The organism is Flagellimonas sp. B-3 (assembly GCF_056857835.1).
On sequence record NZ_JBSXNW010000010.1, the window covers coordinates 1 to 96370 of the forward strand.

Genomic DNA, 96370 nt, shown 5'->3' on the forward strand with positions numbered 1-96370 from the left:
ACAACCGTGATTGTAGCGGTATCAGTCAAACCTTCAGCATCCATAACTGTAAGCTCAACAATATAAGTGCCTGGGTCATCATATATATGAATAGGATTTGGCTCCGTAGAGGTGTTTCCGTCTCCAAAATTCCATGAATAAGTCAAAGGACCTTCATCATTTGAGTTATTACCTATGAACGTTACTTCCAGTGGTGCATTTCCACTGTCTGGCGTTGCTGAAGCAACTGCCTCCGGGGCTTGGTTTCCACCTTCTTCTGTAACAACTATGTTTACAGTTGCCGTGTCCGTCAATCCTTCACCATCGGTCACGGTCAATATTGCTGTATATGTGCCAGGTGTGTTGTACGTATGTATCGGATTGGTCTCTGTTGATGAATTCCCATCGCCAAAATCCCATGCATAGCTTTCAACTCCAACATCGTCTAGAGAGTTGCCTCCCATAAAGCTCACTTCTAACGGTGCGTTTCCGCTTTCTGGCGTAGCGGAAATCACAGCCTCAGGTGCTTGGTTTTCCGCTGCTTCTGTTACAACAATCTGTATGGTTGCGGAATCCGATAATCCAGCTTCATCGGTCACGGTCAAGGTGGCATCGTAGGTCCCTGCATTTTCAAATGTCAGCGTTGGATTCATTTGATCTGACGTACTGCCGTCACTGAATTCCCAGAAATAGGTATCAATGCCAACATCGTCGCTTGATCCTCCTGCGTTAAATGTAACAGGGAGTGGCGCTTCACCCTGGGTTGGATTTGCACTTGCTACCGCCTCTGGGGCTTCATTGCCTCCAACTTGGGTTACTTGTATAAGTACAGATGCCGTAGCCGTAGCTCCTTCATTATCTGTTACCGTAAGCTCAGCAGTATAGTTGCCCGGATCTGTATATGTATGTATCGGATCCGCCTCTGTTGAGTTTGAGCCATCTCCAAAGTCCCATGAATAGGTATCAACTGCAATATTATCGGTAGACCCACTTCCTGTGAAGGATACTTCCAATGGTGCTTCACCAGCGTCGGGAGTAGCTGCCACAACGGCCACAGGATTTTGATTTGTTACCGTAATGGTAAGGGTATCGGTTCCCGTTAAACCGCCCCCATCGGTTACGGTCAACACCACATCATATACCCCAGTTGTGTTAAATGTATACGTTGGATTTTGTTCTGGTGATACACCTCCATCGTCAAAGTCCCAAGCATAGGTAATTATACCCACATCATCTGAAGAACCGCTTCCTGTAAAATCAACTTGCAAGGGTGCCGTTCCAGATTCTTGAGAGGCCAAAGCTTCTGCTATAGGAGCATCATTGGGCTGGTTTACCGTAATGTCAACCTCAGCTGTATCAGTAAGTCCTTCAATATCGGTCACCGTAAGTACGGCTGTGTACATACCTGCCGTAGTGTACGTATGCGTTGGATTTTGTTCGGTAGAAGAGTTACTATCCCCAAAATCCCATGCATAATTTTCTATCACTCCTAAATCGTCGGTTGATGCGCTTCCCGTAAAAATTACTTCCAAAGCTGCTTCACCTTCTACAACATTAGCAGATGCGACTGCAGTGGGCGGTATTCCTGTGCCCGTAACCTCAATATTGATACTTTTGGTATCCGTGCCGCCATCTGCATCTTCAACGGTCAGGTCCACTACGTAAGTACCAATTTCCATGAATTCATGGGTAGGGTTAGGCTCTATAGATGTGGCCCCAGTACCATCATTAAAACTCCATGAATAGGTGGTCACGCCCACATCATCCAAGGAATTACTTCCGGTAAAGTTTACTGTTAAAGGAACAACACCCGTTGTAATATCGGCCTGCGGAACGGCTATTAAATCTCCGGATGCACCAATGTACCAAAGGAAATCGATGGTTTCATTACCTGCTGGGTCGCCATTATCGGTAACTGTTACCGATACATTGTAGGGGCTATCTACTGATGCACCATCACCATAGATGTCATCTCCTTGTTGGGATTCGGGCCCGTCTAAAGTAGCAATGGGCTCCCCTGTACCAACCAAATCAATATGTGCCAGTGCAAATTTATCCAACTTATGCCCCTCAGAACGTTCTGAGGCCTGAATTGTGTATGTCCCTGCACTTGGAAAATATGCATACACAGGGTAACCTTTTTCATCAATTGTTTGTCCATCCCACTTGTTTGCTTCCGGCCCTGTTCTCCACAGCTTGAAAAAACCGTTAACCCCTGGGTTTAAACTTCCATAATCTGGTCGTCCTTCCAAGTTTCCACCTGGGTAATATATGATTTTACTTGAAGTGCCTCCGCCAAGGATATTTTCAAACTCTGATGTACTGGTCAAATCACCACCTTGCACCGTGAAAAAATGCACATCGGGCGTGTTATCCACTTTAAACCAAATATCATTTTTATCTGTGGAGCTTCCTCCGCTAAACTCCGATTTCATATGAAAGCGATAAACACCAGGATTATCAATTTGGAATTCATACGAAACTGTTTGTCCGTTGGTATTGCCAAAATGATCGGTGGTTGCTATCAAATAAGTGGTTTCAGATTCAGTCAAAATATCAAAACCTCCCGAGGTATCATCAAAATCGGTTTCTGCCTCAATAATCAAAAGCCCATTATCTTCTTGAAAGACATTACTTCCCCCACTTATAAACCCATCATCAATGGTACCGGAAATAACCCCGGTATTTTCATTTATGGTCAAATTTGGCGGTAATCCAGTAGCGCTATAGGTAGTTACATTTGGACTGGTAGCCTCGACCTGAAGTGAAACATCATCCCCCTCATAATTATACTGGTCTCCTGGGTTGGTTACGCTAAAGGTAGCATCGGGATTGTTTGTCAACGCTATACTTGCCGTGTCCGAATTACCATAGTTAATGGTCAAAATTGCGGTCCTATCAGCGCCTGTTCCCGATAAAGTTACGCTTAGGGTGCGCGTTTCATTTGGATTCATTAGCATGTTCTCCAGTTCCCCGGTATCTATGCTAAAATCAGCTGCATTGGCCCCGGAAATTTCCATCGACTTCACAAATAAACCTACGTTACCGTCAATTAAAGAAAGGTCGATATCCACTGTTTCGCCATCCGCAATAACCACAGTACTTGGAACTGATAGGGTACTGGCCACACTCGGTGTTCCAACAGGATTGTCCTCTCCCAAATATTCCATGTTTTTTTGGTTCCCTCCGCCCCTGTTTGGAGCTCCGGCCAAAATATGTACCCCTGTACCGGAAACTATGGCCTGTGTCCCGTGTCTCTCATAATTCATATCGGGCAATCGTTTCCATGATGAAGAAACGGGGTCATATTCCTCTGTTATCTTTAATGCATCATCGGTTTCAACACCATATACTACTTCATCTTGAACCTCTCCACCAATAACAACCAATTTGTTGTTGAAATTTACGGCTGATGCGCCACCCCTAGGTGTAGGAATGTCCTGTCCGCTAGGCAATGTGCTCCAGGTTCCAGTTGTAAAATCATAAACATCCACTTGTGGTATGGTAGGTCTCCATGTAGTTTCCCCCCCAGATTGTCTACCGGCAGCCACATACAATTTGTTTCCTATCACAACCGCCGCAAAGTGATCTCTGGCTATGGGAGCATCTGCTAAAGGCGTCCAAGTACCCGTGGCCGGGTCATATTCATCAAACCATGCTACATAACCTCCTGCATGACCGTCCGTGTTACCTCCAACAATATAAAACTTGTCATTATGCACTACCAATCCCGTAGACCCACGTCTTCTGTTTTCTGGAATTTCCGGTCCCTGTATCCATTCTTGGCTTACAGGATCAAACATCCATATATAATCGGCTGGGACTTCGTTTGGAAAGTTATTGGTTTTGAAGGCCCCAATTACCCAAATTAAGCCATTGTACTCCGTTGCTTGAAAGTGATTGAGCTCAAAGGGAGCCGAATCCACTAACGAAGTCCATGTATCCGTGGTGTAATCATAAATATCAATGGTTTGTGCACTTTCACGCCCTCCCATGAGATAAAATTTATCACCGGCCTGCACAAAGGAATTTTCGTGTCGTGCTGTATAATTTAGATTTTCGTCTTTGTCGTTCCACAGGTATTGTGAATCTATCGTCCAGGTAAACACTTGGCTTGATGGTGCAGATAAAGGTTTCATGGCCGTTACCACTACGGTATGAATACCATCGTTATTGGGCCCTCCATTAGCTGCGGCCACTGTTATGGTTCCTGTGATCTCACCAGTTGCAGGATCAATGGAAACCCCATCTGGGTGACCGGACATATAATAGGTAACATCCGTTTCAGGGTCTCCTCCAGTTGCCGATGCCATTATGTTTACACTATTGGTGATTTCGTTGGTTTTATCCGAAATATTGGCCAATGTCAGTGTTGGATTGTTAGCATCTACCTTAAAAATTTCTATGGCATTTACTAGAGGATTTTCTGCTACATCATGATTAAACAATATATTCAACTCTCCATCAGCTACCTCAACTGGGTAAGATAACATGCCCGCTACTTCATGACCAAAACTATCAATTACATCAAAATTATCTTCCACTAGGTCTCCCTCAATAAGGATATCGAATATACGGTCTCCTACTTCACTAGCACCGTCGTAAGCATTGGCTATATATAAATTCACTACATAGTCCCCATTATCCAGTGCAAGGGTATATTCCATTTCAGGGGCACTTGATGGGTCAAAACGGTCTTCCTCAAAAATTTCGGCAAAGGTTCCATTGTCCATATAAGCTGGTATAGAACTGTCCCTATTGGCATAGGTCGTACCCTCAAAATCGGTTATGCTTCCTGTGTTTACCGTATAATTTCCCCCAATTTGTGCTCCATTGGTCGCATTATCCTCCCATTTTGGGCCAATGTCCGTAGGACTTACTTGGTTCCCTCCTGCGTTGATCCGAACAGCAAATGTTTCTGTTACAGTCCAAGAAAAGTCGACGGAAACGGCATCACTTGTCAAACCGTCACTATCATCAACCGTTATGGTAACATTATACGGGCTTCCCGCAGCAGCGGTTTCGTCTATTGTTCCGCTAATTACCCCATCGACTTGTCCAATAACAAGTCCTGGAGGCAATCCAGTAGCGGAGTATTGCATATTTCCGTCACCTCCATACGCTGATACACCAAGACTACCATTTAACTGTTCCCCAACATTACCAATTTGGTCGGCAATAGGATGTACATAAATAGGGGTGTCATTATCGGAAGCATCCAAAATTTCGATGGCATTGATCAAAGGGTTTTCTGCCGCGCCATGTGAAAAACTGATGTTCAATGTGCCATCGGACACTTTTAAGGTGTGTGTAATAACGGTACCTATTTGATGACCATAGGTTCCGGAAAGGTCAATATCGTTCAATAAAGGTAGGATAGTGCCTTCGATTGCAACATCAAACACACGTTCCCCAGGCTCCGAAGATAATGGGTAGCTATTGCCCATATAAAGTCTTACCTCATAATTTCCAGATTCTGGTACTGGAAAGGCATAGGTTAAATTGGGGAGTCCGGCAATATCATCAAATCGTTCCGTAGCATATATTTCCAATGGGGTGGTTGATTGATTTACCGAACCATCTACTGGCATGACAGAGGATTCATAAACTTTATCGTTGGCTGGATCCAAAAGATAGGGTGAACTATTGCCCAATTCATCCGCACCCCAAACCATACCTCCATCAATGGCTGCCAGTTCGGGACCCCCTGCATTTACACGATATAAAACTACCGGAGCATCACTAACGGTTACGTTAAAGGTGTCCTCTATAAAAAATCCATCGCTATCGGTTGCCCTAATGGTAATATCTGAAATAGCAGTAACGGAAGGAAATGAAAGTGTCAACTCGTTTCCATTCAATGCCGTTACAATATTAGTATCCGTATTATTTTCTACAGAATAAGTAAGATTAGCATCTCCGTAGTCATCCGCAAAAAAGTTATCAAGGTTAATGTTTTCATCAGCAGAGTCAACAATCTTGGTGATATCTGGTATCTCTTGAGATAGCGTAGGTTCTTGCCCCACCACGTTTAGAAAATCCCAGGTACCTTCCAATTCCACTCCTTCGGTATTGGAAGTTCCAATTAAACCTACGGCCAAATCTTGATTGGATTGTTGGATGGCATCAAGGATACTTCCTTGAGCCGTTATGGTTCCAGCGGTTATTCTTCCCCCTCCATCAAATTCGTACTGCAAGGTCACCTCCCCATTGGAAGGATCGACCATAAAATAGAATACAATTTCACTGCCTGGGCGATCTAACTCATCTATTGTAATGTCAATTGGAGTCTGTGGTACATCGTCGATTTCTTGTAAGGCAGTAATACCATTTGTTGTAACCACCATTTTAATGAAGTTACTTTGGGTGCCATCGCCAATAAAATACCCCAATTCACCTCCGACAGCAGCGGTATTTCCATAAATACGCAATGGTCCTACCAACCCTATTAAATTTCCAATTACGGTGAACACACCAGTGGATTGATCCACCTGCACCCCATATTGATAGCCTTTTTCCTGTGTGTTGGTGCTTCCGTTAGCGGTACCCGAAGTCATATGGGATGTCATAAGACCGGGAGCTCCCCCCAACACATCATTAGGATTGGGATCGTTGGGGTCATCCTTTCTGTCCAACCAATTTAAATAGTTTGGGTTAGGGTCTCCATTGTTCATAAGTCCTGTAAGTCCCAACCCAAAGATTCCCCCTAACCCTTGTTGGTCATTGAAAAAATCATTGTTAATGGGTACTGTAAACGCATCACTTCCCCCAACTTCTGGATCACCTAATTGAAAAGGATCATTTTGATCCAAAATACTATCATTATCGTCATCTTCATCATTAAGGTCAGATACGTATGGTGTTCCTGCCGACTTGTCAAAATCAGCAGGTTGCGAACCTCCGTTACAGGGATCGGTTCCATTGTCCAGTTCGTCTTGGTTGGTATAGCCATCATTGTCAAAATCTGCCAATGGATCTCCAGCAGGATTATCACATTCAACAAAATCTTGGGGTTCAAAAGACACAATTTTACCACCAAGCGTACCGGCCCAAATAGTTCCAGGAAAGATATCGGTATCGCTATTACAGGTAATCCCCAAAGCATTGCCTCCATTTACTGAAAGAAAAACAGCGGTAAAATTTTCCAATGTGCCATCGCCATTTAATTCTACCCTTCGTAAATCTCCCGAATTAACACCAGCAATTAAATCACCTTGCATGGCACCACCAAAATTACTGGCGGTGTATTCATCGATACCGTTTGTATTGGTCCCCCAAATTACAACAGGGGCATCTTCAGGGCCATCTGGGTTATCTATCCCAGGACCTCTCCAATCTCCCTCAACAGGATTTGCCATCTCCAAAGGCAAAGGTGGCCAATTAGCCGGCAGGGCTATGTCGGGATTATTGGTCGTGGACCCGAATATCTCTGTACGAAATACCGCTCCATCCGTACCATTTTGGTTGGGTACAGTAAATAATCCTGCCCCTGCGGGGTTTGCCCTTGTCGGGTTTGGGTGTCCACCGTAAAAACTACCGAAGGTATATGTTTGTAGGTCCGTGGTAATCAACTCTAGGTGGTCTTTGTTATTGATAAACTCTCCACCAGAAGGTGATTGACTGCCCGGTTCCAAGGGATCATAATCATTGGTTACATTAGCTGTACCTTCATTGACCGGGAATCCTCCCCAGCCTCCATTGGCCCCATTATCGGTGGCGTATAAGGCCCCGCTTTCGGTAACTACAATATCGTAAGCATTCCTAAAACCCGGAGCAAGTATTTGGACAGGACCATCTGGGACTATCATTGCCTGATTCAATCCGTCATTCCCCCCCCATGGGTCATTAACGTCTATGCCATCATATCCAGGGGCATTCGGGTCGTCTATCCCATTCATGTTAGTTCGAGTTGGATCATCCAAAGTTGGAAGATCATATATATAATCACGACCATTAACATCAGTTTGCACAGGAAGTGCATTGATGGCATCCAAATCTACTGCCAAAATTGCCCCTGATAGTGCATACTCACAGGTATACACAAAATTTTCCGAAGGACTTCCTCCATTGGTTATACCCCCGGATGCCACGATTAAATATTCAGTACCATTTATGGTTGTCACCTCTAAACCATTGGTGGCGTGATTTTCTTCGGAACGGGGCAACCCCCTTACCAAATCCACTACATCCCAAGAACTGCCTTTCCAACTCAATCTTGTAATTACGCCAGAGTTGGTATCCAAACCTAAATCTCCATTTCCTCCACTAGGTCCGGCACCAATCCTAAAATCACTGGAAGAGACATAAATTATTGGGTTAGATGCGGTACCTCCGACCGTAAGTCCTGTAGTTTCCCTACTGGAGCAGGCATTACCAGACCCACTGCATGGGGTTCCATCATCATCGTGGTTTACAATATTCTTGACCCCGGATAGGGACTCCACTCCCGTTACCACGTAATTGGTGGAGCTAATTCTTTCGATTGAATAAATCAAAATGGTACCCGGATATTCTGCAACATACAACCTTCCATCTGGGCCATACATTAAAGAAGTTACTCCAGAGGGTGCTGCATATCCATTAAAATCCAACTCACTCTGATCAAAATTAATCTGTGCGTGCACATCAGCATAAAAAATACTGGATAAAAAAAGAAAAGCTCCTATGGAAACTTTGAACAAATAAGAAAAGTAATTTTTTTTCATGGTATTGATATAGTTCGTAGCAATTTGGCCAGAATTCTTTCTAACACTCAAAAATAATAGAATAGCCCACCGCCTATTAATTCGAGCGTTTTTATTCGATTAAACCAAATGCTTTATCGTTAAATGACCATGTATCCGAAATGGATGGGACTTTGCTTTTTTGTGGAGAAAAAATAAACAGAAGAAATGTGCAGTTTGTCCAACTTAAAAAAGTGAAAACCGCTAAATAAGCTTTTAAAAACAAGCCTGTTTAGGCTTATTTTTGGGGCAAAGTAAATGAGCCCCGGACGCAAATATCCCAAGCTTATTTAAGTGCGTTATCATGAAAACTTCATGCTGTTCTTACAAGGACAGACAATGAATCTATTTTTAAACTTCCAGAAACAAGGCTTTATTGAATCTTTTCCAGTATTTTATCAATTACCTCCGGGTCTTTGTTCATTGAAAATTTTCGGCTGAACAATGCCTTTGAAGCCATAAGCTCATCAAACTCATCAATGGTCCATGTGTAGGGTTTCCCCCGGTCCCAATCAATCAATCGGGCATAACTCATGGATTTGGAGTGGCTATCTTTAAATTCTGAGTTCATCAAAAGAGTTTGCATAAAAACCTCATCGTTAAAAAAACCATTGTCAAAGTTCTCTGCAATAAATTGTTCTTTGCCCACGACGTATTTTGCAAAATCGTTTGTAATGCTAAACCAAGCCTGTCCCCAATAAAAATCCTTTAAGCTACTGTTCCTAAACCTGTTGATGAACAAACAGGTTTGCAGCAATGCAAATGGATAACGGAGTGATCTGGACCACTTTCTGGGCAACCTTTTGTTTATATTGATAAAGTGATAGTATTTATAGCGGCTGGCTATTTTCCAGTTTTTTACCTTGGTAACTGACAAAAATTGTTGTCCCTTGTGTTTTTCAAAGAAATCATGAATGTAATCCTGGCTCTTGATGGGCAGGTCCACTCCGGAAATCAAGTGATAATAGGCGTAATTTTTTTGGACGGCCGCCTTCAACAATCTCAATTCACAATCGATTTGGCTATAACCAGACCAATAAATCGGTTTTCTTTCGATAAAAAAAACATTGGAATATTTACATTGATCTTTTAGGTCGTCCTCGGATATGGCATCAAATTTTTGGTCCAAATGAAGATAAATGTCATTACGCTCATCATCCAAACAACCTAACAGTTTGCATAGCAATTCGGGTTCGTTATGGGCCATGACAAGGTAAGCATGCTTCCTATTTTCCATTGTAAACGAAGGTGATTTTAATTTTGGTTGCCCAATTGGCAGGCTTGTTTTTTTTATAATTTTTATTGTTTTGATGGGAACGGCTAAAATTTCCACCATTTTTTACTTTGGGCGCCATAGCCGTATCCATATTTTCCACCATAGCCTAGTTCCGATGCTTTTACGCCATTCACCACAAAGGCCAGGTTATTTAATTTCCCTTCTTTTCGGAGCTTAAGCGGGAACTCTATATCACCTATGCTCGATTGGCCCGCTCTCGTTACATAAACCAAAAGGTCGGCATGTTCGCTTATAAGAAGTGTATCCGTAACCGGCATCATTGGTGCGGTATCGACTATGACATAATCATAAACTTGGGAAACTGTGTCCATAAGGTGTCCAAATCTATTATTCATAAGTAATTCGGAAGGGTTTGGAAATGTTTTGCCCGAATGGATAACATCTATTTTGTTCTCGTTTACTTCGGTGCTATTGGTTATATCCTTCAAACCGAGGGAGTCATCAAACAAATAATCCGTCAACCCCGCACTCCTCGTAAAGCCTGACCTCTTGTTTTTAACATTTTCCTTTCCATCGTTAAAAAACATATAAAACTTCGGGTTTCGAATATCTGCCCCGACCAATAAGACTTTTTTGCCCGTACTGGATAAGATCAAGGCAAGGTTGGTGGAGAAAAAGGTCTTTCCTTCTGTTGGAAGACTGGAACTGACATAAATTATATTTTTTCTGGCATTGCCGCCCTTCAGTTCCGTTTTAAGCAAATAATCCATGTTGGTCCTGATAATTCGCAAGGCCTCCGATAGTACGGAGCGGTCGTCCTTTGCTACAGTTTTTATGGATTTATTCTTTAATCGGGGCAATTCTCCGATAACGGGTACCCCGGCCCCTACAACCAATTTTTCCAATGCGTGGGCACTGTGGATCTTGTCATCTATTACATCCAAGCCGTAAACAATTCCGGCCGGAATTAAAATTCCCAATAAAAATGACGCCAGGTATATAATACTTTTTTTAGGCGATACCGGAAACTTACTTGCAGGGAAGGCCGTATCCACGACCTTTGAATTGGGCGATGCCGAAGCGTACGCGATTTGGGCCTCTTCCCTTTTTTGCAATAAATACAGGTACAGGCCCTCCACCGTTTGCTGCTTTCGGGTAATCTCCCGCAATGCCCTTTCGTTCCTTGGGGCGGAATATATTTTTGAGTTGATGGTGGCCAACTGTGAACTAAGGTTGTTTACCCTTAGGTTCAAATTATTGGTCATACTGTTCAAACTGGATTGCATGCTCTTTTTCAGGTTCTCCAACTGTTCGTCTATGTTGACGATAACGGGGTTCTTTTCATTGGAACTCTTCAATAGGCGTTCACGTTCCAAAACCAGTTGATTGTACCTTGCAGTTGTGCTGGTTATCGAAGCATCGGCCAATCCAATGTTAGAGGGAAGAATGCCGTACCCCTCTTGGCTCTCAAGTTCATCACTCACGCTGTTGGCTATCTGCAATTGAATCTGTGCATTCTGCAATTCTTGCTGATTTGCCGCACTTACATTTAAATTGATATTGGATTGTGATTGGATATCCGTGAGCCCCCTATCCGATTTAAAATCTTGTGCACTTTGGTCTGCTTCCGATAAGTCGCTGTAAATATCCGCAATTCTATCATCTATAAATTCAGCGGTTCGGTCGGCAATTGCCTTTTTGTCATTCTTCCCATTGAGGTTATAGATGTGTATCAACTCGTTCAAAAAATCCATGGCCTTTTCCTGTACGGCATCTTGGATGGTCAAATTTATTATTGAGGAGTATTCGTCGGCGATAGCTGCCCCAAGTGCTTTTTGATAGCTTAAGGTAACATCGCTTACGGGGGAAAGCACTATTTTCAATGTTTCCCCAATATAGGGTTTCAACTTTTTGTTTTCTTGTGGAAGGATTGTTATTTTACCTCGATTTGTAGTGATTTCCTCACCAAAAGTTCTGTTTTGCTGTTCTTCGTTCTCTTCTGTCCAGTACAAAAAGTTGGTTTGGGACTGTGGAATGATATAACAACTGAATTGCACGTCCCTTTTAATGGAATCTATCGAAATTTTCACAGGTACATTGCCATAAACTTCGGAATTTTTCACCCTGCCCACATGCATCACTTTTTTATCGAGCCCCAGATTTATGACCACCTGTCTTACATTGGTTCGGGAACGCATCACCTCAATTTCATCCTCGACCTTTTTTGACCCTCCGGGCAACAAGTTCAAATCACTGAAAAGGCTGAGTTCCGAAGGGGCGCTTTTTTCCTCAACAATCTGGATGGTGGCATTGGCTTGGTATTTTGGTGTGGCATATCTTACATAAAGGTATGCAATGGAAACTGCAACTATTGCCGACAGCACAAACCAATACTTGTGCTTCAGATATTTCTCCAGCTCTCCCTTCAAATTGTTTCTTTGCATCTTAGCGTTCAAATTGGGATTTTCCATATATATGAGTGGAAATTTTTTAGTGTAGGTTAATTTCTTGAAATTAAAATAACTGCGGAGGTGATCAAAGCCGTTACAATGGATACCGTGATGCTGGCCCTGTTATCCAATGTGGAAGAGGTTATGGCCGATTTGTTCGGTTCAACATAAACAACATCGTTTTGTGTTAAATAGTATACAGGGGATTCCGCAGCACTATTGCTGGTCAGGTCAATTCGGTAATACACTTTTGTCCCATCGAACTCTCTAACCACCAAAACATTCTTTCGCATGCCTTTAATGGTCATATCTCCGGCCAATCCAAGGGCTTCAAAAATTGTGATTTGCTCCCCATTGACCAAATAAGTCCCAGGCCGTTTCACTTCGCCCAAAACAGTAACAGTAAAGTTTTTTAATCGAATATTGATTATCGGATCTTTGAGGTAATCCGATAAATTTTCTGTCAATCTAACCCGCAACTCTTCTGGGGTCAGCCCAACAACCTCTATTTTACCTACCACCGGAAAATCAATTTCGCCCTCTTTGTCCACTAAATAATCTACCTGCTCTGGCCTAATGCCTCCTTCCTGTGTCCCCCTAAAAAGGTTGAACGGGGCACTGGCTTCCGGGTCAAGGGTGGAAACATAAATGCTGATCAGATCATCCACTTTGAACCGAGTAGTGGATTTACTTTCCTTTACCTGCGTTTCCAGACCGGATAAGGCAGCATTTTGAAAATAAACCACATCCTCTTTGGATGCACAGGAACCAAGAAAAATAATTGAAATAAAAAACAGTACTATGTTACGAGGTTGAAATTTCATTGTTGAATATTTTGGTTAGATGAACTTAAATCGTTTTAAAGCGAAATATAGAATAACTTTGGCTGCCAAAGAAACCTAATTAACACAAATTAGCAACGGCGGATAACTCACGCGTATTAGGCTGTACTTAGCAAAACCATTATTTGATAAATATTTACTTTTATTTGAACAAAACATCTATTTATGTATTGACATAATATTAAAGGATAGTTTGAGTTTTAATAAAACATAAAATCGCGACTAAAAGTATATCAGTCATCCACAAACCTCTTTTTATTTCGTTTAAGCTTATGAAAAATCGTTCAACCGAACTAATTTACCTTTTTATCTTTGTGATTCCATTTTATCGTCTGACAGAATTTTCCCTTGCACAATAAATAATCACACCAAAAATAAATGACCGATTAAATGCAATCTCTATTATTCCCTTTCATCCAAAAAAAAGTGACTTGGTCTAAAATCAAGTGCAAGTCTCATATTTTTTTTACCATCTTTGAATTCAACAAAAATTAAGCATGAAAAAAATCAAGAATATTTGCTGTATTGGAGCCGGTTATGTTGGCGGCCCCACTATGTCTGTAATTGCCTCTAAATGTCCTGAAATAACGGTAAATGTAGTCGATATAAACCAAAAAAGAATAGATCTTTGGAACCATGAAGATTTGGATAAACTTCCCATTTACGAACCTGGCTTAAAAGAAGTTGTGGGAAAGGCCAGAGGGAAAAATCTGTTCTTCTCGACCGAGGTGGACCGCGCCATAGATGAGGCCGATATGATCTTCATTTCCGTGAACACACCAACAAAAACATACGGTAAGGGCAAAGGCCAAGCGGCTGACCTAAAATATATTGAACTATGTGCCCGAAACATAGCAAAAGTGGCCGTTAACGATAAAATTGTGGTTGAAAAATCCACACTTCCTGTTCGGACAGCCGAAGCGCTGAAAAGTATTTTGGAGAATACGGGCAACAATGTGAATTTTGAAATCCTGTCCAACCCCGAATTCCTCGCAGAGGGTACCGCTATTGATGACTTGCTCGATGCGGACCGTATATTGATAGGTGGGGCGGATACCCCATCGGGGCAAGAAGCAAAGGATGCCTTAAGCTGGGTGTACGAGCACTGGCTGCCCAAAGAACGTATTTTACAGACCAATGTTTGGTCTTCCGAGCTCTCCAAACTTGTGGCCAATGCTTTTTTGGCACAACGGGTCTCTTCCATCAATTCAATTTCGGCGCTTTGTGAAAGAACAGATGCCAATGTTGCCGAAGTATCCAAGGCAATTGGATACGATTCCAGAATTGGATCTCGGTTTTTGAATTCCTCCGTTGGTTTTGGGGGATCTTGTTTTCAAAAAGATATCCTGAACTTGGTTTACATTGCCAAAAGTTTTGGATTGCAAGAAGTTGCCGATTACTGGGAACAGGTAATCATAATGAACGATTACCAAAAAAGACGTTTTGCGGACAATATTATTGCTACCCTCTACAATACGGTCTCTGGCAAAAAAATAGCTTTCTACGGTTGGGCCTTTAAAAAGGACACCAACGATACCCGAGAATCCGCAGCCATTTATGTGGCCGATGCACTTTTGGAAGAAAACGCAAACATTGTGGTGTACGATCCAAAGGTATCCAAAGAAACCATTTATGCCGATCTGGAATACCTCGGAAACAAATCTAGGGAGGAAATCGAAAAATTGGTAACCGTTGTAAACAACCCTATCGAAGCTGCAAAAGATGCCCACGCCATTGCCGTGTTAACCGAATGGGACGAATTTAAGGAGTACGATTGGCAAGCCATACACGATCTCATGCTCAAGCCAGCCTTTGTTTTTGATGGGCGAAGAATTTTAGACCACAAAAAAATGGAGGCTCTGGGCTTTAAATTCTACAAAATTGGACAAAACGGAAGCTAACCATAGGGTTTAGCATCCAGTTATGTGCTACACGTACTATATGGCCACACGCTTTTTATTCAGAAAAACACACCTTTTGGGCAAATGAAGATAATTCAGGTTATAACACTTAGCGAACCAATTGGTGGAGCTCAAATGGTGCTTTTCAATAATACGGAAGCCATGGTCAAAAGCGGTCATGAGGTTCAGGTAATGGTCGGACAAGAGGGTACTTTGACCAAACGGCTTGAAGCACTCAACGTAAAGGTTACCTGCATACCAAGTCTTAAAAGGGAAATTTCGCCCATAAACGACTTTAAATGCTACAAGACCATCTGCGAATTATTGAAACAGGAAGCACCGGATATTGTAATCTCACATTCATCCAAAGCGGGAATTTTATGCCGACTTGCTTGTCATAAAATAGGAATGCCCAACATTTTTACAGTCCATGGTTGGTCGTTTACGCCCGGGGTAAAGGGGCTTAAGCGATATATGTACATGGCCATTGAAAAAGTGATGGGCAGGTTTACCGACCATTTGATCACTGTTTCGGCATTTGATTTCAATTTGGCCTCAAAGCACGGCATAGTCCCCGAATCCAGAATGCGGGTGATTTATAACGGAAGTCCAGACTTTTTAAAAGAAGAACGGAAAGAAGCAAAGGAAGACCCGATTACCCTATTAATGACGGCCCGTTTTTCATATCAAAAGGATCACATGACCTTGTTTAAGGCGTTACAAACCTTAAAAGATGTACCAATTCAAGTAGATTTGGTGGGCCATGGGGATTTGCACCAAGAATTTGTGAGCCTGTCCAAGAAAATGAAGATCGACCATTTGATCACCTTTCATGGTGAAAGCAACGATATCCCCTCATTTTTGAACAAGTCGGATATATTTGTGCTTACCTCTAGGTTTGAGGGGCTCCCCCTTTCTATATGTGAGGCCATGTCCGTAGGAGTTCCCATAGTAGCTTCGGATGTGGGCGGGGTTCATGAAATGGTGAGGGACGGCTACAATGGTTATTTAATTCCAAAGGAAAATCCCGAGCATTTGGCAGAAAAACTCTCTCATTTGATACGGGATAGAAAACTGATAGCGGAGTTGGGCAAGAATTCAAGAAAAACCTTTTTGGAAACCTTCTCAACACACCAAATGGCAGCCTCGACCGAAAAATATATCGAGGATATTTTAAAGAAAAACTCAGCGAAATAATATATAGCAATACGAATTTATAAAAAATAACCAATGAACATCTTAGTAACCGGGGCAGCAGGATTTATAGGATACCACCTTTGTGAGCTTCTGATCAAAAACGGACATACCGTAATTGGTATGGACAATATCAACGATTATTATGATGTTGGGTTAAAATATGCCCGTATACAGCAACTGGGCATTCCAAGGGCCAAAGCAGAAGTGGACGGACAAATATCCTCAAGCACATTGCATGGTGAGCAAATGAAGTTCATAAAACTCGACCTGGCCGACCGCCAAGGTTTGGATCGGCTGTTTCAAGAAAACACCTTCGATGTAGTCTGTAATCTGGGAGCCCAGGCCGGAGTACGTTATAGTTTGGAAAATCCCGATGCATACATCCAGAGCAATGTGGTGGGTTTTGCCAATTTATTGGAATGCTGCCGACATGGCAAGGTGAAGCACTTGGTGTATGCCAGTAGCTCCAGCGTTTACGGATTGAACGAAAAAATTCCATTCTCCACGGAAGACACCGTGGATAGACCCATTAGTATTTATGCCGCCACCAAAAAGAGCAACGAGCTTATGGCACATACCTACAGCCACTTGTACCAACTGCCCACTACCGGGCTTCGGTTCTTTACCGTTTATGGCCCTTGGGGCAGACCGGACATGGCCCTGTTCCTCTTTGTGGATGCCATAAAAAAGGGCGAGCCCATCAATGTGTTCAACTATGGCAATATGGCCAGGGACTTTACCTATGTGGATGATATTGTCGGGGGAATGGGCAAAATTATAGAAACCCCCGTAGCGGAAAGCAAACGAAAGGACGAACTTTATAAGATTTATAATATAGGCAACAACAAACAGGTAAAGCTTACGGATTTTATTGATGCCATTGAGTCCTCCTTGGATACACCTGCCAAACGAAATTTAATGCCCATCCAACCCGGTGATGTGGAGAGTACTTGGGCAGACGTGAACGACCTGATAAGAGACTACGACTACAAACCCGATACACCCATTGAAAAGGGAGTAAAAGAATTTGTGGATTGGTACAATTCATATTTTTAATTAACTGTTAACATATCAAATAATCTGTTTTGAAGCATTCTGAAAAAGACAACTTAGCTGTAAATAGGAATAAAAGCGTTTCAAGTATTGAGCATTTGGATTTGCTAAGGGTATTTGCAATAAGTATAGTAGTCTTGAGGCACTGTTTTTCTCCATATACTGGCGCTTGGTCAATTAGTGAATACTACCATTATTCACACTATCTTGATATTTTGGGACGTTATATTTCTTCGATTTCAATGCCTCTCTTTGTCTTTATTTCCGGTCTTTTGTTCAGTTATTTAAGAAACAACCTAAAGAAATACCCGACATATAAAATCTTATTCAAAAAAAAGTTCAACCGCTTAATAAAACCTTATTTCATCTTCGCACCGCTATATATTGTTTTCATTATGGGCATAACAAGCCTTAAAGGTTTTGTTTCAGAATTTTTTGGTGGTGCTACGGGGCATCTTTGGTTTCTCACAATGATTTTTACTGTATTCCTCATTTTTTATCCTTTCGAAGATTATTTTAAGAAGAAGCCTTTTACAGGTGTTCTCATCGTGTCGTTTTTATACATACTTTTCCCTATATTCTCTAAGCTGGGTCTAATTCCCATTTCCAAGGCTTTTCAATACGGAGTTTTCTTTTATGTGGGCTATTTTTTCCATACCAACAATACAATAATATCGAAAAAGCTAGAAGGAAAATTTATATGGTTCTTTTTAAGTCATTTATTGCTTTTCTTTCTTTCCCCATTGTTGATAGAAAATATTGATTCACTATTAATTGCAAACCTTATTGCTGGATATATAAAATTACCATTGGGAATATTATCTATAATATTTACATATTTGGCTTTTTCAAAATTGGGAAAGGCAGGTTTTTTCAAACGCAATCCCTTGATTTCCAAAATCAACAACAGTAGCTATTACATATATTTAATTCATCAACCCGTATTGATGATACTATTCAGGTGGGAAACCCTAATCAATCTAAATGGTATATATGTTGTATTGTTTGCCTTTATTTTTTCTTTTACAATTTCATTTGCTTTAGGACATTTTTTAATGGTCTCACGCTTCGGTCGACAATTGGTCGGAGCCAGATAGATCAAAAAGGTTTTTTTCTTCCTGTGTCTTTTACAACCCTTTTTTACACCATTGTACATTAAAGGCAAATTATTCAAATTTTCTAGCCAGTGTGAACATATTCATAAAAAGTGCTGTCGAATGTTAAAAAAGAGTGTATTTCATCGATAATCAATGCTTTGCACATCCAAAAAAGCATTGCCGACGTAACACAAACGTTTATAATGTATTTCACCTGATTAAAACCGATTTTCATCGAAAAAATAAATAAGTACAGAGAATCAATGGATTAGAAAGTGCATTTCATCGAAAAAAAATAGTTTTACGTCGATAAAACATACAATTAAATTAGATTTGTTTCCCAAGTCGGAAATATAGTTTTTAACCACTTAACCTCTTTATTCTAAATGGCATCCCACAAAACCATTTCGTACGTGAGTCTTTTATTGCTTTTTATTTCCCTGACGCTTTCTTCGTGTAGTAAGGACAGTGATTTGTTCGATGAAACGATTCAAAACCAAATTGAAGAAGAAACAACTGAGGATGGCGAGCTCATAAACTCAGTATCTTTTAGTGTAAACAATGATGAATTCACCATTTCCGGAGCTGTGGAATCAGCTATCTTGGATGTGTTGAAAAATGACAGTATTCCTTCCCAAGATTTGGAAAGCTTTCAAATTGTGGCGGTTTCCGATGCCCTGGAAGGCGACATAAGCCTCAACGAGGATAATACCATAACCTATTCACCAAAACCGGAATCTGCCAACAAGGTCGGTAACAATGGTATGGTAAGCGACGAATTTACCTATACCGTGGAGGTACGAGGAAAAGGTAGTCAAAACAAATATGAAAAAAAGGCCACCGTGGTCGTAAACACCCAATATGGAACTGCGGACATGGGAGCGTTAAAAGCATTCCCATCAGCCTACGGATATGGTGAAAATACAATAGGAGGGAGAGGTGGAGAAATTATTCATGTTACCAATTTAAATGAAGATGGTCCAGGCAGTTTGGTCTCTGCCATGAAAGCATCAGGTCCACGAATCGTTGTTTTTGATGTTGGAGGTGAAATAGAATGGACAAGGGAACACTATATATCTGACCCTTATATTACTATAGCAGGAGAAACTGCTCCTAGCCCCGGAATTACTATAAAGGGACATACGTTCGGAATAAGGGCTTCAGAAGTAATCGTTAGGTTTTTAAGAATTCGAGTAGCTGATGACACAGATGGAAATGTTGATGGTATTAGGATAATCAATACAACGTCCAACACCATAATGAAAAATATTATTGTAGATCACTGTGATGTTTCCTTAGGCACTGACGAAAACATGGCAATTGGCGGCAATTCGCAAGGTGCAACAAATGCAAAGGTACAAAATGTGACTATCCAAAACTGCTTGAATTCTGATGGTATTGGGGAGTATAATTATGCTATGCTTATTGGAAAAGAGTTAACCAACATTTCTGTTATAAGAAATGGCTTCTTTAATTCAGGCAACAGAGTACCAAATCACACCTATGGAGATGGAAGTACTGGTTTGGAATTTGTAAACAATATTTTATACAACTATAATAGGGCAGTAACAGTAAGTTTTGGTGATTCAGAATTTGATTCCGTTGGTAATGTGTTTAAAGGTGACCAAGACTTTCCCCCGAGTCAATCAGACCATGTTTTCTTAAATAATAAATATGAAAATCCTGATGGTCTTATTACTGATGGTTTGATACACCAATCTGACAATATCCAGATTGGATATTCAGATTATGACACAATGAATGATAATTGGAAATCAGCGAACCAAGCCCATAGAGTAGCTGCGAGCAGTTATGAGCCCCTACCTAGTTCTGATGTTGTAAATACACTTCTATACGATTTGGGAGCAAGTGTACTTTTTCCTGATGAAATAGCAGCAACTTTACTGGATGATTTCATTAATTCATCAGGAACAAGAGAACACACCTCCACGGCTGATGCTGGGGGAGTCCCCGATATCAACAATGTGTCACGTCCTCAAAGTTATGACACAGATGGAGATGGTATGTCGGATGAATGGGAAATTCGCACATATGGAGATTTATCCGCAAAACCATCTGGTGATGAAAATGGTAATGGGTATACTAATATCGAAGAATTTCTTTATTCTTTAATTGTAAACTAAGTGGTTGTTAAAAAAAAATTTAAGAATTCCTTTTTTAAATAGTTCGGATATCGATTAATCTGTTTCTTTGAACAGCTTTTTTTGATACTAATACTAAAAAATCAATCTTTGCCTTTCAAAACTGGGAAATGAAAAGTTTTTTAAGGAGGTTTTACCAAAAAAGTGAGATAGGTTTTTTAGTATTAACCCCCATTGCTGGTATTTATTACTTTTTCTTGCATAAGAAATACCTTTCCCCAGAAAAATTTACCCAACAACGGTTTAAAAAGAATTTGGGTTACGAACTTGATTTAGAAAACCCAACAACCTTAAATGAAAAAATCAATTGGTTAAAACTCAATTACAACAACCCTATTGGAAGTAAGTTAGCAGACAAGTATGAGGTTAGAAAGTATATAGAAGAGAAAATCGGAAACGAATACCTAATACCACTCGCTTTTGTCACATCCAACCCTAAGGATATTGTTCCCAAAAATCTTCCTGATTATCCGGTAATTATAAAAACAAACCACGATAGTTCCGGAGGAATTGTGGTGAAGGATAAAAATGAATCAATAAATTGGAAAGAGATTCAACTTCGGTTGCGCAAAAATATGTCCCAGAACTACTATTGGGATAATAGAGAGCTTGTTTACAAAGATATAAAACCACTCATTATTGTTGAAAAGCTACTGGATGATGGCACTGGAAGTTTTCCGGCTGACTACAAACTACATTGCTTCAATGGTAATGTAGAAATGATAAGCGTGGATATGGCAAGAGGTTCCAAAGAACATTTTCGCAATTGGTACAACAAAGAATGGCAAAAACAGCCATATCAGTGGTCCAAAATGCTTAAAAATTCTTCGAATAAAAATTCTAGGGACATTGAAAAGCCTAAATGTTTGGACGAGATGATTAAGCTATCTGAGGATTTATCCAAAGAATTCAAGTATTTACGGGTCGACTGGTATTTAATCAGCAATAAACTCTATTTTGGTGAGTTAACCTTATACCACATCGGTGGAACAGGTCCTTTCAAGCCCGATTCTTGGGACGCCAAACTTGGTGAAAAATTAAACATTAAAGACCAATGAGAATAGACTTCAGCATTGATAGGTTGAGCGGTGGTGGAGCCGAACGAGTTATGGTGACCATAGCAGATGCACTCGCAGAAAATCACGAAGTAAGGTTAATTACATTCAACGATGGTGATCAATATACCGTATCAAATAAAGTACGAAGGATAAAACTACATCAAGGTTCCATTAAAAACCATAAACTAAGATCTATTTATAATTTGTGTAGTTTTTATAAAAAGCAAGAACCAAAACCTGATGTTTTGATTTCCTTCATGCCTCCCAATGGTTTTATTGCCATAGTGGTTGGACTCTTGCTTAAAATCAATGTAATCGTTTCGGAACATATCAATCATACGTTCAATAGAAAAAGTAAAAAAGACTTATTTGTACAAAAATACTTTTACAGATTTGCTGACTTTGTTACCGTTTTAACAAATTATGACGTTGATTACTTTTCAAAGATGGGTGCAAAAGTAAAAGTAATGCCAAATCCTATAACGATACCCAGTCAAATAAAGCCTTTCAATAAAAGGGAAAAATCGATTCTATTGGTAGGTTCTTTAAATCGATACCATCAAAAGGGGTTTGATTCTTTCTTGCCAGTTGTGGCTCCGATTTTAAAAGAACACAGTGATTGGACACTTCGGATTTTAGGGGGAGGAGAAAAAGGGTTGCCACATCTCAAAAATATTGCATATGGCTTAGGAATTGAGCAACATATTGAATTTGCTGGATTTTGTCCTAATGTTTTTGAAATTATGCAGAATTCCCAAATATTTGTGCTACCATCAAGACATGAAGGACTACCAATGGGCTTAATGGAAGCCTTAAGCAATGGTATGGCCTGTATTGCTTACGATTGTGTATCTGGACCAAGTGAATTGATTGAAAATCAAGTAAATGGAATACTTGTGAAAAACCAAAATGCCGAATCGATGCAAGATAATCTGAGGCTTTTGTTGGAAGATGACAAGCTACGGATGGCTTTAGCGACTAAAGCTCCCCAAAGTATGCAAAAGTTCACTTTATCAGAGATTATTAGAAAGTGGGAAGCTTTATTTAAAGAACTAAGTACAGATTAATGGAGTCAAAGCCTGAGATTTTTCCCATACTACGTTATGCTATTTTAGCGCTGATTCTATGGAACTTACCAGGATTTACCCTAGTATACATTAATGGCACACTATCCTCTTTGTTAAGCTATGCTTCCTATGGTTTATTACTTGCCTATGTTATACTCAATAAAAAAACAGGAAACTGTTATGAGCTGTTATTATTTGGAACTCTTTATTTTTTAATCAGCATCTTAGTCAGCCAAGAATATATAGTTGATTTGTACTCTTTCTATGTCACAGTAATAAAGTACTTCATTATTATATGGGGAGGTTACGAAGTAGTGAAAAGAACTAGTCAAAAAGAACTTTGGTTTTTTTTATTGGTTGGTGCTTTTTCTATTTTAGGTAACATTTTTTTATTTCCCAGTCCAATAGAGAATTATGGGCGCTTCAGTGGATTTTATATGGATCCCAATAATGGAGGTTTGGTCTGTTTAATGGGGTTTGCTTTAAGTTTTACTATAATAAAATCATTCAGGCTCTTTAGCAAGCTATCCTTTACAGGCTTAGGATTGATTACTTTTTCCAGAACCTTTATGATTACTTGGTTGCTACTAAATCTGATGTCCATTCGTTTGAGCATAAAAAACGCCAAAATGCTTCTCATTGGGTTTGGAGTGCTGACTTTGCTTGTAACCTTTAACGAGTTTCTGCCGGTTAAAAACGAACGCTTGGAACAGCTTGGAGCTTTAATTAACGGAACCGAACAAAATGATATTAAAGAGTTGAACAAAGATTCACGTACTGAAACATGGGCTCGTTATTACGATGTTTTATTTGAGAATCCTTTTTTTGGTAACGGGTACAGATCATTTCTGGGGCATGGAGTAGTTCCTACAAAATGGGGGGTTCATAATTCATATCTTTTAATTTGGGGGGAAGGTGGAATTCTTCCTTTTTCCGTATTTCTTTTTTTTCTAGGCAAGCTATTTTTAAGGGGGTATCAGCAGTTCAAAGAGAAACCTTATGCTTTGTTAATGATGACTGGTATTGCGCTTTTTTTTATGACCAATCATAATTTTATGACTAATGAGTATGCCATTTTTATCCTCATGTGGATTTCAATTCAATTGAAAAGATACACTTATACCGATCAATTCCGGCGTTTCTCACTAGATAACCAAGAAATAGCTCTAATTAAGGCTGATCAACACTAAGAAATAATGCCAAAAGAGAGAAAAAAAAGCTCCTTTCTTCACCTGTTAAAAAAGTTCCAAGGTCAACTATTTTCTAATATACTTACGGTGGCTTTGGTTTCGCTATTGGTTAAGGGAATAGGTTTTTTTAAAGAAATTATAATAGCTGATACTTATGGGGTCTCTGAACTTTTGGACACCTATTTGATAGCAGTGCTAGTTCCTACTTTTGTGCAGAACGTTTTTTTAAGTTCGTATAATAGTGTTTTTATTCCCAACTATGTCTTGGAAAAGAAACAAGGTCAAGATGTGGGTGCATTCCAAAGTTCCAGTTTTTTCATTACCATTATATTAGCGCTTTTAATGATGGGGATTACCTATTTGGGTATTGATGTTTATCTGGAAGTGCTTTTTCCGGGGCATGAAGCACAATATTACGGACTTATAAAAGCACAATTGTGGCTCGTATTGCCCTGTATGTTGTTTTGGGGCATAACCTCTCTTGTAGCTGGTCTGCTTATGGTCGATGACGAATTCTTGCACTCTAGCATCAATGCTATTTTTGTACCATTAATTACCATTGTTTTTCTAATATTCTTTCAACAGGAACTACAAGAAAAAACTTTGGCAATGGGAATGTTGGTCGGAAGCATATTGAGTTTTTTATATGTCGTTGTTGCGGGTTTCAAGAAAAAAGTCATCCATATAAGTCGGCCCAATTTAAAAAGCAAGAATATTCAAATTCTGCTTAAACAGTTTCCCGCCAAAATATCCTCAGGATTAATTATGGGGCTAACACCAATGGTTGACCAGTTCTTTTCGGCCCAACTGGCAATAGGTGCAATTGCCGCTCTTAATTACGGTAATAAAATACCTCTAGTGGTATTGAGTCTTATAAGTGTATCTATTGGCAACACCCTTTTACCCTATTTTTCCAAAAAAGCCACAGAAGGTCAGAAAAAACTTTACGAATATCTACATAGAGTATTGGGCTCGGTATTGGCAATTCTCAGCATATTGGCAATACTTCTTATTCTTCTGTCAAGATTTATCATTGAAACTCTGTTTGAAAGAGGGTCCTTTACCGCAACGGATACGGAACAGGTATATGTTATTCAACAAATGTTTCTAATTCAACTTCCTTTTTATATATCGGCCATTGTTATGAACAAGTATTTGACTGCTATCAATAGGAACAATTTCTTGGTTGTTTCTTCTTTAGCTAGTTTAGTTTTAAATATTATATTTAATTATATTTTGATTCAGATAATGGGAATCAAAGGAATAGCATTAGCAACGTCATTTATATATTTAGGCAATGCTCTTTTAATTTACATTTATATTAGACGAATCAATAGAATCGAGGTGAGCACTAAGGAATAAACAAATATGAAACTGATTAGGTAATTAATTTATACTAGAAGTGCGGTAAAAATGTTTAGTAAATATATGATTTCAACTAAAGAAGAATACCATTACTATTTGAAACAAGACGCCCTAGCTAGAGGTGATGTAGCCAGCTCTTTTGTGGGGAAAATTAAACAAGCACTTCTACCAAATCCCACTTGGAAGTTTCAAAAAAAATTGAGGAAATTAGAATATTACACAAACTGTAAAAAAGGTTTTTTATCAAAAATCTATTTAAATTTTTTGCGCTTTAAATTCAACAAACTTTCGCTAAAACTTGGCTATTCAATACCTCCCAATGTATTCGGTCCCGGCTTATGTATTATTCATTATGGCACCATTGTAGTTAACAGTAGGGCACGAATAGGAAAAAACTGTAGAATGGAAGTCTGTGTTAACATAGGTGCATCTGGGGGTAACCCTCAAGCACCGCAAATCGGTGACAATGTCTATATTGCCCCCGGCGTTAAAATATATGGAGATATATCGATTGGAAATAATGTAGCCATAGCGGCTAATTCGTCGGTTAATAAGTCTTTTGACGAAGATGGAATATTATTGGCTGGTTCCCCAGCCAAAAAAATAAAAGAAATTGATATCAAAAGAATAATTAAACATATATAAAGATATCAGCAAAAAATTGAAGGTTGACACAAAAAAAAAGATTCTGTTCTTTATCCCCAGTCTTTCCGCTGGTGGTGCAGAGAGAGTAATGTTATTTATAGCTAAAAACCTAGATAAGCATAAATTTGATGTTAAATTAGTTGTAATTGGGTTTAAAAAAGATACACTCTTTGACACCTCAGGCGTAGAAGTAATATACTTAAAACAAAAAAAAGTTAGGCTCGCCCTTTTCAAAATCTTAAAACTATATTGGGTTAATAGACCAGATATAGTTATGGGCTCTCTAACCCATGTGAATTACAATATTGCCCTTGTCTCATACCTTTTTCCGAAAACTATCTGCATAGCAAGAGAGACTTTTGTGTTGAGTGTCGGTAAAAAATTCAATAATTGGGATCAAAAAGCTTTCCACAGAATTAATGCTATAGTATCTAAAATTGCCCACAGGAGAATCGATTATTTCATATGCCAATCCCAAGATATGAAGAACGATATGAGTAGTATTAAAAAATATGAAAATAGAAATATTGTTACGATCAATAATCCGGTGGCAGAGGATATCGAGGTCAAAGATTCAATTCCCTGTGGAGATATAATGCAATTTATAACCGTTGGTAGATTAGTGAAGCAAAAAGGACATCAACGAATAATAAAAGCATTGTCAAAATTAAAAATTCCTTATTGCTATACTATTATCGGAGATGGTGGGGAAAAAGACAATATTTTCGATTTTGCAAAAGAGAAAAATGTCTCGGCTAACATAAATTACATCCCGAAAACGGATAAGGTGTATCAGTTTCTTGAAAAAAGCCATTTGTACCTACAAGGATCATATTTGGAAGGTTTTCCGAACGCACTTATTGAAAGTTTAGCCGTTGGGACACCTGCCCTGGTATACCAAGCTCCTGGGGGTATGAACGAAATTATAGTGCAAGGGGAAAATGGTTTCATAGTAAAGAATGATAATGATTTTGTAGAAAAACTATCATATTTGATAGACCATCAAAAATTATTTCAACCAAATCAGGTGGCCAAACATGTGAGGTCCAAATACTCCGCTCAAAGCATAATCAATAAGTATGAGAATTTATTTGAAAAAGCATCGAGATAGCCAAAAATATTGACAAACAAACCTGTTTTGAAAAAAAACCAGCATATCTCAATCTTCATCAACTCCTTGGCCGGGGGCGGTGCCGAAAGGGTCACCTCCTACCTCCTCCCTTATTTGGTAAAAAAAGGGCAGTCCGTGGTTTTGGTACTGACCGAGGAAGAACTGGCCTACCCTGTTCCCGAAGAGGTTCCCATTCATTATTTGGCCAAATCAAAAAAAAACGAATCCGGTATTCTAAAATTGGCAAAGCTCCCATGGTTGGCATATAAGTATGCGCATTTTTTAAAAAGGAAAAACATTACACATTCCTTCAGCCTTTTAACGCGCCCCTGCTACGTGAATATAATGGCGCGCTGGTTTACCAATCATCCCTACAAACTCATGATCAGCGAACGCAACTTTCCGAGCATGCAGTATGGGGGCAATGAACTTCAATCCCGGATCAATAATTTTTTGGTGAAACGCCTATACCCAAAAGCGGATTTGGTGGTAAGCAATGCCAAGGCCAGTGCCCAGGATTTGGTCGATAATTTTGGCGTTCCCAAAGAACGGACCCAAACCATATACAACCCCATCGATATTGACAAAATCGACAAAATTGAAAAATTGGAAGGCTTTTTTGATGCCAATTATGTGAACGCCGTCAGTATTGGCCGGCTTGTTCCAGAAAAAAACCACAGCTTTTTGTTGGAGGCCGTGGTCCCTTATAAAAACCTACGCCTCTACATTTTTGGGGAAGGTGAACTTAGGTCGCAACTGGAAGCCAAGATCAAACACCTTGGATTGGAAGAACAAGTGTTTTTGATGGGTTTTGAAAGCAATCCGTTCCAATATTTAAAAGCTGCCGATTTCTTTTTGTTCGGTTCCTTAAACGAAGGATTCCCCAACGTGCTCATGGAGGCCATGTGTTGTGGCCTGCCCATTGTAAGCACCAATTGCAAATCGGGCCCCGACGAAATGATGGAACTGAAAGAGGCCAAAACCGATGATATCATGTTTACCGACTATGGTATTCTAACTCCGGTAAACAATGTAGCCTGCATGCAAAAGGCCTTGGATTATGTGTTGCAACATCCCGAATTTTTGAAGGCATGCAAGCCCAAACTTTTACAACGAATCCAAGATTTTAGGCGCGAACCTATATTGGAGGCCTATCACCAGTTGATTACTTCTTAATTGCTATGCAATTACAAACAAAAAAGCCATGGTCAACAACCATGGCTTTACTTTATGCTTAGCTTTTTTTACTAGAACCCGACTATCTCAAAATCGGACCTCCTGTTTTTCGAATGTTGCTCTTCGGTACAACGTACCCCATCGGCACATTCGTTTACCAATTGCGTTTCCCCAAAGGCCTCATGACTGACCCTATCCTCAGATATTCCCTTTGTAATCACATAATCCACGGTACGCTCTGCCCTTCGCTCCGAAAGCCATTGGTTGTACTTTTCCGTTCCCCTGGAATCGGTATGGGCAGTAACCCTGATTTTCAATCCAGGTTCGTCGTTCATGATGACGACCAACTGATCCAACAATTCTTTATCTTTTGAAGTCAAGTAAGAGGAATTGAGCTTAAAGTACACATTCCCCAAATCGTTTATCTTGGTCTGCAATGCATCTCTTCTAGCTTCTTCTGCTTCCCTTTTTGCCTTTTCCGCTGCAGCTAGTTCAGCGGCCTCTTTTTCTTTTTGAAGTCGTTCGGCCAGCAATCTTGCTTCTTCTTCGGCTTTGGCAATGGAATCCTGAACCCTTTGCTGCTCTTTTTCCATTTCCTGCAATAAGGCCAATTTCTCCTCCCCTTTTCTGGAAAGTCCTTTTTCTACATCAAACCTATAAGCTACACCTATTGCATGCTGAATGTGATTGGTTGCATTTTCCGTGTCCATGGCCCATTTTCCTGTGGAGTTGAAATCCAATCCCCAATGGTCAGAGAGCCATGTCCTAAACCCTAAAACAGCGTTATATGTACCTCTACCTTGATTGTTGGCATCGGTATACCCCGCACCAATTCCTACGTAGGGATCAAAAAAACCCATGTGTCCCAAAATCATGTCTAAATCGTAGCTTACCCTAAAATCAAGCCCCCAATAATCCACATCTCCTGGATTCACATTGTTGTCCACAATTTTTCCTTCCTTGTATTTGTTGTAAGAGCCTATGGCCTCCAAGCCAAGACCGTTTTTAAAATAACGGCCAAAACTAAGCCTGGACGGATAGGGCACTGCGTTCCATGCATCGCCTATGTCAAAAAGCCTTCCAAATTCATCTCCGGAGTCATCCACCACATTGGTTCCCAACGATACAAGCCAGTAGCTTTGTACAATACTATCCTTCTTGGTCAGTTCTACGTCTTGGGCATAGGCCATGGCAAAAGAAAAAAAAGCCACGACCAATAGGGTCAAAGGTTTTGAAATATTCATTTTTACTCGATTTGAGGTTTATCGCCTTCAAAGCTATGGCAAGCCCTTAAAAAAAGAAACTTTGCACTTCAAAGTGCGCTTATTTTCGATGAGAGGCAAAATATATTTTGAAAGTCCTAATGGTCAATCCTTTGGAAAGTGATGGTTTTATCGACCAATGGCATTTTGTAGAGGTAAAAGGGAAAATTAGTGGCCTGAACCGTGGTTGCTTCCTCCTTTTTCTGCTCAACAAGCTCCAAGGCCATCGAAATTTCCGCGTCGGTCTCCTTCAATTTGGACAATACGGGCATTATATCCCCTTTCTGTTCCCCCAAACAGACCAAAATTACCAGCTCTTTGGAAAAATCCACAACGGGAACGGGTAGGCCAGGTTTACGGGTTTTGTTTATTTCAGCATAAAATTTTCGCAACGCTTTTGCATCCCGGATCACCCGTGCCCCGAATACATCTATGTTGATAAAATCATCATGGTCTATCAATACCATGCCCTCCATTGCTTCGCCCGCAGGGGAATGCCCCTCTTTTTGGGCCCTACAGGAGAGCAAACAGATCAATGCTATGAAGACGACTATATATCTGATGGTTAAAAAGTGTTTTTAAAGCGTGATTTAAAAGCCTTTTCATAAAGGTCTTCGTACAAGGGCAGCACATGTACTATATCAAATTTTGATGCCACATTGAATGCATTTTCCTTAAACTTTTCCAAAGTTTCATCATCCTTTAAGATCTCTATCGCCCGAGCCGCCATGGTCTCCACATCACCTACATTGGCCAAATAACCGGATACCCCGTCGATGTTTACTTCGGGAATCCCCCCTGTGTTGCTGGAAATTACGGCCACCTTGTTGATCATCGCCTCCAGCGCCGCCAAACCAAAGCTTTCCGTTTCCGAAGGCAACAGGAACAAATCGGAAAAACAAAGGATTCGATCAATTTCATTGCTATTGCCCAAGAACAACACTTTGTCCTTCAGGCCCAAAGAATCGCACAGATCTTCCGCCTTTTCCTTTTCGGGTCCTTCGCCTACCATAATGAGTTTTGCAGGCATTGTTTTTTGGATCTGATGGAATATTTTAATGACGTCGGGGATGCGCTTAACCTTTCTAAAATTACTGATATGGGTAATGATCCGTTCATCTTCCCTTGCCATCATGGTGCGTTGGCAATCCGTATAATTGTTCTTGTACTTGGTGGTCTCGATAAAGTTGGGAATCACCTCAATATCCTTTTCAATATCAAAAAGTTTTAAGGTCTCCATTTTCAAGGCCTCGGAAACCGAAGTCACCACATCCGATTTATTGATACTGAAGGTAACCGCCGGTTTATAAAAGGGGTGTTTGCCCACCAAGGTAATATCGGTTCCGTGCAAGGTGGTGATCATCGGGATAAAGATCCCGTATTCCTGGAGCATTTTTTTGGCCATATAACCTGCATAGGCATGTGGTATGGCATAATGCACGTGCAACAGTTCAATATCGTACAGTTTGATGGTATCCACCAACTTACTGGAAAGCGCCAGCTCGTATGGTTGGTAGTGGAACAAAGGATATTCCGGTACGTGTACCTCATGAAAATGAATGTTGTTCCCCAAAAGTTCCAAACGCACAGGTTGACGGTAGGTAATAAAGTGTACTTCATGGCCCCGCTCTGCAAGGGCAATACCCAATTCCGTGGCAACAACACCACTACCGCCAAAGGTTGGGTAACACACAATCGCTATTTTCATAAGACAAATCTAAGGCAATTATTTATTACCTAATTAATAATGGAATCATAAATGGCCTGCTGAATACGTGTCCGCAATCCAGATTTGATCAATAATGTATTCGTTGCAGACGGGTAGGTTCTGTTCGACAGAAAAACATAGACAATTTCCTCTTCGGGGTCGGCCCAGGTATAGGTTCCCGTAAATCCGCTATGGCCAAAGCTCTGCCTGGACACACAACCACAGGTAGGGCCTTTTTCTTCCAGTTGGGGCTTATCAAAACCAACGCCACGCCTCACATTTTTGTTACAGAAATAGCAGGTATTGAACCGCTTCACCGTACGGGGGTTAAAAAACCGTTCCCCTCCGTAGTAACCGCCCTGTAAGTACATTTGCATGATCTTTGCCACCTCATTGGCCGTGCTAAAGAGTCCTGCATGGCCTCCTACACCGCCCTGCATGGCCGCACCCATATCGTGCACATAGCCCTGCACCGTCTGATACCTGTAATAGTCGTCCTCTTCGGAAGGAACTATCTCCTCTTTGGAAAATTTTTTTAAGGGATTAAAGGTGGTTCGTTGCAGCCCCATGGGTTTGTACAGGAACTCATCGATCAATTCGTTGATAGGCCTTTTATAGGTATCCTCAATATACTCCTTGAACACATAATAGCCCACATCGCTATACCGGTACCTGTTCGATTTAAGGCTTTGTCTGCCAATCCTGCTATAGATGGAATCTTTATATGACCTGGTCAGATATAAATGCTCGGCAACTTTATACGGAAATGCCTCCGATGGGTTTTGCCTGTAAAATTCCGATGATGGCTTTCGGTCCTTGTTCAAGGTATCCAAGTAAAAGGCAATCCAGGAAGGCAATCGCCCATAGTGGGATAGGGCTTTGAGGACGGATACCTCTTTCAACTCGGTATCGGCATATTCGGGAATCAGCTCCCCGAATGTATCGTTCAGGGCAATCTCCCCCTCTTCCTCCATTTTCATGATCAAGGGCAAGGTGGAGAGAATCTTCGTTAGCGAAGCCAGGTCGTAAATAGATTGTTCTGTGATATGCTCCTTGGATCGATAGGTGGGTTTACCAAAATTCTTGTCGTAGACAACCTTTCCCTTTCTGGCAATCAATACCTGTGCCCCTGGAAACATCAAGGAATCCAGTCCATGTTGTACCAAGGTATCGACCTCGGCCAAAAGTTCGGAGCTCATCCCCACCCGTTCTGGAATACTGTACCCCAAACGTTGAATGGGCTCAACATCAACACCTGTGCCCACTGGAAACTCGCCATGGGCCGATACGGGCAGTTTGCCCGATGCCCCAATGGCACCAAAAATAAGCTCGGCCACCTTTTCTTGTGCAATGGTACTGTTCTGATAACCGACCACTACCCCGTCCATAGTATCAAAATTGAGGACATCCAACAAAGCGTACGGCCTAGCGAACAGGGCCAAAATGGTGTTACTGGTCCGCAAACGGGATATTTCCTCCAGCCAAAAAAGCTCGTTCTTTGAAAATTTGTAGCCTTTCCAAGGACTTGAATTGTCCTTATGGAAACCGATGATGACCAAATTATACTTCGCCAGCTCCTTTTTATACTGGGCAATATCCTTGGCCTTGATATGGGTTACTTTGTAATATTTGTTCAATGCTTCGTGGAAAGTGGCCCCGGGATCATCACCAAAATGAACGTATGCAATTTTTTTATTGTCCAGTTTTTTGATGGGCATCAACGAAAAATTGTTCTTGGCCACCGTAATGGCGGCTTCAATGGCCTCTTCGTAAACCACATCGTTTTCAATGCCGTTCAAATCTTCAAGGAGGTTTTCCAAACGTACGGGCCGATAATTGTACAGACCTGCCTTATACTTGGCCATCAATATTTTTTTGACGGACTTGGCCAATCTTTCCTCCGTGACCACACCATTGTTATATGCCTTTATGAAAGTTTCTTTGGCCTTGAGCACGTTTTCCGGCATCAACAATAAATCATTCCCTGCCAAAAAGGCCTGCAATTCCACCTCGCCTTCGGGGGCAAAGTCCGAAACTGCCTTCATGTTCAAAGCATCGGTGATGACCAAGCCTTTAAATCCCAATTGGTTTTGCAACACTTCCGTAACTATGTTTTTGGAAAGTGTTGATGGGTGTCCCTCCCTTGGTTCCAAACTAGGCACATCCAAATGGGCCACCATGGTAGAGCTCAATCCAGTGCTCATTACTTCTTTGAAAGGATACAGTTCAATCGAATCCAATCGCTCCAAAGATGAGTTGATGATGGGCAAGGATTTGTGTGAGTCGGTAGCGGTGTCGCCATGTCCGGGAAAATGTTTACCACTGGTGAGTACGCCTGCTTTTTCCATGCCCCGAACAAAGGCCCTTCCCTTTTCTGCCACATTTTTGGGGTCTTCGCCAAAAGAACGGTTACCTATGATGGGGTTTTGCGGATTATTGTTCACGTCTAAATCCGGGGCAAAATTAATGTGTACCCCAAGACGTTTGGCGTGTTTTCCGATCTGATGCCCCACCTTTTCCACAACGGTACTATCCTGGATTGCCCCCAGGGTCATGTTCCACGGAAAAGCGTAGGTGGAATCCAAACGCATGGCCATGCCCCATTCGGCATCGGAACCAATGAGCAATGGCACTTTGGATGCAGCTTGATATGCGTTGGTCAATTGTGCTTGTTGGACAGGTCCCCCCACTAAAAAGATGACCCCTCCAATACCTTCGGATGCGACAAGGTCTCTTACCCTATCCGTTGCGGATTTACTTTGGTTCGATGCAACGCTCACCATAAACAACTGTCCTATCCGTTCTTCAAGCGTCATGTTTGCATAGTGGTTCTCCACCCATGCCATTTGGGCCACGGAGTCTTTAACGACCAACGGGTTAAATTGCCCGATAGCTTGTAAACAAAACAGTAGAAAAAGGGGGAGATGGAGATTTATCCGCATAAAAATCTTGTCTAAGACCTGAACTTATTGGCAATAAAAATATTGTATTTCATCGAGGAAAGCATAAGATTTAAGATAATTTAAGAGTGTAGCGCTTTAGTTGTTGTAATTCTCTGTTCTACTAAAATCCCAAAAAGCAATATATCCCGTTCGTAGGCAAAGACAGGTGCCGAGAAGTGTCTGTGGTCAATGAAAAAATCTCGGTGTTGGTTTATGCCTTGAAATCAATCGAATTTAAAGGTTTGACGTCCAGTATTTAAAACCTATACAAACCTGGAGTGCCAACTTTCGCTGGCAGGGACTTCCCAATGGTCCAAATATTCCTGTTTTGTGGCCACCAAGTTGTTAAAAACAATGGTGTTCGGGGAAACCGATTTGGCCTTGGCCATTTTCTTGAAATCTTTTAGGGGCTTGTAGGCAATGTATTCACCTTGTTTGAAGGATACGTTCATCCTGTCCAGCAATTCTACATTGTATTGCTGCTCCAGACTTTGGATAAAGTGTACCGAAGCGTCAATGGAGCAACCCGATGCACTTACATTGGTCTGGTCCAATCCGATAACGATAAATCGCTTGTACTTTATCTCGAATCCGGCATGTAAATTACTGCCATGTGCGGTCCATTCCTTTAGGAAAGCTGTCAGGCCCTCTTCCAGTTCCTTCAGTTCTTCTTCGGTAAAACTCCTATTGGATTGATAGATCCAAACTCTGGAGTGGTCTGGCAATTCATTGAAATCTGCTAGCATTTTTTTGTTTATTTCGGTCTCGACCGCCTACCCATATTCGGGAGACATGCGCTCGACCTGACATGTTTATATTCAATTTATAACCCTTGGGAACTTGCCAATAGTTCGGCTACGTCCAAAACGGTGACACTATCTTCTTTTTCATGTGCTTTTATCCCATCCGTCATCATGGTATTGCAATATGGGCAAGCTGTTGCAATAATATTGGGGTTGGTTTCCAAGGCATCCTTGGTACGCAATACGTTAATGTCCATATCCCCTTTTTCGGGCTCCTTGAACATTTGGGCACCTCCCGCCCCACAACATAGGGCAGTTTTCCTGTGTCGTTTCATTTCTACCAATTCAGCACTGGTCTTGCCGAGCACTTCCCTTGGTGCATCGAAAACGGAATTGGCCCTGCCCAAATAACAGGGGTCGTGGAAAGTAATGCGTTTTCCCTTGTATCCGTCCCCCGAAATGGACAAACGCCCGTCATCAATAAGTTCTTTGAGATATTGTGTGTGGTGGACCACATCATAATTGCCGCCTAAACTTGGGTATTCGTTTTTTAAGGTATTAAAAGAATGTGGATCGCAGGTGACTATCCGTTTTATTTCGTAGCCATTCAACAATTCTATGTTCATCATGGCCTGCATTTGGAACAAAAATTCGTTGCCTGCCCTTTTGGCTACATCACCCGTGGAACTTTCCTCGGTGCCCAAAACGGCAAAATCCACATTGGCCTTGTTCAACAATTTCACAAAAGCCCTTGTAATCTTTTTGGCACGATCATCGTAACTGCCCGCAGAGCCTACCCAAAACAAAATTTCCGGCTGTTTGCCCTCTGCCATAAACTCTTGCATGGTCTTTACCTTCAATTGTTCGCTCATAGTACTAGATTTATTCGTTCACCCAATTTAAACGGTCCATTTGATTGTAGGGCCAAGGGGCTCCGTTGTTCTCTATGTTGGACATCATATTGTTCAGTTCGGTAGGGGCGGCCGATTGCTCCATGACCAAATACCTGCGCATTTCCACGATAATGGACAAGGGATCTATGCTAACGGGGCAGGCTTCAACACAGGCATTGCAAGTGGTACAAGCCCAAAGTTCCTCCGTTGTGATGTAATCGCCCAATAATTCCTTGCCATCGGAAACAAACTTTCCTTTATTGGCATCTATATTTTTCCCCACTTCCTCCAGACGGTCGCGGGTATCCATCATAATTTTTCGTGGCGATAATTTTTTTCCGGTCTGATTGGCCGGACATTCCGAAGTACATCGTCCACATTCGGTACAGGTATAGGCATTGAGCAGTTGTACCCAATTCAAATCCATGACATCCGAGGCCCCGAATTTCTCGGGCTCCGCCGTATCATCCTCCGCGGGTGCGGCAAATGGGTCTGCATCGGGGTCCATCATCAGTTTCACCTCTTTGGTGACGGATTCCAGGTTATTGAACTGTCCCTGTGGCTTTACTTTTCCATAATAGGTGTTCGGAAAGGCCAAAAGGATATGCAAATGTTTTGAGTAATAGAGATAGTTTAAAAAAGCCAATATGCCCAAAATATGCAACCACCATGCTGTTCGTTCCACAAAGATCAATGAAGATTCCGATAGCCCGTCAAACAATGGAACAATAAACTGGCTCACGGGAAAGGACCCTGCTTGCACGTAGTGTTCTGCCCCTATCCGCTGTAACTGAAAATCCGTAGCATTCATGGTCAGGAACAAGAGCATCAGCACAAACTCGATATAGAGGATCATGTTTCCATCGGTTTTGGGCCAACCTTTCATTTCGGGTTTTATAAAACGCTGTATTCTGATGATATTCCTTCTGATCCAGAAAACCACTACGGCGACAATGACCAAAAGTGCCAATATTTCAAAAGACCCGATCAAAAAATTGTACACGGGGCCCAAGGGAGAAAACAACCTGTGTGTTCCCAAAAGGCCATCGAGGATAATCTCGAGCACCTCTATATTTATAATGATAAAGCCCACATAAACAATAATATGCATAAGACCGGCTATGGGCCGCACTACCATTTTGGTCTGTCCCAAAGCTATCTTTGCCATGTTTTTCCACCGTTGGGATTTGTTGTCGCTCACATCAATACCCTTTCCGAGTCTGATGTTCCGGGACAACTTTTTAACATTGCGGGCAAAGAACCCAATACCCAGAATCAGGGCTATGGCGAATACTATATTGGGCAGATATTCCATTTACTGATTTTCTTTTAGTCCCGTAGAATCCTGCTGCTCTGCGGGATCGTTCTCGGGGAGCGTGTACTCTTTTTGTTTTTTACCAAATACGGAAACATTGACATAGCGCTTGGGGTTTAGCCTAAAATCCTGCAACAATAGATCCAACTCCCTTGATGCATCGGCCAAATTGTTATAGAGCGCATCGTCTTGGTGCAATTTGCCCAAAGAGCCCTCGCCCCTTTCTATTTTGGCCAATATGTCGTTGAGCTTTTCCACGGTAGTCTTAAACTCGGTAAGGGTTCCACCAAGGTCGGAGTTTACCAGGGAATCGGAGAGTTTTGAGAAGTTGGAAGTGATTTGGTTTACATTTTTCAGGGAACTGTCCAACTGCATTTTATTGTTGTCCAGCAAAGTGTTCAGATGATCTGCGCTTCCCTTAAAGGATTTTACCAACTGATTTAATGAAACTATGGTTTCTTGCAGCTGTTTTTTGGTAGGGTCGTCCAATATCTGGTTCACATTCATCAATAATGTATCGGCGTTGGACACCGCTCCTTCGACCTTCATCTGCAAGGGCGTCAATTTTTGTTGTACCAACTCAGTGATTCCCGGCTTTATTTTGGATTGTAGCGTGTCGCCCGATTTTGCCCTTGGTGCTTTATCAAACACTGGAACAATTTGAACGCCTTTTCCGCCGATGATACCGGTATCGAAAAGTTCAGCAATACTGTTTTTGGAAAATTCAAATTCATTATTGATCGATAAGGTCACCAACAATTTACCGGAACTGTCCTTAAAATTGATACTGGTAACATTGCCCACATTGTATCCGTTAATGGAAACCTGGGTCCCGGGCTGTAATCCGCCTACATTGTCGTAAACAGCGTAAAAAGTCTTGTTGTTCTCAAAAAGTGGAGAGGATTTTAAGTAGCTAAGCCCAAAAATGAAGGCTACGATTCCAGCGACTACGATAATCCCAGTTTTGATTTCCCTGGATAGTTTCAAAAGATTCGGTTTATGGTTTAAACAAATTTAGGAATAATTATAACAAGAGTACTTTTGAGAGCATTCTACTTCAATACATCCGTAATGGGAACCCTTAGCCCGTTCTTGTATGCCACAATGTACGATGTTGTATAGCCTTTGGCATCCGCATTTTTCTTTAACCTCTTGGCCTCTTCATAAGTATTTGCATTACCGTACATATACCGGTACAGGTTTTTATACGGTTCTTTGGACAGTTCATTCAATCCATTGAAATTACTTCCATTGAGTGCAATATTTTTTCCACTGGCCATCAATTGCACTTTAAACACTACCCCTGTCTCTTCTTTGGCTTTCTTTTCTTCATGCTGGACCTCAGAAGACTTCTTTTCAGGCTGTTTCTCTTTTACTTCTTCTTGCTTTTCCGGACTATCCGTTGGTACGGCAGCAGCTATTTTATCCTCCTTGACTGGAGGGGTATCGTCCACTGGTGTGGATGTAAAGCCCATATCCTCTTTATAGGCCAACACGGCATCGGCAATGGCCTTTCCCATTTCCTCCTGTCCTTTTTTGGAGTTAAGATAGCTTCCCTCGTTTTTATTGGTCAAAAAACCGGCTTCCACCAAAACACTGGGCATAAAGGTTTGGTGCAGTACGATGAACCCTGCTTGTTTTACCTTTCTATCCTTGCGCTTGAGTCCTTTGGTAAAATTATCCTGTAGCTTTTTTCCCAATTGTATGCTCTGGTCAAGAAACTCTTCCTGCATAATGGTCAGCCCTATCACAGATTCTGGGGAATTAATATCGTACTCCGCATATCGCTGCTCGTAATCATCTTCCAAATAAATTACGGAGTTCTCCTTTTTGGCCACCTCAAAGTTTTGACGATTGGCATGCAGCCCCAACACATAGGTTTCCGTTCCGTAAGCACTGGAATTATGTGCATTGCAATGTACCGACACAAAAAGATCGGCATTGGCCTCGTTGGCGATCTCGCCCCTTACGAACAAATCGACAAAGGTGTCATCGTTCCTGGTATAGACTACTTTTATATCGGGGTGCTTTTCCAGCTCCTTCCCAACTTTTAGGACAATGGCCAGGGCTATTTCCTTTTCCAGGTACCCATTTCCAATATTCCCCGGGTCGTGCCCACCATGCCCTGCATCCAAGACCACAACAAATTTATCTTTGGGCAATACCTCGGTATCATTTTTGTTAAAAGAGGTCAAAGGAAGGACCAGAAGTAGAAAAACTAAAAATGCTAACCGACTTTTATTCATAAGAACTGAGTAATTATAGCGTTCATTAATGGTTAAAAATATCGTAATCACCAATAAGTAGAACAAAAAATATATGTAAGTTTGAGGCCAAAAACTGGGCCAAACTAGCACAAAAATAGGATTTATCACGTTGCAACCAAATAAACATCTTTTACTTTTCCTATTTGTTCTTCTTTGTGGCACAGTTACCTTAAGTGCTCAAGAAGACCTTATCAGACCTTTGCCCATCAAGGCTTCCAAGGACACCATCACTGCTCCTTTGTTGCCCCCGAACATCTTGAACGATTCGATAAAGACGGATTCCGTTGCAACGGATACCGTTCCCAAAAAACAGCCTTTGCTTTTGGACAAAATCAAATATAAGGCCAAAGACTATGTAAAACTTAGCCAAAAGGACAATAAAATTTACCTGTACGACGAAGCGGAAATCTATTATCAGGATACCGAGCTTAAAGCGGGAGTCATTGTTATGGACTATGTGAAAAACGAGGTCTATGCCGGGCGCATGAAGGATTCGTTGGGCAATTACTCGCAACTGCCTTTTTTTAAACAAGGGGACCAAGAGGTAAGGCCCGATTCCATCCGTTTTAATTTTGATACCCAAAAAGCCCTGATCTGGAATTCCAGAACCGAGCAACAAGCGGGTTTGGGACAATTGGGAAGCGACGCCATGAAAGTGTATGCCGAAAAGACCAAAAAAGAGAACGATTCGGTTTACTTTTTAAACGAGGGAAAACTGACCACCTCCAACGACACGGTAAACCCCGATTATTATATTAGGGTACGAAAAGCCAAATTTGTCCCCAAAAAGAAAATTATAGCGGGGTACAGCAATATGTACATTATGGATGTACCCACACCTGTTGCCCTGCCCTTTGCTTATTTCCCCTTGACCACGGGAAGAGTGGCGGGAATATTGTTCCCCACCTTTGGAAACGATCCCCGTAGAGGCTATTTTATCCAAAATGGTGGATATTACCTCCCTATAAGTGATTATGTGGACTTAAGTATTACGGGGGATTATTACACCAACGGCAGCTATGGTTTGCAGGGAAGTTCCATTTACACCAAACGCTATAAGTTCAAGGGCAATATAAACATCAGTTACGAAAACTTGGTCACCAGTCAAAAAGGTTTTGACGATTACAGCCGAACCAGCAACTACAACATTAGGATATCGCACTCCCAAGACTCCAAGGCCAGCCCCAATTCGCGTTTTTCCGCATCCGTCAACTTAGGGTCCAGTCAATATTACACCAACTCCCTTAACCAGGTAAACCGGAACAATTCGCAAACAAACACTTTTGCATCCTCCATAAGCTACTCCAAAACATTTCCGGCCTATCCATCGGTAAATACAAGTCTAACGCTGAGCCATACCCAAAACACCCGGTCGGAGGAACGTACCATCAATATGTCCCTGCCGAACTTTCAGGCAAGCATGGAACGTATCTACCCTTTTGTGAAACGGGATGAAATCAAAAAAGGGGTTTTTGAAAACATCAATTTTCAGTACGATGTCAATGCGCAGAACAGCATTACCACAACAGAGGAAAACTTCTTCAAAAGCGGTATGTTCGATGATGCCAAAATCGGGGCAAGGCACAGAATACCCATTGCGACCAATTTTAAACTGGCCAAATACCTTAGTGTAAGTTTAAGTGGTAATTACGAGGATGTATGGACCATGAAAACCATTAGGCGGCAGTATGATGCCGAAATGGAAGAAGTGGTCACCGACACCATTTCGGGTTTTGATCGTTTTAACCGATATAGTTTTGGAACCAGTATAGGTACAACAATGTACGGTACATGGAACCGTGGTGAGGATAAAAAGATACAGGCGTTACGGCACGTAATGCGCCCATCGATCAGTTATAGCTACACCCCTTCCTTTGAGCAGTTCTACGAATCCTATACCGATGGGGATGGCGAAGAGGTTCAGTACACTCCCTACGAAACCAGCATCTATGGAAGACCTTCCCTGAACAAAGGTAGTTCCTTGAGCTTTTCCCTTCAGAACTCCCTTGAGGCAAAGGTCAGGGACAAAGATTCCACGGCCACCGAACCCAAGAAAGTAAAAATCTTGAGCAATCTTTCGTTTTCCGCCAGTTATAACCTAGAGGCGGATTCCTTAAAGCTCAGCCCGGTAAGTATGAGCGGGGCCACCGAAATCATAAAAAATGTTCCCATTAATTTTGCCGCCACTTTTGACCCCTATGCCATTGATAACAATGGTCGCCGCATCAACACCCTCAATATAAAAAATGGCGGGGGCATTGCAAGATTGACCTCAGCAAGGATAAATACCAGTTTTTCGCTAAACAGTGAAATGTTCCAAAAAGGAGGCGCAGAGGAAAAAAGCGACGAGGAAAAGCAATCGGATTTTAGTGACAACCCATTTGCTATGGATGATGTTCGTGGAGATCGTGCGTTTGGCAGAGGACAGACCGGGGGGCAACAAAACAAAGGCAACACACAGGACAATCCTATTTACAACAATAAACTGCCTTGGGATGCCCGCTTTACCTATGTGGCCTCATACAACAACAGTAACCGACAGAGTGAAATCACCAATCATTCCTTAATGTTCTCGGGGAACATTCAGCTTTCACCCAAATGGGAGGTAGGCTTTAACTCTGGGTATGATTTAAAGAACAAAGGTTTTGCCGATACACGGTTCGCCTTTAAACGCGACCTTGGCAGTTTTAGACTAAGTTTTGACTGGACACCCTTTGGCAGGTACGAACGTTGGTACTTCTTTATTGGGATAAAGAGTTCCCTATTGAGCGATATCAAATGGGAAAACAGAAGTCAGCGATAATTTTAGCTCGATATTTTTTACCTTGAACCAAAACATTCTCATGAAAAAAATAATAAATACTTCAAAAGCACCGGCACCTATTGGGCCGTACAACCAAGCAGTACTCATAAAAGATACGCTTTATATATCCGGACAAATTCCCATTGATCCCACAACGGGAGAATTGGTTAAAGACGATATAAAGGCTGAGACCAGACAATCCATGGAAAATCTAAGGGCCATTCTGGAAGAAGCGGGAATGACTTTTGAGCACGTCATCAAGTCCTCCATTTTTATAAAGGACATGAACCAGTTTGCCCAGATCAATGAAGTGTACGGCACTTATTTTGATGCAGATACCGCACCGGCAAGGGAAACTGTGGAAGTCGCAAACCTTCCCAAGTTTGTCAATGTTGAAATATCGATGATCGCTGTTAGATAGTACCCTGGTGAAACTCCACAAGACCCTCGATGGGCCTACGTCGGATGACACCCAAGATCAAATCGTTGCGTTCCATACAGGCCTTCAGCTCATCCCTTAAAAAGTGGGCTATGCTCCCTACAAAGCTAACGGGCACCTTGGTGGCCAGTTCGTATTGCATGATGTAATTGTTCACGAACTGCTGAAGTCCCTTTTCAATGACCCCTTTGCAATAAGGGTGCTCCTTGTTTTCAATGATAAAACGTGCAAATGTGGCCAAATACGTGTTTGGGTTGGGTTGCTTGTACAGATGATCTTTAATGACATCGGCATCCAGATCGAATTCCTTGGCAAATTTTATACCAAGGTCTTGTGGCATTTTATGGAAATAGTAATCCCGGATCAGTTTTCTTCCAAAGAAGTTCCCACTGCCATCGTCCATTAAAATGTAACCAAGTGATGTTACCTTCTGGATCAGCTGGTGACCATCGTAATAACTACAATTGGAACCGGTACCCAAAATACAGACAATACCCTGTTTGCCAATTTTAGTGGTGGCATAAATAGCGGCATAGGTATCTTCCCTCACCTCGGCTTTGGCATTGGGAAAGAAATCCTTGAAGATGGATTTCAAAAAAATTTTCATTCTATCGGTACCACAACCGGCACCATAAAAAAACAATTGACGTACTTTTTCCTTGTTTTTGGAAAGTTCAAAATTATTGGCCAACCTGTCCTCTATTACTTCTTTGGTAAGTACTTCCGGGCTAAGGCCCAAGGTTTGGGTAACAAACAGTTGTTTCCCATTATCATCCAAGGCAATCCAATCGGATTTAGTGGCACCACTATCCACAATCAAAACCATACGTCGAGATTTATATTGAAATCCTGAAGAGAGGAATCCCCCCTTCAGGATAAAAAATTATTGAGATAAAAAATTATAGGCTTGCTGCGTGCAGGGCCAAATCAACCAATTTGTTGGAATAACCGGTTTCGTTGTCGTACCAAGAAACCACTTTGAAAAATTTGGAATTTAGCTCAATTCCAGCACCTGCATCGAAAATGGAAGTTCTAACATCTCCAACAAAATCTTGGGAGACTACAGCTTCTTCGGTATATCCCAAAATTCCCGACAATTCCCCTTCGGAAGCAGCCTTCATAGCAGCTTTGATACCTTCGTAGGAAGTCTCTTTTTCCAATTTTACGGTCAAATCCACTACGGAAACATCTGCAGTAGGGACCCTGAACGCCATACCTGTTAGTTTACCTTCCAACGAAGGAATAACCTTGGTTACCGCTTTTGCAGCACCAGTAGACGCTGGAATGATGTTCAAAAGGGCACTTCTACCACCTCTGTAATCTTTTTTAGAAGGACCATCAACGGTCAATTGGGTAGCCGTTGTAGCGTGTACCGTTGTCATCAAAGCTTCAGCAATACCAAACTCATCGTTAAGAACTTTGGCGATCGGTGCCAAACAGTTGGTGGTACAAGAAGCATTGGATATAATAGTGTCCGTTGCCTTAACATCTTTATGGTTAACACCCATAACAAACATTGGAGCATCCTTGGATGGAGCGGAGATCACGACTTTTTTGGCACCACCATCAATATGTGATTGGGCCATGTCCAAAGTGGTGAAAATACCGGTACATTCTGCAACGACCTCAGCGCCGACCGCATCCCATTTTAAATTCTTTGGGTCGCGTTCTGCCGTAATCCTGATTGTATTACCGTTTACTACCAGATTTCCATCTTTCACGTCCACGGTACCTTCAAAATTTCCGTGAACAGAGTCGTACTTCAACAAGTAGGCCAAGTGCTCAACATCCAACAAATCGTTGATTGCCACAACATCTACATCACCTCTTTTTACGGTTGCTCTAAATACCAACCTTCCTATTCTACCGAATCCGTTGATTCCTATTTTCAAATTTGACATGTTCTTCTTTTTTGTGTTTAAATTAAGTTGTCATTATATCCGAAACTCTTATGAGCTCTTCGTCGATTTCCGTATGCGCTTTTATGGCCTCTGCCAAAGGTGTAAGCACCAATTTGGTATCCTTTATACCTACCATTAGGTTTGATTTGCCCTCCAGAATGCTCTCAACGGCCTTAACGCCCATTCTACTGGCGAGAACGCGGTCAAAGCAAGTTGGGTTGCCCCCTCGCTGCATGTGCCCTAGTACGGACACCCTAACGTCATAGATGGGCAAATGCTCTTCCACGTATTCCTTTAGTTCAAAAACGTTCTTACCTATTTTATCCCCTTCGGCAACAATTACGATACTGGATGATTTCCCTGAGGCTTTACTTCGCTTTAGGGAATCCAACAAACGTTCCAGTCCCAGATTCTGCTCAGGAATTAAAATTTCCTCGGCACCTGCGCCCACACCTGCGTTAAGGGCAATGTGCCCTACGTCCCTGCCCATTACCTCAACAAAGAAGAGCCGGTTGTGGGAACTTGCGGTATCACGAATCTTGTCAATGGCATCCACCACGGTGTTGATTGCGGTATCAAAACCTATGGTATAGGAAGATCCCAAAATATCGTTATCAATGGTCCCCGGGATTCCAATTACTGGAAAATCGTATTCTTCGGTGAACAAAAGCGCACCTGTAAAGCTTCCGTTTCCTCCAATGACCACAAAAGCGTCGATACCTTCCTTGGTCAGTTGGTCGTAAGCTTTCTTTCTTCCTTTCTCGGTCCTAAATTCCTCGCAACGGGCAGATTTTAAAATAGTTCCTCCCTTATTGATAATGTTATTTACACTACGTGCATCCAAGGTCTTAAAATCGCCTTCCATCATTCCTTGATATCCTCTGTAGATGCCCACACACTCAATTCCCAAATATGCACAAGTACGGACAACGGAACGAATTGCGGCATTCATTCCAGGAGAGTCTCCGCCTGAGGTAAAAACGCCAATTTTTTTAATTTCTGAAGCCATTCAAATTTTTAAGAGGTCAAAGCTAGGAAACTTTATTCAAATTTTGAATACCTTAATAATTTATTTGTTTTAATGGGTTTTCTCAAACGTTTTCGTAATAAATTAATACAAAAACTTTAAAAAATATAAATTTTATTGTGTTGATTAGGGTTGATTAACAGGCTTTTCCGAAAAACGAATCAAACTGTCCTTTCCCATGACCTGTTCAGGCTGTTTCCGGGGGGTGTTTTTTTGTTCCGTTGCCGACTTTTCCTGCTTGTTGAACACTTTCCGCATCAACTCCCTGAAACTGTCAAAATCCACTTGGTAAGATAGCCCCACTCCTTGGGTATACCCTTGTCTTTCAGCCAAAAACTGCTGCACCTGGTTTTCCCTGTTAAATATCTTGGCACTGAGCGTTCCCTCATCGTTCAACAGTACCTGTACCTCAACATCGCCGGCTACCACTGTTTCCGAAACGCCACCGACCGGCACCCCTACTCTTCCGTTCACCAAAATACGGTCGGACAATTGTGTGGAGACCGTTACCCCTATCCTATCCTCCGTAGCAATATCGGCGTTGGGATCGTTATAACCCTGCTCGTAGGACACCCCGAAGTTAAGTTTGTCGTTGTTTCCCGATAGTATTTGGTTGAAAAGCCCTGAGGCGGTCTGAATCAGATTTCCGGTAACGGCCTGTTGGTTGATCCCTCCCGATTGCGGGTTCACAAAGGTTCCCTGTGCCAACAAAAAGAAGGCGTTTCTTTCCTTTATGGTCGGATCTTGCAAGCGATACTCCAGTTCGGACTGCACTACAGAGGTTGTTCCTGGAAAATCTATCCCAAAATTGATGTTGGGGCTTTCCAGTTCCCCATCCAACCTTATAACAACTTCGGTAGGTATTCGCCCTGTATATCCCGCATTGTCCAAAAGTGGCGCGGGATTGGCATTAAGGGAATATACCGCTTCCAAATTCAATTGTGCCGCCAAGGGATCCTGCTCCCACAGAATGGTGCCTCCAGGACGCACCTTGAACTTTTTATCTATGACGCCGCCATATTTAAAATTATATTCCCCGGACACCACAACAAAGTCCCCGTACATATTGAATTTTCCATTGGTATTGATCTCGATCAACAAAATACCTTCCCCTGTTCCCTTTAGGGAACTTCCCGTGGACTGGTCCACCACGATCTCCACTTCTGCCTCGGGGGTAACAGCAAGGTCAAAGGCCATTTCCAACCCTTGGTATTCATCCAACACCCGTTCTTCCTCAAAGGACTTGGATTGCCCTTTTTCCAAAAAATTGATAAATGAATAATCCCCTACGCTGGTCACATCGCTCAATGGTATCTTAAGGGAAGTGCCCCTAGCCGTTATGGCATCCACAGCAATGGTCAACGCATCGGTTGGACCATAAATACTTCCCGTTCCATTGATGAAACCTGTTCCGTAATAGAGGGTTTCCTCATCGTATTCGGTGTTCAAAATCATGAAGCGGTCGTTATTGGTATCCACATCCAGCCCAAGGTACCAATCATCAAAACCGGTGTGGCTTATGGTACCGTCCAAAGTGGCCGTGGTGCCCTCCTCCACGTCGGAAAGCTCCACATTTTCAAAATAAAAGGTCTGGTCGAACAAGCGCACCTGGGAATAGGGTGCAAAATCATAGTCCACGTTGAGATAGGGAATTCCAATGCCCGCATCATTTAAGCTGAGCACCCCATTAATAGCAGGGTTTTTCACATTACCGGTGATGGTTGCATTGCCACTGACCTTTCCCCTAATATTGGAAATAATGTCCTCCCCCAACGGGTTGAAGGGCTCTAGGGTAAAATCAGCAAAGTCGGCGACCAGATCCAGTTCTTGCTCATTGTTTATGTTGGTGACCTTTCCATTTATGCTCATGAGTTCTTTTCCCTTATCATTGAGCCAGGTGCTCACGCCAAACTCGGTAAGGTCGTTGTTTCCATAAATGCCAACTTCCAAATCGCCCATGTGCATCTTGTTGATACTGAAGTTTTGGATATTTAAGCTTGAAGTGGGCAGATACTTTCCATCTTTCTGTAAAATATTGAGAAAGCCATCCACTTTCCCATCCAGTTTTAGGCTGTCGATCGCAGGGGTAATCTTGTTTAGGGATACCAATTTAAACTGTAGGTCCAAATCTTTATAGGTGGAATCGGCAAACTCTCCCCTTAATCGAATCTGTTCTTGGTTATTGTTGTCCATGACCACATCCTCTATCCTGATGCTGTCCAAGGAGCTGTTAAAGATCACCTTGTTCTTATTGTTCCCGTTCTTGTTGAGCACCCATGTGTTCCCTTTAAAGCTAATGTCCGATTTTTTCAGTCCAATGACCGATCGGTTGTTTTCGTTAAAGGTGTGATAAAAGTTCAGGTTATAGCTGTCGTTGTACTCGCTTCCTCCCTTAAACTCCGTTCTAAAGAAAAGGGTGTCCTTTAAGGTGGTGTTGATCAGATTAAAATCTTTGATATCGTAATACACCGTGGACATGTCCTCCACGGACACAAAGGTGTTGAACAATGGGTTTTTGTTGTCTATCTTCAACTCAATATTATAGAACTTGTTCCCAAAGGCCTCGATACTGGGCGATTTAAAGGTGAGCTTAAAATCACTTTGGTCCGCCTTTATGGCCCCTCGGATATAGGTGTTGGCATCAAAAGCCATTTCCGGGACAAACACATCAACAATCTTGTTGTAAATCTTAAAGTTGAAGTCGAGATGTTGTCCGCCCGAAATCTCAAAAGGTTGGTAATTGGTATAAATACTTCCGATGGAATTCTGGATCAATCTTCCCAGTTCGTTTACCTTGAAATTCCCTCGCATATATCCGGTGATGATATCCGGTGAGTTGATCTCCACGGTTCGTATGGTGTCCCGATCAAAGGAAGAGGTTACATTGAAATCCTCGAAATAGTAGGTGTCGTTCGCATTTTGATAGGTGGTGTTGGAAAAACGCAACTGCCCTGCCATGTCATCAAGGTTGTTGCCTTCAATATCCATATCCACATGCCCTTTGAATATGGAAATGCTGTCGTTGATAAAGTTCAGTTCCTTAAGGTCGGCGTAGTCCACTGCGGCCACAAAGTTGAATTTGTTCTCCCGGGACCCAAAATTGGCCAATCCTTGAAAATCGAACCTAAAGTTATCGTCGTTGCACAAAAGCACGCCATCAAAAAGTTCGTTCCTCAAAATACCGGAAACCTTTATTTTGTTATACTCGTAATCGTTGAATTCAAATTTGTAGATGTCCCCGGAAACTTCAGTATTCAAGCTCTCCGCTACAAATCCCTTTCCTTCCACGTTCATATCCATTGAAGCAAGTCCAAGGTCTTCATTATCTATAAATTCCCCGATATCAAAATCGATCAAAGAAATAAAACCAATGTAAGAAGCATCTTCTATGGTCTGCACATTGGTCATTTGAAGATCCACGTAGCTATCGCCCACAGCAGTGTTCAAATTAACGGTTACGTCGATGGAGGTCTCTGTGATCTCCGTATCCCCACGCACTGTAAACTGACCCAATTTTTGAACGGATTCCGGAATGTTCCTGCCCAATATTTGGGGCAAAATACTCCGTAATTGATAATAACTGGAGGTAAGGTTGTCTATATCCCCACGTAGTACAAAGGGAGCCTGCCGACTAAAAATGTTATCGAACCTAAAGTCTCCCCGAATACCTGTATTATCGGTAAAAAGGAACAAATTATCAACCTGGAGTTGGTTGAGCACCCCACTAAAACCCCCGGTAAAAGTCACCGTTTTGTCCTGACCAAATTCATCGTAAAACGCATTTATCTCGTTTAGGGCCACGGAAGATTCCGTAAAATTGGCATCTATCTTCACCAAATCAACAAAATTGGCCAGATCTTCCCGCTCATAATTGAACACCAAATTACCTTTTAGCTCGGATTGCTCTGTATCGATGAGCAGGGAATCAAAGCGCATCTGTTGCTTGGTGTATTTAAAATCGGTCGCCAATTTCTCAAGGCGTATTCCCCGTTTTGCCAAGGTGGAAAGGTCATCTATTCCTAAGGAAACATCTGGCCCAAGAATCTGAAAATCGTGTGCCAAAACTTCAATTTCCGAGAAATTCAACACTTCTGGTTTTTCCAAGTTCTCATCAACCAACCTAAATTTCCCACCATGTATCTCAATCTCATCAGAAGACATAAAAAATGGTGGGGTTCCGGGGTCTCTGGGTTTACCGTCGTCCAATTTGGCCACAAACACATCCAGATTGGTGTCCGTCTCCCCTTCGTAGGTCTTTAAGTTAAAGGTAAGACCGTCCAATTCCATATCGCCAAACTCCATCTTATTATTGGCCATATTGCGCAAGTTTAAAATGGATGTGGTCAGTTTGTGAATGTAAATTAGCGTGTCCTTCCTATAATCTTCCACATAAATGCCCTTTATCCCTGCATTCATGTTGAACAGGGACATGCTTATACGTTCAATTTGAATATTAGTGCCAAACTCGTCGTTTAAAGCATCGGTAGCGTATTTTCCCAACTTGGTCTGTACCGCAGGCAAGGACAATACCAAAGAGCCCAATACCAGAATAAGGATAATGGCCAAAAGGAAACGCAACAGTATTTTACGAAGTTTTTTGATAGGGTTTTTATGTTTTACCTTTGACAACCAATTTTTGTTCCAAAACGCGTGGAAAATCCAAAAAAATATATTCTTGCAATCGAATCATCCTGCGATGATACCTCTGCTGCCGTACTTTGCCATACAAAAGTACTGAGCAATGTGGTAGCTACACAAGAAATTCACAAGCAATATGGGGGTGTTGTCCCAGAATTGGCCTCAAGGGCACATCAACAAAATATAGTTCCCGTGGTACACCAAGCCTTGGCCAAGGCAAATATCGACAAAAAACAGCTATCTGCCATAGCATTTACACGAGGCCCCGGACTTATGGGATCCTTGTTGGTGGGCACCTCTTTCGCCAAGTCTTTGGCACTGGGTCTGGACATACCCTTGATCGAGGTAAACCACATGGAAGCCCACATTCTCGCCCATTTTATCGAGGATGGGGACCAGACTTCCCCAAGATTTCCGTTTTTAGCGATGACCATTAGTGGGGGACACACCCAAATTGTGAAGGTCACGGATTACTTTACCATGGAAGTCTTGGGCGAAACCTTGGACGATGCCGTGGGCGAAGCCTTTGACAAAAGTGCCAAATTGATGGGACTGCCCTACCCCGGTGGTCCATTGATCGATAAATATGCAAAACTGGGCAATCCAGATGCTTTTACCTTCCCAAAACCAAAAGTTGATGGACTCAACTTCAGTTTTAGTGGATTAAAGACCAGTATTCTCTATTTTTTACAACGAGAGACCCAAAAGAACCCAGATTTTGTTTCCGAAAACATGAACGACATTTGTACTTCGGTGCAATTCACCATTCTGGAGATATTAATGGAAAAGCTGCAATTGGCTGTTGACCAGACCGGTATAAAGCAAATTGCCATTGGCGGGGGTGTTGCTGCAAATTCGGGAATTCGGGGAAGACTTAAGGATGCCGAGGAAAAGTTGGGCTGGCAAACCTTTATTCCTAAATTTGAGTATTGCACGGACAACGCCGCCATGATCGGTATTGTTGGTTACCTTAAGTTTGAAAGGGGAGTGTTCACAGACCAAAGTATTGCTGCCAAGGCACGTTACGCCATCGGTAGCTAATTAGCCTATAGGTTTCGCCTAAAGAGTCCTCCCCCAGCCCCTCCAAAGGAGGAGAGAACGGTTCTTCCCTATGGTGAGATTGGGTGGGGACAGAACGTGAAATAAAAATAAACCAAAGTCTTCGCCCAAAGGCGAGGGATTTCCCAAAAAGGGGACATTAATGTAAACTTTAACTATGCAGCTTTTCTACAATCCATCGTTGGACAATAGTGCCAAGCAGTTCATTTTTCCACCCGATGAAAGCAAACACATTGTCCGGGTCTTGCGAAAATCCGAAGGAGACATTGTACACATCACCAATGGCAAAGGCTATTTGTTCGAAGCTGAAATCTTGGAGCCGGACCAAAAAAGATGCAGGGCACGTATTACTTCGCAGCGTAAATCAATTCCAAAAAGATATAAACTGCACCTAGTGGTTGCCCCTACAAAAATGAATGACCGATATGAATGGTTCTTGGAAAAGGCTACCGAGATAGGCGTGGATGAGATTACCCCGATCATTTGCGACCACTCCGAGCGAAAAACCATTAAACTGGAACGAATGGAGCGTGTACTGCAAGCTGCCATGAAACAATCTTTGCAAACAGTTTTACCGCAAATCAACCCACCAATATCCTGCAAGGACTTTTTGGAATCCGATACTACCGTTGGCCTAAAATTTATTGCCCATTGCCAAAATGGAGAGAAAATGGAGTTAAAACGAAGAGTGATCGCCGACAACGATGTTACGATACTTATCGGACCCGAAGGTGATTTCTCCAAAGAAGAAATCGACCTGGCCAAAGAAAAGGGATATGTCCCCATTGCCCTGGGAAGAAATCGACTCCGCACCGAGACAGCGGCCATTGTGGCCTGCACAACAGTGGCCACGATCAACAACTAATGGGGACGTACTTTATTTTTTTACAAAGGAATACCCTATTTTTGAAAGGTTGGTCAACTGCTTCTATATGAAACAACATATCCATTTAATATGTACCCTACTGTTTTTTGCGGTAACTGCAACACATGCCCAACAGATTGCCGTACTCAAATATGGCGGCGGTGGCGATTGGTACTCCAACCCCACGGCACTTCCCAACTTAATTCAATTTTGCAATACCAATATTGATACAAAGATCGATCCAGAACCGGAAACGGTGGAAGCAGGCAGCGTCTCTATTTTTAAATATCCATTTTTGCACATGACAGGGCATGGCAACGTCTTTTTCACAGATGAAGAAGTCCAGAATTTGCGAACCTATCTATTGTCCGGAGGGTTTTTACATATTGACGACAACTACGGCATGGAACCTTATCTGAAAAGGGAATTGGAAAAGGTTTTCCCGGACAAACCCTTGGAGGAACTGGGTGCCGACCATCCCATATTTTCGCAAAAATTCGAGTTTGTGGATGGACTTCCCAAAATCCACGAGCATGATGGGAAAAGACCGCAGGCCTTTGGGGTTTTTGATCGTGGAAGATTAGTTTTGCTCTACACTTACGAGTGCGACCTTGGGGATGGCTGGGAAGATCCAAGCGTGCACAACGACCCGGAAGAAGTTCGGTTGAAAGCCTTACAAATGGGAGCCAATATTGTGGAATATGCCTTTAAAAGTTAAAACATGAATGCCAAAACAATCGCCAACGGAATATTACGGGCAGTGGCCATTATGGTCGGTGTGGTTCTTTTAGGTTGGTTTTTTTACAAAATCCAGTCCGTGTTGGCGTATTTGGCCATTGCAGCGGTTTTGGCCTTGCTGGGCAGACCCATCGTATTATTCCTGCGAAGAAAGCTCAAGTTTCCCAATACCCTGGCTGTGGTAGTCACCATGATCTTTATGCTGGCCATTTTTTTAGGGATACTCGCCCTATTTATCCCCCTGATTGCCGAACAAAGTAAAAATCTGTCCTTACTGGATATTGAGGCACTTAAAGCCGACCTTAACACGCTTTACATTCAAACCTTGGACTATTTTGGTGCCTCAACAGGGAGTTTCAACACCTTGTTGAACGAATCCCGAATCGAGGAAAATGTGCTGCAAGGTTTGGATTTAGGTTTTATCCCAAATTTTCTTAACTCATTTGTCAACGCACTGAGCAATTTTAGCGTTGGCCTTTTTTCCGTTCTCTTTATTTCCTTTTTCTTTTTAAAGGATAGCAAATTGATGCAAAACGGTATTTTGACCTTTGTGCCCGATGACAAGGAAAGCAACTTGGTCAAGTCCGTTGATAAAATCAATAATCTGCTCTCCAGATACTTTGCCGGGATTTTACTTCAACTATTTATACTCTTTGTAATTTACACCATAGCACTATTGATCGTGGGCGTTGAAAATGCCATTGTTATCGCATTCTTGTGCGCCCTTTTCAATATCATTCCCTACATAGGTCCGATCATTGGGGGAGTAATTATGATTACCCTGACCATGACCAGCTCGCTCGGGGCGGATTTCAGCACTGTTCTTTTGCCAAAGGCCATGTATGTTTTTATTGGTTTGACGGTAGGTCAACTCATTGATAATTTCTTTTCACAACCCTTTATTTTTTCCACAAGCGTAAAGTCACACCCTCTGGAGATTTTTCTCATCATCATTATTGCAGGGCTTTTATTCGGTGTGGTCGGAATGGTGGTCGCAGTACCCGGATATACGGCCATAAAGGTTGTTTTAAAGGAGTTTTTAACGGAATATTCCTTTGTGAAGAAATTGACCAAAAACTTATAGCACCGGTTTGAACGATATTATTTTAAATATCGATGTCCAGGATTTTATATCAAAAAACATCTCCGCGGACACCATGTCAATTTTACTTAAAAAACCTGTTTTTGAGGGCGTTTCCCAAAAGGAGCTGGTCGATCAGATAGAAGCTAAAAAAAAGAGTCGGGATAAGCTGCCCACTTGGTTTGCCTCATCCCATATCTACTACCCAAACAAACTTAATATTGAACAAACTAGTTCCGAATCGACAGCTGAATATAAGGCCCAAATTGTACGTGGAAAAACGCTGGTAGACCTTACGGGGGGATTCGGTGTCGACAGTTACTTTTTTTCAAAAAAAATGGCTTCCGTTTTTCATTGTGAAATCAATTTGGAACTGAGTGAAATTGCAGCCCATAATTTTAAAGTTTTAGGGCAGAACAATATAAAATGCCTGCCCGAAGATGGCATTACATTTTTAAAGGAATCAACACAAAATTTTGATTGGATCTATGTTGATCCTTCCAGAAGAAGTGATAAAAAAGGAAAGGTTTTTCTCTTAGAGGATTGCCTGCCCAATTTACCCGAACACCTCCCTTTGATTTTTGAAAGAACACAACATATTCTCGTAAAAACATCCCCGCTTTTAGATATAAAAAAAGGGGTTGAGGAACTGGAATTCGTAAAAGAGGTTCATGTTGTGGCCATTAATAACGAAGTAAAGGAACTCCTCTTTATTTTAGAAAAAGGGTACAACGGAAGCATTGGAATAAAAACCATCAATTTACTGCCAAACCGAACCGATACATTTAATTTTAAACTGGAAGAAGAACAAAATACCGCCATTGATTTTGGGGAGCCTTCCGGTCATTTGTACGAACCCAATGCCGCTATTTTAAAGTCCGGTGGGTTTAAATCCGTAGCTAAAACCTACAAGCTTAAAAAACTCCACCCCCACTCCCATTTATACACTGCTGACACTCTTGTAGATTTTCCCGGGAGAAGGTTTACCATTGAAAAGACCCTTCCTTATTCCAAAAAGCCCATAAGATCAATGGCCATCCCAAAAGCGAACATCACAACAAGGAACTTCCCCATATCGGTTGCCGAGCTTCGCAAAAGGCATACTATCAAAGATGGGGGCGAGACCTACCTGTTTTTTACCACCGACATCAACGACAACTTGATTTTTTTGCTGTGCAAAAAGATTTAATCGTCGCATTCCCATTTAAAATTGGCGACCCTATCATTGGTGGCAGCTGAAAGGTTATAATGCCACCATTCGGTTCTGATGGACCAAAAACCGTGTGCTTCCATGGTCTCCTTAAGTAGTTTCCGGTTATCCAAAATCTCTTGTGGCAAATCCATATTATCGTGATAGGCCCTTTTCCCGAAGTAATCAAAATCGGTTCCCATATCAAGTTCGTTGCCCTCCAGGTCAACCAAGGTAATATCCACGGCACCGCCCTTGTTGTGAATAGATCCTTTATCTGGATTGGCTACATATTGGGGGTTGGGGACAATCTCCCACATTTTGTATTGTACGGAATTGGGTCGATAACAATCAAAAAACTTGATTTTTACCCCCTTTTCCATAAAATCTTTATTGGCCTTGATCAATGCCTTTGCTGTTTTTACCCTTGTATAGCATTCGGCACAATCATACACCTTGGCCTTTAAAAAATTATTCTCGGTGGCATAGCGCATGTCATACGCAAAATCTTCACTAAAATCGGCCAGTCGCACAAAAGTGGTATCGGACAATCCTTCGAATGTTTTTAAAACAGGTTTTTCTTCCTTGATACTGGTGTCACTGGAAACGGAGTCCAAACGAATTGCTGTTCCGGTTTGGACAGATTCATTTTGGCTTTTGGCTTTTTGTTTACAGCTAACCGTCAAAAGAAGACCTAGGAAAATAATCGGGTATTTCATCAAATTTAGTTTTTGCGTTTTTGCGCTGCCAACCAAGTATAGAGTGAGTCGGTCGTGTAAGCCCGGCTCCATGCGTTGTGGCCTACGCCCTTATATCTTGTGTAGCGGACGTCGCGGCCCATCGCCCTCAACTTTTCCACCATCTTGTCAGATTCCTCTACATGGATTACCTCATCCTCATCGCCATGAAAAACCCAGATGGGCATGTTTTTATCTATCCAATGGGCATAGGGCAAGGGCGTCATACCGCAAACTACGGCCATGGCCGCAAACTTATCCGGGTATTGCGTAGCCAGTTCCCAAGATGCGCTTCCACCCCGGCTCAATCCGGTCAAGTAAATTCTATTTTTATCCACCCTATTGGTATTGACAACGGAGTCCAATAATTGGACGACTGCGTCCGTATTCCACCATTTTTGTGCGTGGGGATTTTGCGGGGCCAAGATCAAAAAGGGAAATTGTTTGCCCTCGGCAAGCATTTTTGGCGGGCCGTTGTATTTGACCTCTTTGATGTCCCCTCCAGATTCACCCCCGCCATGAAGAAACAGCAACAGGCCAAAATCCCTGTCTTCCGATGCGAAGTAGTCTTCAGGATAATAGAGGTAGAACTTTAAATTTTCTTTGGTGATGGTCTCCATTTCGTCCTGTACCAAATGGGATTGTGCAGCACACGCCTGAAACATAAATGTACCGGCCAATAACAATAACTTGGATAATTTTTTCTGCATTGCGGTTACAAGTTACAAAAGTTTGTCGGCGATATCCTTCCAAGTATCCGCACGTTCAAAGGCTGTGACCTTTGTATTATGTGGTGATGTAAACATAATGGACCTGCCTTCAAAAGGCTTGAGGTTCTTGCTACGGTCGTCTATGAGCACATCACCCTTTAAAACATGTTTGTTTCCGCAGAGGATTCGGTTTTGCCATGGAATAAAGGGAAAATGTTTGTCCAACCAGTCTGACTTTTCCCTTAAGGACTGTGGAAACTCCATAGCTGCCGAAGCAATATATACTTCATACTTTTTGCTTAACGCCTCAAGCACTTCTTGGCTATCGGCAATTACTTTTAAATCACCAAAAAAACCATCTCGCCTAGTGTGGTCTTTTATCGATTGTTGATGTTCCTTTGGAACACATTGCCAGAATTCCTTGCCATGGCATTCTTCCAGTGTTAATTGAGCATTAAATTCTTGATTGTAAATATTTAAATGGGCATTGTAGGCATCTGCAATTACCTCGTCCATATCAACAAAAATCGTCATGGTTTATCTTTTTTAGTGAAGTACGACAAATCTTTATAATTATTAAAACCAACCATCTAAATCTATTGTTAACGACATTGAATTTCTTTAAAAATACTTATTGTTTTTCTAAAATTTATTTACCACGCTACAAACTTTATTGCTGGGTTTTACTTTTGGGAAATATCCACTACCTTCACACAACGAGATTAATGGATGCCTAAAAAGCAACACAACCTAACGGATAACAAGATTTTTAGACAGCCTCCTACTTAAAACCAACCTTAATGTTGCCCAAAGGAAACTTTCCTGAAAAAGTCTATCTGAATGGAAAAATAGTAACGGCCGACAATGCCAAAATATCGGTTTTTGACCGCGGATTTTTATTCGGGGATGGTATTTACGAAGTAATGGTGCAATTGGAAAATGGCATGTTCTACAAAAAGGCACATTTGGACCGATTGCAGGACAATCTGGACAAAATTGGCATCCCATACAACGTCAAGGAAATTGATGATAATCTGGACGGACTTCTTCATGCGGCTGGTTTAGAAGGGGAATCGTGCTTAATTTACATGCAAGTTACCCGCGGAGTCGCCCCCAGAAAACACGCGTACCCCAAAAACGTTCCCCCTAGCGTTATGATGTATGCACTGCCATACAATCTCCCTCCCATCAACCTTAAAAACATGAAGGCCGTTCTAGAACCCGACTTTAGATGGCACAGATGCGATATCAAATCCATTTCACTATTGGGCAACATTATGACCAACGAAACGGCAATGAACGCAAATACAGATGAAGCTGTTTTGGTCCGAAACGGTGTAATCTCTGAAGGCTCCCACACCAATATTTTTTTCGTGAAGGACGGAAATGTAATCACACATCCGGCCAACGAACATATTTTGAATGGCATAAGCAGGCAGATTGTTATAAAACTCTGTAGAAAGTTGGAAATACCTGTTATTGAAAAGCCTGTGGCAGAAAATGAGATTAAAAATATGGACGAGGCCTTTTTTACCGGCACCACTACCCAAGTGGCATCCATTGCACAATTGGGCAATCATGTTTTTTATGAAAATGATGCCATTGGAGAAGTAACAGCCAAACTCCAAAAAGCATTTGCCGAGCTTAGAAAATTGGATACATCCCAAATAACACTATAAGAAACCATTGCGATAACTTTACATAAACACAAAATCAGAAACAGCTTTTTAGAAAACCAATACTATACTTGATTATGAAACAACTCACATTCGGCCTTTTTATGGCCTTTGGCCTGCTATCCGGTTCGATAATGGCCCAGGAAGAAATTGAAAAAAAATACACCAAGGAAGTGGAACGCTTGGCCAAGAAAAAACAGGTCAAGAGAGCTTTTGAACTGATAAAGGCCCAAAAAAATCAAACTACGGAAGACCTGATTACTTTAACAGAGGTTTTGGCCCCTCCTTTTATGGAAGATGAACGGGGAAAGGTTTTTGCCAAAATGTTGAAAGAAGCAGGTGTTGATAGCATTTGGACGGACAAGGTAGGGAATGTCATCGGGTTGCGAAAAGGTACATCCGGCCAATCGGGCTATGTTGGGGTAGATGCCCACTTGGATGTAGTTTTCCCAGAGGGAACCGATGTTACTGTTAAAAAAGTGGGGGACACCTTAAAAGCCCCGGGAATTGGCGATGACACACGTGGCCTGGCCATGCTCATCAGCATGCTCAAAGCCATGAACAAGGCAGATATAAAAACTGAAAAAGATGTATTGATCGTAGGGTCCGTTGGTGAGGAAGGCCTTGGAGACCTACGGGGCATGAAATATATGTTCAATGAATCGGGATTGGACATTGATTCTTGGATTGCTATTGATGGTGGTGGTTTGGGAAGAATAAGCAACGCTGGATTGGGCTCCAAACGCTATAAATTGCTCATAAAAGGGCAAGGCGGACATTCTTGGGGGGCCTTTGGTCTTGCCAACCCCCATCATGCTTTGGGAAAAGCTATAGCTGTATTTTCCAAGGATGCATGGGCATATACTTCCGGGGATATCCCTAAAACAAGTTTTAATGTTGGTAGAATTGGGGGGGGTACTTCTGTAAATTCCATTCCATTTGAGTCTTGGATGGAAGTTGATATGCGTGCCATCGACCCCAAAAACCTTGATGAAATCGAGTCCATCTTTAAAGCCTCCGTGGAAAAAGCCATTACGGAATACAATGCCAGCGGTGTACGCGGCGAAGTTAGCTACGAGCTCATAAAAATTGGTGATAGGCCATCTGGGGAACTGCCTGCCTCACTGCCCTTGATCCAAAGAACCATGGCTGCCACCAAGTATTTTGGGGAGACCCCGCGTTTGGGGCGCGGCTCAACCAACATCAATATACCGGTTTCCAAAGGAATTCCGTCCGTTTGTATTGGTCGTGGAGGACAAGGAGGCGGGGCCCATTCCTTGCACGAGTGGTACTTGAACGATGAAGAGGGCGATGAATCCATTCAATTGGCATTGTTGATCACATTATCTCAGGCGGGACTTAGCAAATAGCATATAAATAAACATGGTTTGCTCTTTTGAGTGAGCAAACCATGTTTATCTAATTTCGACTAAAAAGTTATTTTGTTTTGGTAAAAACCAATGCTTTGCCCCTATTCTGTGTTACAATAATAAAGGGATTTCCTCCCCCGGCCCGTTCTACTTGAACCATATCCTTGGCATCTCCGGTAACCTTAAAACCACTTTCTTCCGCATTTTTAAAATTAAAGCCCCCATTGTTGTCTCCAAGCAGCACTCCACCGTTAAACGCATCGTACCTACCAATAAAGGCCTCATTGCCAAAATCGTTCCCTATCATCAACACATCGGTAGAGGCGTTGCCCCCTGCCTGTGTAGTAATCATACATTTTATGGGGGACGATTGTGTTTGCCACGGAAGTTTGCCCATCTTAAACTGTCCGTTGCCATTATTCTCAAAATAAGTGGTTTGATCGTGATTTGCCATTAATTCATCGGCTCCCTCAAGTTCTTCGGGCGTAAACAGCCCACTCTTGGTGGTCGTGGCAAACTCCCGGAAATAATTGAACTTTTTCCTGAACATAGGACTTTGACTCATAAGATCACCCCAAAAATTAACAGGATAGGGCTGGTATGTCGAGTCCTCAAAATCGCTTTTAAAATACGCGAACATTACAGGGTCAATAGCTCCATTGTTGTCAAAATCTTTGGCCAGCATGGTTACGGGTCTTTCTTCGGAAGGATTATATAGATTGTTCTCCCCTAAGTTTCCTGCCAGTAAATCCACATCGCCATCGCCATCAAAATCTTCTGCCAAGACACATTCCCACCAACCTGATAGTTGCTGCATGCCTGTTTGGTCCATTTGCTGAAAGGAATCCTTTTTGTTCATAAAAACGGTTACGGGCATAAATTCGCCGACCAAAATAAGATCCTTTAAACTGTCGTTATCCAAATCGGCCCATTTGGCATCGGTGATCATTCCCGGGGTCCTGAGTGCTTTACTATATGTTTCCGTCACATCGACCAGTTTTCCCTTTTCATTTTTCAACAGGTAGCAATTGTCCGGTTTGGGGTATTGTGAAAATGGGGTGCGCCCACCAACAAAAAGGTCCACATAGCCGTCTCCATCAAAGTCTTCGGCCTCTACTACCGACCCACTAGAATTTATCTCTGGCATTTTATCTTTTGCCATGGTAAACTTGCCGTTGCCCCGATTGACCATTAAGTAGTCTTGATAGTATGGTGAGTCCAAATCAAATTCATTACTGCCCGCAACCATATAAATATCAAGGTCCCCATCATTGTCCAAATCAAAAAGGGAAATACTTGTCTCTTCGTATTTTTTATATTCTTCATCTTCAAACAAAGCTGTGCCGTTAAATGTTCCTTTGGAATCCTGCATAAAGATCATTGGGGAGTGGCCGGATGAGCTTCCAATGATAAAATCTTCAAAGCCGTCCCCGTTGATGTCCCCCTTTGCAAGGCGAGGGCCATTTTGGGTTAGCTTGTGGGGCAATGTGGGCTGCACATAAAAATCAGCCTTGTCCGTTTCCTTATGGAGATAATTGACACCAACTTCCTCCGATATTTCCTGATATATGGGAGTGGTCTGTTTGGGTGCCAAGGGAAATGCCAATTGCTTGCCTTCTAAGGAAGAGGCTTCCTTATAATCGATTGCCAAGGTTTGATTGCTCGGTACATTGGTCAACTCTTGGTATTTTCCATCGGGCCATACTATTTCGAGGGATGCGATTGTTTTTTGAGGCCCCAGACCAAAATGGGGCATACTTTGTACTGTTGATAAATAGCCCCTGTTCAACTGATGCTCGTAATATTGAAAGGTGCCGTCCTCAAAACGCAGTGCCACCTTGGTCCCCAGACCTGCCTGATTGTTTTTTGGGCCTTTCAAATCCAACTGAAGGAAATTTTTATCCTCTTTTTGCTTTGTTTCAAGGTTATTCTTGAAAAGAAAGGCTTCATCATTGATGTTGTTCACCACATAATCCATGTCGCCATCGCCATCCAAATCGGCAAATGCCGCTCCGTTTGAAAAGGAAGGGATACTCAACCCCCATGCTTCACCTACATCCTTAAACTGTCCATCACCTTCATTGCGGTAAGCATAATTGGGTATTTTGACCACCGGAATGGAGTCCAAAATTTGTGAAGGGCTAAGGTACTTCTGAACATTAAAATTGAATTCCCCAAAATCCAGGTCGGTAATGTCCCGTGGAAAACCATTGGTAATCAATATATCTTTGCGTCCATCGTTATCGGCATCAACAAAGAGTGGTGACCAGCTCCAATCGGTTTTGGCGATGCCCGCCATTAGGCCAATTTCACTATAAGGTATATCAGGACCTTGCCCCATTTGAAGCATGTTACGCATATATTGATAATCGTATCCATACCTGTCATTCATGTGATAATCGTTGTACTTGGTTGCCTTAATGGTTGTTTTTAACCTATAATTTGTTTCCCCGAGCATATCCAAAGTAAGGATATCGAGGTAGCCATCGTTGTTAAAATCGGCCACATCGGAACCCATGGAAAATTTACTTTGATGTTTTATGGACTCACTTATTTTATCGGTAAAGGTCCCATCGCCATTGTTAATGTACATAATATCATTGCTCAGATAGTCATTGCTTACATAAATATCCGGCCAACCGTCGTAATCCAAATCGGAAATGGCCACGCCAAGACCGTAGCCCTCAATGGTAATGCCCGCCTCCATGGTTACATCGGCAAAGGTCCCATCTCCATTGTTGCGGTATAAACGGTCGTTGCTCAAAGAGGAGCCATCGGTGATCTTTTCCCTGTAGTTGGCTGGCAGTACATGTATATCCACATTGTTAAGCACGTATAAATCCAATAAGCCATCTTTGTTATAGTCTATAAATGCTGCATTCATGCTATTTCCGGTATCCGCAACGCCATATTCTTTGGCCATTTCTTTAAAAATGGGAATGCCATCATCATCCACTCCTTGGTTGATGTATAGCATATTGGCCTTTTCCTCTGGGCTTTCATACATAGCGGCACAGACATAAATATCTAGAAGTGAATCGTTGTTTATGTCGATCACCGCAACACCTGTTTTCCACTTATCGGCCGCTTCCACACCAGATGCCTTGGTTACGTCCTTAAACTCAAAATCACCTTGGTTGAGGTATAGCTTGTTGGTTACTTGGTTACCTGTAAAAAAAAGGTCAGGTTTGCCATCATTGTTAAAATCACCTACGGCAACCCCTCCTCCATTGAAGATGTATTCGCTTGTGAGAATGTTAAAACTATCGGTCTCAACTATTTTATTGTTGAATGTAATCCCGGAATGGTCGGATGAAACTGGAGTAAACAAAGTGTCCCCTTGTTTCTTGGAACAAGAAATGACCAGTAATGAAGCCAATGCAATTAAAATATAACTTTTGCTCACTGTGTTGAAGTTTTTACGGGTTAACCAAAATTTTGATGTTACACCAATTTTTGAATACTGAAAAAACCAGTGTGCATCAAAAAGAAATCAATTGGATTAATTTTTTTAGCTGATGGATTCACCTCATACTAAAAATATGCTCCTTGTGCCTTTTGATTGAAATTCATCAATTTGAGCAATCTTTTGAAATCAAATTGAAGAAAGATTGTCTACCTGCGGTAGACAGATGTTTTTCAAAGGAAAAACACTCGAACTGACTTTCGTTGTTATTAAAATGCACAACGGGTAAAAATACAAATTCGGGTACTGTATTTGAATCATCCATGGTTAATGTTCAATTAATAATGATTAATTTTTAATTAACAGGACTTGTCTATAATTAAAATAGGTTGCCAATATATATTGGCAACCTATTTACTCGAATTAAATTAAACTAACTCAGACTACTTTTATTATTTCCACAGCGGACTCTGTTCCAACACACCACCACTTTGGTCAATGGCGTTAATAGGAATAGGGAATAAATCATGTTTTGGTTGATATGTTCCAAATTTAGTACCGTAACCCGCTTGATCGAAATCTTCTCCTTCGTTTTGGATATACGTATTTATCGTTTCCATCGCATTGCCCCATCTTCTCAAGTCGAACAATCTGTGTCCTTCCATACCAAATTCCAAACGACGCTCAAAACGGATTGCTTTTCTAGCAAAGTCTTGACTTCCAAAGGATGCATATGGCTCAATTTGATAATTGGCAGCATCTCCTGTACCATCGACTGTTTGCACTGGGTTCATATTTTTTGCCCTGTTACGTACTCGGTTAACATATTCCAAAGCCAAAGGCAAATTTGGGTTAGCCTGCTCAACAGCTGCTTCAGCTGCCATCAACAACACATCTGCGAAACGCATTACGTTGTAGTTGATACCTGACCAGTCCGATCCCCAACCACCTGTACCGCGTTGGGCATCCACTTCATCGGCTTGATACATATTCTTTTTAGGCAAATAGGGTCCAGAAATATCACCAAAGGTTGCCCTTATCCACTCTTTACCCGGGTTTAAACCGAATCCATTGTAATCAATACCTCTTCGACCAATCGTAAAATCAATACGTGGATCTAGTGGCCCTGTGTGGGGCGTAAAAGGCTCGTCACTGTTGATTCCGTAATCATTGGCTACATCAGTAGCGGCATAGGAATCCAATAATGGCAATCCGGAACCGTCTGTTTGAAAGGCATTTGCCAAGTCTTGTGTTGGCTGATAAAAACCACAACAGGTTTCCAAAGGTCCTCCACCAGGGAAGTTTAACGTACCGGCACCATTACCATTAAAAGAACGCCCGTCGTCTGCTGCAAACTGAATGGCAAACATAGATTCCGGTCCGTTTTCACCGGCAAGGTTGAAATTGTCCACATATTGCTCGTTCAATGAGTATGGTCCGTTGTTGATCACATCATTGAACAATGGCAAGGCCTGCTCGTATTTTCCTTGGTACAAATACACTTTGCCCAAAAAGGCTTTTGCTACCCAAGCATTGGCTCTACCAACAACAATGTCATCCCCTAGTCTATCAATGGCTGCCTGAAAATCAGCTTCAATTTCAGCCCAGATTGGACCGGGGTTGGGTTGGTTAAACTCTGTGTTAACCAAGTTCTCCACAGAAATAAAAGAAGGGTATCCATAAAACTTCTGCAGGTCAAAGTTGTAATAACCCCTTAGAAAATATGCTTCTCCCTCTTGTTGGGTAAAATCACCTTCCTCAATCTGATTGATCAAGTCTAAAACAGCATTACAACGGTTTACCCCGCCATAAAGTGCACTCCATCTTGCCAAGAACCAGTTATTACCAGTCTGCCAGTCTAAGGTTTCAACCTGGAACAGGGCCGTGTTGTCCCCATCGGTACTACCCCTGTGGGCATCATCGGAGACCACGTCTGTCCACCAATTATCACCACCAGCGGCAACAGCTTCTCCTTGTCTATTTATACGTTCACCGTCCATTGCGGAATAGGCCGCAGTCAACTTTAGGTCTACCCCTAAAGCATTTTGTAAGGCTTCATCCGAAAGTGCCCCTGTAGCGGGCTTTTCCGTGAAATCTTCGCTACAGGCCCATAGCAACAGACCTGCAAATATTGTTGAAAATAATATCTTCTTTCTCATTTTTTTAAAATTTTAGATTAACTCCGAAGGAATAGATTGCAGCTAATGGGTAATTGTTGTCCGAAACCCCTATAGTAAGGTTATCTACAGCACCGCCATTAAATCTGGGTTGCAATTCTGGGTCTACTCCATCATAATCGGTTATAGTCAACAAATTGGTTCCCTGAAGGTAGAAACGAACACTGTCCATTCCCAAATAACTGGAAACCTCTTCATTAAAGGTGTAACCAATTTGAAGGTTTTTCAATCGCATATAGGAACCATCCTCTACGAAGAATGAACTTGCCGTACCTTCATTGTTTGATATACTCTGGCTCAACGCCGGCAATTCGGCATCCAAATTATCAGGTGTCCATGAGTCCAGAACCCTTACACTTCTGTTGGCATTAAAGAAGGTTGGGAAGTCGGTATATACCTTATCGTTGTTGAATATTTCGTTCCCTTGCGATCCTTGGAAGAAAGCTGACACATCAAAACCTTTATAGGCAGCTCTCAAGTTGATACCATAAGTGAAATCAGGGTGGGGAGAACCGATAAAGGTCCTATCGTCATCATTGATTACGCCATCATTGTTCAAATCTGCATATTTAAATCTTCCTACACCATCTGCAGGAGTCGCAAATCCTTGATCCGCCGCTGAGGACACTTCGGATTCCGAAGCAAAAATACCTTCGACCACTCTACCATAGAAAGATGAGATTGGCTGTCCTTCTTGCGTTCTAGTAACAGTTCCCGTAGTTCTAAAACCTCCAAAACCTGTTTGGAAAGCACTGATCAAATCAACCACCTCGTTTTTGTAATGCGAGAAATTAAGGTCAATCCCGTAGCTAAATCCAGAATCGGTTTGATCAGAATAGCTTAAGGTTGCATCCACACCTGTGTTCTCAATAGAACCCAAGTTTACAAAAGGTGGAGCGGCATCAATAGCTGTTGAACTGAACAATTGCTCATCCTGATTGATCAAATCCTTGGTTTTGATATTAAAATATTCTGCAGAAAGGCTCAATCTGTTATCAAAGAAACCTAGCTCCACACCAAAGTTGGTGGTTTCACTGGTTTCCCATCTCAAATTAGGGTTACCTGCTGCTGATAGTATCGCTCCTTGTGTAAACCCTCCGCTACCTGCATAAACATAATTCGCATATTGCTCACTCAAGGCCGAAATATTGGTTGTTGGGTTATTAACCGGAAGTGTTTGGTTACCCAATTGTCCCCAAGAACCTTTAAGTTTCAATCGACTCACAAAGGAATCTACCGGCCAGAAAGATTCGTTACTCACTACCCATCCTGCACTGAACGAAGGAAATATATCGCTCTTGTTGTCTCCGACAAATCTAGAGGATTCATCACGACGTACTGTTGCAGTTAATAAATAACGACCATCGTAATCGTAATTTACAGTTCCGAACAAAGAGAAAAGGGAGTTTGCGTTATCGTAAGCATAAGCTACGTTAGGCGCACCACCACCATTGCTCAACAAATAGTAGTCCGGTGTTTCGAAGAAATAATCCGTTCTGGAAATTTCTTTTCCTTTCCCGTGGTTATCCAAAGCTTCAATACCAATCAAAGCATTTATACTGTGATCACCAAAAGATTTGTTGTAGTTCAAAGTATTTGTCCAAACCCACTCATAATTATCCTGATCGGCCTCCGTCAATGTATTTGTGGCGATAGGCTCGGAAGATTCTGGAATCAACGGCCTAAAACGTCTATCATTGAAGGCTCTAATAGATCCACCAAAGGAAGTTTTGAACTGTAGTCCGTCAATAATATCCAATGTGGCATAAATATCTCCGAACACCCTAAAGGTCTTGGCAAAATTATCCTTTTGGCGTGTAGCTTCCGCAACAGGGTTGTTAGGGTTGGATAGGCCCGTATCGTTACTGTAGTTACCGCCAAAATTGCCATCCGTATCATAAACAGGGACCAAAGGAGACATTCTTTGTGCAAAATTGAACCAAGATTGTCCTCCGCTTCTTCTATCAAAAGAAATGTTGGCGTGCTGTCCGATCCTTATTCTATCCCCGATCTTAAACTCGGAGTTCAATCGTACATTTCCTCTTTTAAAACCAGTATGGATTTGAATACCTTGACGGTTCAAATATGATGCAGAGAAAAGGAATTTAGACTTTTCGTTACCATTTTCCAAAGTAATGGAAGCATTCTGGGTAATGGCACTTCTGTAAATTTCCTCCACCCAGTCAGTACCTCCAGGCTTAACATTCATAGTAACAGGAACCCCTTGAATCGTAGAAGGAATTACTGGGCTTGGACCATTACCATATTGCGGGTGCGAAGGTGTTCCTCCATCATTTAGGATACTTTGCCAAAGCATTTCCCCATGTTGCTGAGTGTTCAACATATCCGGCAAATTGGTTGCTACAGAGAATCCTGTGTACATATCCACCGAAACTTTTGCCGTGTTCAGGTTATAACCGCCACCTTTGGTAGTTACAATCACAACACCATTGGATGCCCTTGCCCCATAAATAGCGGCAGCACCATCCTTAAGAACGTTCATCTGCTCGATATCGGCAGGGTTTATTGAGTTTAAGATGCCAGGATCGTCTGTTTGTACCCCATCAATAATATACAAGGGATCGTTGCTGTTACCTGTTCCGTATCCCCTAATACGCACCACTGGAGATGCTCCTGGAGAACCATTGTTGGTAATTGTAACACCGGAAACACGCCCTTGTAAGGCTTCCGCGGCATTGACAACAGGTGTTTTAGTGGCTTCTTCCACATCTACCGTTCCCACAGAACCTGTTAATTCCCCTCTTGTTTGGGTACCATACCCAGTTACCACAACCTCATCCAATGCGGCGGCATCCTCTTCCATAGTAACATCAATGGTAGTATTGCCGTTTACTGGAATCTCAGTGGTTTTAAATCCTACATAAGAGAAAATCAAGGTAGCATCAGAAGCAGCTGTAATGGAATAATTACCATCAAAATCTGTCTGTGTACCATTAGTGGTACCCTTTACAATAACGTTGGTACCAGGTAAAGGGGTTCCAAAGTTATCCACAACTGTACCTGTTATGGTTACTTGGTAAGGGGGTGAAGTGGCTTCACCCAAGTCCGGGGCCGCTGCTAATGCAGATCCACCCACCAACATCATTGTCATTGACAAAAAGAATGTCTGAAACGCTTTTACCGAATCAGCCCATCTTGTCAAAATCTGAATTTTGTTTTGATTCATAGATAGTCTATTTAGTTTAGTTATTTTGATTGATCTCGACCGTGCATATTGTCTCAATCAGGAACAATAATAGTTAAAATTTTACAATTGGCAATATTTTAACATTATATATTGCAAAAATAAAATTCAACTCCCTGATAAAATGTGATTTGATATTTACGAAAAATCCGCAGCCAACTGTGCATGGCGGTCAAACCAGTGTTTAATGAGCTATAAACATTCCTTTTTTTTGCGTTTAAAAAACAACAAAAAAGCACCTAATTGTTATGGTTCAACCTTTCATTCATCAACACATTTTCCACCCAAAAAATTCGTGGCTATCCTCCACACTCAAGAACAGCTATTTAAGCTCCTAAGCAATAATCATTTTAAGTGGATTGCCATCAGTTGTTTTGGCATTCGGTCAATTGTGCAATTTCTCACCATTGGGACTAGCATGCAAAATAGAATTGACAAAATATTTCTGAATGGCTATCGTAGTTCCTTTCTACATTAGCATTTTCAATATAAACCTAAACGGGAAATGCGTTATTTTTTTCTTTGACCGTTCCTGAAGCCAGAAACATGGGCAAATCATATTTTTATATTCTCAATTCACCCCTATTTATTGTATCAATTCGTTACAATAATATTTTCTTTTTTTCGTAATTATATTTTTTTGATGTAAATTTTGCGATGTTTACAACATGCTACCATTAGAATCAGAACATATAACCAATATTGCCTATGATACGGTAATCCTAGGTTTTACTGGAAAAGAATTGAAAATATTGATCTTGGAATATCAAAATTCCGGCCAATTTGCATTGCCCGGAGGGTTTATTCGGCGAGATGAAGATTTGTACGATGCTGTTAAAAGAGGGGTTCGGGAAAGAACGGGCCTGGAAAAAATTCATTTAGAACAGTTTCACACGTTTGGAAAAAAGAACAGGGACAGTTCCTACCCCTTCAAAAAGATTGCTGCCGGAAAAGGCTATTCCATATCTTCCGACCATTGGGTTTTGGATAGATTCATCACCATTGGATATTATGCATTGATCAATTACAACCAAGTACAGCCCACTCCCGACAAATTTTCGGATTCCATCAATTGGTATGACATCAACAAATTGCCAACTTTAATGATAGACCACGCTGAGATTGTTGAAAAAGCATTGGAGTCCATTAGAAATGACCTTGGAAAAAAACCCATCGGAGAAAATCTTTTGCCCGAAAAGTTTACCATGAAGGAATTACAAAAAGTGTATGAGACCATTCTAAACAAAGAATTTAGACGTACCACCTTCCAACGGAAAATGCTTAGTATGGATATTTTAAAACGACATGAGAAATTGTATACCGGTGCGGCCAACAAGGCCCCTTACCTTTATAGTTTTGACAAGGAAAAAGTTGAAAAGACATAAATTATAACAAAATCACTTTAAAAAATAAGGAAATAATCCCAACCTTTAAATCCTAAACCGAATACGCCAATGCCAAATTTTAATATAGATGCCGACCCCAAACACACCTATGATGCCATTGTAATCGGCTCTGGGATCAGTGGAGGGTGGGCCGCCAAAGAACTTTGTGAAAAAGGACTAAAAACCTTGGTTTTGGAGCGCGGCCCCATAGTGGAGCATCCAAAAGACTACACCACAGCCCATCTGGATCCTTGGGACATGGAACTTCGTGGCGGACTTACCCCAGAACAACAACAAAAACATTATAAGGCCATACGCTCAGGGTTTATTGGTCAGGATACCGAACATTTTTTTGCCAATGATGAAGAAAACCCATATACCGAAGAAAAACCATTTTTATGGATCCGCGGTCACCAAATGGGAGGACGTTCCCTATTGTGGGGCAAACAGACCTACCGTTGGAGCGAAATGGATTTTGAGGCCAACGCCAAAGACGGTCACGGAGTAGATTGGCCCATACGCTACAAAGATTTGGAACCGTGGTACACCTATGTGGAGAAGTTTGCGGGTATCAGTGGCGAGGCACTTGGGCTGCCCCAGCTTCCCGACAGCCACTTTCTACCTCCCATGGAGTTGAACTGTGTTGAAAAACACATCAAAAAAAGAATTGAGCGTGACTTCCCCGAAAGACATATGATCATAGGCCGTGTAGCGCATTTAACGCAACCATTGAATGGAAGAGGGCAGTGCCAATACCGTAATCGCTGTAGCCGAGGATGCCCATACGGTGCCTATTTTAGCAGTAATGCCGTAACCTTGCCAGCAGCCAATGCAACCGGGAATCTTACTTTTAGACCTTACTCCATTGTGCAGTCCATTATGTATGATGAAGGAACAGGCAAAGCATCGGGAGTACGAATTATTGATGCCGAGACCAATGAAGACATCGAATTCAAGGCCAAAATTGTTTTCTGCAACGCCTCTACCTTGAGTACCACCCAAATACTGTTGAATTCCACCTCTAATCGCTTTCCCGAAGGGATGGGCAACGATAGCGGTGAGCTGGGCCATAACTTAATGGACCACACCTACCGTGTGGGGGCACTGGGCAAGGTTGAAGGCTTTGAAGACAAATACTACAGTGGTCGCCGACCCAACGGAATTTATATCCCCCGCTATTGGAACATCGACGAAAACTCCAAAACGGATAAATTTTTGCGTGGTTTTGGTTATCAAGGCGGCGGTTATCGCATGGGAAACAGTGAAGCTGCCAATCGTAAAGAATTCGGTGGCGAATACAAGGACAGCATCATGAAGCCAGGGCCTTGGGAGTTCTTCATCACAGGTTTTGCCGAGTGTTTGCCTTATCACGATAACAAAGTATTCCTCAACAAAGAGGTTACCGATAAATGGGGACAACCTACACTATCAATCGATTGTGAGTACAAGGAAAACGAACTGGCCCAGAACAAACAGATTCAAGAAGATGCCGTGGAAATGTTGGAAAAAGCGGGAGTCAAGGACGTTCTTGGATTTGACAACAAACACGAACCCGGGTATGGGGTTCACGAAATGGGAACCGCACGTATGGGCCGCGACCCAAAAACCTCAGTTTTGAACGGAACCAATCAAATCCATTCCGTAAAAAATGTTTTTGTGACCGATGGTGCTTGTATGACCTCCAACTCTTGTGTGAACCCGTCACTTACCTATATGGCACTTACCGCAAGGGCTGCTGACCATGCCGTGAAAGAACTTAAAAAAATGAACATTTGATCATGGACCGCAGAAAAGCTTTAAAATTTACAGGAAGTATGGCCGCAGTTGCCGTTGCAGGCCCTTCATTATTTTCCATACTTCAATCTTGTAAAAACGAAACACGGGTTGATTGGCAACCGCAATTCTTGACCATGGACGAAGCGGCATTCATATCCAAAATAGTGGACATGATCTTACCGCGCACCGAAACACCCGGGGCTTTGGATGTAAAAGTCGATATTTTTATTGATAAGGTCTATGCCCAATTGTATGATGCCAATGGCCAAAACCATGTTAGAAAAGAAATAGAAAAGTTCAACGCCGATTGTATTTCCGATTTTGGCGACAACTTTGTGAACCTTTCCGAATCAGACCAAATCAAAGTTATGGAAAAGGCTGAACAGAACTCGGGACAATTTGGTAGTGGTGTTTGGGGAACCAGCGTGGGCAACCCAGAACCCGTAGGTTTTTACAGATCCTTAAAATCAACAGCCTTGTGGGGCTATTTTACCTCCGAGGAAATCGGTGAACATGTATTGAACTATGACCCAATTCCTGGTACCTATAATGGATGCCTATCTTTAAGCGAAGTAGGCAATAAATGGAGCCTTTAATGGATTCTAAAAAATTTTACATCAACCGAAGAAAATTTCTGACCAGCACCTCTGCTGCCTTGGCCTTATCATCATTTGGTGCGTATGGTATGGAGTTGATGTATTCTTCGAAAAAGTGGAATGTAGGACTAATAGGCTGTGGTTGGTACGGAGTAAGTGATTTGTTCAAACTGATCCAAGTAGCCAATGTCGAAGTAGTCTCACTCTGTGATGTAGATCAAAAACATCTGGAAGATGCTGCACATTTGGTGTCCCAACGACAAAAATCCGGTAAAAAGCCAAGATTGTACGGCGATTACCGCAAAATGCTGGCCGAAAAGGATTTGGACATCGTTTTGATAGGTTCGCCCGATCATTGGCATGCACTACAAGCCATAGAAGCCATGGAAGCCGGGGCACATCTTTATCTACAAAAACCCATTAGCCTCGATGTTTTGGAAGGCGAAGCCATTTTGTCCGCGGCCCGAAAACTGGGCAAAAAGGTGCAAGTGGGCACACAGCGCAGAAGCACGCCCCACTTGATCGAAGGCAAGAAAAATATTATTGATGCCGGATTATTGGGAAAGATATCCCATGTAGAAATGTGCTGTTACTATCACATGCGTTGGAATGCCAATCCACCGGTACAACAAATCCCCGATCATTTTGATTACGATCTTTGGTCCGGACCAGCTCCATTAAGGCCCTACGTAGGTCTTCCGCACAGAAGATGGCGGGCATTCATGGAGTACGGAAATGGTATTGTTGGCGATATGTGCGTTCACATGCTGGATGCCGTTCGGTGGATGCTCGGTCTCGGATGGCCCAAAAAAGTCAGCTCCACCGGAGGGATTTACGTGCAAAAAGATTCCATAGCCAATATTTCCGACACACAAACCGCCATTTTCGAATTTGAAGAGCTCAATTGCGTATGGCAACACCGTAGTTGGGGTACTCCAACAGACCCAGATTACCCTTGGGCCTTCTTTATTTATGGGGAAAAAGGAACTTTTAAGGGAAGTGTGCACCAATACGAGTTTATTCCCAACGATGGTAAAACCATTAAAAAAGAAGTGGTTTACGAACGTGAAAAATATCCAGAGGATTTAAAGGAAAAGGATATCGAGCTCCATACCGCACCAGCTACACGGGGCCACATGTTGGATTTGTTGGATGCCATCGAAAGTGATAGATTTCCTGTTGCCGATGTAGAGCAGGGCCATATTTCCACAGCCAGTTGCATTATGGCCAACCTTGCCATGGGATTGGAACGCCCATTGGTTTATAATCCACAAAAAAGGATTATTGTTGATGATGCGGAAGCCTCTGCATTGCTCAAACACCAGTATCGAGGGCCATGGAAACATCCCTCGGAAACCATTTTATGATCAAACAAACCCACTATCAACATAAAAATTGATAGCCATCAGAACCAAAATGACAAAATTCAACCTTTTATTGCCACTCATATTCATGTCCTTTTCCGTTATGGCGCAACAAGGCCACAAACGAACCATTGTTACCACCGATGGTGAAATAGACGATGTGGACACCTTTATTCGTTTTTTGATGTACACCAACGAATTTGATACCGAAGGATTGATCTATTCCAGTTCCATGTGGCATTGGAAGGGTGATGGCAAGGGAACCACCATGGTCTCCGAAATGGAAATGACCCGAAATATGTATGGTGAACGAAGCGAATTGAGATGGCCTGGAACCACTTGGATACAGGAACTGCTGGCCGAATATGCCAAAGTACATCCCAACCTATTGCTTCATGATAAAAACTACCCCACCCCAGAAGAACTTTTGGCGCTGGTAAAAGTGGGCAACATAGATTTTGAGGGAGAAATGGACCAACGCACCGAAGGTTCGAAATGGATAGCAAAAAAATTGCTGGATGATGACCCTCGCGAAATTTTTCTTCAGGCCTGGGGCGGAACCAATACCATTGCCCGTGCCCTAAAATCAATCGAAGAAGACTATTCCAGCCATACAGATTGGGAAGCAATCAAGGAGAAAGTATCAAAAAAGGCCATCATCTACACCATCATGGACCAAGATGCCACCTACAAAAAATACATAGGGCCCAATTGGCCCAACATACGGGTCTTTTACAATGCCAACCAATTTTGGTGCTTTGCCTACCCATGGAAACAAGTGGTTCCCAAGAGCCAGCAACCCTATTTAGAGGGGAGTTTTATGGGGCCGAACATCATCAATAACCATGGTCCATTGTTTACAAAATATTATTCTTACGGGGATGGACAAAAACAAGAAGGAGACCCTAATCATTTTGAGGGAGATATTTCAAAAATTGCCCATACCGATCGCGGCAATTTTTCCAAGTACGATTTTATCTCAGAAGGAGATTCCCCTGCGTTTTTACATTTGGTGGATGTGGGCTTGGACAACTACGAAGACCCGTCCCGAGGTGGTTGGAGCGGTCGTTTTGAGCAATCGACCGAAAATCCATACCGTTTTGAAGACGGTGAAGCCGCGGCCGATCTAAATCCTGAAACGGGAGAAATGGACAAAAGCTATCCCCAGACCCGTTGGATAAAACCTATGCAACTCGATTTTGCCGCCCGTGCCGATTGGTGCATCAAACCATTTGAAGAGGCCAACCATCCTCCACAGATTTCTGTATCGCAAGGGAATTCGATTAATGCAAACCCAGGAGAAAAGGTTGTTCTCAATCTTTCATCTGAAGATATTGACGAACACCCTGTCTATTTTAAGGTTTGGCCCTATGCCGAAGCTGGTGATGGAGCTGCGACCGTTGAAATAAAAACTGATGTGGTATCGGTTAAAATTCCAAAAACCGCCAAAAGCGGGGAACAATACCATATCATTGTTGAAGGTACGGATACTGGCTTCCCTGCTTTGACCAGGTACCAAAGAGTTATCATTTCAATCCAATAAATTAAGAAACATATTAACGCTTAATTAAAAATCCTCCACTTTTGCTTTTAACCAGTCTGCTTATCATCATTGTTTTATTGGTACTTATCCTAACAAAAAAGATGAGTGCCATGGCTGCCCTGATTTTGGTACCCGTGGTAGGCGCCTTACTAGCTGGGTTTGGCTGGGAAACGTTTGATTTTGCTCTGGATGGCATCAAAAGCATTGCTCCTGTTGTGGCCATGTTCGTATTTGCCATCCTATTTTTTGGGATTCTGACCGATGCGGGTATGTTCAATCCCATTATAAACACCATTTTAAAATGGGTGGGCACCAACCCAACTTTAATTGCCATTGGAACTGCCTTGTTGGCCATGACCGTACATTTTGATGGCTCTGGAGCCACCACCTTTTTAATCGTGATTCCCGCCATACTGCCCCTTTATGAGAAACTCCAAATGGATCGTCGCGTTTTGGCTTGCGTCGTATCCTTGGCAGCGGGCACCATGAACATGCTTCCATGGGGCGGCCCCACCATCCGTGCAGCATCAGCGCTCAACTTAAGTGTGGCCGAGATATATTCCCCTATTATGCTACCACAGATTTGCGGACTTTTATTTGTTGTTTTTATTGCCTGGCGGTTGGGCAAGAAAGAATCCAAACGCCTCAATATTCAAAAAAACACGGTAGCCAAGGAAGAAATTGAAACTATGGAGGCAGATGTGCCGACCATGCCTTCCAAAACCAGAAACTTTTGGCTCAATATTATTATAACCATTTTGGCACTTGTATTTTTAATTTCCGGCACCGTTCCTCCCGCCCTCGTTTTTATGATCGGGACAGTTTTGGTTTTGATGTTGAATTTCCCAAGTCTGGAAAAACAAAAAGATTTGATTTTTTCCCATTCAAGAGCTGCCATTTTAATGGCCTCCATATTGTTGGCCGCTGGTGTTTTTACAGGAATCATGAAAGAGTCGGGTATGATAGCCAACATGGCCGAAAGTGCCGTGGACGTTATTCCGACCGCTGCGGGTGAACGATTACCGCTCATTCTTGCGGTGTTGAGCATGCCGCTCAGCTTTTTGTTCGACCCCAATTCGTTCTATTTTGGATTTTTGCCCATATTGGCACAAACGGGCAACGAATTTGGTATAGCCTCTGCAACCATGGGCCAAGCGGCAATTATGGGGCAAATGACCACGGGCTTCCCTTTAAGTCCATTAACGGCTGCAACCTTTTTATTGATCGGTTTGGCAAAAGTGGATTTGGCGGACCATCAAAAGTTTACTTTTAAATACGCCTTTTTGACCACATTGGTCATGACATTAATTTCAGTTTTAATCGGAGTGATTCCCATATAATGAAGAAAACAATTCGCATAGGATCGGGAGCTGGCTATTCGGGAGACCGAATCGAACCAGCCGTAGACTTAATAAAAGAGGGGAATTTGGATTATATCATCTTCGAATGCCTTGCAGAGCGTACCATTGCCTTGGCCCAATTGCAGAAAATGCAAAACAAAGAGCTTGGTTATGATCCTTTATTGGAAGACCGCATGAAAGCCTGTTTACCTTATTGTGTTTCAAACAATGTAAAACTTATCAGCAATATGGGCGCCGCCAATCCTGTAGCCGCGGCAAAAAAAACGGCCAGAATAGCCAGCGAATTGGGTTTAAAAAGCATCAAAATAGCTGCGGTATTTGGTGATGATGTTCAATCATTGTTGGATTTTGAAACACAAACCTTATTGGAAACCGGTGAGCCCTTATCTGTTTTGGATGATAAAATCATTTCTGCCAATACCTATTTGGGGGTTGAAGGAATTCTATCCGCCCTCAAGGATGGTGCGCATGTCATCCTAACTGGCAGAGTGGCCGACCCCGCCCTGTTTTTGGCTCCCATTATCCATGAATTTGATTGGTCCCTCAGCGATTACCCTCTTTTGGGCAAAGGAACTGCTTTGGGTCATTTAATGGAATGTGCCGGTCAAGTATGTGGTGGTTATTTCGCAGATGGAGTAAATAAACACGTTCCTAATTTAGGTAATTTAGGGTTTCCCATTGCGGAAATCAACGAAGAGGGTTCTTTCTTCATCACCAAATTGAAAGATTCGGGCGGTATGGTAACCCCTGCAACCTGCAAAGAACAATTGTTGTACGAGGTACATGACCCATCAGAATATTTAACGCCCGATGTCATTGCCGATTTTTCCAGCATCAGTTTTAAGGAAATAGAGAAGGATAAAGTAGAGGTTTCTGGAGCTACAGGAAAACCATTGACCGGAAAATTAAAAGTATCCGTCGGCTATCATGATGGTTATATGGCAGATGCCCAAATAAGTTATGGTGGAAGTCATGTATTGGAACGGGCCAAATTGGCGATTGACATCATCAAAGAAAGAATACAATCCATTGATTTCGATGTGGAGGATATCCTTTTTGACCTTATTGGGGTTGACAGTCTCTTCAAAGAAAAGATTGCAAACATGCCCCCAACGGAAGTTCGACTGCGCGTAGCTGCTAAAACAAAAGACAGAAAAGAGGCCGTACAGTTGGTCAATGAAGTAGAAACACTGTACACCAATGGTCCAGCGGCTGGAGGCGGTGTTAGCAAAACAGTCACGGAAATTGTTGCCATCCAATCTGTTTTGATCGATAAAAATAGGGTAACCCCCATAGTTGAATACTTTGAAAGCTAACAAATGAAACTAAAGGATTTAGCACATTCAAGAACAGGAGACAAAGGAGATATTATAAATATCTCGGTCATTGCTTTTGATGAAAAAGATTATCAAACCTTGCAAAAATTGGTGACCGCCACTTCAGTGAAAAAGTTTCTTGGGGAAATGGTCCTGGGCGAGGTAATACGGTATGAGCTCCCAAACCTTGGTGCGATGAACTTTGTGATCCACAAGGCACTTCGGGGCGGTGTAACGCGCTCCCTGCGTTTGGACAAACACGGAAAAACACTATCCTCCTACCTCTTGGAAATGCCACTGGAAATAAAAAACTAAAACTTGATTGATGAAAATATTCTTAAAATTGATATTGGTCATTTGTACCCTACAGTTGACCTATGCACAAACAACAAAGGGAACCATAGTAATTGATTCCATTTACTCTGAGAATTTGGAAAATAATTTTGATGAAAACCCTACTCGCGAAGTTGGGGTTTATCTTCCTCCCAACTATGACAAGGAAACCAAAAAATATCCCGTAATTTATTTTTTACACGGCTTTTATGGCGACCACAACATGTTGGAGCCCATGAAGGAAATCTTGGATTTTGCCATAGAGACCAAACGAATTCGACCTTTTATTTTGGTGATTCCCAACCAAAAAACCACCTACGAGGGCAGTTTTTACTCCAATTCCGGCATTTTTGGAAATTGGGAGGACTTTACCGTACAAGATTTGGTGAAATACATGGACGAAAACTATCGCACGCTAGCCAAAAAAGAAAGCCGTGGTATTACAGGCCACAGCATGGGGGGTTATGGTGCTTTGAACATCGCCATGAAACATCCCGATGTTTTCAATACCGTTTACGCCATCAGCCCGGGAGCTTTGGCCATAGTTCGTGAGTACGGGCCGAACAGCAATACCTTTAAAGAGCTTTCGGAAATATCGACCTACAAAGCATTGGAAAAAACATATTTTGGCAAAGTCATGGTTGCTTTTGCCCGTTCCTGGTCCCCCAACCCGAACAAACCTCCTTTTTATTGTGATTTCCCGTTTGGATATAAAAATGGCGAGTTGGTCATACACCAAGAAACACTTAAAAAATGGCACGACAATATGCCTTTTTACAATCTCGAAAATTACATTGACAATCTAAAAAGCTTGAAAGCCATCAAAATGGATTGGGGCAGAAATGCTGGGGAACGATTTACACAGCAATGTAAAATGTTCAGTATAAAATTGGAAAATCTGGGCATTGACCATTTCGCCGAGGAATACATCGGCACCCACGTGAATAACATTTATACCAAAAATGGACGTTTGCCCCAACAAGTGCTGCCCTTTTTTGAATATTATCTTGAGTTTGAAGAATAAAACTATTCAAAAAGGAGACAACATATTATTTTTCTAATCACAAGTCGTTAACTTGCAATTGATTATCACATAGACAACTAAACATCAAACTATGCATAGTTTAAAACAAAACCTTCGATGGGGCAGTCTGCTCTTAGCAACGCTTTTTATAGGTTGTAGTCCAAAATTTACCGAAGAACAAAAAGATGGTTTCAACCTTGTACATAATGAAAACGGCGAAACATTAGGGTACAGCCCGGATTCCGAAGTATCTATTTTAACAGTTGACCGTTTGGCCTTCAAAGACCTGAATAAAAACGGCACTTTAGATCCTTATGAGGATTGGAGGCTTTCCGCAGAGGAAAGAGCCCATGATCTTGCCTCAAAAATGAGCGTGGAACAAATTGCGGGATTAATGCTGTACAGTGCCCACCAATCCATTCCCGGAGGAGGCAATAGTTTTTTTGGAGCTGTCACCTACAATGGAAAACCATATGATGAAAGCGGAGCCAAACCCAGTGACCTTTCCGATGCACAAAAGAAATTTCTTTTAGAGGACAACCTACGCCATGTTTTGATTACCAGTGTGGAGTCGCCGGGAATATCGGCACAATGGAACAACAATGCACAGGCTATGGTAGAAGGAATTGGATTGGGCATCCCCATCAACACCAGTTCGGACCCTAGACACGGAAGCGATTCTTATGCAGAATTTAATGCAGGTGCAGGAGGGAAAATCTCAATGTGGCCCAGTACCTTGGGATTGGCGGCTAGTTTTGACCCATCACTAATGCAACAATTTGGGAAAATTGCTTCCAAAGAATACCGTGCTTTAGGAATTGCCACTGCCCTATCCCCACAAATAGATTTGGCTACAGAGCCGCGTTGGTCCCGTTTTGACGGCACTATGGGAGAAGACCCAAAACTTGCCGCTGACATGGCCCGAGCATATGTTGAAGGCTTCCAAGCTTCAGAAAATGGTGATTGGGGCAACCAAAGTGTAAACGCCATGGTAAAGCACTGGCCTGGAGGTGGCCCCGAAGAAGGTGGTCGTGATGGTCATTTTGGATATGGATCCTATGCCGTTTATCCTGGCAAAAACCTAGAAGATCATTTAAAGCCGTTTACCGAAGGGGCCTTTGATTTGGAGGGGCCCACCGAAATGGCCACTGCCGTAATGCCTTACTATACCATTTCATACAATCAGGACACGGAGAATGGCGAAAACGTGGGCAATGCCTATAACAAATACTTGATTACAGACCTGCTACGTGGCAAATACGGTTACGATGGTGTGGTGTGCACAGATTGGGGGATTACAGGCGATGCTCCCAATGTATATGAATTTAGGGGCAAACCTTGGGGAGTTGAAAATCTGAGTGTTGCTGAAAGACATTATAAAATTATTGAAGCGGGCTGCGACCAATTTGGGGGCAACAACGATATGGGACCTGTTATCGAAGCCTATCAAATGGGCGTGGAGGAACATGGAGAGGAATACATGCGCAAACGTTTTGAAACTTCTGCCGTACGGCTTTTGAAAAATATATTCAGGACAGGGTTGTTCGAAAATCCGTATTTGGATGTATCAGAAACAGAACAAATCGTGGGTAATGCCGAGTTTATGGAAGCGGGCTACAAGGCACAGCTCAAATCCGTAGTGATGCTAAAGAACAGTTCAGAAACCTTGCCCGTGCAAGCCAAGAAAAAAGTGTACGTACCCCAGCGCTATGTTGCCCCTACCGTTAACTGGTTTGGCGTTGCGACCAAAGAACGTACAGAACATCCATTTAATATGGAAGTAGTGGCCAAGTATTTCGAAGTTGTGGATGAGCCCAGTGATGCTGATTTTGCACTCGTAGGCATACAAAGTCCAAATGGTGGCGTTGGATACGCCGTTGCCGATACGGAAAAAGGAGGCAATGGATATATTCCCATTAGCTTGCAGTACGGCACCTATACGGCAACCAATGCCAGGGATGAAAGTATAGCTGCTGGAAGCCCTCTAGAAGATGGTATAACAAACCGATCCTACAAGGGCAAAACAACAACCGCTGTCAATATTTCGGATATGGGCCTGGTTACGGATACCAAAAGAAAAATGGGAAATAAACCCGTTGTTGTAATTGTTAAAGTATCCAAACCTATGGTCTTTGCCGAGATTGAGCCTTCAGCCGATGCTATTTTGGTACATATGGGCGTTCAAGACCAAGCATTAATGGATATTGTCTCCGGCAAAGTGGAACCCTCCGCCATGTTACCATTCCAAATGCCAAACGATATGATGACTGTTGAATCTCAATTTGAGGATGTCCCAAGGGACATGGAACCCTATACCGATTCCAATGGAAATGCCTATGATTTTGCCTTTGGGCTCAACTGGAACGGCACAATTGATGATGCACGGGTAAAAGAATATAAATAACAGCGAACAATCGGACTGTGTTTTTAAGAAATTACCGCCATGTGATAATACCCACGTTTGTGCATAAATTGATGCAAGTTTTTAACTGAAGTTTATAAAAACAGGCAGCGAGCATTTTTATGGACTATCAAACTTAGGGGCGTCTACCTAAAAATATGATGCTGGGTAGCGGTAAAGTAATCCTTGAACACTTGGTTCAAAGGATGGTTTTCTTTACTGGCGGCAATACCCAAGGTGGGGTATGCCCTAATTATGCCGTCTGACAACAACCGTACAGAATCCAAGGCCTCTTGGTGTATTTTATCTGTCATCGCATTCGGCAACTCACTTCCCATATCTATCATCCGCTGTATTTGTTCGGCATATCCCATAGTTAGTAAATCCGCTTTCAGGATCACTTCTTGCAGTTTGTCCATACTTAGGTTTTGGCCGGAAATCTTTAGGGCCTCTTCCAAAAAATGCGCTGCCATGCCTACATAGTTTACCCACAAGGTCAGATCGGCAAATATGGAAAAAGGTATTTTAAAAATGGAATGGGGTTGGTGCAGCTCATTATATACAAAACTATATTTTTCATGTACCCACTTGGATCGTACCTCAAAAGAATCTGTGGCAGTGGCCTTTAACCCCATAGTATTCCAATCCTTGATAATTTGAACTTCCTCCTTTTTAAGAACAAAGGAGAGCACCAAGGGAGTACCATCCTTCTGGAGTACATCTTTACCGTCTTCGCGAATCTTTGCATTTAAGGTAAAGTGTGTGAGGTAAGGTGCCCCAGTGGCGTATTTCCATGTTCCCGAAATAACATAGCCCTCGCCTTTTTTCTCAGCTGTACCAAAAACACCTCCACTGCCCCCAAAGCATACGGGCTTTTCCGGGTCGGTGAAAATTTCATTGGCCACTGCTTGTTTTAAATTGCCAATAAAGAAATTGGCGCCACTGCAGAGCGTAATTGTCCATCCCAAGCTTCCATCGACCTTTGCCAGCGACCGTAATTTTTTCAGCCCTTCTGGAAGGCACATTTCCAATCCACCATAAGATTTAGGAACCCATAGATTCCAAAGGTTTTCTTGGACAATCCAGTTCAACACCTCAGGGGAGAATTCTTCTTTACCAAAATCAAGACTGCTAAGCCCCGGCATAGGTTCCATCACGCTCATGTGCAATAATTTTTTTCCATTTGATATACCCGGATATGGCCACTGCGAACAAGAAGGCCGTCAAACCTGCATAGATGTACAATTCCTTATAGATTAACAGGGGAATGGATATAAAGTTGCTAATGTTCAAATAGATCCAATTTTCTATTTTCCGTTTTGCCATCAACCACATACCGGCCCAAGCAAAAGCGCAGACCAGGGCATCCCAATAGGGAACATCGGAATCCGTGTGTTGTGCCAACCAATAGGCCATCAGCCCAAAACAGCCCAAAACAATTCCTCCCGCTATGGTATGCTCCCTACGGTTGGAGGTAGATATGGGTGTCTCTTGCTTTTGTTTTCCCATCTTCCAATAAAACCAACCATAAACACTCATCACCAAATAATAAAGGTTGAGCAAAATATCCGCATACAATCGGGATTGGTACAATACCCAAATACTGATCAGGATGGCAACAATTCCAAAAAGGTAATTATGGATATTGTTCTGACGGGCCAAAAGGACCTGAACCACACCAAAAATGGTTCCCAGCCATTGCAATAAGGTAAGTTGTGAAAGAAATTCCATTGTTTTGAGTTATCCATTTCTAATGATCATGGGGTACCCAAATTGGAACACGGGCAAGATTGACTCACCAAATTCCCTACGCCAGCATTACCTGGATCAGGTGCGAAGTATTCAACTTCCGGGTATGATCTCAGCCCCTATCGGGACACCCCATTCATTTTGTAAAGGTATGGAATAGTCATGATTTTATAGCAAAGTAGCTACCGAATCACACACTAACCCCCTTGCGTTGGAAATCTGTAAAAAACAATGGCACCAAATAAAGGAAAAAAAAGTGTTTCTTACTTAAGCACTCAATAATTCTCTTTCCATGGCTATAAAATGGGTCAGTTCTTTTTTTGAATCATAAAGCGGTAGTATTTTAATCTGGCATACATAGGATTCCCCGCTCTTTCTATAATTTACAATGGATCCAGTATAGCCATGCTTACGATGTAACTGTTCGCCAATGTCCTTAATCTTGCTTTTTGAGGTCTGCTCTCCCTGAAGAAATGTAGGCTTTTTTCCCAGAGCGTAGTTTTTGGCATAACCGGTCATCTCCGTAAACCCATTGTTTACCCAAATAATTTGTTGATCGGAGCTTGTTAAAACCAGGGCATCATAAACTTCTTGCCGTAGCACATCTTGAATATTGGGCCCAATATTTCCTTTGAGGATGTATTTTAATTGTTCTATATCTGTTTCCTTTTTTAAATTTTTGATGAGATGATGGTATGCCTCTAAATACAAATCAAAACTGAGCAAAGGTGAAATATATGTGCTATTCTCTTCACTCATGACCTTAGTTTTTGATGGTTTGTACAGCCTTGGTAAAAGGCTCTTTACATAAACTACATTTTCCCATAGGATTATTGACACTTTAGATTTTGGCACTCCGATTTCAATAGCCTCAACTATTGTTAAAAACAATCAAAATACTTGAAGGATCGATATACTCTCCCAATTGTTGTTGATCATTACCACATTATATTGGCACAGGGAAACAAGCCCCATCTGCATTCGAACCTTGCATTGTATCGTTGACCATATTTTCCTCGCAATGTAGCATAAAAAAGAGACTATCTAAATAAAGTACAGCAATCCGTCATTACAAGAACCAGTATACTACCCGTCCAATAGCTAGATAAGTTCAGCTTAACGAAAAACGATATTTTAGACAGTCTCCCAAACTTTAAATTGATCTACTTAGAAAAATCCTGTAGCGTTTTGGTGATTATGGAAACACAATCCATCAACTGCTCACGGTCCATTACCAAAGGTGGCGCAAAACGGATAATGTTGCCATGCGTAGGTTTTGCCAACAATCCATTCTCCTTTAATGCCATACAAATATCCCAAGCGGTCGAGCTCTCTTCCGTATCGTTGATTACAATGGCATTGAGCAACCCTTTACCACGTACTTTCACTACCAAATCACAGGAAGGGATAAACTTGTTCAGCTCTTCGCGGAACAATTCGCCCAATTCTTGGGCGTTATGGGCCAAGTTTTCTTCTTTAATCACCTCTAGGGCAGCCGTGCTTACCGCAGCGGCAACAGGATTTCCACCAAAAGTACTACCATGGCTTCCCGGTGTAATCACTTCCATAATATCGTCATTGGCCAACACGCCCGAAACCGGATAAACCCCTCCAGAAAGGGCCTTGCCCAAAATCAAAATATCTGGCTTCACATCTTCATGGTCTACCGCCAACATTTTGCCCGTTCTTGCGATACCGGTCTGAACTTCATCAGCAATAAAAAGTACATTGTATTTTTCGCAAAGGGCCTTGGCTTTTTTCAAATATCCTTCGAATGGCACATAGACCCCGGCTTCACCTTGAATGGGTTCCACTAAAAATCCGGCAACATGTGGATTACTTTTCAAAGCATTTTCCAGTGCCGTCAAATTATCGTATTCGATTTTTACAAAACCTTCGGTGTACGGACCATAATTTTTTCTCGCCACTTCATCATTGGAGAAAGAAATAATAGTGGTTGTTCTGCCATGAAAATTGTTTTCGCAAACAATCACTTTGGCTTGGTTTTCTGGGATGCCTTTTTTCTGGTAAGCCCATCTTCTGCATACTTTTAAGGCGGTCTCAACGGCCTCTGCCCCTGTGTTCATAGGCAACAACTTATCAAAGCCAAAGGTTTCGGTTGCGTATTTTTCGTATTTCCCCAACATATCGTTAAAAAAAGCCCGCGAAGTCAAGGTCAATGTTTTTGCTTGCTCCACCATGGCCCCAATAATTTTGGGATGACAATGTCCTTGGTTTACGGCAGAATATGCGGAGAGAAAATCATAATACTTTTTTCCTTCCACATCCCACACATAAACCCCTTCACCCTTGCTCAAGACCACAGGAAGTGGGTGGTAATTGTGTGCTCCGTACTTGTTTTCCAACTCTATCGCTTGCTGCGATGTTAAATGCTCTAAAACAGCCATTTCATTAAATGATTAAAATTGATAAAATAACCATTCCTACTGTACCTTTATTCTTTCGAAGTCTCGAAAAAGCAGCGTGGGAGAGAAATCATCCCTTGGAGTGCCCGCAAATTACAAATTAATTGATGAAAATGTAATTTTTCAGAATGTGATTCCCGATTGAACCACCGAAAGTTTAGATGCAATTTAAGAAGCTGCGTTCTGTGAAATACCAAAAAGAACTTACTTTTGCGGCATGCGTAAAAACAAAAGGAGAAAAACGTTTGAAAACGTAGAGGTAGTCGATGCCGGTGCAAAGGGAAAATCCGTGGGCAAGGCCCCCGACGGACGTGTAATTTTCCTTACCAATGCCGTTCCCGGAGATGTGGTGGATGTAACGACCACCAAAAAACGAAAAGCCTATTTTGAAGGGGTTGCCACCAACTTCCACACCCTTTCCGATAAAAGAACCGAACCTGTTTGTGAGCATTTTGGTGTATGTGGTGGTTGCAAATGGCAGCACATGGGGTATGAGCATCAGCTCTATTTTAAGCAAAAAGAGGTCGAGAACAACCTTAAGCGCATTGGTCATCTCGATCTTCCGGAAATAACCCCCATTCTAGGTTCCAAAGCGCAGTACTTTTACAGGAACAAGATGGAGTTCTCGTTTTCCGATAGCCGATGGTTGACCCAAGAGGAGATCGACTCCGATATCGAAATTGAGGACAGAAATGCATTGGGATTCCATATTCCTGGCATGTGGGACAAGATTTTGGATATTAAAAAGTGCCATTTACAGCAAGATCCTTCCAATGCCATACGGTTGGAGGTGAAAAATTTTGCCAATAAAAATGGGCTTACCTTTTTCAACCCTAGAAGACAGGAAGGCCTTTTAAGAACATTGATGATTCGAACATCATCAACCGGGGAAATTATGGTGCTCGTACAATTTTTTGAAGAAAATACAGAGCATCGCGAACTGCTCCTAAATCATTTAAAGGAAACATTCTCGGAGATAACTGCCTTGCTCTACGTCATCAATTCCAAAGGAAACGATACGATTTACGATCAGGAAGTAATTTGTTTTGCGGGCCGTGACCATATTTTTGAGGAAATGGAAGGGCTTCAGTTCAAGATCAATGCAAAATCATTTTATCAGACCAATTCGGAACAAGCCTATGAGCTTTATAAAGTGGCAAGGAATTTTGCTGGACTTACCGGGAGTGAATTGGTATACGATCTCTATACGGGCACGGGGACCATAGCGCAGTTCATCTCCAAAAACGCCAAAAAAGTAGTTGGCGTTGAGTCCGTTCCCGAGGCCATTGAAGATGCCAAGGCCAATGCGCTTCATAACAACATTTCTAACGCTGAATTTTTTGTTGGCGATATGAAAAATGTGTTCAACGATAGCTTTATTTTAGAACACGGTAAGCCCGACGTGATTATAACCGATCCTCCACGGGACGGTATGCACAAACAAGTGGTGGAACAACTCTTGCAAGTGGCACCGCCCAAAATTGTGTACGTAAGCTGCAACAGCGCAACCCAAGCCAGGGATTTGGCTCTTATGAAAGAAAAATACCAAGTCACCAAGGTACAACCCGTAGATATGTTCCCGCAGACACACCACGTTGAAAATGTTGTACTTTTGGAAAAACGGGTGTAGTTTTTGAATTAAAATCCACAGCTAACCGGAATGAAGAAAATAATCCCCATCCTACTTATTGCATCAATGCTCTATTATGTTTCTTCCTGTGAAAAGGATGATATCTGTGTTGAAGGTGACACACCACTGATGGTCATTGGTTTTTTTAACATTGATGATACTACGGCAGTAAAAAGAGTTTCATCGATACGGATCAAAAGTTTGGATATAGACAGTATTTTGACCAATGATTCTTTTAGTGACAGAGCAAATTCGCCAGATTCATTGATGGTTCCCTTAAGGAGCAGTGCAACAAGTACCATGTACCAGATTATTTCTGGTTCACGGGACGATGATGAAACGGAACAGGAAATTGGGAACATTGACACCTTAACCATTTCTTACGACCTTGGTGAAGCTTTTATCTCAAGGGCCTGCGGGTTTGTGGTCAATTATAACAACATCACCGTTACCGTACCGGAAAGTGCCGAGAATTGGATCCAAGATATTAAGGTCGTTCAACCTAACGTAGAAAACACCGATAACATCCATGTCAAAATATTTCATTAGCATTTTTATTGGCCTGCTGCCAATTTTGGTGCAAGCACAAAGTGAACCTATCGACCTTCAACAAAAGGATACAATTGAATATAAAGATCAGTATGGGCTTCGCGTAGGTGCAGACATTAGCAAATTGGTACTTTCCTTTATGGATGAAGATTACACGGGCTTGGAGCTGGTGGGCGACTACCGACTTACCCATAAATTGTATTTGGCTGCCGAATTAGGGAACGAAACCAAGAGGCAGAACGAAAGTTTGAACAACACCCTTTTATACGATTACGAAACCTCGGGAAGCTATATTAAAGCAGGTGTGGATATGAATACCTACCAAAATTGGTATGGAATGAACAATGCCATTACCATTGGGGGGCGTTATGCGGTGGCAAGTTTTAACCACACCTTGAACGATTACAGCCTTTACGAAACAAACCGTTTCTTTAATAAAGAGTTTTTGCCCGGCGAAAACCCCAACCGTGAATTTAGCGGATTATCTGCGTCTTGGCTGGAATTTGTTGTGGGTGCAAAAGTTGAGCTGTTTGCCAATATTTTTGTGGGCATGAGTGCCCGATTGGGCTTTTTGATCACCAATACTGAAGATGAAGCGTTTCCCAACCTTTGGATTCCCGGATTTAACAAAGTGACAGAAGGGAGCAATTTTGGTGTGAACTACAACTATTCCATCTCTTACTTTATCCCACTTTACAAAAAGTCCAAAAAACCAAAAGAAGATAATCAACAATAATATGGAAACTACCCGTATCGACTATATCGAGTTTAAATCAAATGACATTGAAAAGACCAAAGCATTTTATTCTCAAACCTTTGGTTGGACTTTTACCGATTATGGCCCAACCTATACCGCATTTTCAGAAAGTGGGATCAATGGTGGTTTTGAGCTGACCACTGAACCTATCACCAATGGGGTTCTGATTGTACTATACCATAAAGACCTAGTTGCAATAAAAGATAAAGTAATTGCGGCAGGGGGCTCTGTGACCAAAGAGATTTTTGAGTTTCCGGGAGGAAAAAGATTCCATTTTACGGATTCTTCTGGAAATGAGCTTGCCATCTGGTCGGAAAAATAAAAGGAGCCACATTGGACTCCTTTTATAAAATTTGGTTGAGTTAGTTAGTCGTGTTATAAACACATCACCAAATCTAAACAATTCTTTTGCACTAAGCCAAATCAATTTTTATACGATTCCTCATCCTTTTAAAGTACAGGTAGCCGACCTTAGCTCTGTTTTTTCGCCTTTTTGCTTCCTTCATAAATTTCATACTTTACCAGTCTTGCTTCCAGTTTACCATTAAAGGTCTTTATTTTTTTGGAAGTTTTAAGGCCTATGTGCTTTAGCGCCTCCAAGTTGGAAGTAATCAACCAGATATCCGTACCTGGATAGATCTTTTTAAAGGTGTCCCCCATTTTGCCATAGAAAATTTCCATATCAATGGGCAATCGCTCTCCATACGGTGGATTGAACAACATGTGTAATTTACCATCAACTGGTTTGTCCACTCTAAAAAAATCCTTTCGCTCCACGGTAATGTAATCCGACAAATTGGCGTGGTCCACATTTTCTTGTGTTTTTCTTACCGCAGATGGGGCTTTATCGTAACCAATAATCTTATGATGGAACTCTCGCACCTTTTTTAAACTCGCATCCACGATTTTAGTGTGCAACTCAGCATCATAATCGTTCCAATGCATAAATGCATAAGACTCCCTATTAATGTTTGCAGGTATATTGCAGGCAATCATTGCAGCTTCAATCAGAAAAGTTCCGCTACCGCACATGGGGTCAAAGAAATCCGATTGCCCATCCCACCCACTTTTAAGCAACAGACCGGCTGCCAATACTTCGTTGATGGGCGCAATATTGGTCAACATACGGTATCCCCTTTGATGAAGGGAGCTCCCGGAACTATCCAAGGAGACCGTACAGGTATTATTATAAATGTGTATGTTTATTTTTACATCGGGATTTTGGGTCTTTACATTGGGGCGTTCCCGAACCACTGCCCTAAACTTGTCCACGATGGCATCCTTGGTCTTTAGGGACACGAACATGGAGTTGTCAAAAACCTCTGTATTGGCAATACTGTCAATGGCAAAAGTTTTTCCTACATCAAAAATTTCGGGCCAATCCAGATCATAAATATGCCTGTAAAGATCCTTTTCATTAAAAACTCGAAACGTTTTTATGGGTTTAAACACCTTTAAGGCCGTTCTAAGGCAAAGATTTGCCTTGTACATAAAACCTGTATCTCCCTCAAAAGTTACATTACGGACTCCCTCTTCCACATGGCCAGCTCCCAAATTACGGAGCTCCTTCGCCAAAATAGGTTCGAATCCGTAAAGGGTTTTGGCCATCATCTTAAAATTTCCTGCCATACTATCTTAAAAACTTTCTGCAAAAATAGGCTATTTTTGCTCCTTTAATTCCACCTATGGATTTTCCTTCCGCTATTATTTATATAATACCCATCTTGGCCGTTTGGGCCGGTTTTGGATTTGTTTGGTTCACAAAACCAAAGAACAACAACAATATTAAGCTCTTGTTGGCTTTTAGTGGAGCATTTCTGTTGTCATTAACTTTTTTTGAGCTGTTGCCCGATGTTTATAATGGCCATGACCCAAAAATAATTGCCCTGTACATTTTGGGAGGGATACTTTTGCAGATATTCTTGGAGTTTTTTTCCAAAGGGGCCGAACACGGGCACATGCACGTCCAACTAAAAGAAAACAAATTTCCCACCTTGTTATTTTTGAGTCTTTCCATCCATGCTCTGGTCGAAGGTGTGCCCATTCATGGAAACGATTCCATTTTGTACGGCATCATCATCCACAAAATTCCGATAGCCATTATCTTGAGCATCTTTTTGATCAATTCAAAGATGAAACTTGTCACATCCCTATTATTTATTGCTGCATTTTCTTTGATGACGCCTTTGGGCAGCTATGTCTCCACATCGCCTTGGATGGAAAATTATGGACATCTGCTCACGGCATTGGCCATTGGGGTATTTTTCCATATATCCACCGTTATTTTGTTTGAAAGTGCGCAAGGACATGCCTTCAACTTGCGAAAATTAGTGGTGATCATCTTGGGAATTGGGATGGCTTACTTTGTATAGGAAGGTCAATAATGCATTTCCAGCAAGAAGATTTGCTGAACGTAACATCATTTACGTCTTAACGAATTTTCTTACTTTTCAAGGTGATCTGATTTGTCTTATTTTTAAAAAGCTTAGATTTCGTTTTTTTAAATCTCACAATGAATTCAACCAAACTAAACTACCTTGTCCTTTTTGCTGTTTTTATTCTATTTTCCTGCTCTTCTGATTCCGAAGACCCTACTCCAGAGCCTGATACCGTAGCACCAACACTGAATTTTACCATTTCGGGAACCTCCAGTGGTTCCGCACCCATCGTTGTAAGCGACCAGATGGAAATTAACATCAACGCACAAGACGCGAACGGCATTACAAAAGTGGAAGTCTTTATCGATAATGAAAAAGTTGGTGAGGACACTAGCGCACCATTTAAAATAATAGTTGATTTATCAGGGTATACAGCTAAATCTTTGACTGCCAAATCCCAAAATTATACTCTGCGTGTAAATGCCACGGATACCTCAGAAAATACTTCCTCCAAAGAACAAACAATCACTATTGAATCAAAGACCCAACTGATAACCATTAATTTTCCGGCACAAGTCGAAAATCCAGAGTTAGTAGATTTTTACATATTTGCCTCGCGCATGTCTGGCGAACTTTTAGGTATTGCAAAATTGGAATCAGGTCAAAAAACAGTTTCCATAAGTACAATCGAAGATATTGGCGAGGACGAAGAGTATATGTTGACCTTTGCCCAGAAGTTTGATGCTTACAATGGGGAAACCAATCAATTGGCTACCATTCAAAACATCGAAATTTCCGTTTTAAAAGAAATCAACATTAAAAATTATCCGATTTTTTCCTCTAACTTTTTTGAACGTGAAAGTCCGGAGAAATTCCTCATTGAAGGTTTTTGGGATGAGAATACCGCCGAAACCATAGCCATAGGTGCTCAAGGGTTTGATTATGGTATCAGTGGAAACAATTGCAGCTGCAATTATACAGGTCAAAACAACACTATTTCAATCGCACGGTACAATGAACATGGCAACGGATTCGCCACAGATAAAATCTATTTCAATTTGGTCAATACCAATCAAAACACAGCACAATATGCATTTTTAGACAAAAGCATGTTCCAAGAGGGGTTTAAACTAATTCCCGAACTGTTTTCTACTGAAGGTATGTCATTGGAAAGCTTTGAATACCTCAATTTGGACACTTCAAATTCTAAAGGTCCCAATCTTAAAATATTTGTTTACGAAGATGGTATTGATTATTTGAACAATATCTTTCACACAATATACCCGTATACATTTAATTCAAATATTGAAACGGAATTCAATTATTGGTTGGACAATAATTTTACTAACTATATCACTGAACTGATTTACCTCAATTACAAAATAGATCACACTGGACAACCATATCAAAACTACAATGGAAACGATTGGACATTGAGCCATACTTTTCAAGATGAAACTTTTACCGTAAATAAAAATACGGAAAATCAGGATTTTGTTGGCAGGATTGGTATATCAGATTCCTTTTCTCCAAAAAATGGAGGCCAATCAACCGTATTGGATGGACTCAACTCAACCTATAGATGGCATATTTTATTTGATAGCCAGAACAATTCAACGGTACGGTTACCTGTAATACCCGAAGCCCTACAAGAATGGGTGTTTATTGACAAATACAATAGTCAAACTTTTGAAAGTTCAGAAAATAGTGACCAGCGACAGCTGGAAGTTATCAAATATGAGAGCCTTATTTCCTATAATGACTATTTACAAAAAGTAATACAAGACAACGAAAAATGGTATATGGTTTCTCCCGAAAGGGAAGCCATATTTGATAACCCAAGCTTTTGGAGCGATAACTACTTTTATCCCAACCACTTTTTGTTCGACTAGGACAACAAACCAAAATACACTTAAATAACCATCACAATATTATATAAAGAAGTAAATGAAAAATCTGGAAAATTTCAATCGAATCATATTGTTAGGTATTACAATAATAACGTTCCTTTCCTGTTCCTCAGATTCTTCGGACCCGGCTCCAGAGCCTGATACCGTAGCACCCACCGTAGATTTCACAATAGCTGGCATATCAGATTCCTCCAACTCTCAAACCGTAGTGGTCAGCAGTCAAATCCAGATAAATATTGATGCAGAAGATAAAAGTGGTATCGCAAAAGTGGAAGCTTTTATTGACGGAGAAAAAGTTGGTGAGGATACAACTGCACCTTATCAAATAACTATTGATGTATCTGGTTTTGCTTCCAAAGTGGCTTCAACAGCAAAATTTCAGGATTACGTTCTAAAGGTTGTAGTAACAGATTCTTCCGGAAATAGTACATCTAAAGAACAAATAATCAACATTGATAATGAGATTCCTGTTATTTCAAATCTTTCTATTTCAGAAAATCAAATAATAGGAGGTGATTTTAACGAGGTAACTTTTGAAATCGAAGAAAACCAAGGTTTGGAATCCGTTGAAATCTATATCAACAACCAACTGTATCAAGAACTTGATACGGACAATTTTAATTTCAACTTGCAAACGTCAGAACTTACAGATGGAGCAAACACACTGAAGATTGTAGCACGAGATTTAGCGGACAATATTGCTCTTTTTGAAGTTCCTTTCATTTCTGACAACACAGGTCCTGAAATATCCATTGAGAATTTATCCGACGACCAGATAATTGATGGTACAATTACCATAGCACCCAATCTTACAGATGAATATTCCGAATTGTTTTCGCTTTCCATAGAAATTGATGAACAGGCACTTTTAGCAGTTGAAAATCCCGGAAATGAGTCTTATGTCTTTAATTCCTTACAGTTTCCAACGGGTCCTGGCACATTCAAGATCACAGCTAAAGATGTTTTATTGAATACTACGGAGGTTGAAGTTCCAATAACCATTTTAAGACGTCTGCTAGAAGTAAATGTTCCTGCCAATTATTTTCACAGTAACCTCGAAGTAATACTTTTTCTTTCCAAATTGGATGGCTCTCTATTGGATGAGGCCATAGTTTCACAAGATGAACAGCAAATTGTTTTTAGAACTGCTTTAGATTTGGAACCGGAGGAAAAAACGATGTTAACCTTCGCCTTGAACAGTCCTAGCCCCGGTAATGATTTCGCAAGATTTTATTCCATTTCTGATATTGACATCAATAGACTTCCTATCATCAACCTAGACTATAAACCGATATTGGAGCACAGCTATCAATATTATGAAGCGAGTGGTTTTACAACGGATGACATACATGCGGTAAGGGCTGCAAGTACCAAATATCAAGGTAATTTGGTTTGGGATGATCCCAATAAATTCCAATTCTATAATATGGATTGTTCTACTTGTCCTGCATACGAAATGGAGAATTACTACTTTATAATACTAGATTCTGATACACAACCTTACCAATATACATGGATACCCGCTCCGATTGATGCTAATACCATTTTAGATAAACAAAACTTTACCACAGCAGGTATCGAACAAAGATTCGTACAGGCTTACAACCTCCCATCGAGTAATTACCAACTACATTTGGAAATATTGGGTTATTTAAATGAAGAAGAGTTTAGAGGTGATTATTATCATCTAATGGATGAAAATTCAATAAGCTATTGGGAACTAGGCCCCAATGGCATTGGATATAATTACAATGATGACTTTGAATCCTACGCTACTAAAATCAAACTACGCAATTATCAACCCTCAACTCAAGGTTACCAACTTACAAGTTTTGGAGCAGTAATCGAGTCATTCACAATTCCTGACTGGACTGTTGATTGGGTTGAAACAAGTAGGGTAATTACTATAAACAAATCTGGTTCAGGTGATATATTGGGAAAAATCGAACTTGGTATAGATAATCATGGAGATGAAAATTTTGTTCCGTACGATTGGAACATCATTTTCAACAGTGCTGAAACAAGTTCGGTTAAACTTCCAGAATTACCTGAGACCATAAAATCATGGGATTTTTATTCCGATTTTGTGGAAAAACCTCTCTTCATTCAACAAGTGGATATCAAAAAATATGAAGGAATTTCTGATTATAACGATTACTTACAAAAAGTGATAAAAGATAATAAATCCCCTCATTTGGCATCTCCTAGAATAGAAAGTGTATTCAATAGAAATCCATTGGCTACCAGCGATTCCTTTGATTACTATTATTGGCTATTTGATTAGAACTATACTCTTGATCAATTTAGTTTAAGATTTCAAGTACTAGGCACCAATGACTTATTGCCCCTCCCAATACAAAAAAATGCCATATTAAATGATTATATGGTATTTTTTTTACTGCATAGAATAAGATACCAATGGTATAAAAAGCACCACCAGCAGCAAGGTATATTAGTTGGGATGAGGACATATGCTCCAGTAGATAAGATAAATCAATCACTATGAGCCATCCCATGACCCCATAAAGCACTAGTGAAAAGGCTTCAAACTTACCGGTGAAGAATATCTTGAGTATGGTACCGAAAAGAGCTATTCCCCATACCAAGTAAAACAATAAACAACCCTTGGACGGTAACAGTACCGATAAGCATACTGGAGTATATGTTCCAGCAATCAAATAATAAATACTGATATGATCTAAAACCCTGAGTCGTCTTTTCAATTTAGGGTTTTGCACTGCATGATAAATGGTTGATGCCGTAAACAATACTATCAATGAGGAAGTATAGGCAACAACACTACCTTTCATATACGGTATACTTTCCAAATCATTTTGAAAAAGCAATATGCTGCCGATTACTGCCAATATAATTCCGAGAGCATGGGAATAGGCATTTAGTTTTTCTTCTAGTAGGACAGGATTGGATTGGGTACTCAATGGGATGCTATATTTTGTGCGTATAAATATACCTCAAAAACGGAGCATAAAAAAAGCCCCTCACATATGTGAAGGGCTTCAAAGAAGGCGGCGACCTACTCTCCCACCTGGTGTGGCAGTACCATCGGCGCAAACGGGCTTAACTTCCCTGTTCGGAATGGAAAGGGGTGGGCCCCGTCGCCATGGCCACCTAGATTTTAATGCCAAACTTTTACACTGAGCGAAGTCGAAGTGTGCTTTGGCATCTCTTTGCATGAACATCGAACCTTGCCGATGTTCATGCAAAGAGAACAGTCTTTTAATATGACATATTATGGGACGGACCTTGCGGTCGTCAAAAAAGAGCCAACGAAGTTTGTAGTTTTAAGGAACCGCCGAGAGGGCGGCTGCGCAAGCTTACGGGCAATTAGTACCGCTCGGCTGCATGCATCGCTGCACTTCCACCTACGGCCTATCGACGTGGTCATCTCCCACGGCCCTTTAAAGAGATCTCATCTTGTGGCGGGTTTCGCGCTTATATGCTTTCAGC

67 protein-coding genes, 2 rRNA genes and 1 riboswitch are annotated in these 96370 nt (G+C 41.7%); of the genes, 38 read left to right on the plus strand and 31 right to left on the minus strand.

Annotated elements, in window-relative coordinates; all coding sequences use genetic code 11:
* The 4 genes from AC13CS_RS00755 to AC13CS_RS00770 all read right to left on the minus strand — a co-directional run.
* A partial coding sequence (locus tag AC13CS_RS00755) for a PKD domain-containing protein (RefSeq protein WP_482888294.1) occupies positions 1 to 8684 on the minus strand: 8684 nt, incomplete at its 3' end.
* Between the two features lie 391 nt (positions 8685 to 9075).
* On the minus strand, positions 9076 to 9939 hold the full coding sequence (locus AC13CS_RS00760; RefSeq protein WP_482888295.1) for a beta-1,6-N-acetylglucosaminyltransferase: 864 nt from the start codon (positions 9937 to 9939) through the stop codon (positions 9076 to 9078).
* Between the two features lie 83 nt (positions 9940 to 10022).
* Positions 10023 to 12410 (minus strand): GumC family protein, encoded by a 2388-nt coding sequence (locus AC13CS_RS00765; RefSeq protein ID WP_482888296.1) that lies wholly within the window; start codon positions 12408 to 12410, stop codon positions 10023 to 10025.
* Positions 12411 to 12439: 29 nt separating this feature from the next.
* Entirely contained in the window at positions 12440 to 13213 is a 774-nt protein-coding gene (locus AC13CS_RS00770) for a polysaccharide biosynthesis/export family protein (protein ID WP_482888297.1), read from the minus strand.
* 515 nt (positions 13214 to 13728) lie between these two features.
* On the opposite strand from AC13CS_RS00770, the gene AC13CS_RS00775 reads away from it, so the two are divergent.
* The 12 genes from AC13CS_RS00775 to AC13CS_RS00830 all read left to right on the plus strand — a co-directional run bounded on the left by AC13CS_RS00775 (position 13729) and on the right by AC13CS_RS00830 (position 28253).
* Positions 13729 to 15132 (plus strand): nucleotide sugar dehydrogenase, encoded by a 1404-nt coding sequence (locus tag AC13CS_RS00775; RefSeq protein WP_482888298.1) that lies wholly within the window; start codon positions 13729 to 13731, stop codon positions 15130 to 15132.
* An 84-nt stretch (positions 15133 to 15216) separates the two neighbouring features.
* Positions 15217 to 16329 carry a glycosyltransferase family 4 protein gene (locus AC13CS_RS00780; RefSeq protein ID WP_482888299.1) on the plus strand — a complete coding sequence of 371 codons (1113 nt, stop codon included), beginning with the start codon at positions 15217 to 15219 and terminating at the stop codon, positions 16327 to 16329.
* Positions 16330 to 16362: 33 nt separating this feature from the next.
* The gene (locus tag AC13CS_RS00785; protein WP_482888300.1) at positions 16363 to 17385 is read left to right on the plus strand and encodes an NAD-dependent epimerase; all 1023 of its coding nucleotides are present in this window, start codon (positions 16363 to 16365) and stop codon (positions 17383 to 17385) included.
* Between the two features lie 29 nt (positions 17386 to 17414).
* On the plus strand, positions 17415 to 18479 hold the full coding sequence (locus AC13CS_RS00790; RefSeq protein ID WP_482888301.1) for an acyltransferase: 1065 nt from the start codon (positions 17415 to 17417) through the stop codon (positions 18477 to 18479).
* Between the two features lie 386 nt (positions 18480 to 18865).
* Positions 18866 to 20623, plus strand: a complete 1758-nt coding sequence (locus AC13CS_RS00795; RefSeq protein WP_482888302.1) for an Ig-like domain-containing protein — start codon at positions 18866 to 18868, stop codon at positions 20621 to 20623.
* Positions 20624 to 20751: 128 nt separating this feature from the next.
* Positions 20752 to 21699 carry an ATP-grasp fold amidoligase family protein gene (locus AC13CS_RS00800; protein ID WP_482888303.1) on the plus strand — a complete coding sequence of 316 codons (948 nt, stop codon included), beginning with the start codon at positions 20752 to 20754 and terminating at the stop codon, positions 21697 to 21699.
* On the plus strand, positions 21696 to 22766 hold the full coding sequence (locus tag AC13CS_RS00805; protein ID WP_482888304.1) for a glycosyltransferase family 4 protein: 1071 nt from the start codon (positions 21696 to 21698) through the stop codon (positions 22764 to 22766). Before AC13CS_RS00800 ends, AC13CS_RS00805 begins: the two co-directional genes overlap by 4 nt.
* Positions 22766 to 23956, plus strand: coding sequence for an O-antigen ligase family protein (locus tag AC13CS_RS00810; protein WP_482888305.1), 1191 nt, complete (start codon positions 22766 to 22768; stop codon positions 23954 to 23956). Before AC13CS_RS00805 ends, AC13CS_RS00810 begins: the two co-directional genes overlap by 1 nt.
* Before the next feature lie 6 nt (positions 23957 to 23962).
* On the plus strand, positions 23963 to 25318 hold the full coding sequence (gene murJ, locus AC13CS_RS00815) for a murein biosynthesis integral membrane protein MurJ (RefSeq protein ID WP_482888306.1): 1356 nt from the start codon (positions 23963 to 23965) through the stop codon (positions 25316 to 25318).
* Between the two features lie 66 nt (positions 25319 to 25384).
* Positions 25385 to 25966 carry a serine O-acetyltransferase gene (locus tag AC13CS_RS00820; RefSeq protein WP_482888307.1) on the plus strand — a complete coding sequence of 194 codons (582 nt, stop codon included), beginning with the start codon at positions 25385 to 25387 and terminating at the stop codon, positions 25964 to 25966.
* Positions 25967 to 25982: 16 nt separating this feature from the next.
* The gene (locus AC13CS_RS00825; protein ID WP_482888308.1) at positions 25983 to 27077 is read left to right on the plus strand and encodes a glycosyltransferase; all 1095 of its coding nucleotides are present in this window, start codon (positions 25983 to 25985) and stop codon (positions 27075 to 27077) included.
* A 27-nt stretch (positions 27078 to 27104) separates the two neighbouring features.
* Complete coding sequence (locus AC13CS_RS00830) at positions 27105 to 28253, plus strand: glycosyltransferase (RefSeq protein WP_482888309.1); 1149 nt, start codon at positions 27105 to 27107, stop codon at positions 28251 to 28253.
* A gap of 71 nt (positions 28254 to 28324) precedes the next feature.
* On the opposite strand, the gene AC13CS_RS00835 is transcribed toward AC13CS_RS00830, so the two are convergent.
* The 9 genes from AC13CS_RS00835 to AC13CS_RS00875 all read right to left on the minus strand — a co-directional run bounded on the left by AC13CS_RS00835 (position 28325) and on the right by AC13CS_RS00875 (position 39362).
* Positions 28325 to 29497 (minus strand): OmpA family protein, encoded by a 1173-nt coding sequence (locus AC13CS_RS00835; protein WP_482888310.1) that lies wholly within the window; start codon positions 29495 to 29497, stop codon positions 28325 to 28327.
* A 116-nt stretch (positions 29498 to 29613) separates the two neighbouring features.
* Positions 29614 to 30042 carry a hypothetical protein gene (locus AC13CS_RS00840; protein WP_482888311.1) on the minus strand — a complete coding sequence of 143 codons (429 nt, stop codon included), beginning with the start codon at positions 30040 to 30042 and terminating at the stop codon, positions 29614 to 29616.
* Positions 30043 to 30080: 38 nt separating this feature from the next.
* Positions 30081 to 31223 carry an N-acetyl-alpha-D-glucosaminyl L-malate synthase BshA gene (gene bshA / locus AC13CS_RS00845; RefSeq protein ID WP_482888312.1) on the minus strand — a complete coding sequence of 381 codons (1143 nt, stop codon included), beginning with the start codon at positions 31221 to 31223 and terminating at the stop codon, positions 30081 to 30083.
* A 29-nt stretch (positions 31224 to 31252) separates the two neighbouring features.
* Positions 31253 to 34165: a serine hydrolase domain-containing protein gene (locus AC13CS_RS00850; protein ID WP_482888313.1), complete on the minus strand. Its 2913-nt coding sequence runs from the start codon at positions 34163 to 34165 to the stop codon at positions 31253 to 31255.
* A 263-nt stretch (positions 34166 to 34428) separates the two neighbouring features.
* The gene (locus AC13CS_RS00855) at positions 34429 to 34911 is read right to left on the minus strand and encodes an ABC transporter ATPase (RefSeq protein ID WP_293165132.1); all 483 of its coding nucleotides are present in this window, start codon (positions 34909 to 34911) and stop codon (positions 34429 to 34431) included.
* Between the two features lie 77 nt (positions 34912 to 34988).
* A complete protein-coding gene (locus tag AC13CS_RS00860) occupies positions 34989 to 35780 on the minus strand; it encodes a (Fe-S)-binding protein (RefSeq protein WP_293165134.1) in 792 nt (263 codons plus the stop codon).
* 10 nt (positions 35781 to 35790) lie between these two features.
* On the minus strand, positions 35791 to 37116 hold the full coding sequence (locus tag AC13CS_RS00865) for a 4Fe-4S dicluster domain-containing protein (protein ID WP_482888314.1): 1326 nt from the start codon (positions 37114 to 37116) through the stop codon (positions 35791 to 35793).
* Positions 37117 to 38103 (minus strand): MlaD family protein, encoded by a 987-nt coding sequence (locus AC13CS_RS00870; RefSeq protein WP_482888315.1) that lies wholly within the window; start codon positions 38101 to 38103, stop codon positions 37117 to 37119.
* Between the two features lie 65 nt (positions 38104 to 38168).
* Entirely contained in the window at positions 38169 to 39362 is a 1194-nt protein-coding gene (locus AC13CS_RS00875) for an N-acetylmuramoyl-L-alanine amidase family protein (protein ID WP_482888316.1), read from the minus strand.
* Positions 39363 to 39492: 130 nt separating this feature from the next.
* Here AC13CS_RS00875 and AC13CS_RS00880 point away from each other — a divergent pair, with 130 nt between their 5' ends.
* Both AC13CS_RS00880 and AC13CS_RS00885 read left to right on the plus strand, forming a co-directional pair.
* A complete protein-coding gene (locus AC13CS_RS00880) occupies positions 39493 to 42186 on the plus strand; it encodes a putative LPS assembly protein LptD (protein WP_163627324.1) in 2694 nt (897 codons plus the stop codon).
* A 40-nt stretch (positions 42187 to 42226) separates the two neighbouring features.
* On the plus strand, positions 42227 to 42607 hold the full coding sequence (locus tag AC13CS_RS00885; protein WP_293165144.1) for a RidA family protein: 381 nt from the start codon (positions 42227 to 42229) through the stop codon (positions 42605 to 42607).
* Here the strand turns inward: AC13CS_RS00885 and AC13CS_RS00890 are convergent.
* From AC13CS_RS00890 to AC13CS_RS00905, 4 genes are all read right to left on the minus strand, one after another.
* Entirely contained in the window at positions 42600 to 43451 is an 852-nt protein-coding gene (locus AC13CS_RS00890) for an N-acetylglucosamine kinase (RefSeq protein WP_293165146.1), read from the minus strand. The genes AC13CS_RS00885 and AC13CS_RS00890 overlap by 8 nt on opposite strands.
* 73 nt (positions 43452 to 43524) lie before the next feature.
* Entirely contained in the window at positions 43525 to 44526 is a 1002-nt protein-coding gene (gap, locus tag AC13CS_RS00895) for a type I glyceraldehyde-3-phosphate dehydrogenase (protein ID WP_293165148.1), read from the minus strand.
* A gap of 22 nt (positions 44527 to 44548) precedes the next feature.
* Positions 44549 to 45535: a 6-phosphofructokinase gene (gene pfkA, locus AC13CS_RS00900; RefSeq protein ID WP_482888317.1), complete on the minus strand. Its 987-nt coding sequence runs from the start codon at positions 45533 to 45535 to the stop codon at positions 44549 to 44551.
* Positions 45536 to 45679: 144 nt separating this feature from the next.
* Positions 45680 to 50131 (minus strand): translocation/assembly module TamB domain-containing protein, encoded by a 4452-nt coding sequence (locus AC13CS_RS00905; RefSeq protein ID WP_482888329.1) that lies wholly within the window; start codon positions 50129 to 50131, stop codon positions 45680 to 45682.
* Between the two features lie 72 nt (positions 50132 to 50203).
* On the opposite strand from AC13CS_RS00905, the gene tsaD reads away from it, so the two are divergent.
* The 5 genes from tsaD to AC13CS_RS00930 all read left to right on the plus strand — a co-directional run bounded on the left by tsaD (position 50204) and on the right by AC13CS_RS00930 (position 55123).
* Complete coding sequence (tsaD, locus tag AC13CS_RS00910) at positions 50204 to 51232, plus strand: tRNA (adenosine(37)-N6)-threonylcarbamoyltransferase complex transferase subunit TsaD (protein WP_482888318.1); 1029 nt, start codon at positions 50204 to 50206, stop codon at positions 51230 to 51232.
* Between the two features lie 175 nt (positions 51233 to 51407).
* The gene (locus tag AC13CS_RS00915; protein WP_293165154.1) at positions 51408 to 52115 is read left to right on the plus strand and encodes a 16S rRNA (uracil(1498)-N(3))-methyltransferase; all 708 of its coding nucleotides are present in this window, start codon (positions 51408 to 51410) and stop codon (positions 52113 to 52115) included.
* Positions 52116 to 52182: 67 nt separating this feature from the next.
* On the plus strand, positions 52183 to 52833 hold the full coding sequence (locus AC13CS_RS00920; RefSeq protein WP_482888319.1) for a DUF4159 domain-containing protein: 651 nt from the start codon (positions 52183 to 52185) through the stop codon (positions 52831 to 52833).
* Between the two features lie 3 nt (positions 52834 to 52836).
* Positions 52837 to 53937, plus strand: coding sequence for an AI-2E family transporter (locus AC13CS_RS00925; RefSeq protein WP_482888320.1), 1101 nt, complete (start codon positions 52837 to 52839; stop codon positions 53935 to 53937).
* A 7-nt stretch (positions 53938 to 53944) separates the two neighbouring features.
* A complete protein-coding gene (locus tag AC13CS_RS00930; protein ID WP_482888321.1) occupies positions 53945 to 55123 on the plus strand; it encodes a class I SAM-dependent methyltransferase in 1179 nt (392 codons plus the stop codon).
* On the opposite strand, the gene AC13CS_RS00935 is transcribed toward AC13CS_RS00930, so the two are convergent.
* The 3 genes from AC13CS_RS00935 to AC13CS_RS00945 are packed head-to-tail and all read right to left on the minus strand — an operon-like array spanning position 55120 to position 57104.
* Positions 55120 to 55842 carry a M15 family metallopeptidase gene (locus AC13CS_RS00935; protein WP_482888322.1) on the minus strand — a complete coding sequence of 241 codons (723 nt, stop codon included), beginning with the start codon at positions 55840 to 55842 and terminating at the stop codon, positions 55120 to 55122. The genes AC13CS_RS00930 and AC13CS_RS00935 overlap by 4 nt on opposite strands.
* Before the next feature lie 5 nt (positions 55843 to 55847).
* Positions 55848 to 56570, minus strand: coding sequence for a carboxylesterase family protein (locus AC13CS_RS00940; RefSeq protein ID WP_482888323.1), 723 nt, complete (start codon positions 56568 to 56570; stop codon positions 55848 to 55850).
* Positions 56571 to 56582: 12 nt separating this feature from the next.
* On the minus strand, positions 56583 to 57104 hold the full coding sequence (locus AC13CS_RS00945) for a 5' nucleotidase, NT5C type (RefSeq protein WP_293165166.1): 522 nt from the start codon (positions 57102 to 57104) through the stop codon (positions 56583 to 56585).
* Positions 57105 to 57370: 266 nt separating this feature from the next.
* Here AC13CS_RS00945 and AC13CS_RS00950 point away from each other — a divergent pair, with 266 nt between their 5' ends.
* Together AC13CS_RS00950 and AC13CS_RS00955 are read left to right on the plus strand one after the other, a co-directional pair.
* The gene (locus AC13CS_RS00950) at positions 57371 to 58249 is read left to right on the plus strand and encodes an aminotransferase class IV (RefSeq protein WP_482888324.1); all 879 of its coding nucleotides are present in this window, start codon (positions 57371 to 57373) and stop codon (positions 58247 to 58249) included.
* Between the two features lie 74 nt (positions 58250 to 58323).
* Positions 58324 to 59616, plus strand: coding sequence for a M20/M25/M40 family metallo-hydrolase (locus AC13CS_RS00955; protein ID WP_482888325.1), 1293 nt, complete (start codon positions 58324 to 58326; stop codon positions 59614 to 59616).
* A 67-nt stretch (positions 59617 to 59683) separates the two neighbouring features.
* Here the strand turns inward: AC13CS_RS00955 and AC13CS_RS00960 are convergent, their stop codons facing one another.
* The 3 genes from AC13CS_RS00960 to AC13CS_RS00970 all read right to left on the minus strand — a co-directional run bounded on the left by AC13CS_RS00960 (position 59684) and on the right by AC13CS_RS00970 (position 68386).
* Complete coding sequence (locus AC13CS_RS00960; protein ID WP_482888326.1) at positions 59684 to 63022, minus strand: VCBS repeat-containing protein; 3339 nt, start codon at positions 63020 to 63022, stop codon at positions 59684 to 59686.
* A 452-nt stretch (positions 63023 to 63474) separates the two neighbouring features.
* Complete coding sequence (locus AC13CS_RS00965; protein ID WP_293165174.1) at positions 63475 to 65181, minus strand: RagB/SusD family nutrient uptake outer membrane protein; 1707 nt, start codon at positions 65179 to 65181, stop codon at positions 63475 to 63477.
* A gap of 4 nt (positions 65182 to 65185) precedes the next feature.
* The gene (locus AC13CS_RS00970) at positions 65186 to 68386 is read right to left on the minus strand and encodes a SusC/RagA family TonB-linked outer membrane protein (RefSeq protein WP_293165176.1); all 3201 of its coding nucleotides are present in this window, start codon (positions 68384 to 68386) and stop codon (positions 65186 to 65188) included.
* A gap of 686 nt (positions 68387 to 69072) precedes the next feature.
* Between AC13CS_RS00970 and AC13CS_RS00975 the strand changes: the two genes are divergently transcribed.
* From AC13CS_RS00975 to AC13CS_RS01020, 10 genes are all read left to right on the plus strand, one after another.
* A complete protein-coding gene (locus tag AC13CS_RS00975) occupies positions 69073 to 69789 on the plus strand; it encodes an NUDIX hydrolase (protein WP_163627361.1) in 717 nt (238 codons plus the stop codon).
* Between the two features lie 69 nt (positions 69790 to 69858).
* A complete protein-coding gene (locus AC13CS_RS00980; RefSeq protein WP_482888327.1) occupies positions 69859 to 71565 on the plus strand; it encodes a GMC oxidoreductase in 1707 nt (568 codons plus the stop codon).
* 2 nt (positions 71566 to 71567) lie between these two features.
* A complete protein-coding gene (locus AC13CS_RS00985) occupies positions 71568 to 72161 on the plus strand; it encodes a gluconate 2-dehydrogenase subunit 3 family protein (RefSeq protein WP_482888328.1) in 594 nt (197 codons plus the stop codon).
* Positions 72161 to 73528, plus strand: a complete 1368-nt coding sequence (locus tag AC13CS_RS00990; protein ID WP_293165183.1) for a Gfo/Idh/MocA family protein — start codon at positions 72161 to 72163, stop codon at positions 73526 to 73528. The genes AC13CS_RS00985 and AC13CS_RS00990 overlap by 1 nt, the downstream gene beginning before the upstream one ends.
* 49 nt (positions 73529 to 73577) lie before the next feature.
* Positions 73578 to 75068, plus strand: a complete 1491-nt coding sequence (locus AC13CS_RS00995; protein ID WP_293165185.1) for a nucleoside hydrolase-like domain-containing protein — start codon at positions 73578 to 73580, stop codon at positions 75066 to 75068.
* Positions 75069 to 75109: 41 nt separating this feature from the next.
* Positions 75110 to 76408, plus strand: a complete 1299-nt coding sequence (locus AC13CS_RS01000) for a citrate:proton symporter (RefSeq protein WP_293165187.1) — start codon at positions 75110 to 75112, stop codon at positions 76406 to 76408.
* Positions 76408 to 77745: an acyclic terpene utilization AtuA family protein gene (locus tag AC13CS_RS01005; RefSeq protein ID WP_293165189.1), complete on the plus strand. Its 1338-nt coding sequence runs from the start codon at positions 76408 to 76410 to the stop codon at positions 77743 to 77745. Before AC13CS_RS01000 ends, AC13CS_RS01005 begins: the two co-directional genes overlap by 1 nt.
* Positions 77746 to 77748: 3 nt before the next feature.
* Positions 77749 to 78060, plus strand: a complete 312-nt coding sequence (locus AC13CS_RS01010; protein WP_293165191.1) for an AtuA-related protein — start codon at positions 77749 to 77751, stop codon at positions 78058 to 78060.
* A 10-nt stretch (positions 78061 to 78070) separates the two neighbouring features.
* Positions 78071 to 79102: an alpha/beta fold hydrolase gene (locus tag AC13CS_RS01015; RefSeq protein WP_293165193.1), complete on the plus strand. Its 1032-nt coding sequence runs from the start codon at positions 78071 to 78073 to the stop codon at positions 79100 to 79102.
* Positions 79103 to 79193: 91 nt separating this feature from the next.
* A complete protein-coding gene (locus AC13CS_RS01020) occupies positions 79194 to 81506 on the plus strand; it encodes a glycoside hydrolase family 3 N-terminal domain-containing protein (protein ID WP_293165195.1) in 2313 nt (770 codons plus the stop codon).
* A 143-nt stretch (positions 81507 to 81649) separates the two neighbouring features.
* Here the strand turns inward: AC13CS_RS01020 and AC13CS_RS01025 are convergent, their stop codons facing one another.
* The 4 genes from AC13CS_RS01025 to rocD all read right to left on the minus strand — a co-directional run bounded on the left by AC13CS_RS01025 (position 81650) and on the right by rocD (position 85660).
* Positions 81650 to 82666 (minus strand): acyl-CoA dehydrogenase family protein, encoded by a 1017-nt coding sequence (locus AC13CS_RS01025; RefSeq protein ID WP_293165197.1) that lies wholly within the window; start codon positions 82664 to 82666, stop codon positions 81650 to 81652.
* A complete protein-coding gene (gene pnuC / locus AC13CS_RS01030) occupies positions 82635 to 83234 on the minus strand; it encodes a nicotinamide riboside transporter PnuC (RefSeq protein ID WP_163627378.1) in 600 nt (199 codons plus the stop codon). The genes AC13CS_RS01025 and pnuC overlap by 32 nt, the downstream gene beginning before the upstream one ends.
* 56 nt (positions 83235 to 83290) lie before the next feature.
* Positions 83291 to 83396, minus strand: a riboswitch (TPP riboswitch).
* A gap of 123 nt (positions 83397 to 83519) precedes the next feature.
* Positions 83520 to 84011, minus strand: coding sequence for a PAS domain-containing protein (locus AC13CS_RS01035; protein ID WP_293165200.1), 492 nt, complete (start codon positions 84009 to 84011; stop codon positions 83520 to 83522).
* 404 nt (positions 84012 to 84415) lie between these two features.
* Positions 84416 to 85660 (minus strand): ornithine--oxo-acid transaminase, encoded by a 1245-nt coding sequence (gene rocD, locus AC13CS_RS01040; RefSeq protein ID WP_293165202.1) that lies wholly within the window; start codon positions 85658 to 85660, stop codon positions 84416 to 84418.
* A gap of 235 nt (positions 85661 to 85895) precedes the next feature.
* On the opposite strand from rocD, the gene rlmD reads away from it, so the two are divergent.
* Genes rlmD through AC13CS_RS01060 form a run of 4 tightly spaced genes read left to right on the plus strand, consistent with a single transcriptional unit; the run spans position 85896 to position 88936 of the window.
* Positions 85896 to 87308, plus strand: coding sequence for a 23S rRNA (uracil(1939)-C(5))-methyltransferase RlmD (gene rlmD, locus AC13CS_RS01045; protein ID WP_293165204.1), 1413 nt, complete (start codon positions 85896 to 85898; stop codon positions 87306 to 87308).
* A gap of 30 nt (positions 87309 to 87338) precedes the next feature.
* Positions 87339 to 87857: a DUF6452 family protein gene (locus AC13CS_RS01050; protein WP_293165206.1), complete on the plus strand. Its 519-nt coding sequence runs from the start codon at positions 87339 to 87341 to the stop codon at positions 87855 to 87857.
* Entirely contained in the window at positions 87838 to 88593 is a 756-nt protein-coding gene (locus AC13CS_RS01055) for a DUF6048 family protein (RefSeq protein WP_293165208.1), read from the plus strand. The genes AC13CS_RS01050 and AC13CS_RS01055 overlap by 20 nt, the downstream gene beginning before the upstream one ends.
* Before the next feature lies 1 nt (position 88594).
* On the plus strand, positions 88595 to 88936 hold the full coding sequence (locus AC13CS_RS01060; RefSeq protein WP_293165210.1) for a VOC family protein: 342 nt from the start codon (positions 88595 to 88597) through the stop codon (positions 88934 to 88936).
* Positions 88937 to 89085: 149 nt separating this feature from the next.
* Here AC13CS_RS01060 and AC13CS_RS01065 read toward each other — a convergent pair whose 3' ends face one another.
* Entirely contained in the window at positions 89086 to 90243 is a 1158-nt protein-coding gene (locus AC13CS_RS01065) for a THUMP domain-containing class I SAM-dependent RNA methyltransferase (RefSeq protein ID WP_163627394.1), read from the minus strand.
* Positions 90244 to 90299: 56 nt separating this feature from the next.
* Here AC13CS_RS01065 and AC13CS_RS01070 point away from each other — a divergent pair, with 56 nt between their 5' ends.
* From AC13CS_RS01070 to AC13CS_RS01080, 3 genes are all read left to right on the plus strand, one after another.
* Positions 90300 to 90986: a ZIP family metal transporter gene (locus AC13CS_RS01070; protein ID WP_293165214.1), complete on the plus strand. Its 687-nt coding sequence runs from the start codon at positions 90300 to 90302 to the stop codon at positions 90984 to 90986.
* Between the two features lie 140 nt (positions 90987 to 91126).
* On the plus strand, positions 91127 to 92884 hold the full coding sequence (locus tag AC13CS_RS01075) for an Ig-like domain-containing protein (protein WP_293165216.1): 1758 nt from the start codon (positions 91127 to 91129) through the stop codon (positions 92882 to 92884).
* A 55-nt stretch (positions 92885 to 92939) separates the two neighbouring features.
* Positions 92940 to 95186 carry an Ig-like domain-containing protein gene (locus AC13CS_RS01080; RefSeq protein ID WP_293165218.1) on the plus strand — a complete coding sequence of 749 codons (2247 nt, stop codon included), beginning with the start codon at positions 92940 to 92942 and terminating at the stop codon, positions 95184 to 95186.
* A gap of 19 nt (positions 95187 to 95205) precedes the next feature.
* Here the strand turns inward: AC13CS_RS01080 and trhA are convergent, their stop codons facing one another.
* The 3 genes from trhA to AC13CS_RS01095 form a co-directional block, all read right to left on the minus strand.
* Complete coding sequence (gene trhA, locus AC13CS_RS01085; protein ID WP_293165220.1) at positions 95206 to 95841, minus strand: PAQR family membrane homeostasis protein TrhA; 636 nt, start codon at positions 95839 to 95841, stop codon at positions 95206 to 95208.
* An 82-nt stretch (positions 95842 to 95923) separates the two neighbouring features.
* A 5S ribosomal RNA gene (gene rrf, locus AC13CS_RS01090) occupies positions 95924 to 96035 on the minus strand.
* A 192-nt stretch (positions 96036 to 96227) separates the two neighbouring features.
* Positions 96228 to 96370 (minus strand): 23S ribosomal RNA (locus tag AC13CS_RS01095); the annotation flags it as partial.

What these genes read in the sequence shown, in the direction of transcription:
- AC13CS_RS01005 (WP_293165189.1), top strand. Translation starts at nt 76,408, where the DNA reads ATGAAGAAAACAATTCGCATAGGATCGGGAGCTGGCTATTCGGGAGAC.
- bshA (WP_482888312.1), bottom strand. Translation starts at nt 31,223, where the DNA reads ATGAAAATAGCGATTGTGTGTTACCCAACCTTTGGCGGTAGTGGTGTT.
- AC13CS_RS00775 (WP_482888298.1), top strand. Translation starts at nt 13,729, where the DNA reads ATGAAAAAAATCAAGAATATTTGCTGTATTGGAGCCGGTTATGTTGGC.
- AC13CS_RS01060 (WP_293165210.1), top strand. Translation starts at nt 88,595, where the DNA reads ATGGAAACTACCCGTATCGACTATATCGAGTTTAAATCAAATGACATT.
- AC13CS_RS01065 (WP_163627394.1), bottom strand. Translation starts at nt 90,243, where the DNA reads ATGGCAGGAAATTTTAAGATGATGGCCAAAACCCTTTACGGATTCGAA.
- AC13CS_RS01010 (WP_293165191.1), top strand. Translation starts at nt 77,749, where the DNA reads ATGAAACTAAAGGATTTAGCACATTCAAGAACAGGAGACAAAGGAGAT.
- AC13CS_RS00990 (WP_293165183.1), top strand. Translation starts at nt 72,161, where the DNA reads ATGGATTCTAAAAAATTTTACATCAACCGAAGAAAATTTCTGACCAGC.
- pfkA (WP_482888317.1), bottom strand. Translation starts at nt 45,535, where the DNA reads ATGGCTTCAGAAATTAAAAAAATTGGCGTTTTTACCTCAGGCGGAGAC.
- AC13CS_RS00805 (WP_482888304.1), top strand. Translation starts at nt 21,696, where the DNA reads ATGAGAATAGACTTCAGCATTGATAGGTTGAGCGGTGGTGGAGCCGAA.
- AC13CS_RS01025 (WP_293165197.1), bottom strand. Translation starts at nt 82,666, where the DNA reads ATGAGCGTGATGGAACCTATGCCGGGGCTTAGCAGTCTTGATTTTGGT.
- AC13CS_RS00820 (WP_482888307.1), top strand. Translation starts at nt 25,385, where the DNA reads ATGATTTCAACTAAAGAAGAATACCATTACTATTTGAAACAAGACGCC.
- AC13CS_RS00885 (WP_293165144.1), top strand. Translation starts at nt 42,227, where the DNA reads ATGAAAAAAATAATAAATACTTCAAAAGCACCGGCACCTATTGGGCCG.
- AC13CS_RS01035 (WP_293165200.1), bottom strand. Translation starts at nt 84,011, where the DNA reads ATGAGTGAAGAGAATAGCACATATATTTCACCTTTGCTCAGTTTTGAT.
- AC13CS_RS00835 (WP_482888310.1), bottom strand. Translation starts at nt 29,497, where the DNA reads ATGAATATTTCAAAACCTTTGACCCTATTGGTCGTGGCTTTTTTTTCT.
- AC13CS_RS00765 (WP_482888296.1), bottom strand. Translation starts at nt 12,410, where the DNA reads ATGGAAAATCCCAATTTGAACGCTAAGATGCAAAGAAACAATTTGAAG.
- AC13CS_RS00785 (WP_482888300.1), top strand. Translation starts at nt 16,363, where the DNA reads ATGAACATCTTAGTAACCGGGGCAGCAGGATTTATAGGATACCACCTT.
- AC13CS_RS00875 (WP_482888316.1), bottom strand. Translation starts at nt 39,362, where the DNA reads ATGAATAAAAGTCGGTTAGCATTTTTAGTTTTTCTACTTCTGGTCCTT.
- murJ (WP_482888306.1), top strand. Translation starts at nt 23,963, where the DNA reads ATGCCAAAAGAGAGAAAAAAAAGCTCCTTTCTTCACCTGTTAAAAAAG.
- AC13CS_RS00965 (WP_293165174.1), bottom strand. Translation starts at nt 65,181, where the DNA reads ATGAGAAAGAAGATATTATTTTCAACAATATTTGCAGGTCTGTTGCTA.
- AC13CS_RS00925 (WP_482888320.1), top strand. Translation starts at nt 52,837, where the DNA reads ATGAATGCCAAAACAATCGCCAACGGAATATTACGGGCAGTGGCCATT.
- AC13CS_RS00945 (WP_293165166.1), bottom strand. Translation starts at nt 57,104, where the DNA reads ATGACGATTTTTGTTGATATGGACGAGGTAATTGCAGATGCCTACAAT.
- AC13CS_RS00980 (WP_482888327.1), top strand. Translation starts at nt 69,859, where the DNA reads ATGCCAAATTTTAATATAGATGCCGACCCCAAACACACCTATGATGCC.
- AC13CS_RS01075 (WP_293165216.1), top strand. Translation starts at nt 91,127, where the DNA reads ATGAATTCAACCAAACTAAACTACCTTGTCCTTTTTGCTGTTTTTATT.
- AC13CS_RS00855 (WP_293165132.1), bottom strand. Translation starts at nt 34,911, where the DNA reads ATGCTAGCAGATTTCAATGAATTGCCAGACCACTCCAGAGTTTGGATC.
- AC13CS_RS00760 (WP_482888295.1), bottom strand. Translation starts at nt 9,939, where the DNA reads ATGGAAAATAGGAAGCATGCTTACCTTGTCATGGCCCATAACGAACCC.
- AC13CS_RS01020 (WP_293165195.1), top strand. Translation starts at nt 79,194, where the DNA reads ATGCATAGTTTAAAACAAAACCTTCGATGGGGCAGTCTGCTCTTAGCA.
- gap (WP_293165148.1), bottom strand. Translation starts at nt 44,526, where the DNA reads ATGTCAAATTTGAAAATAGGAATCAACGGATTCGGTAGAATAGGAAGG.
- AC13CS_RS00890 (WP_293165146.1), bottom strand. Translation starts at nt 43,451, where the DNA reads ATGGTTTTGATTGTGGATAGTGGTGCCACTAAATCCGATTGGATTGCC.
- AC13CS_RS00810 (WP_482888305.1), top strand. Translation starts at nt 22,766, where the DNA reads ATGGAGTCAAAGCCTGAGATTTTTCCCATACTACGTTATGCTATTTTA.
- rocD (WP_293165202.1), bottom strand. Translation starts at nt 85,660, where the DNA reads ATGGCTGTTTTAGAGCATTTAACATCGCAGCAAGCGATAGAGTTGGAA.
- AC13CS_RS00865 (WP_482888314.1), bottom strand. Translation starts at nt 37,116, where the DNA reads ATGGAATATCTGCCCAATATAGTATTCGCCATAGCCCTGATTCTGGGT.
- AC13CS_RS00985 (WP_482888328.1), top strand. Translation starts at nt 71,568, where the DNA reads ATGGACCGCAGAAAAGCTTTAAAATTTACAGGAAGTATGGCCGCAGTT.
- AC13CS_RS00955 (WP_482888325.1), top strand. Translation starts at nt 58,324, where the DNA reads ATGAAACAACTCACATTCGGCCTTTTTATGGCCTTTGGCCTGCTATCC.
- AC13CS_RS00950 (WP_482888324.1), top strand. Translation starts at nt 57,371, where the DNA reads ATGTTGCCCAAAGGAAACTTTCCTGAAAAAGTCTATCTGAATGGAAAA.
- AC13CS_RS00780 (WP_482888299.1), top strand. Translation starts at nt 15,217, where the DNA reads ATGAAGATAATTCAGGTTATAACACTTAGCGAACCAATTGGTGGAGCT.
- AC13CS_RS00770 (WP_482888297.1), bottom strand. Translation starts at nt 13,213, where the DNA reads ATGAAATTTCAACCTCGTAACATAGTACTGTTTTTTATTTCAATTATT.
- AC13CS_RS00915 (WP_293165154.1), top strand. Translation starts at nt 51,408, where the DNA reads ATGCAGCTTTTCTACAATCCATCGTTGGACAATAGTGCCAAGCAGTTC.
- AC13CS_RS01055 (WP_293165208.1), top strand. Translation starts at nt 87,838, where the DNA reads ATGTCAAAATATTTCATTAGCATTTTTATTGGCCTGCTGCCAATTTTG.
- pnuC (WP_163627378.1), bottom strand. Translation starts at nt 83,234, where the DNA reads ATGGAATTTCTTTCACAACTTACCTTATTGCAATGGCTGGGAACCATT.
- AC13CS_RS00850 (WP_482888313.1), bottom strand. Translation starts at nt 34,165, where the DNA reads ATGCGGATAAATCTCCATCTCCCCCTTTTTCTACTGTTTTGTTTACAA.
- AC13CS_RS00975 (WP_163627361.1), top strand. Translation starts at nt 69,073, where the DNA reads ATGCTACCATTAGAATCAGAACATATAACCAATATTGCCTATGATACG.
- AC13CS_RS00935 (WP_482888322.1), bottom strand. Translation starts at nt 55,842, where the DNA reads ATGAAATACCCGATTATTTTCCTAGGTCTTCTTTTGACGGTTAGCTGT.
- AC13CS_RS00860 (WP_293165134.1), bottom strand. Translation starts at nt 35,780, where the DNA reads ATGAGCGAACAATTGAAGGTAAAGACCATGCAAGAGTTTATGGCAGAG.
- AC13CS_RS01050 (WP_293165206.1), top strand. Translation starts at nt 87,339, where the DNA reads ATGAAGAAAATAATCCCCATCCTACTTATTGCATCAATGCTCTATTAT.
- AC13CS_RS00800 (WP_482888303.1), top strand. Translation starts at nt 20,752, where the DNA reads ATGAAAAGTTTTTTAAGGAGGTTTTACCAAAAAAGTGAGATAGGTTTT.
- AC13CS_RS01015 (WP_293165193.1), top strand. Translation starts at nt 78,071, where the DNA reads ATGAAAATATTCTTAAAATTGATATTGGTCATTTGTACCCTACAGTTG.
- AC13CS_RS00795 (WP_482888302.1), top strand. Translation starts at nt 18,866, where the DNA reads ATGGCATCCCACAAAACCATTTCGTACGTGAGTCTTTTATTGCTTTTT.
- AC13CS_RS01070 (WP_293165214.1), top strand. Translation starts at nt 90,300, where the DNA reads ATGGATTTTCCTTCCGCTATTATTTATATAATACCCATCTTGGCCGTT.
- rlmD (WP_293165204.1), top strand. Translation starts at nt 85,896, where the DNA reads ATGCGTAAAAACAAAAGGAGAAAAACGTTTGAAAACGTAGAGGTAGTC.
- AC13CS_RS00920 (WP_482888319.1), top strand. Translation starts at nt 52,183, where the DNA reads ATGAAACAACATATCCATTTAATATGTACCCTACTGTTTTTTGCGGTA.
- AC13CS_RS00940 (WP_482888323.1), bottom strand. Translation starts at nt 56,570, where the DNA reads ATGCAGAAAAAATTATCCAAGTTATTGTTATTGGCCGGTACATTTATG.
- AC13CS_RS01080 (WP_293165218.1), top strand. Translation starts at nt 92,940, where the DNA reads ATGAAAAATCTGGAAAATTTCAATCGAATCATATTGTTAGGTATTACA.
- AC13CS_RS00995 (WP_293165185.1), top strand. Translation starts at nt 73,578, where the DNA reads ATGACAAAATTCAACCTTTTATTGCCACTCATATTCATGTCCTTTTCC.
- AC13CS_RS00970 (WP_293165176.1), bottom strand. Translation starts at nt 68,386, where the DNA reads ATGAATCAAAACAAAATTCAGATTTTGACAAGATGGGCTGATTCGGTA.